Here is a 104,003-nt window from a genome sequence, read left to right as displayed (position 1 = left end):
ACGTGGATCGACACCGTAAACGCCGTTCTTTTCCTCGACGGGCAGCTTCGGCTTCGAGGATTGCGGCCTGTCCTCGGCAAACCAGCGGTTGTTCTCGAAGCGGAAGGTCTCGGGGGAGGTACCGTCACCGATGTTGATGTCGATTTGCACCTGAGCACGTCGGAAGACGATGCGGTTGTCTTTGAGGAGCACGTTGCGGCAAGGCGCGAAGCCGGGCTCCTTGGTTTCCTGGAGGATGCGGAAGATCCACTTGGTTGGAAAGAGGATCGTGTTGCCGCTGAATTCCGCGCCATCGACACCGACAAACGCGGCGGCGCATAAACTGCCCTCGATGACGTTGTCCCGGGCGGTGATACGAGCCGCCTCGTGTTTCGCTCCTTGCGGTCGGAAATATGGCAATCCGGTGGAGCCGCCGATGTTCAGCGGACGTTCGCCCGCATTCGTGAAATGGCATTTCTCGACGATGACATCGCTCGTGCCGCCTTTGAGCTGAACGGCGGCGCTGGCGGTGAAACCTTCCTTGCCGATGAAACGGCAGCCGGTGATGAGCGAGTGATGACAGCCGACAAAATCGACCCCCTGCCCTCCCCAGCCAGTGATCGTGCAGTCGCGGATCGTCAGCTTGTCGAGGCCGGAGCATTTGATGCCGTCATGATTGCCCTTGGGGCCGATGTCGCTGATATCGACGCGCTCAATCGTGATGCCGGTGACAGGATTCGCCAAATCGCCGCCGTCATCGAGATTGAGGCCGTTGCCCGTCTGTCCGCTGATGCGCAGATTCCGCAGAGTGAGGTCGTTGCAACGCGAGAAATGCCACGCATTGCCGCCGCCTTTAAAATGAGGCGGATTTTTCGCATCCAGGGCCTCGATGGTGAGCTTTTCGACCCCGCTGACGGAGTGGCCGCCGGGATAGTCGCCAGGAGCGATTTTGAGTGTGGTGCCCGGCTTGAGATCACGCAAAGCGGTGCGCAGCGAAGCGACATCTCGCACGACGATTTCATCGGCAGCCGCCCAACCGCCGAGGAGCAGGAAGAGCAGCGTTCTCATGGTTTCACGAGACCATCAGGCAAGGCCTTGAGCCGCTCCACCTCGGTGACTTCGTGGAAGAACCACGGCTTGTTGTCCTTGAGCTTGAAGATGATCGTCTTGCTGGCGTATTTGAGGCCATCGTGCTCTTTCCAATCCGTGAAACGGTAGAAGTCGCCGCGCCAGTCGAGGCGGTGGAGGAGGCTGGTTTCCTTGTCGAAGTAGAATTTCATCGCCGGATCGACGCTGCCGCTGACTTGAAGGCCGAAGCAGGTTTTGCCCTCGTCGGTGAAGTCGGGGATGACCTCGATCTTGGACTTTTCATCGACAAGCAGGTCGAGCGACCACGCGCGCACGTCGTCTTTGGCGGGTTCGGCACCGCGCTCCTTCTTGTTGATCCACCATTTGTCCGGCTGGGAGAGGATGGACTCGCGGGTGGAGCGCTTTTTGCCCTCGGCGGGCTCAGGTGTGTTGCCGAAGTGGAAGGTCTCCTTGATGCGTAAGATTTTCAGCAGCTTTTCCTTCCCGCCAACGGCGGTGAGGGCTTTTTCGACGAGGGGCTTGGGATCGGCTGTCTGCGCGAAGGAGGATGTGGCAAGGAGGAGAGGGAGGATGAAGCGTCGCATGGTGTTGTATGCCAAACGCGCCGTAAACCGTCTTCTTCCCGTGTTAAGCCCCGAGCAGCCGCGTAAACGGATGCCCTTCGTTCTGGTCGATGCGTTCGGGCAGTCCTTTGTGATTGTAGGTGAGCTTGGTGTGATCGAGACCCATCAGGTGCAGGATCGTGGCGTGCAGATCGTGGACGTGCAGTCGGTCCTCAATGGCATACAAGCCGAGGTCGTCGGTGGCACCATAGGTCTGGCCGCCTTTCACGCCGCCGCCGGCCATCCACATGGTGAAGCCGGTGGGGTTGTGGTCGCGGCCATCACCCTGCTCGCTCATCGGCGTGCGGCCAAATTCGCCGCCCCAGATCACGAGGGTCTCGTCCAACATGCCGCGCGCTTTCAAATCGGCGAGCAGACCAGCGATGGGCTTATCGACCGCATTGCAGAGCTTTGAGTGATTCACTTCGATGCCCTTGTGACTGTCCCACTTGCTGCCCGCACCTGAGTAGAGCTGCACAAAGCGCACACCATTTTCAATGAGGCGACGCGCGAGCAGGCAGTTGCGGCCATAGACAGCCGTGGCCTCGTTGTCCATGCCGTAGAGCTTCTTCGTGGCCTCGGTTTCCTTGCTGAGATCCACGGCCTCGGGTGCCTCGGCCTGCATTTGATAGGCGAGCTCGTAGCCCTTGATGCGCGCGTCGAGTTCCGTGTTGCTGGCACGCTTGGCACCGTATTCACGATTCAAGGACGCGAGCAGATCCAGCTTGTCGCGCTGACGTTTACGATCCACGCCCTTCGGGTTGTCGAGATACTTGATCGGCGTGCCGTCGCTGTTGAACTCAACTCCCTGATACACGGCAGGCATGAAGCCATTGCCCCAGTTGCGCACGCCATTCACCACCGTGGCCTCGCTGTCTTTAATGACGACAAAGCCGGGCAGATTTCTGTTCTCGGTGCCGAGTCCATACTGCGCCCAAGCGCCGAGCGAAGGCCGACCACCAAACACGGAGCCAGTGTTCATGGAGCACACGCCGCCCGCGTGATTGATGCCGCTGGAGGCGCAGGAATGAATCACCGCGAGGTCATCAGCATGCTGCGCGACGTTGTTGAACCAATCGGAGATCCACAGGCCGCCCTGACCGTGCTGCTTCCAGGTGCGCTTGCATTCGAGCAGCGGCGACTTCGATTCGCCCATCGCGGTGATCGGCGGCTTGAAGCTGGCAGGCAAAGACTGCCCCGCGAGCTTGTTCAGCAGCGGCTTGTAATCAAAGGTGTCGAGATGGCTCGGGCCGCCTTCCATGAAAAGGAAGATGACGCTTTTGGCCTTCGCCAAGCGCTGCGGCAGACGCACGGGAGCCGCCTGGGCTTGGTCGCCCATCAGTGCGGCCAAAGCCACGGCACCAAAGCCACAGCCTGCGGTTTGCAGGAACTCGCGACGCGTGTTGGGGAGGTCGAATCGGTTGCAGTTCATGGTCTTAGTGGAGGTAAAAGAACTCGTTCGTGTTGAGAAGGATCTGACAGAGGTCGTTCATCGCTTGTCGATAAGGATCGTCCGCCTCGACGGTCTTGGTGTCGGAGCCGTTCCAGGCAAATTGCGAGGTCAGTGGATCAGCACTGCGCCAAGTGACGAGACCCGCGCTCCATTTTTCAGGATCGGCGTTGAGCGCCTTGTCGGCGAGAGCACCGCTGGCGATGCGCAGCGCTTCGATCTGACCATCCCATTGATGCGATGGCGCGCGTTTGTTCAATCCGCCGATTACGAGTTGTGAAGCGCCCAGGCTGAGCTTTGAGCGGATGTCCATCGGCACCACGGCGGACTGCACGGCGGCTCCAGGTTTGTCGAGATCGCGCACGCTGAAGGTGACGTTGTGACCAACGCAGGAAACACGCGCGACGATGTGGTAGCGACGGCCCAGCTCGATGTGGATGTTTGAAGGCACGACCTGATAGCCGATGTTGGCGTTCTCATCCTCACCGACGACTTGCACGATGACGTTGCGCGGCTTGTAGCGCGACTTCTCACCGGTGACGCCGAGGCTCCAGCCAAAGGCTTCCAAACTGTCTTTCCCGCCATTCCAGCGCGAAGCAATCGTGCGCACAGAGGCGTTCACGTCGATGCTGTTGAGGCTGGCGATTGTCTCCACGGTGAACTCGTCGCCTTCCTTCTCGCCGCTTTGAACGATGAGGCGCTCATGCGGTGAATTCTCTTTGAATCCGCCGGGTTCTTCGGCCGCTTCAGTGCTTTTCTTCGTCGGTGGCGTGGCGGTGCCGGCCCGCTTTTTCAGGAAGCCTTCCGCTGTTTCGCGCTCGCTCTTTGACGGCGGCCTGCCGAGCACCGCAAGCCAGGCGTCATCAATATTTTCGACGCGATCCGCCAGCTTGCGCGAGCGGGCGAGCAACCAGTCACCGTTGAGCAGTTGCAGCGCCTGCGTGGGCGTCGTCGTGCTCTGACGTTCAGCGACGCTGGAGAATCCGGCAGGCGCATCGAGAGCGCGCAGCAAATCGTTCTGGTTGTTGCGCTTCTTCATTGTGAAGACGGAGCGACGCGTGCCATTGCCATCTTCAGCGGGGCCGCCAGACTTTGGATCGAGTTCACCGCTGGCGGCGAGCAAGGCATCACGCACCTGCTCGGCATCGAGACGGCGAGGATTGAAGCGCCACAGATAGCGGTTCGATGGATCGATCTTCAATGCGGCCTCGGATGGCTCGCGTCGCGCCGTCTGGCGATATGTCGCTGACAGCATGATCTCGCGATGCAGCGGCTTCAGTTTCCAACCGTTGGCCACGAAGCGCTTCGTGAGGAAATCGAGCAGCTCAGGATGCGTCGGCGGCTCGCCCAGCTTGCCGAAGTCGCTCGCGGTGGCGACGATGCCGCGCCCGAAGTGATACTGCCAGACACGGTTCACGATGACGCGTGTGGAGAGCTGGTTGTCGGGCCGCGTGATCCAGTTTGCCAAAGCCGTGCGCCGTCCGGTGGAATTGCCTTTCGGCGTGATCTTCGGCTCCTTGGGGTCCAGCAGCGAGAGGAAGCCTGGCTCGATCTGCTGCTCGCCCTTGCGAGTCTTGATCGCCACCGCAGGCGCTTTTGGACCTGCATCCGTCGCCACAAAGGCGTCCAGCAGTGGCTTCGGCTTCAGTTCGTCGAACTTCTTCAGCTCCTCTTCCAGCGCCTTGTATTCTGCCTTGGCCTCGTCCGTCTTCAGGCTCTTCATCGGGTCGAAGGTTTTGCGCTCCTGCTGCATCTGCCGTTCGACCAAACCTGCGAGCTGCTTTTCCAAAGCCTCGCGCTCGGTGGTTGGCTTGCGCACCATCGCCTGCAAGTCTTCCGTGAAGCGTGTCAAAGCACGCTCCACTTTCGGTTCGAGCAGCGGCTTGGTCAGCGCATCCATCTTCGCGCGGATCTCGGCGGTGGCGGCTTCCCATTTCGCCTGCTGCGCATCATGAGCCTTCTTTTCCGCAGGCGTGGCCAGCTTCAAATCATCACGCCACTGCACGGGCGCCAGGAAGGCGCGCAGGCGGTAGTAGTCCTTTTGCAGGATAGGATCAAACTTGTGATTGTGGCAGTGTGCGCATCCCATGCTCAGACCGAGGAAAAGCTCGCCCGTGGTGTCCGTCATGTCGGTGAGAATGATGTCCCACTGGCCGCGAGCATCGCGCTGATTCCACTCATACACCGGATGCCGCAGAAACGCGGTGGCGATAAGCACGTTCGGATCGTTCGGCGCGATCTCGTCACCCGCGAGCTGCTCCCGCACGAACTGATCATACGGCTTGTCGTCATTGAGCGACTTGATGACGTAGTCGCGATAAGGCCACACAGACGGACGATAGGCGTCCGCATTGTAGCCATCGCTTTCCGCATAGCGTGCGAGGTCCAGCCAATGCTGCGCCCAGCGCTCGCCGTAGCGCGGGCTGGCGAGCAGTTCGTCCACCAGTTTTTCATAAGCCTGCGGGCTCTTGTCATTCACAAAAGCATCCACCTGCTCACGCGTCGGAGGCAGGCCGTGGAGGTCAAAATACACGCGGCGCACCAACTCATGGCGGTCAGCTTCCTCGGCGGGATCGAGTTTCATCTCGGCCTGCTTCGCCGCGACGAAGCGGTCGATGTCGTTGCGCACCCACTTGCTCTCCACCTTCGGCGGAGACACTTTCGCCACCGGCTTGAAGAACCAGTAGTTGCGCTGCTCCTCGGTGAAACCGCCTTCAGTCACCACAACCTTCTTCGCCGAGTCCTCTGGCCATGGTGCGCCGAGCTTGATCCACTTCTCCAGAATCGCGATCTCCGCGTCCGGCATCTTCCCGCCGTTGTTTTTTGGCGGCATCTGGAAGTCCTCGTCCTGATAGCGGATGGCTTCCATGAGCGGTGATTTTCCCGGCTGGCCTGGAATCAAAGCCGGGCCGGTGTCGCCGCCGGTTTTCAGATAGCCGATGTGATCCACGCGCAGGCCGCCCTTCTGCTTCGTGTTGCTGTGGCACTCAAAACAGCGCTTCACCAAGATCGGCCGCACGTCCTTCTCAAAGAACGTCATCGCTGCGCGCTGCGCGTCATCAGCGGCAAACGCACCGCCGGAGGCAAGGCCAGTGAGCAAGATAAGGGCATGGGAAAGTCGAAACTGATTCATTTCACCAGTATAAGGCCCTAGCGCCCCGACTTTGGACGCTAAAATTGGCAAAACTGCTGCCAAAGCAGTGCGTTACTTCGGCAGCGCCTTGACCATCGCCTCTGCGATGGCCGCCATGCCCGCATCACCGGGATGATTGGCGACGCCAGCGTGCTTGAAGGAGCGCTCGGAGCGGGCGTAGTTCTTCTCGTCTTTGCTGAGGACGCTGATGTTCAGCTGGATGCCATTCACGGCGGTGCAGGCTCCACGCAGCGCTTCGTCTTTGTCCGCATTGGCCCAGAAGCAACTACGCACAAGGATCGTGGGCTTGCGATCGCCTTTCAGTGTGGTCAGCAGTTTGGTGACGCTCTCCTGGAGCTTCGCCTTTTCTTCTGGCGTCTTCAATCCGGGCACGTTTTCGCCGATGGCGAGGATGATGAGGTCCGCTTGAAAATCGACGGCCTCCTTGAGCTTCATGGCGATGTCGTAACCCGCATACGCCCGCTCAAAGTCGGCGATGTTCTTCACCAGCACCTCAGGTGCGGCACCTTGTTTTTCGGTGAGTGCTTTCGTGACGAGATGCACATAGTCTTTGGCCTCGGCGCTCGCCGCCATGCCCCAGTTGCCGCTCCAGTCGATGTCGGCCTTGGGGCCGTGTTTGGTGATGCTGTTACCGAGGAAGAGGACTTTCTTGTAGCTGGTCTGCGCGGTGGTTTGCGTGATGAAACAAGCGAGGAGGAGGGAGACGAGGCGTGTCATGATGAAGTGTGGTGGATATTTACGGAGCGGAAGGACGCATCACCCAATCCCAGCGAGCGGCGGCTTGCTTGAGTTGGGATTCGAGATCGGATTCGGCCATGAGGCGTTGCTCGACGAGCTTCAGCACGACGGCTTTCACCTTGGCGAGATAGGCGTCTTTGGAGGCATAGCGTTCCTCCAGCGAGGGGCGCGGATCGTTCATCGCTTCGCTCTGTGATTTGGTCTTGGCAAACGGCACCCATGCGCCACGCAGCAGGTAAAAATCCTTCGGCGATCCGAACTCTGCCGGACGAAATACCCAGCCTGTGGCCGTGCCCAGCGGCACCGCGATGTCAGGCATGCGAATGCCACCGAGGTCATTGCCATCGGCATCGACCTGCGGCACCAGCAGCGGCAACTCGGTGCCGTCTCCCGCGCCATCGGCCAACTGCGGGTTGCGCACGCGACCACCAGCCTTCACCGCATTTGGCGCGGCCATGCCGGGAACTTTTGGGAAACGCACTTCCGCGACCGGAGTCAATGTTCCATCGCTCAACTTAGGATGCACACTCGCTGGTGGCTCGATGCCTTCGTTGACCCAACGATGCATCGCCAGTCGCAGCGCGAGGATCGACGCATTCGCGCTGACTGGATTCGCCAGCGGCGAGCCTTTGACCTGCGACGTCGGCGGAAAAGGAGCAGGACCATGCGAGGTGCCAGCAAAGAAGTAGGAGCGCACGTTTTCTGGCAGCTCGATGTCCTTCGCACCATCCGGCGTCGTGTGCGTGAGTGCCGCCACACGTCCCGCGCCCCAGTATTCGGCGGCCATGTTTGTGTAGAAGATCTTTGGCGCGTGCTTCACGCGGGCGTTTGCCAAAATTCCCTCCGCATGACCGCTCACCAGATCTTTTTGCGCCGTGTCGGCAAACGGATACGAGGCCGTGTAATAGCCCGACACACTGCGCGGCGTGGACCAACGCTGATTCAGCACTAATCGCCCGGCACCCGCGACATGCGCCATCACTCCATCGAGCGCCATGCGGTCCTGCTCGTCGGTGTTGAAACCGAGATAGACGAAGTCGCGCAAGAACCGACCACATTGCGATGAACCGAAGGCATAGGCGTGTTTCACCTTCGCGAGCGAGGTCCGATCATGCTTCAACCACGCCACCGCATCGCGAATCGCCGCATAGCCCAGTCCGGCCACTGGCGGCCCTTCGGCCAGATAAAACACTTCATAAGTCTTCCCCGGCTCAAATCCGCCTTCGAGGCGAATTCGGCCATTTTGAAGGCTCCAATGCTTTCGCGGCACTTCCTGGCCGCCGGAGAAAGCGGCGCGATCTCGCACGATGAGCCGGCTGTTGGCTCCTTCGATGTCCACTGGCGAATAATCGGTCAGATCGGTGAGCGTCTGCTCATCCAAGCGTTTGTCCGGCGTGAAGACGGCGCTCACCACACCTCGAATCGGGCTGCCATCCTTGTTTCGCGCTTTGGGCACCTCCAGGCGCAGTTTGTCGGCAGCGACATCGAACTCCCAGCCGACATTCAGCATCGTGAAGCCCTGCGCCATCATTGAGGCTGGCAGACTCGATTTGCCACCGCGATTCGGAATCTCCACCCACGCCGCGCCATTGCTGCGCGAGTCGTCCTTCGGTTTCCACAGCCTCAAATCGGCCACAAAGCTCAGTTTGCCCGCCGCATTCACCGGAGCTAGGTCCACATCCGCGATGACTGCATTGCCCGACAACTTCGGATCAATCTCGAAATGCAGTTTGCCAGTGATCTGCTCGTAGGCCGACTTGGGAATGTTCGAACGCTCCGTGATCTCGACCCGCACGACGGCGGCATGGGTGGTCAGTGAGGCGAGGCAAAGGCTGGCGAGAAAGCGGGAGAGAAAAGGCATCAGGTTCACTACGTTGAAGAGCGGTCGATTTGGCAATGATGATGTTCCGTAGCATAGGCTTTCTAGCCTGTGTGCTTGGGTCCTGCTCCGGAAATGAAAGCACAGGCTGGAAAGCCTATGCTACGCCAGCCCCACATGCTTCAGCGCCTCGACCGGCGGACCGTCGAAGGTCGCGCTGGGCACGTTGCCGACATATCCGATGGCCTTCATGCCTTCGGGCGTGGTGTAATAGCCTCCGGCAGTCAGGTCACGGAAGCGTTTGAAGAATGAAGCGGCCTTCTTGCCTTTCGGCTTGGCACTGGCGAGGTCATCGCAGATCGCCGTTTGCCGTTCGAGCGTGAGATCAGCGAAGGTCTTCTGAAAACGGCGCATCGCTTCCTCGTCGATCCATTTCAGGCCATCGAGAATGATGCGCCGATCACCGGCCTGCGCTGGATACGGCGAGCTGACCCACTCGTCGATGAAGTCCGGCACGCCGACTGCGGAAGCGCTGGGTGAAGTATCATCCGCAGGAATGATCACATCGCACAAAGCACGCGCGGTGCGCCGCTGCGGTTCGGTGAGCGTGAGCGGCCAGACATCGCCTGGTTTGTAGATCGTGACCATGCTCGGATCAGGGCCGTAGCCTTTGGCCTTGATGAGATCATCTGCGCCAAAGGCATTTGGATCACGCACGGCCAGGGTCGCCGTGGCGCTGAGCATCCACTGCATCGCCTTGCGACGATCCATGCGTGGAAGATTGTCAGTCGGGCTCATCTCAGATGTTTCCTTTCTTCATTTCATCCATGAGGTGATCCGCCATGCGCCAGGCCAGCGCCATGATCGTGAGCGTCGGGTTTTTGTCCGCTGTGCTGGCAAAGGGTGCGCCATCGGCAAGGAAGACGTTTTTCACATCCCAGGTCTGGCTCCACGCATTCGTCACCGAAGACGCAGCATCCGCGCCCATGATAGCGCCTCCGACTTCATGGATGACCGTGCCGCCCTGCTTGATCGCCTTCGCGGGATCGGTCTCGGGCTTCGACACCTTGCCGCCCATCGCTTCGAGGATCTCGCGGATATGCTGCTGCTGATGCTTAACGAGGTTCAGTTCCGCGTCGGTCCACTTCCAATGAAAGCGCAGCACGTGGATGCCCCACTGATCCTTCGTCTCGGGATCGAGTTCGGTGAAGCAGCCGTCGTTTGGCAGCATCGTTCCCTGCGCACCGAAGCCGAGCTGGCAGCCATAGAACCGACGCGCTTCCTCTTTGAGCTTCTTACCAAACAACACGCTTGGGCTGCCCGCTCGACTGTCGATGCCATTCACCACGCCGAGCGACGGCATCTGTCGTCCGCTTGTGAACTCCAGATGATAGCCGCCAGGGAAACCCAGCTCACCTTTGCGATTCTGATCGTGCAGCGTCCACGGTACATACGCATGAGGACCGCCCGCGCCGTCCTCGTTGTGAATCGGCATTCCCTCGAACGCCGGGATGTGAGCGCTGACACTGCTCTGCACCGAGTCGGTGATGTATTTGCCCACCTTGCCGCTCGAGTTCGCGATGCCTTGCGGGAAGAGATTCGACTTCGAGTTCAACAACAAGCGCACCGACTCCATTGCACCCGCCGCAAGCACGACGACGCGACCTTTGGCATGGCCTTCGCGTCCCGTTGACTTGTCGATGAAGGTGATGCCCGTGGCCTTGCCCTGCTTGTCGATCGTCACCTCACGCGCCATCGCGTTCGGCAGGATGTCGAGGTTGCCCGTCGCGAGCGCGGGCCGCAGATGCACGGTTTGCGAATCGTAGTTCGCATGAATTGAGCAGCCGCGATGACAGTCCGTCGCCCAAAAACACGGTGCCCGCATGCGCATGTGCTCGGCCAGGATGCCCTGCGCCTTCGCATTGCCCGGATGCAGCTTCGCAGGCAGCGTCTCCGCGTCCTGAGGCTTCGTCAGCACCGCGCGATGAATCGACGTGATGTGCGCCCCGACCTTCTTGCCATGCTTCTGCGCATAAAGCTCGCCGACTCGCAGTTTTGGCGCGGGCTGCAATACGCCCGGCGATGAATCAGGCGAATTCTCCAGACCTTCATTCGTGCCGAAGACTCCAATGAGCATCTCCACCTTGTCGTAGTATGGCGCGACATCGTCATAGCCAATCGGCCAGTCAAAGCCTGCACCGAAGCGTGTGCGCGGCTTGAAATCATACGGCCCGTTGCGCAGCGAAATGCGCCCCCAGTGATTCGTGCGCCCGCCCATCATGCGCTGCCGCCACCACTTGAACTGGTTCTCCGGTTCCGGGTTCGCATTCGTGTAGGGCTCGCCCGGAATCTCCCAGCCGCTGTTGATCGAGCAATCGTGGAAGCCGTATTGCTTGTCCGGTGTCTTTTCACCGCGCAACGGTGCCTGACTCGGCAGTTGGAACATCGCCACCTCCGTCGCCGGATCAAACGTGCGCCCCGCCTCGATCATGAGCACCTTCACGCCCTCCATCGTCAACGTGTAAGCCGTCTGCCCGCCGCCCGCGCCGGAGCCGACGATGACGACGTCGTAGTTGGATTGAAGTTTGTCGGCGGTGATGACAGGCATGGCGGGAGGATCTGAATGTAGAGCAAACTTCCAAGTTCGCCCTGAAAACGCGCATTGATGAACGCACTTAGAAGTTCGTTCTACACCTCTTCCAACATCATCTTCGCGTCACCAAAAGTCTTCGAGCGCACGTCCATCTTGTCCATCATCGACATGAACAGGCGGCAGAGCTGGCGTTCGGGTTTGTCTTTGTAGTCAAGTGCTCGGCCGGTTTTGAGCCGTCCTCCCGCGCCACCGAGGACGATGACCGGAAGCTGGTCGTTGTCGTGTTTCGCGCCGGCCATCATGCTGGAGCAGTGCATGAGCATCGTGTTGTCGAGCAGAGTGCGCGGCCCCTCTTGGATCGTGTTGAGCTTTCGCGCAAGATACGCGAGTTGCTCCATGAAGAACTGGTTCACCTTGAGGAAGTCCTCGCCGTCACTGTGGCTGAGCAGGTGATGGATCATGTAGTCGATGCCGTGCCCGGCCTGCTGAATGCTGGGCAGATTCGGGAAACGCAGGGCGCTGTGGTCGTTGTTGAGCTTCAACGTGGTGATGCGCGTCGTGTCCGTCTGGAAGCCGAGCACCAGGATGTCGCACATGAGCCGCATGTGCTCGCCGATGTCCTGCGGGATGCCATCGGCGGGACGCTTCATGTTCGGTTTGTCCAAAGTGGGCCGCCAGCCTTGCAGTTCACCGCGTTTGCCCGCGTTTTCGATGCGCTTCTCCACCTCGCGCACGCTGTCGAGATATTCATCCAGCTTCCGCTGATCGCTGGTGCTGATGTCGCGGCGCAAATCCTGCGCGTCAGCCAAAACGGCATCCAGCACGCTCTTGTCCGCCGGTGAAGCGGCGTCTTTGAAGAGCCGGTCAAAGGCCAGCGCGGGGTAAAGCTCCAGCGGCGTCGGTGTGGTCGGCGAACTCCACGAGATGTGCGAGCTGTAGAGCATCGAGTAGTTCTTGTGCACCGACGGGTTCGACTTCTCGCACGCGAGCACGAGGCTCGGCACCTTGGTGCTGCGACCATACGTTTGTGCCAGCATCTGATCAAAGCTCGTGCCTGACCGGATCTCACCGCCGCTCGCGATGGGAGCACCGGAGAGCATGTTTCCCGTCTGCGAGGAGTGGATGTTCCCCTTCCGCCCTTCTTCGTGATACAAGCCGCGAACAAAGAGCATCTTCTCGCGAAACTCCGCCAGCGGCGTCAACACTTTGCCCAGTTCCATCGCCTTCCCCTCGCCTTTCGCCCACCATTCCTTGGAGTGGAAGCCGTTGCCCGAAAACGTCACGCACAACCGCAGCGGCGCTTCGCTGTCCGGTTTGTTCTTCTTCGGCTCATCGCCCCAGACATTGACGGACTCCATCCACGGCAGCGCCATGCTGACGCCTGTGCCGCGCAGGAAGGCTCGACGGGAGAATTGATGTCTTTTCATGTTCATGAATCAGTGGTTGGCGATGATTTCTTTCCCCCGCGCCTCCCTGAACTGCGGGCTGCGCACGATCAGATCGACGAGTGTGCCCATGCGGAGATCACTCCTCACCATCTGCTCGATCAGGGGCTTGTCGGAAAGCTGCACGCTGCGGCCGAGGGCATAACCAAGGAGTTTGCGGCTGAACTGACGCAGAAAATCGTCGCGGCGTTTGGTGAGGAGGTATTCGCGCAAGTCGGCGAGGCCATCGACCTGCGTGCCGTCGGGCAAAGTGGTCTTGGTGTCGGCTTTGCGGGCGCGACCGATGGCGTCGAAGCCTTCGAGCGCGAAGCCGAAGGGGTCGATGCGCTTGTGGCAGCCGATGCAGTTCGCGTCGCGGCTGTGGCGCTCGATGAGCTGGCGCTCGGTGAGGTCGGCGGGGGCTTCCTCGGGCAAAACGGGCACGCCGTTTGGTGGGATCGGCAGTTTGTCGCCGAGGATGACCTCGCTGAGCCAGGTGCCGCGCAAGATGGCGCTGTTGCGCGAGGCTCCGGCTTGTTTGGCGAGTGTTGCCGCGAAACCAAGGATGCCGCCGCGACCTTGGGAGTGGAGACCGTCGATACGTTGCCATTCGCCTTTCGAATCAAAGCCATAGTGCTTCGCGAGTTCCTCGTTCACGAATGTGTGATCCGCATCCAGCAGACTGAGCACGCTGCGGTTGTTTTGAATGAGATCGATGAAGAAGCGGGTGACTTCCTCCTGCATGTCGTCGCGGAGGTCGAGGAAGGTGGGGAAGTGGCGTTCGCTCTTCTCGTCGAGCGTGGCGACATCGCGCACATGCAGCCACTGGCAGCCGAACTCGGTGGCAAGGCGGCGCACTTTGTCGCTCTTGAGCATGCGTTGGGCCTGCGCGGCGAGTGTTGCGGTGTCCTGGAGATTGGCGGAGCGCAGCGCATCATCCGGCGCAGAGGACCAGAGGAAGTAGCTGAGGCGTGTGGCGAGCTCCTGGGTGCTCACGGGGCCGGTTTTGGCGGGCGCTTTCTCGCCGCGATACAAAAAGGCGGGCGAGGTGAGCACGCGGGCGAGCATGAGACGCGGCGGGAAGGCTTTCAGCGCGGCAACTTCTTTCGCGCTAAGCGAACGACGCCATGCCTGAGAGGCGAAGTCGATCACGGCGGCTTTTTGCGGCTCAATGACGGCTTTTTGCTGCTCTTTGAAGTCGGCGGCGGCTTTGAGGATCGGCTGGCGCATGGGCTCGAAGGCGCTGGGCTTCGCATCCTGTGTGGCGAACTGCCAGAGTTGCTCGAATGCATCCACCTGCTTCAGCGGAGCCTCGCTGACGAAGAGGAGTTCGTCCCAGAGATGGTCGAGTTCGCGGGATTCGGCCTCGGTGAGCATGAGGCGCTTCAAAGCCTCGTCTTCGCGATAAAACAGCGTGAGCGTGACAACCTCGTCCACGGGAACGATGCGGTTGTAGCAGAGTGCGATGGGGAAAAGGGCGCGGAAGTCATGGAAGGCAGTCTCAAAGCGCTTTCGGGGCTCGCTGGCGTCGTTCACGAGGATCGGGGCGCTGTGCTGCGTGACGAGATTGTTGTCACTCCACTGGCCGCTTTTCTGCGCGGACTCGGATTTGCCCGCGACGAGGCTTGTGGTGGCCTTCGGCTTTTCGGTGAGCACCTGCATTTGAACGCTACCGCTCGTTTTGGAGGCCAGTTTGCCGGTGACGACGAACTCCGTGCCGCTGGCGAGTGCAGCGGGGATTTTTACTTCGACGATAGAGGGCGCATTGGCTTTGATGTCAGACTTATCGGACGATTCGGACCTATCCGACAAAAACGGTCTCAGCAGCGTTGAGTTCAGAGGAAAGTCCTTCTCCAAAAACTGCCGCACCTTCACCGCAAGCTCCGCCGATGGCTTCTTCCGCCACGCGGCGATGGGCGCGGGCACATCCGGCGCGGCTTCGAGCGTGGCCGACTGGCTGAGGAAGTGCCACGCGCCGTGCGGATTGCTTTTCAGGATGTTGGGCGAGACATCCTTCGCAAGATCCCAGGTCATCTTGCCATCGCTGAGCGTGAGATTGATGGCGGTGAGGTCGCAGACGTGGCTGCCATCGCGCGGACCGATGACGAGCGCGATGACCTGGCCGGGCTCGACACGCACGTTTTCAAACGGTCCCATCGGCAAGACAATCGCGCCTTTTGTCACGCCGCTGGCGATCACCTGGCTGGTGTGGCCGCGACGCACTTCGAGTGCCCAGGTGACGCCGTTGCCGCATTCGGGATGCGCATCGGCCACATCGCCGTGAATGCGGAGCGTGCATGCATTCTCACAACGCCATGCGATGACGGAAGAACGGCTCGGCGAAGGATGCGTAGCGACGCTGTGCGCCTTCATCACGCCCGGCGTGCGCACCGTGGCATCTGACGAGTTCGCCAGCACGCCGAGTGCTTGCTCGCCCTGCCAGCCTTGGATGAAAGCATAGTCCGGCGTGCTCTTGAGCTGCTTGGTGAGCAACGGTTCAAGGTTCGTAGTGCCGTAGCCGAGGTATTCGCGCCATGCCGTGAGCAACGTGGCGTCCACATCGTCCTTGCCGCTCGCGATGGCATTCAGGCACTGCTCCGTGGTCGCGATGATCTTCGCTCGTTGCTCTTCCAAATGCTTCACGAGCGGTGGAAGACCGCTGATCGGCAGATCGGGCCGTCCAGGAGCGACGAGCCGTGCATTCTGCCAGATCACCTCATCCTCCGCGCTGCCATCGCCAGCATCGGTGGTGCTCAAATAGAGCGTCACATCGCGATCCGACGTGAGTTTCACTCGCATCTCATGCTGCGGTACGAGCGGCGTCACCGGCTCCTGCCAGGCCTTAGGGCCGTTTTCTTTGCCGATGTGTCCCACGCTGGCGAATCGCCACAAAACCTGCTGCCAGGGATTGATGTCGGCGGCGGTAAGTTTCTTCTCGCGAAACTTCGCCCGCAGTGGATTGAGCAAAATCGACGGATTCGTGCTCGTGAGTGCCTCGCGGAGTATTTGGAGATATTTTGCGCTCAAACCTTCCGCGCTGCCGCGTCCCTGAAGCGCATCAAGATACTTCGCCAGCGGCAAACGCCCGCCACCGGTGCCCGTGTCGAGCTTGATGCCTTGGGCGACGGTTTGCGTGCCTTCAGCCGTGCCCGTGTGGCGTGCGTAGATGGCGCGGATGGCGGCGAGCGCCTCATCCGTCCAGTCCTGCGCCGAGGTGCTGGCGGACCAATGCATACCATGCGGCGTGAAGACCGCGTGATTCGCGATCTCCTTGGCCGCGTCGAGATACTTCGTCAGCAAAGCGGGCGACATCACGAGCGCCGCGCCTGCATTGGTAAAGCCCTCTCCCGCCGCGCCATCGACCGGAAACTCCTTCGCGGGATCGAGCGACTCAATGCCAGTGAGATCCCGCAGCGTGTAGGTGTATTCCATGTTCGACAGACGCCGCAGCACCACCGGGCCGGGATCGCCCGCATTGGCGAGCGCGATTTGATCCAGCGTGCCTCTCGTCCAGTTTGTCAGTGTGGCTTTCTGTTCAGCCGAGAGTTGCTTCTCTTTCTTCGGCGGCATTTCGCCCATCTCGATTTGCTCCAGCACACCTTCCCAAATCATCGGCTCCTTCTTGATCTCGGCGAGGCTGGTGAAGCGCTCCAAATCGAGATCGCCCTTCTGCTTCTCGGTGGAGTGGCAGGTGTTGCAGCGCTCCTTCAAGACAGGCAGGATCGATTTCTGGAAATCGTCGGCGTTAACCCAATGAACCGATAGCGTCGCCGATAACGCGACGCTCAAAAGCGGGGCGGAGAACTTCATGCCAGAATCTCCTTCACGACGTTGCCATAAACATCCGTGAGCCGGAAATCACGGCCGAGATGCCGCCACGTCAGCTTCTCATGATCGAGGCCGAGTTGATGCAGGATCGTGGCGTGCAGGTCATGCAGATGCACTTTGCCGGAGACGGGCCGGAACCCGAAGTCGTCGGTCTCGCCGAAGGTGAAGCCGGGTTTGATGCCGCCGCCGGCCATCCAGGTGCAGAAGCTTTCGGGCTGGTGCTCGCGGCCGTGTTTGTGGATGGGCGAGGTGCCACTGAGATCCTGGCTCCAGGGCGTGCGGCCAAACTCGCCGGACCAGACGACGAGCGTGTCATCGAGCAAGCCGCGTGATTTCAAATCTTTGATCAGCGCGGCGCAGGGCTGGTCGGTTTCGGAGCAGCTCTTCGGCAGGGCATCGCGAATGTTGCCGTGATGATCCCAGCCGCCCATGGTGACCTGCACAAAGCGCACTCCGGCTTCGCTGAGACGGCGCGCGAGCAAACAAGCACGACCGTTTTTGTCCGTGGTCTTTTCGCCGATGCCGTAGAGTTTTTTTGTCGCCTCGGACTCGTTGGAGATGTCCACCAGCTCGGGTGTGGCGCTTTGCATGCGGAAGGCGATCTCCATGCTCTCGATCATGCCTTCCATCCGCGCATCGACCTCGGCACCCTTGAGCAGGCGGCGGTTCATGCGCTGGGTGAAATCGATGCGCGCGCGCTGCGCCTTCGCATCGCCCGAGACATCGGCGAGGTAGTCGATGGGCGACTGCTTGTCGCCCTGCGGAATGACGACCTTCGTGCCCTGATGCGCGGCGGGCAGGAAGGAGGCGCCGTAAAGCCGTGTGTCACTGTCGGGATGGATAGTGATGAAGTTCGGCAGGTTGCTGTTCTCCGCGCCGAGACCGTAGCTGATCCACGAGCCCATTGACGGCCGCACATCAGCGGTGACGCCGGTGTGAAACTGAAGAGCGGCAGGCTGATGCTGGTTGTTGTCCGAATGCACGGCACGCAGCAAACTGATCTCATCGGCGATGGTTGCGGTGTGCGGCAGCAGATCGGAGATCATCATGCCGGATTGCCCACGCGGCTTTACCTCGCCATGCGTGGCGAGCGCGAGGAACTTGTCCGTGCCAACGCGGAGCTCGTTCGTGTTGATCGGCGCGGAGATGGTCTTGCCATGCATCCGCTTGATGTAGTCCTTTGGATCAAACAAATCCGGCTGCGACGGCCCACCTGACATGAAGAGGAAGATCACTCGCTTTGCCTTGGCCGGAAAACGCGGTGCCTTCACCGCAAGCGGAGTCTGCGCGGCCTGCACGAGATCGTGCAAGGCAAGCGCGCCGAAACCGCTGGCGGTGCGTTGCAGCCAGGAGCGGCGGGAGAATGCGGGAGTCGTGTTCATGATCACAGGCGGAGAAGGAACTCATTCGAGGAAAGCAACGCGTGGCTCAGCTCGATCCAGGCGGCTTTGGCGGGTGCGGATTCGAGGAACTGAACGGCATCATCGCGTTCAGCGGAAGTGACGGGGCGGCTGAGGACGCGGAGCCACAACGTTTCAAGCCGTGCGCCTGTGTTTGACTCAGTCTGCATGAGATCGGCGGCGAGTTCGGTCGCGCGAGTTCGCAGCATGTCGCTGTTGAGAAGGAACAAGGCCTGCGTTGGCACGGCGGTTTCGGCGCGTTTGCCGGAGATTTGCGCGGGCTGGGTAAAGTCGAAGACATCTCGCAGTTTCGCGGAGGCAGGTTGCGCGGCGGTGCGGATGACGGGCAGGTAGATCGTGCGCTCGAAGTCCTGGATGGGCCGCATCTTCTTGAGGTTGAAGGCCGGTGGATTCACCGCTTTTGGGCTGAGGCTGCTGACGTTCTCGGGGAACTCCAGCGGCAGCGCCGTTCCTCCTCCCGAACGCGCCAACTTGCCGCTGATGGCGAGCATGGAGTCGCGAATCGCCTCCGCATCAAGCCGCTGGCGATTCATCCGCCAGAGCAGGCGATTTTCCGGGTCTTTGCTCATCGCGATGGCGTTGTGCGCGCTGCTCATGCGATAAGCCCGGCTGAGCACGATGGCGCGAATGATCTGCTTCTGCGACCAACCGCCGTTCACAAAACGAGTGGCGAGATGATCGAGCAAGTCGGGGTGCGTCGGAACCTCACCACGCACGCCAAAGTAATCGACGCTGCGCACCAGACCTTCGCCGAAGAGCTTCTGCCAGATGCGGTTCACCGTGACACGAGCCGTGAGCGGATTGCGCGAGTCAGCGAGCCAGTCGGCAAGCTGCACGCGGCCGCTTTGATTCGCCGGAATCGGCGGTATTTCGCACCACGAGGCCACGCGCATGACGCCGCGCTTCACCGCATCACCCAGCGCATACGGATTGCCGCGAATGGTGATCTGCATGTCGGCAGGCTTTTCACGATCATGCACGGCGAAGGCTTTCGGCGCGATGGGCGCGAAGAACTTGGCGTGCTCGACTTCGCCATTGATGGCTTTGATGCGGGCGGCCAGCGTGTCGCGCTTCTTTTCGAGTCCGGGCTTGGTTTCCTTCGTCGCTTTGGCGATCTGAGGCTCCAGCGCGGCTTTGTCCTTCTCAGCGGCTTCGCGTTCGGCGCTGAGAGTTTTGATCTTCGCTGCATTGGCGGCGAGGAGCTGCTCACGTTGGGCCTTCTGCTCGGCTGTTTCGGGCAGCTCGGCCTTGTGGACACTGCTCCACACGCCGTTGTCGGTCTTGTAGGTCGAGTCGGTGCTGCGGAACATGCCGGCGATGGCGTAATAGTCCGTCTGCGCGATGGGATCGAACTTGTGATCGTGGCAGCGCACGCAGCCGAGCGTCATGCCTAGAAAGGCGGTGCCGACCTTGCTGACCTGCTGGTCCACGAGGTCCATCTCCATCTTGAGCTTGTCCACGGCGACGATTTCGACATCGCCGAGCACGAGAAAGCCGGTGGCGATGATGTTCTCGGCGCGTTTCTGCGGTGAATCAGCCTGGAGCAAGTCACCAGCGACTTGCTCGCGAATGAACTGATCGAAGGGCTTGTCGTTATTGAAGCCATTGATGACGTAGTCACGGTAACGCCACGCATGCTCGGCAAAGACGTTGTTCGAGGTGCCGATCTGATCCGCATAGCCGGTGAGGTCGAGCCAGTGCCGAGCCCAGCGCTCGCCGAAGGCTTTGTTATTCAGAAGACGGTCAACGACGGCGGCATGGGCTTCTGACGAGTCGGACTGGTCTGACAAGTCGGACGTGAAGCTCTCAATGGCTTCAGGTGTCGGCGGGAGGCCGGTGAGATCAAGCGATACGCGGCGAAGCCAGGTGTAGGCATCGGCATCGGTGGCTGGCTTGAGGTTGGCGGCTTCAAGTTTCGCGAGTATGAAGCGATCCATGGCATCAAGCGGCCATGCGGGGTCTTTGACCACCGGCGCTTTGGCATCGCGCACGGGTTGGAAGGCCAAGAACTTCTTTCCGGCCTCGAAGTCGATGGTTCTGGCCTTTGGAGCCACTTTCGCCACTCGCGAATCCGGCGCACCCATCGCGACCCATTTCTCCAGCACTTCGATCTCGCTCGCGGCCAGTTTGCCCTTCGGCGGCATCTCTGTTTCGGGATCGGCATAGCGCACGGCCTGGATGAGATGACTTTTCGCCAGATCGCCGGGAATGATGGCCGGGCCGTTGTCGCCACCGGTCTGCCAGCCCGTCTTCAAATCGAGCGCGAGACCGCCTTTGATCTTCTTCTCATGCGAATGGCACTCGTAGCAGCGCTGCTGCAACAGCGGCAGGACTTTGGATTCAAAGAACGCCATGCCGTCATCTGCGCGGAGTGCGGAAGTGGCAAGCAGAAGGCATGGCAGAAGACGAATCACCCCGAAAAGACGTTGAAAGGCGGCAGGAGCTTGCAGTCGCAACCTACTCACCAACACGCACCCAAAGGTGCCCCACGGCGCGTTCGCCGCGCTCGTTGGTGTGCTCGACGGTGACGAGGTGGTCGCCTGCTTTCGCGAAGGCATGCTTCGTGACCGCGTAACCGTCTTTGGCGAGGGCTTTGGCGTTGCCGTCGGACCTCACGCTGATTTTCGGCGTGCCATCGCCGAAATCCCAGGTCTCGCCGCCAGTGGTGCGGAAGGTGCGGACTTTGAAGGTGATCTCGGTGCCGGGTTTGAGGCCGGTGGTGGGCCAGAAGGTCGGGTGAATCGTCGGTGGCAGGTTCTTTTCGTCGGTGCCGATGACTTGGACGATGGCGAAGTCGTAGCTCACGTTTCCGGCGGCATCGGTGACTTTGAGGACCTCGCTGTAAGCGCCCGGTTTCGAGTAAGTGCGCTCAATTTTCGCACCGGAGGCGGTCTTTCCATCCGTGAAGGTCCACTCGTGACTCTTGATAGTGCCGGATGCTGCCCACGACTTCGAGGCATCAAGCATGATCGTCTCGCCAGCACGAATGAAGTGATGTGGACGCGCCACAGCGATGATGGCGAGCTTGTTCTCACGCTGATACGCTTCCCACGCGAAGGCATAGGCCTCCTCCGTGCCCCACTTGCCAGAAGGTTGACGGCTTTTGATGCCGAAATGCAGATGCGTCCAGCCACCGCTTGCGCCTTCCTTGCCGAGGATGCCGATGCGCTGGCCCATCTTCACGCGTGTTCCCATCGTGATTGCCGGATCAATCGTGTGCAGATGGCTGTAGCGATAATACCAGCCACGCTCGTCGAGCACATACACCACATCGTAACGCGGCCTCACGGGCGTGAGCGAGTAACCCGGCAGCGTCTTCTCCGAAACACTCACCACAAGCCCATCCGTGGCCGCGATGACCTCCGTCAATCCTTCACAGCCGCCGAAGTCGAGGTCGTTGTGATAATAGATCTTCTCTCGGTCCGGCTTGTCGCCGCCATCGACGTAGGTTGGTTCATTGGAGAACTGTGTCGAGGTGGCGAACCAGCGTTGCTTCAGCGGATACACAAAGGTACCCGGATTGATCCACGGCGAGCCTTTGGGCCAAAGACGCAGCCTTGCATCTTTTTCGAGTCCCCATGAGTCCTCACCGCTGTCAGCATTGTAACCGCGCGTGATCGGGCAGTCGATCTGCACGCCGCCGACACTTTGCGGCAGATTATAGTTCGCGCTCGTGAGCCAGGCTTCGGTGCCATTGACCTCCACTTTCACCTTCGCCTCACGCACTGCCTTGGCCATCGAGTCGCGTTTCTCCTGCACATCGAGCAGTTTGACCTTGGCCGTGCTGCCATCGGCCAGTTTCACCTCGGCAGACTCACCGATCGTCAGATCGACCGCGCGCAACGTGGGTTCGATGGTCGGCTTGGGCAGGTCAGCCCGGAGAGCTGTGGAAACAAAACAAGCGAGCAGCGCAAAGCGGGAGAGATTCATCGTGACACGACTACGCGGACGATGGGCATGCTATTGCGCGACAGGCAAAGCCAGCGCAAGCGCCGTGGTGGCCCAGCATGCAGCGGTGATGGAGATGAACTGATCTTTGCCGTGAGGGTAACCGGACTCGAAGTATTTCTGGAAGGGCTTGGCGCGTGAAACGACGTGCCAGGAGCCGTCGGGGAGCTGGGCTTTGAGAAGCCACTGCAAGCTGCGCTGAAACGCTGGATCATCCGACGCGACACTGCCGGTGCGATGCAATGCGACGAGCGCGGTGCTGGTGGCGTAGGCGTCGGAGGTCATGTTTTCGAGCTGCGCCCAGCCGCCGTCCTCGCGTTGTGTACGGAGGAGGTCTTGCGAGGCGGACTTCGTATCGGCGCTGACGGAATGAAGCGCCCACAGCTTGAAAACACGGTCCTCAGTGTTCTGTGCAGGCGTTTTGAGCAGCCAGTCGCGTGCATGCTGGATGCGAGCATTCGTGCGGTCCTGTTGTGAGGTAGTGCTGAAGTGCCGGATGGATTCGAGAGCGAAGAACGTAGCGCTGAAAGGGCTTTCCTCACTTGGCGGACGGATGGAGGGCGGCTTCCAGTGTCCGAGTTCTTTTTGGTGGCCGAGCAAATACTCGACCACGGCCTCGGTGTTCGCGTCGGACTTCGAACCACCGAGTTTCAGCGTCCAGAGAGCCGATCCGGCGGTGAAGGCGTGCCCTCCCTGGCCTTTGCCTTGCAGGTAGTTCGCGCGGCCTTTGGCGAGGAAATCGGCAGTGAACTGGAGCTGTGTTTGAAGATTGCCCGCGTCGATCTTGAAGCCGCGTTCGCATGCGGTGATAAAAGTCATCACCGGCAGGCCGGTGTGATGGCAGGTGAAGCAGTTCGAGCGCTCGTCGATGGCGATGACCGAACTGCGCTCCAGCAGCGGCAGCGATTTACCAATGGCGGCGCGGATGGACGCCTCATCCGCCACCGCGCATGACAGCAGGGCAAAGCCAAAGAGCGGAACGAAGAACTTCATCACCCTCTAAACGTTCGGAGTCACACGCATCCATCGCTGCGAAACGGAGGCGACTTCAATCCGACCTCCACAATCAGCAACGCGGCAGCATCCACGCCGTAAGGGCCACGCAGGGCTGGCGTGCCCTCGGGATTCATGACGAGCGAGCAGCCGATGCACTTGTGGCCGGACCACTCGCCTTGGCTGATGACACCGACGTTGCTCGTGGCAGCGATCCACATTTTGAATTCGCGTGCGTCGGGGCCGTAGTTGTCGAGCCAGAGCTCGCCGTAATGCTCTTTGACGTTGTCGTGGTCCGGCGGCACCGCCCAGGCGCAGGGAGAGAGGATGATCTGCGCTCCCATCAGGCCAAGTGAACGGCTCACGACCTGGCCGGGCGCAAATCCGTCCGCACAAATCATGAGACCGATGGTTCCGAGTGGTGTGTGAGTGACGGCGAGGCGGTCACCGCAGGCATAAAGATGATGTGCCATCGCGAGTTCGTTGAGTTTGCGATGATGGAGCAAGATCTCGCCTACGGGTGAGATAAGCACGGCGCTGTTGAAGAGCTGATCGCCTGCGCGCTCGATCAAACCGGCGCAGACGTGGATGCGATGAGTTTTGGCAGCATCCCGAAGGCGCTGGCAGGCGTCACCATCGGGAATGGCACCTGCCTCGGTGAGTGCAGAATCGTGGCACCAGCCGCAATCGAGTGCTTCAGGCAGCAGGACGATTGCCGCGCCTGCTTGGGCCGCCGCCGTGATGAACTCAACCGCATGATGCAAGTTTGCATCCGGTTCGCCGCCGAGCACCGGCATTTGCGCGAGGGCGATCTTGAATGTGGACATTGCGGGCAGTTCGAATGCGAGAGCTCTTTGCTCATCTCGCGGAGCGAGATGGCTACTTTACACCGCTGAGCGGATGCTGCGTGACGGCGTCCCATGCGAGCTTTTGGAGCAGGGCGTTGAGTTTTTCGGCCTCGGGCAGCTTCGCGATGGCGGCAGGAATCGGCAGGCCGATGGGACTGCGGCCATAGATGACGGCGAAGTGGCAGTAGGTGGCGATGGCTTTGACGTGATCGCGCGGATGGCCGATGGGATCGGTGAAGAGATCGCTCTGCTTGGCGATGCCGGGTGCCTTGCCTTCGATGATGAGGCGGCGCAGCTCCATCACGGCCTGGCCGACGGGGACAACGAAGACGGCGGGCTTGTCCTTGGCGTATTTGGCGTTCAACTCGCGCACATGGTCGTCCATGGACTTGAAGTAGTCGTCATGCGCCGCGTGGAGATCAGCCATCGTCTTGCTGTCGCGGTCCACGACTTTGCCGTTGAGCGGTTTGCCCCAGAGCGATCCGTCATCAAACGTCATCCAGAATTCCTGCACGGTGATGCGGAGCTTCGGATTGTGCTCCAGCCCGAGCTTCACGAAGTTTTCGATGCCGGCATCGGGCAGGAAGATGGGCGAGAGGGTGAGCACGTCCGCCTTTCCTTTCATGAGCGCCGGTTTGATCTTCTGTTTGTCGCCCTGCGCGTCCCAATGCTGGATCGTGCGCGATCCTCCGATGGAGGAGAGGCCGACTTGCTGGTGACCAGTGATGCCAGCGTTTTTCGCCGCCTCAAGGAGCAGGCCTGGCATCCAGACATGGAAGCTGTGGCCTGCGGTGAGGATGCGAAGGCCTGCTGGTGGAGCGTCTGCTCGCGCGAATGTGGCGAGACAGAGGGCGAGAAGGCAGCGGAGGAGAGTGGTGCGTGTCATGGTGAAGCGTGAACGCCCGACGCATCTAAAATCTCACGGCACATCGACCTTCACCCGCAGGAACTGCTGCCCGGCTCCCACAGGCACATTCGAGCGCACGGTGATGGTTTCGAGTCCGCCGGAGAGCACGCGGGAGACCTCGGTGGTGGCCGCGGAGCTCCAGTCGAGGAGATCGCTCGACCATTCCACCACGGGCATGAGATCTGCGATGGCAGGATCACGCGTGAAGGTGAGGGCTGAATAACTCAGGCCGCTGATTGTGAAGAAACTTTGCACCGGCATCGCGGCACTGTCCGGCATGAGTGGGTTCGTACCCATCGCGGCTTCCAGCACATTAGCCAGACCATCGTGATCGGCGTCGTCGGTGAGTTTCTGGTTCATCAATCCATTCGCCGCCTGCCAGTATGCCGTGGTGTTCAGAAAGTTCACGTTTTCACGGTTAGTCACGCGTGGGTCGGTGAGCAGCGGGACGTAGTTGGGGTTGTCCTTGATCGCCACGTTCGGGCCGGTGGGCCAACTGTTCCAGATGACGAAGAAGGCGCTGCGTGGATACCAGGTGTCGAGAGCAGGGAGGTAGGTGGAGTTGTAGGCGTTGGGCACGTCGTCCTCATTTGCAGGCGGGCCGCCTTCGGTGATGGCGAAGGCTTTGGGATGCAGGCGCGACTGCGTGTCGGCATCGAAGCCGGGATTCCAGCCGCTGATGTAGGCACTGAAGCCGACGAGGTCGATGGCATCATCGCCTGGGTAATAGTAGTCCATGGCCGCGCCAGAATTGCTCGTGCCCACGGGGCGATGGATGCCGATGTGGCCCTCAATGGTCCAGATGATGTTGTGCAGACCTTTGACGTTCACCATGTAGTCGCGAAACCAGCGATACATGGTGACGAATTCACTTTGCTGGAGCCGTCCATACCAGTTCCAGCTTCCGTTTTGCTCGGAGAACGGGCGGAAGATCACTGGACGATCCGGGCCAAAGAGAGCGAGTTCCGCCGCGATGGCATCCATCCAGCCGATCATGCGCAAGTTGGCCGCGGTGCCAGGTGTGAGCAGGTCGGCGATGTCCACCCCGGTCTTGTCGCCGTTGAAGTTGTTCGTCCATGGATTGCGCGGCGTGAAATGGAGCACAACTAGGCCGCCCGCATCCATGTAGGAGCGTCCGACAGGCCCACTGGCCGTGATTTGCAAAGGCTGCGCGGCGCTGGGGCCTTCCGCTGTGATGCCGAGCACGGAGACCCAGCTTGGGTAGCCCGCATTCGTCATCAGCGTATTCAATCCGACGACATAGTTCGTGTAGTCGCCATTGGCGATGTCGTGTGCTTGCTGCCCCGTGAGGTAGCGACCGCTGCCGCGAGCGCCGCGTGTTTGCAGATAATACAGCAACGCTTTCGTCGCCGTGCTGGCGAGTGGATCACTCGTGATGCCGGGATAGGAGGCGACGCTGAGTGGGTTCGTGTTCGCCCAATATTCAATCTTGTTGCTGTGCCCGTCGTTGTCTGCATCCAGCGCTGCGTCGGTGTCGGAGTTCGGATTGAGGCCGTTCGCCAGTTCCCATTTGTCCGGCAGTGTGTCGAGGTCGGTGTCTTTCGAGTTAGGATTCGTCGTGGTCTCTTCGGCGTTGCTCAGACCATCGCCATCATTGTCGAGTTCCATGAAGACATCGTCAAGGTTGTAGGAGGGAAAGGCGCTGACAGGTGCGGCACCCGGATGAAGCTGCTCCACGGCAAAATACATCCGTGCTGCTGTCGGCGTGCCATTCCATGTGACCGGTGCGCAGCCTTCGACGGTGATCCACTGGCCGACGCGATCACTGCGCACCACTGTCTCCGCCATCAGGATTGGTGTTTGCGCAATGCTGGAGGCTACAAACAATAGGCAGCGGATCTGTGCCTGGCTGTCGGATTTGATCTTGAAGCGCGTGACATACGTCGCGCCGTTCGTCAGTGCAGACAGCACGTTTTGCTGCTGCACCGGCCCATCCGTCGCCGCGCCCCGACCCGTCACGCGCAGCGAGAGAGGTGATGAGGTGAAGTCCGAAGTGGTGCGCGTGACGCTGAGGCCGACCGTCGTGCCATTCACCTGCCAGGGAGTGATTTGCGCGAGGTTCGCCGGATTACTATCAAAGCCGCCATTCTGGATCGGACCCGCGATGACGGAGAGGGAGACGAGCGAAAGAAGAAGTGTTGCTTTCATGCGCCGACTGTCCGGCCTGATCGCAAAACGAACAATGCACCTGCGGGAGCATGACCCTCATCGGTCAAGGTGCTGTGACTTGAAGCCTCATGAACCGATGACCCGAAGCGCCAATAGCCACGTTGTCGCGCACCGTGATGAACTCCGCACCACCCGCAGCCGTGTGCGATATTTCGGTGGTGATGGCATTCGATGGTGTGACGCCATACGGCGAGTAAACGGAGCCATCCTGCCATGTGCTGAGGTCGTCGGAGACTTGAACGGTGTAGATCACATCAACGGCGGCCCCTGTGCGAGTGAAGCTCAGCGACAGGTAATTGCCAGCGTAGCCGGGCACTGGCATGAACGCCGAAGGCGGGTTGCCGACTTGCGCACCAAGCGCGTATTCCATCAAGTTGCTGACGCCATTGTGATCCGCGTCGGCTTCATCTCCGCCGATCTGCGGATCGCCTGCATCCGCGCCAAAACGCGTCTGTCTCCAAACGTCGCGTGGCGGCGCGACGACGATGTCACGCACGAGCTCGGCGTTACGAATCGCACCCTGGAAGATGGCGGTTCCTTTGCCGAGATTGACGGCGTAGAGGCCTGACCCGGTCGCTCCTGGCAGGCTCAGACTGGCCCAGCCAAACGCGGCCCCTGATGGAATCTCGAGCGAAGATTGCGTCTCGGTGTTAAAGCCAAGCATGCCGATAGTGGCGAGCTGTCCCGTCGCAGGAGTGGCGATGCTAACTAGCGTGTCGCGAGCAGCATCGATTCCATAGACTGATTGTAAACCACCGATCCACGCGAAGTCTGCACCAACAATCTGCGGCGTGGCAGCCGCATTCACATCGCCCGCAGTGTAGGCTGGAGCGGTCTCGGAGGAAATCACTGCGCCAGTGGCTGAGTTGATCACGATATTTTGCCCAGAGGTCGTGAACAAAAGCAGACGCCCCGTCACGCGATCAAACGCGAGGTCCATTGTCTCACCCGTGGGGGCTGGTGAAAGTGCGGGCCCAACAGCGACAGCGACGCCGGTGAATGGATTCACCGTGTAGAGCACGCCTGCGGTGCCGACAGCGAAAAGCTTTCCGGTCACTGGCTGCACGGCGAGGGCGCGCAAGGAATCGCCTGCCACGAGTCCGCTCGGGATCGTGAAGCTCAGCGGCGTGCCGGGCGCGTGAGTTTTGAACAGAAAGAGCGCGTTGCTCGTGTGGCCGAGCGCATACATGAGCGTGGACGGCGGCGTGTCATCGTCTTGAACCATGAGCGTCGCGGTGTCGATCACTCCGAGCACGGCTCCACCACTAGGCGAGAAGAGCGCGAGGCTGATCGTCTCGGCGTTTTCGATCTCGGTGTCATTCAAGACGGGCACCACAAAGATCTTCGGCGCGCTGTCGCCATCGGCCCACGCCAGCGTGCCGACGCTGCCTGCATAGTCCGCTCCGTCAGCGGCGGTGCCACCAGCGACGGTGGCAAAACTCACGCCCACTGCGCCCAAGGCACCTCCCAACCGCGTGACCGTGATGGATGCCGAGCCACCAGACTCGCTGCGGTTAAAGCTGCCGACGCTGAATTGCAATGCGCCCCCTGGCGGTGGCACGCTGGCGAGTCCGGTGCTCTCCAACGCACCGAGATCCGTCGCGATGCCTTGCAACGTGCGTGCCTGAGAGCTCTGCGGGAATACATACTCACGCATCACCGTGAGATCGAGTGGCAGACCGGCGATCACCTCGCCAACATCCAGAATGTTCGACGGCGTGAGCACATGATAATCGCGCGCATTCATGTCGATGAAGTGCGGATCATTCGCGCCGAGCGCATCGCCGACGATCAAGTTATCGGTCCCGATCAATTCACCGGACCAGGCTTGGCTGGGGGCCGTTTTGCGCCAGCCGGGGCTGATCCAATTCCTGCCGAGGGTGATATCGCCGCCGCCATTGGTGGTGCCGCTGTTGATGAAACGAAAGGCGTCATAGATGCCTGCCTGGAGCGCTGGATCGGTGTAGAAGATGTTGTTCCGGCAATCGACATTCTCATGCGTCGGGTTGGTGCTGGTCGCATTGGAGGTGTAGCTGCTACCTGGAAGCAGGAGGAGAGTCAGACCGGAGTGATGGCTCACGATCGTGTTGTTATACAGATGCAGCGTGCCGCGGTACACGGGATCGTAGAGCGGCGCCCCATCAAACGCACCCCACATGAAGGCGGTGATGCTTCCTGGGTAATCTTTGATGGTGATGAGGTTCCCATAGACGTAGGCGTCGCGGTAGTCAGGCTGGAGATCGATCTCGCCAGTGCCAGCCTGGGCGTTGGGCATGGCGATGACGTTCGACTGGCCATCCATGACGAACTCGTTGTAACGAATGACGATGCCTGACGAGCGATTCTTGATCGCCGTGCCGTGGGCGTTCGGGCGCAAGCCGCCAAAGCGGTTGTATTGAATGATGCTGCCAGCGCACTCCACGTAGATGTGATGTTCGCCGAAGCCGTTGCTCAAGGGCACGCCATTTGGGTCGGTGGGGTTGGGGATCGGAGGGTTGGAGTTGTCGTGAAGGTAGTTGCCTTCGATGAGCAGGCGGCGGGTGATCTGAAAACCCGGATTCTTGGAGTTCGCGTAGATGCCGTTGCCGCAGTTGCTGACCTCACAGCCGCGAATGGTGAGATCGTGCGCCCACTCAATGTAGATGCCTGCGGCAAATGCGCCGTAGCCGCGGACGGTGCCGGATTTGTCCGTGTAAGTGATGCTGCCATCGCCCGTGTAGGTGGCGTTGCGAATATCAAGCGTCTCGATGTCCACGAAGTTGATGTTATAAGCACCGTAAACATAGGTGCTCTGGCGCGGGCTCACGAGAATGACGCTCCACTCGGTGAACTTGGGATGCCGGGGGTCAAACGCGGGATCTTCGATGGCATCCTTGCCGTCGATGATTGGCAGCGCGTGGGTTGTCGGATCAGGAATGCCACGGATGACAATGTGCTGCGCCGCCGTGCCGCTCGCGGAGATTTGGATCTTCTCATGATAGCCGCCGGGCTTGTAGTGAATGTTGACGACATCACCTGGCTGCAAATTGGCCCACGCCACATCGCGCAGCATGGTCTGCGGTCGGCCGGGGCCAACATCATAAGTCGCGGCAAGCGTGCGATTCGTCAGGCAGATGGAGAGTAGAAGAACGAAGGCGTGAAGGTTTCTCATGACTGGGCCAAGGCTCGCGTGGCCAGGGAAACTCACAATGGATCGAAGGTGGTAATCAACTTGCAGCAGCGATCATCTCGACTCCGCCAGCACTTCCAGAGCACGCAGCGTTGCGCTCGTTCTGCCTTCGACACCCAGCTTCTCGAAGATGTGATTCGCATGCTTCTTCACCGTGCCAACGCTGATGCCGCAAAGTGTGCCAATGTCGCCATTGCTCTTGCCCTGAGCCATCCAGAGCAAGATCTCCGCCTCGCGCGGCGAGATGCCCAGCTTCTCCAGCGGTGTGGCATCCTCGAAGCTCGGCGTGAACGCGCGAACCTGCGAGTGACGCTGCAAACGTGTGCGCACGGCAGCGAGCAGATCGCCACTGGAGACGGGCTTTGGCAGGTAATCGTCCGCACCGAGCGCCATGCCGGTGCGCAGGTCCGGCATGCCTCCCTTTGCCGTGAGGAAGATGAATGGCAGCGAGGCGAGAGCTGGATCGGCACGCACTTGCGCGAGGATGTCGTAGCCATCCATGCCTGGCATCATGATGTCGCACAGGATGAGCCCAGGCTTCGACTCACGCAGCATTTGCAATCCCGTGGCCCCATCGGCTGCGCTCAGCACCTGATAGCCCTCGATGGTGAGGATCTGCGCGATGTTTCGCCGCAGGCTCGCGTTGTCTTCGATGAGCAGAATCGTGGTCATGTTACAGCATTGGTGGGAATCGTGATGGTCACCGTAGTTCCCTTGCCCTCGGCGCTTTCGATGTTCAGCGAGCCTCCGTGCAAAGCAGCGCATCGACTCGCAATCGCCAGCCCAAGCCCCGTCCCCGGAGCTTCCCCCACATTGGTGCAGCGGTGGAATGGATCACACACTCGCGGAATATCGGCGGAGGGGATGCCGATGCCTTCGTCGCGAACGACAAGCGTCGTGCGCTCATCATCGGCGGCAGCTTCCAGAGTCACCGGCTGGTCTGGCTCCGAGTATTTGACCGCATTGCCCAACACGTTCTCCAGCAGGCTGCCGATCAACAACGGATCGAGCATCACCTCACACTGCGGAGCACGCACCTTGATGCGGCGCTCGCTACCGACTGCTTTGGTCATGCGTTGCGCAGCTTCTTCACAGATGGCGGCCAGGCTCACAGGTTTCCTCTGACACGCAGTGCCTCCGGCTTCCATGCGCCCCAGAAACAACACCTGCTCCACCATCGCCGTCATTTGATGTGTGTTGTCGCGGATCTCATCCAGCACTTCCCGGCGGCGCTCGGGCGTCAGGTGCTCCGCATATTGATCCAGCAAATCCGCGCCTGATTGGATGATGCCCAGCGGCGTGCGAAACTCATGTGACACACTTTGCGTGAAGAACCGCTGCTGCCGCAACACCTCGCGCTCGGCCTCCAGCGATGCGCTGAGACGTGCAGATCGCCCGGCCAGTGACGCGAGCAATAACAGCGGCAGCGTGCTCACCCCCACCGCGATGAACATCAGCCACGGCGTGGGAGCGCCATATTTTTCAAACCCCGCGCCACGCCGAATACGGACCACCCACGTTGCCGCGCCGTCACTGACCGGCACAAAACTCTCGATGTCCGACGAGGCTTGCATCGTCGCCTGAGGCGCGGCTGACAGCACGTCGTCACGGATCAACTCCAGTTCATGGTCTCCACACAACGATTCGAGATCAATCCACGCCACAATGTAACCACGCGAATCACTCGTGGGTGATGTGCCAGGAATCGCCAGCAGCACCAGCATGAGTTTGGGATCGACCATGCAACCCAGGGTCGCAAACGGATCTTTAGGAGGCGCAGCTTTGAGCGCATCAGCGACGCCGCGCTGTTGTAGCAGATCATTCCCCAAAGCCGCAACGGGCGATCGCTGATCGCTCAACCATCGCAGGATGAGCTGCCCGCTCTCTCGTCGCGCATAGCCCATGGCGAGGAGATGCGGCAGCCTCTGCTGCCATGGAAACGCAAGCGCCATCTTTCCTGCCAGCAGACCAGCCTCATCCAAATTCCGCGCCTGCTGCCGCACCTCGCGAGGCAGGTAGGTTTGACGCTCAAAGCTGCGCAGGAGTTGCTCCGCCAGCACCTTCATGGTCGTCTGATAAACCAGCGCATCCTTCCGCAGTCCATCGCGATACGTCCGCACAGCCAGCCATGCCGGCACCAGCGCAAACACGAGCGCCAGCAGTGCCAGCAAACGCGACTGCTCGATCCAGCGGACTCTTTTCATCAACCGCACCCTACACCGCTAGCCACCGCCGCCAATACCTCTGAAGAGGTATTCCGCAGCTTCCCGGAGACATGCTCCTTTGGGAGCATCAGTCACCGCTCATGGGCCTTGCATCCGGTCGCGATGCAGGCTGAAATCCCCGCATGAATTTTCGACGCGCTCTTTTGTGGACCCATCGCTGGGCTGGCGTGCTCGCGGGTGCGGTCATTCTCGTCATCGCCTTCTCGGGCAGTGCCTTGGTGTTCGAGCCGACGATCCAGCGCTGGCTGCGACCGGATTTATGTCCCAAGGAGGCCACCGCGAAGACCGACCGGGTCCCGATCTCCTCCGTGCTGGCCAGCCAGCCGCGTGTGCAGGGCATCCGCCTGCCGCGTGATGAAACCGACGCGCTCGTGCTCTTTGCCGGGCCGCAGGCCTTTCATTTCGATCCCAAGGATGGCACGTTGCTCGGCACGCGGCCACGCATGGGCGGATGGGAACAGACGATGATGAAGCTGCATGTGAATCTGCTTCAAGGCCCGACTGGCGGCACCGTCGTGGTGGTGGCCACTTGCATCACGCTGGGGCTCGCGTTCTCCGGTTTGTGGCTGTGGTGGCCTCTGCGCATCTTTGGCTTTCGCAAGGGCGCGAACTTCCGCCGTTTCAATCTCGATCTGCACAGCGTCGCGGGCCTCTACTCGTCGGTTTTCCTGCTCATCCTCTGCATCACCGGCCTCACGCTGCGTTACATCCATGGGGAGCATCCGCAGCCGCCACAGGTGCCTTTCACACAACCTGTGCAGCCGCTTCTCAGCGTGGATGAGGCCGTCCGGCTCGCCGAAGCTGCGCTGCCTGGTGCCCGAGCCGCCTCCGTGGAGATGCCGCCTCCGCAAAGGCCGGTGTTTCGCATCCAGCTCGCATTTCCGGAGGATGGATCACCCGCCGGGCGTAGCGTGGCCTTCATCAGCCGGCTCGATGGCGGCGTGCTCGGCCTGCACAGCTCGCGGGAAGGCACGCTCATGGAAAAATACCAGATGGCGCAACTCTCCCTCCACACGGGCAGCATCGGCGGAGCCGCCACGCGCTGGCTGGCCTTTCTCACCTGCGTGGCGCTGCTGCTCCAGGTGGTGAGCGGCTATGTGCTCTGGCTGAAACGCAAATCGTCATGAAAACTCCGCGCTGGATCGAGCAACCCCGCGCGCTCGCGGCGCTCACGCTGGCTTTTGCGCTGGTGCCTGCGGCGATTGCTTTCGTCACCTTCAGGGCGGCGAGAGAGCGGGACGCTAGGCTCTTTGACACCGCGACGGAGGTGCTCGTGGAGCAGCTCAAGATCAACACGCTGCGCCATCAGAACTTCCTCAACATCATGCGCAATCAGTGGCGCTATTTGGAGAACCCTGCCCGGCCTCCGAAAGGCATCCCGCCCTCTGGCTGGGAGACCCGGATCACACATCTGCGGGCCATCGCCTATGCCGGTCATGAGACTGAAACAAGCATCCCCGTCCTCTGGCAGAAGGGCCGTGGCACCTCCGCGAAGGTGGGGGATAACCTCGCGGAGAATCCGCTGCTGGCCTCCGCATTGCGACAGGCTCGTCTGAGCACCGCACCACTCGTGTTCGGCGCGCATCCTTCCAAGAGCACCCTGGTGGTCGCCGGGGCTATGACCTCGCCTGCCGACAACACGCTGGTCATCGGTTACATGCTTGGCTGGCTCGATCTCGAATCGTTCTGCCACGATCCGGCGCTGCCGCTCTTGAGTGGCGCGGTGCTTCACGCGCGTCCCGTCTCCGCCGAAGACGCGCCTGATCCCTCCGAGCGGCGCAAGCTCATCAGCGATGGCGAAAACAAAACAGAGTGGACCGTGTCCGTCACACGCGGCCCAGGCTTCAGCCGCGAGTATGGCACACCCACACCATGGATTGGATTCGCCGCTCTGGCACTCAGCGTCGTGCCCTTGTCCATCCTCGTCATCATCGCAGCTCGCGCCGGCAAACTCCGCGCCGCTCTGGATGCCGAGCGCGAACTCGGGCGGATGAAAAACCAGTTCGTCAGCAGTGTCTCCCACGAGTTCCGCACGCCGCTGAGCGTCATCCTTTCTGGCGCGGAACTGCTGGAGGCTCATGCAGGCCAGCTCAGCGAATCACGACGGCTCGAACTCCTCACGCAGATCAAATCCTCCACAGGCCGAATGAACGAGATGGTGGAGCAGGTGCTCCTACTCGGCCGCATCGAGTCCGGCGCGATGAAGGTCAATCCACAACCGATGGATGTCGCCGAATTCTGCCGCGAAATCGTGGAGGAGGTCCAGATCGCCACGCAGCGGAGATGCGAGATCGAAGCAGATGTTGCAACCTTTGACGCTGCCCCAAGGCCGCTCGACGCCTTGCTCTCGCGCAGTATCTTCGTCAATTTGCTGTCTAATGCGGTGAAGTATTCGAAGCCTCGAAGCAAGGTGATCTTTGCCGTTCAAGTGTTCGATCAAGCTATGCGTTTTCTCATTACCGACGAAGGCATCGGCATTCCTGCCGCTGATCTCGCGCAGTTAGGCCAGCCCTTCCATCGAGCTTCCAACGTCAGCGACATCGCGGGCACCGGATTAGGTCTCGCGGTGGTGAAACGCTGCGTGGCACTCTGTGGCGGTACTTTCACCATTCAGAGCGAGGAAGGCCGGGGAACTCAAACCGTCGTCACCCTGCCCGCATGACCACGATCCTGCTCATCGAAGACCACGCGCCGCTGCGCGAAAACCTGCGCGAGATGCTCTCGCTGGCCGGGTACCAGGTCCACGCCGCAGACAATGGCCTCGAAGGCCTGCGAATGGCCGCGCAGCAGCTCCCGGCGCTCATTTTATGCGACATCATGATGCCCGGCATGGACGGCCACGAGGTGCTCGCCCGGCTGCGGGCCGACGCGGCGCTGAAAGCCGTGCCGTTCATCTTTTTGACCGCCAAAGGCACACCGCCGGACATTCGTGAAGGAATGAACCTTGGTGCCGACGACTACCTGCCAAAGCCCGTTTCGCGAAACGACCTGCTCAAAGCCGTACGGACACGCCTGGAGCGGGCAAAGCAGCAAAAGCAGAGCTTCGCGCCGAACTTCGATGACCCGAAGCCGCTCGAAAAACTCGGCATCTCTCCCCGCGAGGCCGAGGTTCTGCTCTGGGTGGCTCAGGGCAAAGGAAACCACGAGATTGCCCATATCCTCGGTCTCAGCATCGCCACGGTGAAGAAGCACACCATTCACATCTTCGAAAAGGTAGGTGTCGAAAGCCGCACGGCAGCCAGCTTGCGGGCGCTTGAAGCTTTGGCGTAACGAGAGTGCTCGAGACTACGTTCCACCTCCATCATCATGAGGCAGATGCATCCCCTCACCCGCCGACAGATTCTTCAGCGCAGCGGAGCCGGTTTCGGCTCGCTGGCGTTGCAATCGCTGCTCGGTGCCGATGGCGTGCTGTCATCGACGAACCCGCTGGCTCCTCGCGCGCCACATTTCGCGCCGAAGGCGAAGTCGGTGATCTTTCTCTTCATGTATGGCGGGCCGTCGCATGTGGATTTGCTCGATCCGAAGCCGGAGCTGGCGAAATGGCACGGCAAGGCGATCCCGGTGTGGAAGCCGGAGGATGCTTTCATGGGGAAGAAGACCAAGAACGTGGCGATGCAGAGCTACTACCGCTTTGCGAAGCACGGACAGGCCGGGATCGACATGGCGGAGACGTTTCCGAATCTCGCACGGCATGCCGATGACCTGTGCGTGATCCGCAGCATGCACGCGGAGAGCAACAACCACGGCCCCGCGATCTTCCAGATGAACACGGGCTTCATCCTGCCCGGCCGGCCGTGCATGGGCTCGTGGGCCACCTACGGCCTCGGCAGTGAAAGCGAGAACCTGCCGGCCTTTGTCGTGCTGCTCGATCATCAGGGTGCCCCAGTGAATGGCGCTCTCAACTGGTCGAACGGTTTCATGCCCGCCGCGTATCAGGGCGTGCCCTTCCGCAGCAGCGGCGAGCCGATTGCGTATCTCACTCCGCCGAACAACGTCTCGCGTGCGCAGCAGCGGGCGCGGCTGGATCTGCTGAAGCAATGGAACACCGAATTCGCCGCCGCGAACCCGGCGGAGACACAACTGGCGGCGCGCATCAACACTTACGAGCTGGCTTATCGCATGCAAATGAGCGCCAGCGAATGCACCGACCTCAGCCGCGAGCCGGAGAGCGTGCGGAAGATGTACGGCCTCGACAACAAGGTCACCGCGCACTTTGGCAAGAACTGCCTGCTGGCGCGTCGCCTCGTCGAGCGCGGCGTGCGCTTCGTGCAGGTGTACAGCGGCGGCAACGAAGGCCCGAAGGCCTGGGACGCGCATGATGATCTGAAAAAGAATCACGACCTGCACTGCGCCGAGACCGACGGGCCGATTGCCGCGTTGCTCGACGATTTGAAGATCAGCGGCATGCTCGACAGCACGCTCGTCGTGTGGGGCGGCGAGTTTGGCCGCTCACCCGTGGCCGAAAACGGCAAGGGCCGCGATCATCATCCCAAAGGCTTCACCATGTGGATGGCTGGCGGCGGCATCAAAGGCGGTCAGATTTACGGCGCGACGGATGAATTCGGTTACAGCGCCATCGAGAACAAAGTCTCCGTGCCCGACCTGCATGCGACGATGCTGCATCAGCTCGGCCTGGATCACGAACAGCTCACCTATCGCTTCACCGGAAGAGATTATCGACTCACAGACGTGAGCGGTGAGGTGGTGAAGGCGCTGCTGGCGTGATGCCAGCTAAGCCGAGGCCGCAAGACCGCGAAGATACTCCAACTGCCTCTCCGGCGGTGATTCATCGGCGTGGCAGGGCAAAACGCCGTCGAGGGGCAGTTCAAGAGCACGATGAATGCTGCGACGAGCCTCGGTGTTGTCTTGATTGAGGTAGAACGGGGCGATTTGAGGCCCGAAGCCGAAGGTGGCGAACAAATCGCCGCTGAAGAGCAGCCTGTGTTTGGCAGAGTAGTAGCCGCAATGACCATGCGTGTGGCCTGAGAGCGCGATGACGCGGAGTCCACCCCAGATGGGAAGCTCGTCGCCATCGTGCAGCAGTTTGTCGGGGCGGAATGATGGCTGGCGCAGCACACGGCGGCCAATCCACTCAGAAACACCCGCCACACGTCCCCAGCCGGTGTAGCGGGCGCGGTTTTCGTAGTGTTCGAGATCGCGTTCCGGGCCAGCGATCCAGGCACCGTGCTGTTTGGCGAGCGCAGGGGCGTTGCGCACATGATCCAGGTGGCCGTGCGTGAGAAGAATGCCGCGAATGGGCAGCTTGTCCCAGCCACGGGTGATCAATGCCTTTTCCCATGCCCGCATGCCGCCGATGAAGCCGGTGTCGATGAGATAAAGCGCGTCGCCATCCCGCAGGACGAAGAACTGCACGATGAAGGTGCGGACGATGAGCAAATCGGGAGGCATGGTGATTGATCGTCTCAGCAGCTTGTCAAAGTTTCACATTCGCGGCCGCTTCAAGGCCCCGCGCAGCATGCCGAGGCCGCCGCCGACGAACAGCAGGGGAAACCAGATGGAGTAAAGCGCGGCACGTGAGGCGTGCTCCAGGACGGCTTCCTCAGGCGTCGCAGGATTCACAAAGCAGGTTTGTGCTGAGCCTGGCGGGTAGTTGAGCTGTTTTTCACGCGCTTTGTCCAGATGCTGCGTTGGCGCAGCCTCCACACGACGGAGGCGGGTGCCGGTGTGTGTTTGACCGTTGAACTCATACTCGTAGCGAAGCTCCACGCGATGCGCTGGCGCGGAGTTCGGTGTTGGACGCTCGCTGACGACGCGAGAGGAGACGATGCGGCATGAAATGGGCGTCCAGCGGCGGGTGATCTGCGCGTTTTCATAGGAAAGCCACATGCGCCACGCGAAGAACGAGCCGGCGGCGATGAGGAACAAAGCCATCGCGCCAAGCCACCAGCGACCGGTTTGAGAGTGTGCCAATTGATTCTGCGACATGGGCGAGGGAAGCATGCTTTGACTACGCTTCGCGCATGTTCCATACAGAGATGCGTCTTTCTCGCAAACACCCACATGTCCGACATCTCCCCCATCTCGATACGACCGCCGCGCTGGCTGCTGAAGCCCGCCGTGGAGGGGGCTGCCGAGTTGGCGGCGGACATGGGCGTGTCCCCGCTCATGGCGCAGCTTTTGGTGCAGCGTGGCATCACCACGGTGGAGCAGGCGCGGGATTTCCTGGTGCCAAAACTGGCCACTCTGGGAGACCCGACGGTGCTGCCGGAGATGAACGCCGCAGTGGAGCGCATGCTGCGCGCGGTGGACAACAAGGAGAACGTCGTGCTCTACGGCGACTACGATGTGGACGGCGTGACCTCCATGGCGCTGATGCACCTCATTTTGAAGGCCTACGGCCTCAACACGCATCTGTTCCTGCCGACACGCATGGAGGAAGGCTATGGACTGAGCCACGACGGCATCGCGAAGTGCTATGAGCAGTTTGGCAAGCCGGATCTGCTCATCGCGCTGGACTGCGGCACGACCTCGCTCACGGAAGTGGCCCGGCTGAAGGCGGAAGGGGTGGACTGCGTGATCGTGGACCATCATGAGCTTTCTCCTTTGGGCAAGCCGGACTGTCTCGCGCTGGTGAATCCGAAGCTGGGCAAAGATCATCATTATTTCTGCACGGCTGGCCTGGTCTTCAAGGTCTCACACGCGCTGCTGAAGGCGCGCATGCTGGAGAGTTATGATTTGAAGGAGACGCTGGACCTCGTGGCGCTGGGCACGGTGGCGGATCTGGTGCCGTTGATTGATGAAAACCGCCTGCTGGTGCGGCGCGGGCTCGAAGCACTGGCGCAAACGACACGGCATGGCTTGAAAGCGCTGAAGCAGATCGCCGGAGTCGAGGGTCTGGTGCAGACACATCATGTGGGATTCCGCCTGGGACCGCGTTTGAACGCTGCCGGACGACTGGACACCGCCGCCACCGCACTCAATCTGCTGCTGGCTGACAATGACGCCCTGGGAACAGAACTCGCCGAGCAGCTCGAAGCGCACAACAAGGACCGTCAAAACGTGGAGCAGGCGGTGCATGCCGAGGCGGAGGCGATGCTCGCAAACATCGGCGAGATCGACAAAGTCTCCGCCATCGTGCTCGGCTCGCGCAAATGGCATCCAGGCGTGATCGGCATCGTGGCCTCGCGCATCTCGCGGCTGTGCCACCGGCCGACGATTCTGGTGTCGATCGACGAAAACGGCGTTGGCAAAGGCAGCGGACGCAGTATCCCAGGCTTCTCACTGGTCGCGGCCATCGAGATCTGCACGGAGCATCTGCTCGGTGGCGGCGGGCATGCGATGGCGGCAGGCATCTCGGTCAAAGAGGAAAACATCGACGCGTTCCGCACCGCCTTCCAAAACGCGGCACGCGAGGCCTTGAGCAAGGAGGAGATGACGGCGGTGCTCGAACTCGACGCCGAGGTGCGGCTGCGTGATCTCTCGCTGAATTTTTTCGAGAGCTACAAGCTGCTGGAGCCCTTTGGGCAAAAGAACACGGAGCCGCTGTTTCTGTGCCGCCGCGTGACTCCGCGCCTGCCAGGCCGCACGATGAAGGAGAAGCATCTGCGCATCATGCTGACGCAGGATGGCGCGTCGATGGAGGCGCGCTGGTTCAACGCGCCCATCGGCAGGCTGCCCCCTGCCCCGTGGGACGTGGCGATGCGCATCCAGCGCGGCTGGTTCCGCGGCGTGGAGCAGTGGCAGCTCACGCTGGAAGCCGTGCGCTCGGCGGAGTGACCTGAATCAGGCACACCGCGCCTGGTTTACCGGCCGAGGATCATCAAGATCCCGGCCGCAAGCGCGAGCACCGGCACGACGATGCCGAACTGTCCCAAATTGACGCCAAAGGCACCGATAACGCCGACGAGGATGAGATAGATGGCGAGCAGAAGGTGGCCGAGATTGGAGGAGACTTTCATGGGAGGAATATTCTGGCGGAAGTCATGTCGATCAGGCTTTTCTGCCGCTGGTGGCGAGCAGGAAAATGCCGCCCACGATGGCGATGGCCCCGACGACGGGAGGCAGCGGGAAGGTGTGCTCCTTTTCCGCCGTGACCTGGATGGGGCCGAGGTCGATGGCCTTCTCCGTGGTGGTGTAGGTGAAGCCTTGGTAGGCAAAGGCAATGACGCCGAGGATGATGAGCAGGATGCCGACGATGGCGGGTGTTTTCATGGGAGTGGAGGCGGTTAAAAGGTCCAGTTGAGCGAGACGCTGCCAAAGACCTGGGGCTCGTACTGGTTGTCGAACTCCTTGGTGCGATAGACGAAGGCGTAGGCGAGCTTGGTGTTCTTGTAGTTGAAGGCGAAGCCGACGCTGAGATCGGCGACGAAGAGCTTGTGGCCCACGGAGTGGCTGGTGCCAAAGGTGTTGCCGTCGAGGAAGACGTTCCGGCCCACAGCGCGGCCGTCCATGCGGGTGAAGACATACATGCCAAGCGGGAACCAGGACCGCTCAGCGCCCATGCTGCCATCCACAGGCGTGGAGGTGGTGGAGGCCGGGCCGATGACGCCGGTGCCGAAGTCATCCGGCAGGTTCAGGCCAAAGCGCAGCTCCGCGCCGAGGTTCGCGTAAGTTTTGACATTGCCGACAGCCGCGCCGGCATGCGGCAGGAACTCCCAGTCAAAGCCGCTGCGGCGGGTGATGTGCGGGAAGCGCCAGGTGCGCTCATAGGCGAGCATGAGTCCGAGCTCATTGTGGAGCTGATTGTCCCAGCCGTTGGGGTGGTCAAAGCCGCGCACGTCATGCACGAGGCGCTGCGACTCCTGCGCATAGGACCAGGAGCCGACGACGCCGATGTCGAGCACGAGTGAATTGCGCACGCGCTCATTCTTCCACACAACACCGAGGCCCGCATAAAGCCAGCCTGCATACGGCCGGTCGCCGCCGACCAGGCCATAAGTTTCAGTGTTGTCCGGCGTGTAGATGTTCTGGCCGATGGCAAAGACGAGGTTCTTTTGGTACTCGGTCTCGTTGATGTAGGGCAGCAGGTCGAAAAGCGGCAGAAACGGGCTGGCGTACGGCGAGTCGCTGAAGCGTTCGAGATTGGGCGAGCTCCAGCTCAGCTTCACACCGCTGGTGTAATAGCGGTCGGTTCCGGCAAACATGTCATTCTCGTGGTAGAGACCGAGCGTGCCGCCGGAGTCGTTATTGTCCGCGGCTTGGGCGCTGGTGGTGAGGATGCATGCCAGCAGCAAGCTGCTGACAAAGCGGTGGGTGGTGGATGAGCGCGGGAGGAGCATGGTGTGTGTGGGCTGAATGCGGAGGGTGATTATTGGGGCGGCTCGGTGCGCTTTTTGCGCTCCTGCCCAGGGCGGTCGTTTCCGCCCTTCGGACGCTCACGCGTTGGAGGCGGCTGCACGATAGGCGGCGTTTGGGGCAATGGCGCGGGCGGTGTCACCTGCGGTGGCGCGGACCGGGCTGGCGGCGGGATCGAAGGCACCGTCGGCATGACTGGCACGGGCGGGACGATCGGACGCGGCGGCAGAATGCGCTGCGGAGCAGGCTGCGGCATGGGCGCTGCCTGAGGGCGCGGGCCGGGCTGGCGGTTTTCAGGACGCTGTGACGTGGGCGGTGCTTCAGGACGCGGCATGGGCCTGGGTGTCTGAGGACGCTGCGATTGAGGCGGAGCCTCTGGGCGAGGGACCGGTTGGAGGGCTTCCGGGCGGCCGGGACGCGGCGGTGCGTTCTCCGGCGGCCGAGGCTGCATGCGCTGCTGTGGCGGCACGAGGTTGGGCTTCTCTGAGGGCCGTTCCACCTTCGACGGCGGCACGTTTTCGCCACCTGGACGACGAGGATCGCTCATTTTGTTTCTGCCGCCGGGATTGGGGCTGTCCGCAGGTCGTTGCGGGACGGGCATGGGCTCACGACCGGTCCCAGGAACGGATGTGGGCGGGCGTTCGCGATCCTGCGGCTTATTCCCCGGTGTCATGGGCGGTGTGTTGGGATTGCGCGGTGTGTCCTCGCGCTTTGGCGGGGTCGGCGGCGGTTGGTCGGCAGGTTTCCGAATGGTTTCCTCCTGGCGCTGCGGCCTGGATGCCTCAGGACGCTCAAAACGCGGCTCTGGTGGCAGTTGCTCAGGCACGCGGACCGGGCTTTTCAGGCGCTCGCGCATGGCCGTGATCTCAGCGGGAGAACCGGCGTTCTTCCAGCCGTGGTTGACCTCGGCGCGTCCGACTTTTTCAGCCAGCCGACGCGGTGGCGCGGAAGAATGGCCGCTGAATGGCAGCGCGAGCATGCTGAGCGATCCACCCCTGACACGCGAGTTTAAATGCTCCGCAGACTGCCGCCGTGGGTCTCCATCAAACTGCTGACGGCGGTCCAGTTGGTAGCGCTGAATCGGTGACGCGCTGTAACGCGCCTGCTGGTCGTAGCCAGGGCCGCCGTTGTACACGACGTTGTTGACGTACGAGATGTTGGTGATGTTCGTCGTCTGGTTGATGATCTGGAGGTTCTGACGCTGGTCGATGAAGACGGTGTTCAGCCGTTGAGCGCCGAAGTCACGGTTCTCGATGAAGCGGTAATTGCCGGGGCCGATGTCGTAGTAATCATCCACCCACATGCTGAAGCCGATGGCGCGGAGGAACAGCGCCTCTGGTGGCAGCGGCGCCCAGCCGACATAACGCGGGCTGTGACGCCATGACACCCAGCCGGGGCCCCATTCGGTGCCGGGCACCCAGATCCAGCCGACACCATACACATTGGCCCAGCGGCCATAGTGATACACGGCCCAGCCAAAAGGCTCGTTGGAGTCCCAGGTCCAGCCGGCATCGGTGTAAACCCAGCGCCCGTCGCTGTAAGGCTGCCAGTCATCATCGACATCGTAGGGCTGCCAGGCGTAGCCATAGTCGCCGACTTCGCGCCAGCTCCCATAGGGGTCGAGATTGTCATAAAAGAAGTCCATCGAGGCCGTGTCCTGGGCCTGGGCGGAGGGTGTGGCCACGCCGAGGAAGGCGGCGGCGGCCCAAAGAGACAAAAGCAGTTTCATGGTGGACTAACAGGGTCAGAGGACGCGGCGGCCCTGAATGACCCGCAGCAGCACGATGATGACGGCCACCACGAGCAGGATGTGGATGAAGCCGCCGACGGTGTAGCTGGTGACCAGTCCGAGAAGCCAGAGGATGATGAGGACGACGGCGATGAGAGAGAGCATGAGTTGAGAGCCTTGCGTGGTTGATGAAAAAACTGCCGGGCAACACGTTGCCCGGCAGTGATGGGATTGGTTTTAGTTCGTGCTGACAACCGGCTCGACGACCATGTTGTTCACGACGCTCTTCACGCCGTTGATGTCGGTGACGAGCTTGGTCACGAGGTCTTTTTCAGCGGCGTTCTTCGCGCTGCCGCCGACGGTGACGACGCCTTCCAGCGTGGCGACGCTGGTCTTGAACGCGCTGGTGGAACGATGCGACATCAGGGCCATGCGCACCTGGGCGGAGATGGAAGCATCGTCGATCATGGCGGCCAGTGACGCCGTGGTGATCGGCTTCTCCGTCGCCACCGCTGCCACGGTCATCTCATTTTTCACTTCCTTGATGCCATCGACATCCTTGGCGTATTCGGTGGTCAGCTCCTTTTGAGCCTCGCTGGTGGCCTCGCCTTTGAGTGTCACCACGCCTTGTTTCAGCTCCACCTGGGTGTTGTAGCCGCTCACGCTGCTGTGATAGGCCAGCGTGCCTTTCACCTTCAGGTAAAGCCAGGTGTCGGATTGTTCCGGCGGGCTGTCCTTGACCTCGATCTGATTGTTCACGCTGATGACGCCCGCCAGGCCGGCGACGGTTTCCTCCGCCAGTTGCTTGTGCGATTCCTCATGCACCGTGCCGGTGAGAGTCACCACACCCTCCTTGGACTCAGTCCTGATCGCATCATCTATGAGGAAGGTTTTGAAGACGTAAGTGGATTTGGCGGCGGCCTCGATCTGGGCATCTGTGTCTGCGGCCTGAAGCGGCGCGTGCGCAAACAAGGCCATCAACAGAAACACGCTGCCAGCAGGCAGGTGGCGGTTGGCCTGAGTCAAAGGAGTGAGTTTCATAGGCTCCATGCTAGGCCCCGTGCCACCCATCCGCGATGGGGTGTAACCCTACCCCCGTGATTGCACCTTTCATCACTCTGGAAAACGAGCAGCCCAGGCGCTCATCAAGCGGCTTGAAATCCGACCGGCGGGTGTTTGCGCACGCGCTCCTCCGGTGTCTCCACCCACATGAACAAGGCCTTGATGTCATCCGTGAGGTCCAGCACCTGATGCTGCTCCTGTTCGATTTCGACAGCCGCCTGGTCAAATTTTTGAGCGTAAGCCGCCGGGTCCATGCCCTCCCCACCGGGATGGGCTGACGGGGCAAGGCTCGCGGCATCATCCATCACCGAAAATCCTGTTTTCCAGGCCTCCAGCCGTGCGCCGATGCCTTTGGCGGCCGTCTGCACGACTTTTCGATGAGACTCGACGGTAAGCACCAGTTCCAGCCATTCCCTGCGGGTGTTCTCGTCGAGCTCCAAGCTCTGCGCGCGCATTCCGGCCAGCGCGGCGGCGAGTTTGATTCCCTCCTCCTGGATCGCTGCCCAGGCGGCGCATGCTTGCAGCGCCCCTGGCTCGTCACTGCGGATGATGGCGGTGTGCATATCGCTGACCAGACCATGAATGACATCCAGGATGTCCTCGACTAGATCCCACTGATGATGGCAGCCCGTCTCCCAGTCACCGGGCTCCCCCTGCACGCTGGCGAGTTCTTCGGAATGACTCAGGGCGGTGGCCAGATCGGACTCAAGGCCCATCAGTCGTGATGAATCGGCATGGAGCCCGGCGGCGAGACTGGAATGAGGCGTAGTAGTGAGATCATGAGTCATGGCTGAGGCACTGCTATGCGCGGAACGACCGGCGGATGCCATGGGGTGTAAACCTACCCCTCCTGCCCAGGCTCGGCGGCCTCCGGTTGAATGGACCAATACGCCGACCCCACCGGACCGCGCACACAGGGCGGCAGGCTTTCTTTCCCAAAGACCTGGTTGAGGCCGATGCGCAGACCGAGCGATATCGGCGCGTTCTCTCCGGGGAGTTTGATGAGGTTTCGCACGCAGCTAGGGCTGTCGTGATGCTCGCAGCTCAGGGGACAGATCCGGCATGGAGAGTGGGTGGTCATCACATCTCTCCTCACAGTTTGGCCAGATGGTGTTCCGCGATCAGTTCCGCCTCGGCTCCGAGCCAGTCAGCCAGATCACGCCCATCCGCCAGTCCGTGGTTCTCGTGCTTCAGATAGGCTCGGCAGGCCACATCATCGGCGGCGGGGGTGAAGGCTGTTGCAAGGGCATCATGGGGTGTCGGGACACCCGAAGGCGGCCGTGGGAGCTTGCTGGATCTGACGGCCGGAGGTGTGTTTTTCATGAGAAAAGATCATCCATTTGCGCCTATCCATTCACCATGGGGTCTTAACCCCATGGTGTTCGCGCCGCTGGCTGCTTATCGCTTGGGCCATGAAACAAAAGCTCACGCACACCCGGAACAGCCTGCCGGAAAAAACACGCATCGAGATCACTGCGCTGCTTCAGGAGCGCCTGGCAGACACCATTGACCTCATGATGCAGGCCAAGCAGGCGCATTGGAATGTGAAGGGGCCAAACTTCATCGCCCTGCATGAGTTGTTCGACAAAGTCTTCATGGACGTGGGCGGTTACGTCGATGTCATCGCAGAGCGCATCGTTCAGCTCGGCGGCATCGCCCAGGGCACGATCCGGGTGGCGGCGAAGAAATCCAGGCTGCCCGAGTACTCACTGAGTATTTCCAGCGGCAAGAAGCATGTGGCCGAACTGGCCCGCGAGATCGCTTTTTACGGAGAGCTGATACGCAAGGCCACCGTGACCGCCACGCAGCTCAAGGACGCGGACACCGCCGACATTTTCACGGAAGTCTCACGCGGCGCTGACATGAACCTCTGGTTCGTCGAGGCCCATGAACAATCGGAAAACTAAACTTCTTCCGCCGCCCTCATGAAAGCCCTCGTTTATCACGGTCCTGGAAAAAAAAGCCTGGAGGACATGCCCAAGCCCGCCCTGCTTGAGGCCACCGACGCGTTGGTGCGCATCACCAAGACCACGCTCTGCGGCACCGACCTCCACATCCTCAAAGGGGATGTGCCCACCGTCGGCGCAGGCCGCATCCTCGGCCATGAGGGCGTCGGCGTCATCGAGACCACAGGGGACAGCGTCACGCGCTTTCATCCGGGTGACCGCGTCATCATCTCCTGCATCAGTGCCTGCGGGAAATGCGATTATTGCCGACGTGGCATGTGCTCCCACTGCGAAAAAGGCGGCTGGATTCTCGGCAACACCATTGACGGCACCCAGGCCGAGGTCGTCCGCGTCCCCTGGGCGGACACCAGCCTGCATCTCATCCCCGAGGGCGCTGATGACGAGGCCATGGTCATGCTCAGCGACATCCTGCCCACCGGTTACGAGTGCGGCGTGCTCAATGGCTGCGTGAAGCCCGGCGACACCGTGGCGATCATCGGCGCGGGCCCCGTCGGACTCGCCGCGCTGATGACGGCAAAATTTTACACACCGGCGGACATCATCATGATTGATCATGATGATCATCGCCTCGATGTCGCTAAAAAGCTCGGCGCCACCAAGCTGATCAACAACGGCAACGGCAAGGCCCTGATTAAAATCATGGCCATGACTTTCGGACGTGGCGTGGACGTGGCCATCGAGGCCGTCGGCATTCCCGCCACCTTCGATCTCTGCCAGACCATCATCGCCCCGGGCGGTCACATCGCCAACGTCGGCGTGCATGGCGAGAGCGTGCCGCTGCATCTCGAAACGCTCTGGTCGCAGAACATCACCATCACCACACGCCTCGTCGATGCTGTCACCACGCGGTTGCTGCTCAAGACCATCATGGCCGGGCGCCTGCTGCCCAAGCAGCTCATCTCCCACCGCTATGCTCTCAGCGAGGTGATGAGCGCCTACGACACCTTTGCCAATGCCTCAAAAGAGCAGGCGCTGAAGGTCATCCTCAGCAACGACTAGCCAGCGCATGAGCCACCCGCATCGTGTGCGGAGTAGGTACACACCCCATCGCGGAAGTCTGGCAGACACCCGTGTATTCCCACCCATGAAAGACCACGTCTATAAACTCATCGAACTCACCGGCACCTCGGCCACCTCCATCGAAGATGCCGTCAACAAAGCGCTCAAGCGCGCCCACAAAACCATCAAGAACCTCAGTTGGTTCCAGGTCGTCGAAACACGCGGCAGCATCGACAAGGGCAAGGTCCAGCACTGGCAGGTGACCCTCAAAGTTGGTTTCATCGTGGAGGACTGAAGACCCATGAAACCCATGCCGCCCGAAGCCGGAAAAGAACTCGGCAAAGATCTCGAGACCTTCGAGCACCTGCCCGTCAAAACCAAGGAGCTGGAAATGCTTCAGGAGCAGGCGGAAAAGACCACCGGGGCGGAAAACGCCGCCCTGCACCGGAAGATCCGGCACAAGGCCGGACAGTCCACAGCGCCCCTGGAAGATTCGAAATAATTCCACTCCTTTTGCTGGGGTGAAAACCCCATGGTTGCCAGCGCACTCGGCATGCAGGCTGTGAGGAATTATGAACCCGATTCAAGACAAGCTGACCGACCCATCAAACACAGACGATCTCAATGAACTGGTGCTCGAAGCCGCCGCCGTCAGCACGGCTCAAAAAATCGCCCTCGAAACCAGCCCGGAAAACGCCCGCATCGTCGTCTTGAACGAAACAGTCGAAGCCGGCGGCCATCGCCTGGAGGTGAAACCTGCGGAGAGTGAGAAAAGCATCTCAGAACAACTGGTCGATGCCGGCAACGATGAGGCTGATCTTGAGCAACGCGTCGCCACGGTCATCAACAAGCGGGCGAAGGAGTAAAGCCATGCCTCTATTGACGAAGCCCGTGATTGACCCAGTCGCGAACGACTGGGGAACGAGGAGTCATGTCCAGACACTCCTGCTCATGGCGGCCACGGCCCTCGGGATTTACCTTTGCTTCTTGCTTGCCGCGCCATTTCTGTCCGCTCTCGCCTGGGCGCTGGCACTGGCCGTGTTGTTCGCGCCGTTTCAGCATTGGCTGGAGTCGAAGCTCTCTCATTCAGGGCTTGCCGCGATGATTGCCGTCACGGTGATCGCCCTGATCGTCGTCGTCCCGGCAGTCTTTGTGGGCCAGAAATTGGTCGCGCAGGCCGTGAAAGGCGCGCAACTCATCGAAACAAAAGTCAGCTCAGGCGAGTGGCGGCGCGCCATTGAGGCACAGCCGCGTCTGGCGCCCATCGCAGACAAAATCGAACAGGATCTGGATCTTCAAGGCAGCGTGAAAACGCTCGCCTCGTGGCTGAGCACCACCGCAGGCTCCATCGTCACTGGCTCTGTGTTCCAGGCGGTCAATTTCTGCATCATCTTTTATCTGCTGTTCTTTTTCCTCCGTGACCGCCGCGCCGCCCTGCACTCGCTCCGCTATCTCTCACCACTCTCAAAGACAGAGATGGAACAGATGTTCGACCGCATCAGCGGCACCATCAACGCCACCGTTTACGGAACGCTGGCGGTTTCTGCCATCCAAGGGCTTTTGGGCGGTTTGATGTTCTGGTGGCTGGGGCTGCCCGCACCGCTGCTCTGGGGCTTCGTGATGGCCATCCTGGCTGTCATTCCAGTGCTCGGCGCATTTGTCGTCTGGATTCCTGCGGTGGCATTTCTTGCCCTCGAAGGCAACTGGGGAAAAGCCGTCATTCTAGCTGTCTGGGGCATGCTCGTCGTCGGCACCATCGACAATCTGCTGCGGCCGGCGCTTGTCGGGAAACAGCTCAAACTCCACACCGTTCTCGCCTTCATCTCCGTCGTTGGCGGTCTGATGCTCTTCGGACCCGCAGGTCTCATTTTGGGCCCTGTCGCCCTCACGATCACCATCGAGCTTCTGGGCACATGGCGCGCTCGATCCGAAGCCACACAACCCGGCCAGACAGCCATCCAAAGACGTTTCGCAGAGACTGAATCCATACAGCAACGCTCCACCGAAAGCTGGGAGAATGAAGGCGGGGAAAGCCTCCCCGCCGCAGCAGACTCGACGGACTTCGGAACGACACAGACATGAAGCCTCCAGTCTTGCTGTTCGCTGCTGTCACGCTGACACTCGCCTCCTGTGTCGGCAAAGGCCCGCAGCAATTGGCCGCAGGGTTCGTCTTCGACCAAACCGCTCGATGTGGCGCTGTGGTGGCGGCGGTTTCGTGATCCAGCGTTGAATGACTTGATCGCGGAGGCGCTGAAGAAACGTTTGCTTGATCCCGCAGCCAGGGACGACCAACCAATCTGAGCACGGATTGAGCGTCCTCCCAGAAGCGTTTCAAGCTCGGCAGCAACGCCTCGCGCAGTTTGTCGATGCTGTTGTGGCAATGATTGGATATTTCATCCTTGCTGACGTCCCAGGCCTGCTCGCAGGGGTTGAGTTCTGGACGGTAGGGCGGCAGCGGCACGATGCGCGCTCTCGACGGCAGGCGCGTGTCGCCGTCACGCAGATGAGCCGAGCGAAGCGAGACAGCCCGCCGTAGGCTACCCCGGAGGGGTGAGCGTAGCGAAGCAAACCCGGCGTTGTCGCGGATGATCACATGCTCCACTTCAGGATCGCTTGTGGCGAGCTTTTTGAGGTAGAGAGCGTCACAGTCAACGTTCACGGCGGGCAAAACAAAAGCCGGAGGTCATCGAAGACCTCCGGCTCTTTTATGCCGCCTGATTCACGAGCGGAGCTATCTTGATCCCTGCGACCTGACTTCGAGCAGATTGCTCACGTTTTCCGGTCTGCCGGCCTTCTTGGCGATCTCGCCAATCTTGTACTTGCCCTCGATGCTGTTCACATGGCCGCGCAGCGTGGTCTGGGCGTTCATGGTGACGACCTCGATGTTTTTGGCGTTCGCGGAGAGGCTGGGATCAGCCTGAATGGCCTGCTGAATGCGCAGGGTCTTTTGCTCGTCCCGGAAATTCGCCCCCTGGTCCATGGCGGTGGCGTTCCGCACCCGGCCTTCCTGGGCGTTCTGCTGCGAGTGCCGTCCCTTGTCCGCCTGCACCTCACGGTTCACATAAGCTTCTTGCTGGAAGGAATTCGTCCCGCTGCCGATCCACTTGAACTTCGGCTCACCGTCGAACTCCACCGCCGTGCTGTCCAGAATGAGGGATTTGAACGACGGGTTGAACCGCAGCGCCCTGGGCTGCACGCTCGTGCTGTTGTTTTTGCCCATGGCTCCGATCTCCGTCACCACATGGACCACCCGCCCTTGGGGCAGATCCATCATCAGCGTCGCCACCTTGGCGATGTACTGGCCCTCCTTGTTGTAGATCGGCATATCGAGAACACGGTCCAACCGGTGGATGTGGCCGAGTTCCAGAATCTCGGAGTTTTTCACCACGGTCTGGCCGGGGAGGTAAAACCAGGGCTGAAAACCAAAATAGCGGTACACCTCGGCCACCCGCTCGCGCTGCGTGGCCGGCGTCATGTGTGACGCGTCAAACCGGGGTGCGGCGGCAAACCGGGCCCGGCTCATGTCGAGGCGCACCACGCCTGCGTTCCCGTCCATGGTGAGCGCCCGTGGCGCCACCGCTGTCAGCTTGGCGCCGATGCCGAAAAATCCGCCGCCGGAGCTCACGACGGCCTCCACCAGACGCCCGTTTTGCAGATCGGTGGTCAGGAATTTGACCTTGCCGAGCTTTTCGTTCTGAAGGTTCCAGACGGCCATTCCCGCGATCTCCGCAGAGCTTTCCGCCTTGCGGTACTGGGTGACATTGCGTCCTGGGGTCGGGTTTGACTGTGCCTGCACCTGCGCCTGCACGGTGAGACAGGAGGCCAGCAAAGCGGATGCAACAAGGGGTGAGATGTACTTCATGGGTATGTTCAAAGGGTTGGGGTTGAATAGAGTGCCGCTCCATCGCGGCACACATCCCACCTTAAATCATTGGCCATCCAGCCACCATGGGGTGAACACCCCATGGTGCGGACACATGACTCACGGCTCGATGCGCACCGGCGTGCCCACCGCCACCGAGTGGAAAAAATGCTCGGCCATGAAGCCGGGCATGCGGATGCAGCCGTGCGAGTCAGGATAGCCGGGTAGGAAGCCCCTGTGCATCCCGGTGCCGCCGGTGATGCGCATCCAGAACGGCATGTCAGCGCCCAGGTAAGTCGCGCCCGGTGGCTTCGGATCTTTGCTCGTGTCCACGTCCGCCTGCATGACATTTCCCTGGGCGTCCATGTAGGCCCCGAACAACGAGGACCGATGCTCGCGATCCTTTTCGAGGATGCGATAGTCGCCGGTGAGGGTGCCGAGCCCCTCACGTCCGGATGAAATCAGCGACACCCCCGCAAGCTGGCCGCCTTTGTAAAGATAGGCCCGCTGCTCCGAGAGGCTGATGCGCACCGACGGGCTGCCAGACAGGTGATCCCCGTCCCAGAACGACACATCATCCACCGGCGGCCCCGGATGAGGCCGCTGGGCCAGTGGCGTGGAGACACAGCCGCTCAAAACAGGCAGCAGGAAAACGAGAGCGACGAACAGCCGGGGACGAAACGCAAAGCAGGACAGCATCATCCTCTAAGCTGGCGGGAAACACCCCACGTAGCCATGGGGTGTTCACCCCGCCCACGGCGTTGGCGGCAGCCCGAGGTGGGGTTTCACCCCATGGACGCCATGCCGCAACTGGCAGACCATGGACAAATGACGACGCCACGACCATGACAGCCCAATCGCGCCTGCTTTCCCGGAGCTACCTGGCCGCCCTGCGCAAACATCTGGCGCAGGATGGCAAGGTCGGGCTGGCGGCGGGCCGGTTGGGGCATCGGGCGGTGCGGCTGGGGCTGGACACGCTGGTGCTCGCCCAAATGCACGAGGCCGCGCTGGAGACTCTGCAACTGCCGGACATCACCGCCATCAAGCGGGCGACGGTTTTTTTCATGGCGGTCATCGCGCCCATGGAGGCGACGCATGAGGCGGCCCAACAGGGCAGGCTGGACCTGAAACGCGTGCGCGCCGACTGCGCGAAAAGCAGCCGTCTGCACCACCAGAGCCTGGCTGAGTCCATCGAGCTGCAAAAGCATCTGCGGCAGCTCACCCACCGTGTGCTGGTCGCCCAGGAGGCGGAGCGTGTGAAGCTCAGCCATGAGCTGCAGGACGAGATCGCCCAGACGCTGCTGGGCATCAACGTGCGGCTGCTCGCACTCAAAAAAGGCGCGCGCAGCGGCACGGCGGGCCTCCAAAATGAAATCACCCGCACCCAGCGATTGATCCTCAAGTCAGCCCGGTCCGTGCGCAGGTTCGCGCGTGAGCTGGGGCTTCCAGCGCCTGCCTGACGCGCTCAAACATGCCGACGAAACTGAAACAGCCCGCCAGCACCGCCCGCAAGACGCCCGCCAACGCGTCTGCGAAGGTGGCGTTTCCCGTGATCGCCATGGCGGCCTCGGTCGGCGGTTTGAAGGCGCTGTCGGCCATTCTGAGCGCCCTGCCGGCGGATTTTCCGGCGGCCATTGCCATCGTGATGCACCTCTCGCCGGACCACGACAGCGTGCTGGCCGAGATTTTGGACCGCCGCACGCCGTTGGTCGTCAAACAGGCACGCACGGGCGATGTCTTGTGCCAAGCCTGTGTGTTTGTGGCTCCGCCGAACCACCATCTGTTCGTGGCAAACAGCGGCCGGCTGGAGCTGTCATCGTCGTCAGCGGAAAAAGTGCATTACGCGCGGCCCTCCGCCGAGCCGTTGTTTGCCTCGGTGGCAGCGGTGTATCGGAAGAACGCCATCGCGGTGGTGCTCACCGGCGGCGATGGCGATGGCTCCTTCGGCGTGCAGATCATCAAGGACGAGGGCGGCATGGTCATCGCCCAAGACCAGCCCACGTCGGAGGACTTCTCCATGCCGAAGACCTCCATCGAAACGGGTGATGTGGATTTCATCCTGCCGCTGGACGAGATCGGCCCCAAACTCATCGAGCTGGTCGGTGCCGCTCGTGCAAATGAGCAGAAGCAATGCTGTTCACCCGGTGCAAAGCCGGTCATGCTCAAGCGCAGAACCTAAGCGCATGAAAAAATCACTCCACCACCCCGCCGAAGCAAACCCGCCGCGAAAGCGGCTCCTGAGGCCGGCGCCGCGTTTCCCATCGTCGGCATCGGCGCGTCCGCTGGCGGGCTGGAGGCCTTGGAGCAGTTTCTGGCGCGGGTGCCGCCGGGCAGCGGCATGGCGTTTGTCATCGTCCAGCATCTGGACCCCACGCACAAAGGCATCATGCCGGAGCTGCTGCAACGCGCCACCGGCATGAAGGTCATCCAGGTCAAGGACCGCACCACGGTGCGGGCGGACTGCGTGTATGTGATCCCGCCGAACAAGGACATGTCCATCCTGCATGGCGTGCTGCATCTGCTGGCGCCGTCATCGCCACGCGGGCTGCGGCTGCCGATTGATTTCTTCTTCCGCGCCCTGGCGCAGGACCAGCAGGAGCGCAGTGTCGGTGTGATTCTCTCCGGCATGGGCTCGGACGGCACGCTGGGGCTGCGTGCCATCAAGGAAAAAGCCGGCGTGGTGCTGGTGCAGGAGCCTGCGACGGCGAAGTTTGACTCCATGCCGCGCAGCGCCATCGACGCCGGGCTGGCGGACATCGTCGCCCCTGTGGGCGAGCTGCCGGGCAAGATTCTCGCCTATTTGCAACGCACGCCGCTTATCGCGCGGACGGAGCCGGTGCTGGAGGACCAGACGCAGAGCGCCATCGAAAAAGTGATCGTCCTGCTCCGCGCCCACACGGGCAACGACTTCTCCCTCTACAAGCGGAACACCCTCTACCGCCGCATTGAGCGGCGCATGGGCATCCACCAGATCACCAAGATGGCGGGCTACGTCCGCTACTTGCAGGAGAACTCCCAGGAGCTGGATCTGCTGTTTAAGGAGCTGCTCATCGGCGTGACGAATTTTTTCCGCGATCCCGCCGTGTGGGAGGAGCTGCGCACGAAGGTCATCCCCGCGCTGCTCGCCAGCCGTGCGCCCGGCCATGCGCTGCGCGCCTGGGTGCCCGGCTGCTCCACCGGTGAGGAGGCTTACTCCCTCGCCATGGTGTTCCGGGAGGCGGTGGAGGCGCTCAAGCCCAAGGCCAGCTTCGTCCTGCAAATCTTCGCCACCGACCTGGACCGCGACGCCATCGACAAGGCGCGCCAGGGCTTGTTCCCCGCCAACATCACCGCCGATGTCTCCCCCGCGCGGCTGAAGCGCTTCTTCACCAAGGAAGACCGCGGCTACCGGGTGCGGCGGGAGATTCGCGAGATGGTGATCTTTGCGCCGCAGAACATCATCATGGACCCGCCCTTCACCAAGCTGGACGTCCTGAGCTGCCGCAACCTGCTGATCTATCTCACCGCCGAGGTGCAGAAGAAGCTCATGCCACTGTTTCACTACAGCCTCACGCCCGGCGGCCTGCTGCTGCTCGGCAGCGCCGAGACCGTGGGCAGCAGCACCGACCTGTTTGCGCCTGTCAGCGCCAAGGCGCGGATTTTCAAGCGCGCCGAAACCATCCAGCGGTCGGTGCCGGTCGAGTTTCCCGCCTCCTTCAAGGTCGGCAAGCCCGCCGGGCCAGAGACACCTCCGCCGGCCAAGCCCTCGGCCAGTTTGCAGTCCCTGGCAGACCAGTTGATCCTGCGCAGCTACGCGCCGCCGACCGTGCTGGCCAACGACAAGGGCGACATCTTCTACATCAGCGGCCGCACGGGGAAATACCTGGAGCCGGCGGCGGGCAAGGCCAACTGGAACCTCTTTGCCATGGCGCGTGAGGGCCTGCGCTACGAGCTGTCCGCCGCCTTTGCCAAGGCGCTCAAGCAGAAGGACGGCGTGGTGCTGCACGCGCTCAAGGTCGGCACCAACGGCGGCACGCAGTGCGTGGATGTCAGCGTCCAGCGGCTCGACGAGCCAGGGCCGCTGCACGGGCTGGTGATGGTCGTCTTCACCGACGTGGCCGCCCCCCTGGCCGCCCATGTCATTTCGACACCGGCTGACAGCACACGACTGACGGCCTCTGAATTAGAACTCCAGCAGGTGAGGGCCGAGGCGCGCATCACGCATGAGGAGATGCAGACCTCCCAGGAGGAGATCCGCTCCGCCAACGAGGAACTGCAGTCCACGAATGAAGAACTCCAGTCCACCAACGAGGAGCTGACCACCTCCAAGGAGGAGATGCAGTCCCTCAACGAGGAGCTGCAAACCGTGAACGCCGAACTCCAGGCCAAGGTGCATGAGCTGTCAGACAGCAGCAATGACATGAAGAACCTGCTCGACAGCACGGACATCGCCACGCTGTTCCTGGACCGGCATCTCAACGTGCGGCGCTTCACCCATCAGGCGACGAAAATCATCAAGCTCATCCCCAGCGACGTGGGCCGCCCGATCACCGATCTCGTCTCCGATCTCGACGACCCCGCCCTGGCCGCCGACGCGCGCGAGGTGCTGCGCTCGCTGGTGCCCAAGGAAAAGCCCGTGTCCGCGCCGGACGGCCGCTGGTTCACCGTGCGCATCATGCCCTACCGCACGCTCGACGACCGCATCGACGGCGTCGTCATCACTTTTGCCGACATCACCGTCGCCAAGACGCTGGAAGCCAAACTGCGTGAAAAACATGCCGCGCTGGAGCAGCGCGTCGCCAAACAAACCAAACGCAAATCATGAAAGCCGCCTCCCCCGCCCTGCGTGACCGTGCCGAAGCACGCCTGCGAAAAAAATCAGCGCCCAAGCTGCCCGTCGAGTCGCAACGCGTGCTCCATGAGCTGCAGGTGCATCAGGTCGAGCTGGAAATGCAAAACATCGAGCTGCAGGAGGTGCGCGGCCGCATGGAGGTGCTGCTGGAGCAGTACACGGACATCTATGACTTCGCGCCGGTCGGTTATTTCACCCTCACCTCTGAGGGCATCATCCAGCTCGTCAATCTCACCGGCTCCCGTCTCGTCGGCGGAGATCGCGCCAAACTGGTGGGCCGTTCCTTTGGCACGCTGCTCGCCAGCGATTCGCGGCCCGCGTTTGCCACCTTCCTCAAGCAGGTCTTTGCCACCCAGACCAAGCAGTCCGGTGAATTCCGGCTACCGCACCGCACAGTGAACCTGGAGGCCCAGCGCTCCCCCAACGGCCACGAGTGCCGTGTCATGATGGTGGACGTCACCGACCGCATCCAGGTGGAGAAGGCCGTGCGCCTTTCGGAAATGCGTTACCGTCGGCTGTTTGAAACCGCGCACGACGGCGTGCTGCTGCTGGACCCCGGCACGCGCAAAATCACGGACGCCAACCCGTTCATGACACAGATGCTGGACTACACGCATGACCAGTTGGTGGGCAAGGAGCTGTTTGAGATCGGCCTGCTGAAGGACGAGACCGCCAGCCGGGAGATGTTCCGCCAGCTCAAGCGCCAGCACGAGGTGCGCTACGAGGACCTGCCGCTGCAAAGCAAGAGCGGGCGGCATCAAGAGGTCGAGGTGGTGGCCAATCTTTACGCCGAGAGCGGCGTGCCCGTCATCCAGTGCAACATCCGTGACATCACCGTGACATCACCGTGCGCAAACTGGCGGAGCAGACCCTGCAACGCAGCGAGTCCTTGTTTTCCGCCCTCGTCGCCCAGGCGCCCTTCGGCGTCTATGTCGTGGACGCCCAGTTTCGCCTGCAGCAGGTCAATGTGCGCGCGCTGGCCGTGTTCAAGGACATCGAACCCCTGATCGACCGCGATTTTTCCGAGATCACCCGACTCCTCTGGTCGAAATCCGTCTCCGACCGGATCATCCAAAAGTTCCGGCACACGCTGAAAACCGGGGAGTCCTACCAAGCGCCCGAGTTCAATGAAAAGCGGCGGGACATCGGTGACATGCAGATCTACGAGTGGCAGATCCAGCGCGTGACCCTGCCCTCCGGCGAGCATGCCGTGGTGGCCTTCTTCAACGACATCACCGAGCGCAAGAAGGCCGAGATCGTGCGGCGGCGGCTGGAGGTGCTGACCGCCTCCAACCAGAAGCTGGAGCTGGAAATCGTGCACCGGAAGGCCGTGGAGGCCGCGCTGCGCCAGAGCGAGCAGCAGCAGGGGGAGCTGCTGGCCCAGTCCCGCGCCATGCAGGAGCAGTTGCGGCAGTTGTCCCGCCAGGTTTTGGAGGCGCAAGAAAACGAGCGCAAACGCATCAGCCTTGAGCTGCATGACGTCATCGCCCAGACGCTGACGGGCATCAACATCCGCCTCGGCACGCTCAAGCAGGCTGCCGGGCTGAACACGAAGGACTTTGCCCGCAACATCGCCCGCACGCAGCGGCTGGTGGAAAAATCTGTCCACATCGTGCACCGCTTCGCCCGTGAGCTGCGCCCGGCGGTGCTCGACGATCTCGGCCTCATCCCCGCCCTGCATGCGTATTTGAAAAGCTTCATGGCCGACACCGGCATCCGTGTCAGCCTCCAGGTCTTCGCCGGCATCGAGCGGGCGGACGCCGCGCTGCGCACCGTGCTCTACCGCGTGGCCCAGGAGGCGCTGACGAATGTGAGCCGCCACGCGCATGCCAGCCACGTCACCGTGAGCATTGAGCAGCGTCCGCAGGACCTGTGCATGAAAATCACCGACGACGGCCAGGCCTTTGACGTGGAGCACGCCTTGCAGAGCGGCAAACGCCTCGGCCTGCTCGGCATGCGCGAGCGCCTGGAGATGGTCGGCGGCAGCTTCAGCATCACCTCCGTCACCGGCCAGGGCACCACCATCGAGGCGCGGCTGCCCCTGCACAAAACCCGCGTGAGACCACCCAAACGCCCCGTCAAACCCCGCACCTGATCCGTTTATGAAACCCATCACCCTATTACTGGCCGAAGACCACATGATCGTGCGCGAAGGCCTGCGCAAAATGCTCGAACTCGAGGGCGGCTTCGAAATCGTCGGCGAGGCGCAGGACGGGCGGCAGGCCGTCGCCCAGGCGCATAAGCTGCGGCCCGACGTGGTGCTCATGGACATCGCCATGCCGCTGCTCAACGGCCTGGAGGCCACGCGGCAGATCCTTCACGCGCATCCCGCCGCCAAGGTGCTCATGCTCTCCGCGCACAGCGACGACGCGTACGTCACAAACGCCGTCGAGATCGGCGCGTCCGGCTTTCTGCTCAAGCAGAGCTCCGCCCACGACGTCTGCCGCGCGCTGCGCGAGGTCCACGCCGGGAAAAAATTCTTCACGCCCACCCTGGCCAAACGCCTGAACCATCACCTGAAAAAATCACGCGAGCGCGGCGAGCTTGCCCCCGGCAAAAACGCCCCGGTGCTCAGTTCCCGCGAAGCCGAGGTGCTTCAGCTCATCGCCGAGGGCAAGGCCAACAAGGAAACCGCCGACGAACTGCACATCAGCGTCAAGACCGTCGAAAAACACCGCCAGAGCCTCATGGACAAGCTCAACATCCACGACACCGCCGGCCTCACCCGCCACGCCATCGCCACCGGCGTCATCGAGAACAGCGTGCAGGTCACCATCATCGACTCGTAGCGGAAGGATGAAACCGGTAATGACCGGTGAGCGGGAACTCGAAGAGGCGGTTCTCGCATTTCGGTCCCTGGCCGATGTTGTGGACGATCCAGGGCGTGGTGCCGCCATCTGGTGCCGGAACGACGATGGCGATGTGTGGAAGATGGGGCGGCACGGTGCAGGTGATGAGATCACCCGGCTTGTAGTCAGCGGCGTTTTGAGTGACGGGCAATGAGGCCCCGCGTCGCTTGAAGAAGGTCTGCAAATTCGGCACGCGGCGGTGGTCGATGTTTTTGTCGGTCGATTTCAGTCCCCAGATTTTCGGATAGGCGGCAAAGGCGCGTTTCATGTCCTCGTGAACGAGTTTTTGCAGGTCGAAGCCGAGTGCTCGGTAGCTGCGAACGATTTCATCCGTGCAGACGCCGGTGTCGGCGGGCACATCGCCATTGGGGTAGTCCAGCCGCACATAAGCAGGCTCGTAGCGCACCGTGAGCTTGGTGCGCTCCATCGCGGCCTGCACGAGGCGTTCGGCGAAGGACGGCGTCTGCGCGTGGCTGAGGCCGATGCAGGCAATGAAGAGGCAGAAACAGCGGATCATGTCAGTCACGCGGCACTTCGACACCAGAAATGAAGGTGCGTTGAACGTCGAGACGACGGTTGAGGATGAGAATGTCGGCCTGCTTGCCTTTTTCCAGACTGCCGCAGGTTTTGGCAATGCCCGTGCGCTCGGCGGGCGTGAGGCTGGCCATGCGCACGGCATCCGACAGCGTGGCGGAGGTGCTTTTCTTCATGTGGCGCACCATGTGGTCGAGTCCGACGACAGAACTGGCCAGGCCTTGGCCGGGGACGAAGCCGACCTTGCCATCACTCTCGAAAAAGGAGCCGTCGTCGTCGGAACCGAAGCGGTAGCGGCCCGGCGGCATGTCGAGAGCGCGGTTGGCATCGGTGACAAGGCACAAACGCTGCGCGCCCTTGATACGGAAGGCGAAGTCGAGCAACTCGGGAGCGAGGTGCATGCCGTCGGCGATGACCTCGGTGCTCATCTCGGCGGTGGCGAGCACGAACTGCTCCATCGAGGCCTGCATGGGCGTGCCCAGCCGTGTGCGCAGAGAGGCAACCGAGCTCATGGCGCACCAGAAGTGATCCACATGGCGCATGCCGGCCTTGAAGGCGCGTTCCATCTCCGTCCAGCTCGCGTTCGAGTGGCCGCAGGTGATGAGGCAGCGGTGTTGGCGGGCGATTTGATAAAATGCTTCAGCTCCAGGCAGTTCGGCGGCACAGGTGGCGATGCGGACGAGGTCATCCCGAAACCACATGGCATACTCCGTGGGATTCGGCGCACGACGTCCGGTGCGGGAATGGCAGCCGACCTTGTCAGCAGCAAAATAAGGGCCGTAAAGATGCACGCCTTCGATGCGGGAACCGTGGGCGGCCTCCCAGGTTCGTTTGGCCTCACGGCAGGCGCCGAGCATGGCCATGATCTGCACCGGGGCACCCGTGGTGGTGGTGGGAAAGATCGTGGTGGTGCCGTGCAGCGCGTGCGCTTTCAAGGCGGTGCGCACGGCAGGCACGGTGGCGTCCATGAAATCCGCCCCTGCCCCGCCGTGGACATGGATGTCGATGAAACCGGGGCTGATGTAACCGCCCTTGGCATCCATCACGATGGCGTTTTTGGGTTCGGCGATGTCTTTGCCCACGGCGGTGATCTTGCCGCGTTCACACAGCACCGCGCCTCCTTCAATCAGCTTGTCCGGCAGGATGAGCGTGCCGTTTTGAATGAGGAGAGGCGATGCGGCAGGCTTTTTCATAAGAGGGTGAGCGGATTCTGGCGGGTCTGAAGCGGGAAGGTGACACGCTGGCCGTTCATTCGATGCGATTCGAACACGGCGCTGATCATTTCGATGATTTCTCGGCCATGGGTGGCATCGCACAGCGGCGCGCGGTTTTCCTGGATGGCGGCGATGAGGTCGAGGCCGGGGATTTCGTGGCTGGAGACTTGTTTGGCGATGTCCTTGTCCGCCAGCACGGGTTTGCGCGCCTCGGAGCCGGTTTGAATCCACGCGAAGGGCTCCTGGTCCATGCGGAAGTCGATCACGCCCGCGTTGCCGAAGACCTGGAGGCCAAACGAGGCGGGATCGTCGTAGGCGGGCTTTTTCAGGCGGCCGTCCTTGATGCTGTCGAAGAAGAATGGCACGCCGTTGGCCATCTCGAAGCGCGCATGGACCTCGTCTCCCGCAAGCAGGCCGATGCCTTCGTCGCCTTCTTTGACATCCGCCTTGGTGACCGGTTTCCCACCCTGGAAAACACCCGCCGTGCAAGCACGCGGAGCGCCGCCGAGAGTGAGGGCGACGCCCATGACGTGAGAACCGAGCACCCACATGTCGAGGCTGCCGCCGCGCGGGTCTTCCTTGCCGCGTCCGCGCATTTCCAGCACTCGGCCGATGGCACCGTCGGCGATGAGCTTGGCCGCCATGGCCAGGGCGGGGTGGTAGCGGTTGCGGTGGGCGATGCCGATCTTGGTGCCGGACTTCTCGGCAGCGGTGAGGACTTCGTCGCACTCGGCAAGGCTGCGGAGGAAGGGTTTTTCGATGTAGATGCCTTTCGCACCGGCTTGGATCGCGGCCAGGAGCATGTCGCGATGCTGGTCAATCTGACGCGGGCCGATGGCGACGATGTCGGGCTTCACCTCGGCGAGCATGACCTTGTAATCAGCGAAGCCCTGGGTGACACCGAGCTTTTTCAGCGCCCCGGCGAGTCCTTTTTCATCCGCATCGGCCACGGCGACGATTTCGACCGCCGGGATCTTGAGCCACATCGTGTCGAGGCCATGACCATAGTTGCCACGACCGGTGTGGCCGATGACGGCGACGCGGAGTTTCTTGTCGGCAGAGGCGGCAAGACTGCTGGCGGCAAAGACGGCGGGGAGGGAGGCGAGGATGCGGCGGCGGTTCATGACAGGGACGAATGAACGTCGCCGCCAGACCCAAAAACGCACGCAGTTCGCAAGGAATGCATTTCCCATGCCTGTCTGGAGCCGCACTTTGAGGCTCTGGATCAACCTTTTGAGTTTGTTTGCCGGAAAATGTGTCTATTCATCTCCACCCGTCCACACCCAGCCACCAGGACGCCCCGCCCACCCCGATGTCAGACACCCTCGAGCATGCCGCAGGCGACTCCGTGCCGGAGTTGAAGCAGCGCATTCAAGAACTCGAAAACATGCTGCATGCCTGCCGCCTGCGCCTGCCGAACGCCCCGGCGGAAGCGGTGCGCGAGCTGGCGGAGAGCGAGGAGCGCTTCGCCCTGGCGGTGCGCGGCACCAACGACGGCATCTGGGACTGGGACCTCAAAACCGACGTGGTTTACTACGCGCCACGGTTCAAGCAGCTCCTCGGCTACACCGATGACGAGATGAAGAACCTGTTCTCGGAGTTCGAGTCCCGTCTCCATGAAGAGGATCGTGAGCGCATCCTGGCGGCGCTGAAGGCGCATGTGGACGAGCAGGTGCCGTATGACGCGGAATACCGCCTGAAGTGCAAAGACGGTGACTACCGCTGGTTCCGGGCGCGTGGCAGCGCCCTGCGGGACGCCGCCGGACACCCCTACCGCATGGCCGGGTCCATCACGGACATCACGGAGCAGAAGGAGTCCATCCGCGCCCTGGCGGCGAGCGAGGAGCGCTTTGCCCTGGCCGTGCGCGGCACCAACGACGGCATCTGGGACTGGGACATCCGCAGCGGCGAGGTATTCTTCTCCCCGCGCTGGAAAAGCATGGTCGGCTACGAGGACGATGAGCTGCCGGACAATTTCACCGCCTTCGAAAAGCTGCTGCACCCCGACGATCACGACCGCGTGATGGCAACGCTGAACGAGTATCTGGACAACCAGAGCCAGCGCTACTCCGTGGAGTTCCGCTTCCGGCACAAGGATGGAAGCTGGCGCTGGATTCTCGCCCGCGGCCGGGCCTTGCGCGATGCGAATGGCAAGCCCTACCGCATGGCCGGCTCCCACACGGATGTGACCGAGCGCAAGCAGGACGAGGAGGAGCTGCGTCAGGCACGCCAAGCCGCCGAAGCGGCCAACAGCTCCAAAAGCGTCTTCCTGGCGAACATGAGCCATGAGATCCGCACGCCGATGAACGGTATCATCGGCATGAGCGAGCTGCTGCTGGGCACGGGCCTGGACAGCTCCCAGCGTGAGTATCTGGAGATGCTCAAGCAGTCCGCCGACTCACTGCTGGAGCTGCTCAACGACATCCTGGACTTCTCCAAGATCGAGGCCGGCAAGATGGAGCTGGACTCCCACGAGTTCGACCTCAACGCCATCGTCACCGAGACGGTACAGGCGATGGGAGTCCGCGCCTTCCAGAAACGGCTGGTCCTGCTGCACCACATCAGCCCGACGATCCCGGGGCGCCTGATCGGCGACGACGGCCGGCTGCGGCAGATTTTGATCAACCTCGTCGGCAACGCGATCAAGTTCACCCACAAGGGCGGCGTCACCATCGAGGTGAACGTGGAGTCCGAGACGGCGGACCTCATCATGCTGCACTTCAAGATCAACGACACCGGCATCGGCATCGCTGGCAACATGCATGAGCGCATCTTTGAGGCCTTCACGCAGGCCGAGACCTCCACCACACGCCGCTACGGCGGCACCGGCCTCGGGCTGGCCATCTGCCGCGATCTCGTGGATCTGATGCATGGACGCATCTGGGTGGAAAGCCAGCCGGACGTCGGCAGCACCTTCCACTTCACCGCCGCCTTTGGCCGCACCAGCGGCATCTCCATCAAGCCCATGTCGCCGCGCCCCGAGCCGGCCATCACCGCGCACGCCTCCATGAAGGTGCTTGTGGTCGAGGACGGTCATGTGAACCAGCTCGTCAGCTCCCGCATGCTGGAAAAACGCGGCCACCTGGTCACGCTGGCCTCCAACGGCCATGAGGCCATCGACTTCTTCAAAAGCGAGCCGTTTGACGTCATCCTCATGGACGTGCAGATGCCCGGCATGAACGGCCTGGAAGCCACCGCCGCCATCCGTGTGATCGAGCAAAGCACTGGCGGGCATGTGCCCATCGTCGCCATGACCGCGAACGCAATGAAAGGCGACCGCGAACTCTGCCTGACCGCCGGAATGGACGACTACCTCGCCAAACCGCTGCGGTCCGCCGAGCTGTTCCAAACCATTGAGAAATTCTCCGTCAAGCCCCGGTCGCTGGAAAGCACTCCTCTCCCGCCGCCCGGACCGGAACCAGCATGGCAGCCCCCGGCCCAATCACAGCCTCCCGCAGGCGTTTCATTCGATGCCGAAGCCTTCCGTGAGTCCGCCGGTGATGACAAGCTCATGCGGAAACTCATCACCATTTTCCCCGAGGACACGCAGAAATACCTGCGCAAGGCGGAAAAGGCGCTCGCCGCAGGCAAGGCACGACCGCTCTACGAGGCGGCGCATTCACTCAAAGGCATGCTCGGCGTCTATGCCGCGCCCAAGGCCTTCCGCCTGGCCTCCGAGCTGTGCGAGTACGCGCACGCGGCAGACTTGAAGGGCGCGCAGTTCATGCTCGACCAGTTGAAGAAGGAATGCGCCCTCGTGGGCGAGGCGCTCACGAGCTATGACCCGGTGATCTGAGGTCAGAGATATTCGGACATGCCGTCATAGCCATGCACCACCTCAATCGGGTGGCCGATCTCCCGCAGAATCTGCCGCGTGAGGTTCAGCTTCGAATGCAGCGCCGGATCATCATGGTCAGGGTCATGATGCACCACGATCCACTTTTTGACGCCGGTGAGCTTCGTCATGGCGCAGGCCGTGGCCAAGTTGGAGTGTCCCCAGCCGATGCGCTTTGGATAGTCCGTGGGCAGGTACTGTGCCTCATGCACCAGCAGGTCCACGCCGTCGAGGAACTTCAAAATCGGCTCGTAAGGCACCACGAGGTCCGTGTCACGGGTGAGCAGGGCTGGAGAGCCTGTGTAGCCCTGGAGAAACTCGTTGTCCGGCATGAAGACCACACTGCGGCCCTCGTGCTGCACCTTGAAGCCCACCGTCGCACCCGGATGCTGCGTGAACTCACGCGTCACCGTCACATCACCGATCTTCACCGGCTTGTCGTCCAGGAACACGAAATTGATCTTTGCCCGAAGGTCCTCGCGCTGGATCGGGAAGTAATCGCGGTCCATCTGGCCGCAGAGCAGGGATTCGATGTTCTTCCCGAAGCCACGCTCGCCATAAACCGTGATCTCAAAGCCCGGCACATAGATCGGCGTGAAGAACGGGAAACCCTGGATGTGATCCCAATGCGTGTGCGAGACGAACAAATGGACGTGGCAGGGCCCGCCCGCCAGAAATGACAGCCCGGCCTCCCGCAGCCCGGAACCCGCGTCAAACATGATGCGCTCCTTGCCCGTGCTGTATTCAAAGCACGTCGTGTTGCCCCCGTGCTGCGCATAACGCGCCCCGCACACCGGAATCGAGCCCCGCGTGCCCCACAGCCGCACATGCGGACGCTTCGTGTCCAGCACCGGCGCGTACTGCTCCACCGCTGTCGGGATATGCGAGCGGTGCGTCACCCCTCGGGTGGTCGCCGCCTCATGGAAATACTGCTGCAATTTCCCAAGCAGCAGCTCGGGGTCGAAAGGCTTGATCAGCACGTCCACCGGCCCGGTTTGCTGGATGTGCTTCAGCTCCGTGGAATAATCCTTCGCCGTGCAAACGATCACCGGCAGGTGCTGCGTGGCCTGCTGCGCACGCAAATGTCGCAGCACCTCCAGGCCGTTCATTTTCGGCATTATCAGGTCCAGCACCAGCAGGTCCGGCTTGAACTCCTCGATCTGCTCCAGGCACTCTTCCCCGTCCTCCGCGACTTTCACAAGGTAGCCGTGCGTCTCAAGCGCGTGCGACACCCGCAGGGAAATGGCGCGCACGTCCTCCGCGAGAAGGATTTTTTTGGGTGGGGTTGGGTTCGCCATGTCTTGCCTCTGTACTATACTCACACGGTGAGTTGGTCGGGCTGGCGGGATTCGAACCCACGACCTCTTCGTCCCGAACGAAGCGCTCTACCAGGCTGAGCCACAGCCCGCTTTTGTCATCGCTGACGGTTGCGGAAACCCACGGGCGAACCCGCGAGCGGGACGAATGGGTAGCCTTTCGCGGAAAAGGCGCAAGTTAGAAGATGTCCGGCTCCGGCACAGCGGGGCCATGCTGGAGGAAATCGAAGTCGGCCCCCTGATCCGCCTGCGTGACGTGCTCGACGAAAAGCTTCGCGTAACCCCGATGGTAGCGTGTGGGCGCTGGCTTCCATGACGCACGGCGCTGCTCCAACTCCTCATCACTCACATGCAGGTGCAGTTTGCGGTTCGGCACGTCGAGTTCGATGAGGTCGCCGGTTTTCACGAGGGCGAGTGGGCCGCCGACGGCGCTTTCGGGGGCGATGTGGAGGACGCAGGCACCGTAGCTCGTGCCGCTCATGCGGCAGTCGGTCAGGCGCACCATGTCGCGGATGCCCTGCATGATGAGTTTCTTCGGAATCGGGAGCTGGCCCCACTCCGGCATGCCGGGAGCGCCGACGGGGCCGGCACCGCGAAGGATGAGCACGGTGTCCTTCGTCACATCGAGGTTCATGTCATCGATGCAGGCCTTCATCGCCGGATAGCTGTCAAAGACGAGCGCGGGGCCGGTGTGCGTGCAGAGTTCCTTCGTGGCGGCGGCATGTTTGATGACCGCGCCGTTGGGGCAAAGATTGCCACGTAGGATCGCAGTGCCACCGTCGGGCTGGAGCGGGTTTTTCGGCGTGCGGATGACGTCTTCGTTGTGGATGATAGCGTCGGCGATGTCCTCGCCGAGCGTCTTGCCGGTGATGGTGGGCACATCCGTGTGCAACAGCTCGCGCATGCCATTGAGCAGCGCCTGGAGACCGCCGGCCAGATAAAACTCCTCCATCAAGTATTTGCCCGCAGGCCGCATGTTCGCCAGCAGCGGCACTTGGCGGCTGATCTCGTCGAATTTTTCGAGTGGGAGCTTGATGCCGAGCCGGCCGGCCATGGCAATGAGATGCACGATGGCGTTTGTGCTGCCGCCGAGCGCCATATCGACCGCGATGGCGTTTTCAAACGAGCGCTCGGTGACGATGCCGGACGGTTTGCGATCCAGCCACACGTTTTCGACGATCTGACGGCCCGCAGCCGCTGCGGTACGCGTGTGCGCACTATCCACCGCAGGAATCGACGAGGCTCCGGGAATGCAAAGACCGAGCGTCTCCGCCAGTGCGGTGAGCGTGCTCGCGGTGCCCATCGTCATGCAGTGGCCGGGGCTGCGGGCGATGCCGTCCTCGATCTCGCACCATTGTTCCCAGCTCAGATTGCCCGCGCGTTTTTCGTCCCAGTATTTCCACACGTCGCTGCCGCTGCCGAGCGTCTCGCCGCGCCAGTTGCCCTTCATCATCGGGCCGCAGGGCATGTAAATGACCGGGATGTCCATGCTGAAGGCACCCATGAGCAGCCCTGGCGTGGATTTGTCGCAGCCACCGAGCAGCACCGCGCCGTCGATGGGATTCGCGCGCAGCATTTCCTCCGTCTCCATCGCCAAAAAATTGCGGTGAAACATCGCCGTGGGCTTTGTGAGCATCTCGCCCGCCGACATGACCGGAATCTCCATCGGATGACCGCCCGCTTGAAGGATGCCGCGCTTCACCGCGTCCGCCGAGAGACGCAAATGCATGTGGCAGGAGTTCAGATCGCTCCAGGTGTTCAAGATGCCGATGACCGGCTTCCCCACGATGTCCTCCGTGCCCCAGCCGTTCTGTTTCGCCCGTGAGCGATGGCCAAAGGAACGCAGTTCATCGCGGCCATACCAGCGCCAGGAGCGGAGTTGTTCAGGAGTTTTGGGAGTGGTTTGGGAGGTCATTTCGACAGGATTAACAAGAGAGATGGCCTCCGGTCAAATCGTCCTCGTTCTCCTACTCGAACTCGTCCTCGATCCAATCGTTCCGCATTGCCCAAACCGACCGATTCCGCCCAAACCCTGTCCGACATCCTTCTTGCAGTCGCGCCGTAGTTCCTGCTACAACCTGCCCAACCATGCGCTCTCTCGTTTTCCTCTCGTTCTGCCTCCTCAACGTCGATCTGCTTGCCGCTGGCAAAGAAATCGAAGGTGAACGCAAAGCCGCCCAGACCGCCTGCCCCACGCCGGAGGAAGCTCGCGCGAAAATGAGCGTGCCGGAGGGCTACGAGGTCCGCTGCTTCGCGCATGAGCCGATGGTGCAGAATCCTGTCGCCATGACTTGGGATCATCGCGGCCGTTTGTGGGTCGTGGAAGCTTATGAATATCCCGAAGGCTCGCCACATCCCGCACCCTTCGGCAGCGAGGCCAAGGACGATCAATACCACCCGCTGCCAAAGACCGGCGACAAAATTCCCCGCGACCGTGTCATCATTCTCGAAGACACCGATAACAACGGCGAGGCCGACAAGCGCACCGTGTTCGTCGAGGGCCTCAATCTCGCCTCTGCCATCATCTGCGGCGACAACGGCATCTATATCGGCCAGCAGCCGCACCTCATCCACTTCCGCGATGACGATGGCGACGACAAACCGGACGCCTGGCGCGTCGTGCTCACCGGTTTCGGCCGCGAAGACACACACGAGCTCGTGAACAGCTTCACCTGGGGCCCCGACGGCTGGCTTTACATGACGCACGGCGTCTTCACCAACAGCAAAGTCCGCCGCCCTGGACAGCCGGAGAGCGAGGGCTTCAAGTTTGATGCCGGGATTGGAAGAGCGAGGCCGGTAGGACGGGCTTCCAGCCTGTCGCCGAGTGTCTCGGGCATCCTGCCCGAGGCTGGGAAACCGGGCAAGATGCCCGCCTCACCCGAGGCAGGCGGAATGCCCGCGCTCCCGTGGGAATTCGAAGTCTTCGCCGACGGCACCAGCAATCCCTGGGGCTGCGACTACGACGCCGCGGGGAACTTCTTCGTCAGCGCCTGCGTCATCGACCACTTCTTCCACATGGCTCCCGGCGGCATCTACGTGCGCCAAGGCGGTGCGCCGGAGAATCCGTATGCCTACGAGCAACTGCCCAGCATCGTCAAACATAAGCACTTCCGCGCCGCGTATGCCGGCGTGCAGATTTATCAAGGCGGTCGCTATCCCGCCGACACGCACGGCCACGCCTTCATCGGCAACATCCACGACAACGCCATCCACGAAGAAATCCTCACGCCCGTTGGTGCCACGTTCAAATGCGAGCCGCGTCGCGACTTCCTCCGCGCCAACGACGGCTGGTTCCGCCCCGTCAGCACCCAGACCGGCCCCGACGGCTTCCTTTGGATCATGGACTGGTGCGACAAGTATCCCTGCTACCAAAATGCCAAAGCCAACCCCGAAGGCGTGGACCGCGAACGCGGAAGAATCTGGCGCGTCGTTCATGATGGAGCGCACGCGTCCCGCGTGCCGAACTCCGCGTCCTCGCGGAGTTCCGTCCCTGAAGCGAACGACAAACCGGCAAGCGAACGCCCAGGGACGGCTTCCGGCAGGGACGCCGAAAGCAGCACGCGAGGACGCGTGCGCTCCATCCCAACCCGCGACCACGCCGACCTCGACCTCAAGAAACTCCCCACCGCTGACCTCGTGAAGACCCTGGAGCATCCCAACAACTGGATGCGCCGCATGGCGAGGCGGATGCTGGTAGAAGGACGCGATGAGTCTGCACGCACACTTTTGGAACCATTGTGCCTGAAATCCGTAAACCAAGAAGCTCTTTGGACACTTTGGTGCGCTCGACTTCTGTCCGACTCTTTGCTGCTACAGCTTGAGAAGCACGCGGCCACTCCGATGAGGTTTTGGACAGCTCGTCTGCTTCATGAAAAGATGAAGGCGCAGCTCCAGAATGGACATGCAACCAAATTCGAGGAGGAGGAAGACCGGCGTGAAAAAGAAGAACTCAATACTCGGAAACCTGATTCTAGCGGAGGTTATCCCATCTCAACCACCAGTCCGAATGCCATATTGGAGAGATTGGCAAAAGACTCCGAACCAGCCGTGAGATTTGCTGTCGCTGTATCAGAGAGACAATATCTGACAACTCATCTGACGGTTAACCGTCGAACCGAAGCAGTGCCGCTCTTGGGGAAGTGCTTTCAAAGCAACGTATTGCCGTTCTTGATCGAATATTCTTCGAAGACATTCGACCCCAATCTGTCCTTCATGATCTGGCAGGCGATGGAGTCTGGAATCAGCGTCTTGTCGGAGGATGACATTGACGAACTGTCATCATTGTTCTCACGCTCTGGCCAGCTTGGACATGTGCTTAGCCACAAGACCATGCGCCGATTGTGCGACACGCGGAAGGCGGAGAACCTCGATCTCGCGGTCGAGTTCTGCGACAAGATCGCCGAGCACGACATCCTGCTCGCGCATGCGCTGGATGGACTCGTCAAAGGTCAGGAAGGCGGCGTGATCAAGCCGGTGAAGGATGTCTCGGCCAGCCTCGCGAAGTGGCGTTCGTCGGCGAATGCGGACGTGCGGAAGCATACGCAGACGCTCGCGGTGCTGTGGGGTGATGAAGCAGCCGTGAAGGAGATGATCGTGGCGCTGCACGATGCCTCGAAGCCGGAGAAGGACCGCATCGCGGTGCTGCAATCGCTACGGAAGGTCAAAACGGACGCGGTGAAGGAAGGGCTGAAGCCGTTGCTGGCTCCGGGCACGTCCACCACGCTCGGCGTGGCAGCGATTCGTGCGGCGGCGGACCTCGGGGGCGATGATTTCATCGCGCCGCTGCTCACGCAGGCCGCGTCGAAGGATTTCAATCTGCGCATCGCCGCGCTGGAGGCACTTTCCAGTCGTGCGACGTGGACGAAGGCCATGCTGGAGGCCATTTCGGCCGAAAAAGTCAGCGCCAGCGGCTTCCCGGCTCCGGTGCGACGAGCGCTGGCGACGAGCAAGGACAAGGCCATCCGCGATCACGCCTTCAAGGTGCTCGGCGCGTGGCAGGATTCGTCAGAGGACGTGAAATCGCTCATTGCCGCGAAGAAGCAGGCTTGTTTGACCGGCGAGCCCGATCTCGCCAACGGCAAGCTCATCTTCACCTCCACCTGCATGGTCTGCCATGAGTTCCACGGCGGTGGGCAGAAGGTGGGGCCGGATTTGATCGGCAGCGGTCGCAGCAACCTCGATGCGATCCTCGCCAACGTGATCGATCCCAACCAGATCATCGGCAACGGCTACGAGAATTTCTCCGTTGCCACCAAGGACGGCCGCACGCTCGCCGGGCGCGTCGTCGAAGACACGCCGGGCCATGTGAAGCTGCTCGGTGCTGGAGGTGCCGCGCAGGTCGTGCCGCGCGATCAAATCGCCACCCTCACCAACACCAAACAGAGCCTCATGCCCATGGGCTTCGGCGCTTTGCCGGATGCGATGTTCCGCGATCTCATCTGGTACATCCTCGCTCCGCCCGAAGAAGGCCCGCTGACGCCCGCCAAGAAGGATCTGCTCATCAAAGGCGTCGAAGTCGCCGACACGAACGCGAAACCCAAAGGCACCAACTGGCGCGCCATCGACTGGGAGAGCGTCAGCCTGTGGAATCCCGACTGGAAGGTCAACGCGCCCGATTTCGAGCGCACACCGGTCAAACTGGCCGAATACCACGGCAAGATGAACGTGCTGCTCATGCATCCGTTCCCGGACAAGAAGACGCCCGCGAGCTTTGAGCGGAAGCTGAAGGTCGAGAAGACGAGGCTGAAGTTCAGCGTCGCGGCGGATGATCGGGGGGATTGGATCGTCAAGACCGTGGTCAACGGTCAAGTGGTCAAGGAAGTGGCCGTTGACCATGAGAAGCCGCGCTGGAAGACCGTGGAGGTCGATCTGGCGAAGTTTGCAGGCCAGGAAGTGACTGTACGGCTTGAGGCACATGCCAGCGGCTGGAACATGGAGTTCTCGTATTGGAACGGGATCAGGCTGGAGTAACGCGGCCTATGATCAAACTGCATGCTTGAGATTGATCCGAGTGCGTGTGAGCCGCTTCCTGGGCGGGGGGAGAACTTGAATGACGAGCCGCCTGGGTTTGGAGCCTGCTGTTTTCTCTTTGCGGGCGAGAAGCCAGCTCACGAGCGAATGCGGGGATTCAGCCGACCCCTTTTTCGCCAGCAATCCTTTCACACTGATGTCCTCGTCCAAAGCAGGCCAGTGGATGCCTAAACCGCCTCCTATCAGCCGGTAATCTCGGCGTTCGGCCTTCGTGGCAAAACGCAGTCGCGGATAGAGCGCTGTGGGGACGACGATCTGGCGGCCACCTTCGAGCAACACACGCAGCATCTCCCCGTCGAAGGAGATTTTCACGGCCTTGGGAGATTCGCGGTCAGGATTCAAAGTGCTCATGCCAACGACGGATGATAGCCTGTTTGTGCTTGGTGACAATGCGTTCGATTCGGCGGATTTCTGCGGCTCCAAAGCCTCCGGCTGAGGCCAGACGCACCGGCTCCATCCAGAATTTTGCCTCCTTGTCCTCCCTCTCGACATGCACATGGACCGGCTCGTTGCCTTCATCGGAGTAGAAAAACAGACGGTAGGGTCCACTGGTGAGGACAACTGGCATGTGTGGCATTTGAAGCCATCCAGGAGACGCATTGCAAGACTGAATTTTCCCTGTTCCAGAGCGCTGAATCATGCACTGTGCGCCCATGCGCAGTCCTTTGGTCCTTTCGCTTGCCTTGATCTCCGCCACGAGCCTTCACGCGGCGCCGACGACTCCTGCACCCGCGCCAACGACGGCTCCGGTCGCGAATCCCACGCCGAAAGCCGCCCCCAAGCCTGCTGAAACGAAACCAGCGGCGAAGCCGGAGGCCAAACCCGCCGCTCCACCCGTGAAGCCGCCACCGGAGGATGCTTACAAGCAGATGGAGATGCTAACGCGGGCGATGGAGATGGTGCGGCAGAATTATGTGGATGAGTCGAGGATCACTTATGAGGAGCTGGTGGAAGGAGCGCTCGAAGGCATGCTGCGACGGCTGGACCCGCACTGCGAGTACATGGGCAAGTCGCTGTTTGAAGACATGCAGCGCGAGCAGAGCGACACATCGGAAGGCATCGGCATCACCATCGCATTGAGGCAAAACCAGCTCACAATCATCACCGTGCGCGAGGACGGCCCGGCGGCGGCGGAAGGCGTGATGGCGGGCGATCAGCTCGTGCGGATCAACGACGTGCTGACGGATTCCGTGGGTGTGGTGGAGGCGATGCAGCTTCTCAACGGCAAGGCCGGCGAGGAAGTGCGGCTCACGGTGCGCCGGCCGGGCACGAAGCAGTTTCTCGATTTCAAGGTGAAGCATGAGACCCTGGCGGAGTCTTCCGTGCATGATCCAATGCTGCTGTCGCCCAAGATGGCGGGCGAGTACAAGATCGGCTACACGCGGGTGTCGCAGTTCAACGCGCCGACGGCGGCTGAACTGAGCGACGCTTTGGACGAACTGGAAAAACAGGGCATGCAAGCCTTCGTGCTCGACCTGCGCAACAATCCCGGCGGCTTGGTGGACAGCGCGGTGGCGATCTGCGGCGAGTTTTTGCCCGAAGGCACGGTGGTGGTGACCACGGAGGGCCGTGTGGCCTCGCAGAATCCGCCGCCGTATCGCACGCCCTCACGCGGCGGCAAGGAGCCGAGGAAGTATCCCATCGCGGTGCTGATCAATCACGGCAGCGCGAGCGCCAGTGAACTGACGGCGGGCGCGTTGCAGGATTTGAAACGGGCGATTGTCGTGGGCACAACGAGTTTCGGCAAAGGCAGCGTGCAGACGATCCTGCCGATGAAGAATGGCGCTGCGATGCGACTGACGACGGCGAAGTACTACACGCCAAGCCATCGCACAATTCATGAGAGCGGCGTGGAGCCAAACATCGTGGCCGCCTTGACCTCGGAGGAAGAAAGCCGCGTCGCGAAATGGCGCATGACCCATGGCACTGGCGAGGCGGCGGCGCTGGAGCTGGCGAATCTCGGTGACAGGCAGCTCGAACGCGCCGTGGACTCGCTCAAGGGCGTGCTGGTGTTCGACGCGTTTGTGGCCCCGACGCTGGCTCCGGCGGCGAAGCCGTTGAAGTAGTCGAGGAAACTTGTCACTCCAGCAATCCGCGGGCGATGATGGCATCGACGGGATTGTGATCGTCGGTGAAGACGTATTCCGAATGCGGAACCGTGCCGACGGGAACGTGGGTGCGAATGAGACGCTCCTGCCAGGAACCTGCGGTGACATAGCGGTCGGCTATCAGCGGCTTCAAAGGCTCGCGCGAGCACATGAGGATGACGTTTTGTGTTTCATCCCGACGATAGCCGACGGAGAACACCTCCACGTGCGGGAACGCCTTGCGCAGGGTGGCTAGCATGCCGGAGGTCAGCTCAGACTTCGGCCCGGTGACGGCGGCGATGAGGTTCATGATGAAAACGCCCTTCGGTTCGAGGTGATCGGCGATCTGCTGGTAGAACTCCTGCGTGGCCAGGTGCGGCGGGATCTGGCGAATGCCGTTGTAGGCGTCGCCAAAGACGAGATCCCACTTTTTGCCGCTGTTTTGCAGCAGGAAGCGGCGCGCATCTCCCGCGTGGGCCTGCACGCGGGGGAATTCATCGAGCTTGAAGAACTTGCGGCCGACTTCGATGACCTGGGGGTCGATTTCGACGACATCGACGGCGGCTTCAGGAAAATCCCGCGAGACGTTCTCCGGCATGCCGAAGGCTCCGGCACCGATGAACAAGGCGCTGCTGACTTTGGCCGGTTCACGCAGCAGAGCGAGTTTCCAATATTCCTGATACGGCAGGATCAGATCGCCGGTGTTGGCGTCCATGCCGCCTTCCATGGTGGAGTCGAGCTGGAGCACGCGGCGTGTCACCTTGCCTTCGGTCTGCTCGCTGACCTCGATGTGATGATAAAACGACTCATGCTCAAAGATGACACCGGGCTTGGGTTTTGGCGCGGTCATCCAGCTCATCGAAAAGGCGAAGACGCCGCTCAGGATCACCGGTGCCTGCTGCTTGAGCGAGTTTTTGGCCAGCAGGAAGGCGATGACGGCCAGCACGAGCAGCACCGCCGCCGTGCCGAAGAAAATGCTGCGCACCCCGAAGGTGGAGAGCAGGAAGAAGCCGGAAAGGAAGGTGCCGACAAAGCTGCCGAGCGAACCGAGCATGCTGATCGTGCCTGCGGCGGCGCCGACATGCGTGTCTTTGAGCGTGAGGCTGTAAAACCGCACCGCCGCCGGAGAAACCGCGCCGAGCAGCACGCCGGGGATCGCGAAGAGCAGCAACGAGATGATCACCGGCCCCGCAATGAGGCCATGCGCGCTCAAGCCGAGGGCAAACACGGTGTGCAGGGCCGGAATGAAGAACGTCAGCACCGCGGAGCCGGCCAGCAGCCAGCCGAGGAGATCGAGCGCCATCTTCCTGTCCGCCAGATGCCCGCCCAAATAACCGCCAGCGCTGAAAGCGATAAGGATGACGCCGATCAGGGCGGTCCAAGTGTACACGCTGTTTCCAAAAAAGGGCGCGAGCAGACGGTAGGCGCAGATTTCGATGACCATCATCGCGGCTCCGGCAAGAAAACACGAAACGCCGAGGAAGATGCGCGTACTGCGGGCGGATGTGGCGTTGTCCGATGATGAAGCGGAAGACTTGGATGGAGAGCGGGACATGCTGTGGATTTGCGGTTCTCTGTTCGCAGTGGGTGCTCAGTCGTTGTAAAAGACGAGGCTCATGATTTTCCAACCCCTGGGAGTCTTGATGAGCGTGAAGCAATCGGTGCCGGTGGTGATCTCCGCGCCCTTGGTGAGCTTCCAGCGCACGCTGGCCTGCGCGGTGCGGTCGTCACGCAGGATCTTCATGTCCGTGGGCACCTCGGTCATGGGTGACGAGGCAGTGGCATGGCTGAGCTTCTGGCCGTGCAGGAAATCCGTGAGGCCCTGGCTCTGGGGCATGCCCTGCTGCACGAAGATGACGCGGGCCTGCTCGTGGAAACAAGCGCCGTAGCCGTCCATGTCCTTGGCCGACCAGGTGGAGAAGTAGCGCGTGAGGAAGGCGCGGACGTCGCTGTCGTCCGAAGGCTGAGCCGGGCTGCAACAAGCGATGAATGACGAATGCAGAATGACGAATGTCGAGAAGACGACCAGACGAGTCATCTGGCGAGTCCAGGCTGGTTCGTCATTCTTCATTCGGAATTCGTCATTGGCGGCGTGGCCGCGCTTAGTCTTCCACAAAGGCTTCCTCTTCGACCCCCAGCAGGGCCAGGATGCGGTTCAGGTCGTCCGAGCCATAATAGTCGATCTCTATGCGACCCTTTTTCTCAGCGTGGTGAATGCTGACGTTGGTGGTGAGGTGCTGAATGAGCTTTTGCTCCACGGACTCGATGGCGCGGGCGAATTCCGTCTCCGTCGGCTTCGGTTTGGGCGGCGGCGGCGGATGCAGGATGGCATCAATCACCTTTTCAGTGGCGCGGACGGTGAGTCCTTTGCTGATGATCTGCTGGGCGACGCGTTCTTGCTCGTCCTGCTTTTTGAGCATGAGCAGCACCTTGGCGTGACCGGTGGAAAGCTTCGAGCCGGCGAGCATTTCACGAATGCCCACGGGCAGGTCGAGCAGGCGCATCGTGTTGGCCACGGTGGCGCGGTTCTTGCCGACCCGCTGCGCGATGTCCTCCTGGCGCATGTTGAAGTCCTTCGCCAAGCGAGAGTAGGCCTGGGCCTCCTCAATGGGGTTCAGACCCTCGCGCTGAAGGTTTTCGATGAGCGCCATCTCCAGCACGTCCTTGTCGGAGGCTTCACGGACGATGACGGGAAGTTCCTTGAGGCCCAGTTCGCGCGAGGCGCGGTAACGGCGCTCGCCGGCGATGAGCTCCAGCTTGCCGTTCACCCGGCGGACGATGAGCGGCTGGATGATGCCGTGCTCACGGATGGACTCCATCAACTCCGTAAGCTGCTCGGGCTGGAATTCTTTCCGCGGCTGCAGCGGGCTGGGGACGATCTGATCCAGCGTGACGCGGTTCACCACGTCTCCAGGGGCGGGCTGCGCGAGGGCAGGCAGGCGCGAGATTCCAGACACCGACGAAGGTGCCGAAATGAGTGCGCCGAGTCCTTTTCCGAGAGCCGTTTTTGCCATAGGGTGGCCGAGACTAGGGAGCACACGGAGGGATGCAAATCGGAATCTCGGTGAATCTGCATCCCACTCATCCAAGACTTTACCGGAGCCGGATTTCGCTCCATCTGAAGGCTATGAAAAGCATGACAGGATTTGGCCGGGGCGAGGCGCAACGGGAAGGCGTGACGTGGAGCGTGGAATGCAGCGCGGTGAACCGCAAACAGCTCGAAGTGGCGGTCAATCTGCCGCGTGAGCTGGCCGAACTGGAGAACGCGGTGCGCACGGAGGTCGCGGCCGCCGTTTCACGCGGGCGGGTGAATGTGGCCGTGCGCCGAGAGGCAGCGGGAGCGGCGGCAGACGCCGTGCGGATCGATCAGGCGCTCGCCGCCCATTATTTCCATGCCATGCACACGCTGGCGCTGAAGCTGGACATTCCGCCGGAGATTTCGCTGACGGACATCACCCGCATGCCCGGTGTGGTGACCCAGGCGCAGGCAGAGATCGCGACCGAGGATGCCTGGCCACCGGTACAGGAGGCGCTGGCCGTTGCCTTGAAGCAGTTGAACACCATGCGCACGGCAGAAGGCGGCAGCTTGCGCACGGACATCGAAACGCGCCTCCGCGTAATTGAATCGTTGTTGGAATCGATCCGTGAAAAAGCCGCCACCGTGCCCGAACAACAGCGCAAACTGCTGCGCCAGCGGCTGGAGGACGCCGGGCTGCCGCTGCCGCTCGATGACGAGCGGCTGGTCAAGGAAATCGCCCTCTTTGCGGACCGCACCGACATCTCCGAGGAGCTCACGCGTGCGGCAAGCCATGTGAAGCAGTTCCGCGCCTACCTCGGTGCCGACGCGCCTGCCGGGCGCAGCTTGGATTTCCTGCTGCAGGAGTTCTTCCGCGAGTTCAACACGATGGGATCGAAGTGCAACAACGCCGAGATCGCCCATCACGTCGTCACCGCGAAGACCGAGCTGGAGAAGATCCGCGAGCAGGTGCAGAACGCGGAGTGAGTCACGAGCCCCCGGGCTGCGGCAGTTCTTTGGGCACGGACTTGGGCGGCTCAGGCTTGATTTTGCCATCCTCGGGTAGCCAGGCTTCAGGAGCGCCGGCTTTGACCATGACCTCGCGCAGGGTGACGGACTTGCCATCGCGGCGCTTGCTCTCCTCGGCGGCTTCCATGAAGGCGTAGATTTCGAGTGTTTGCTTCGGTGAGACGGGAGCCTGCTTCGTTTGGAAAAATTTGATGATCTCCCGCAGCATCGGCGTGTAATCACCCTCGGATTTCTGCTCGGTGATCTGGGTGTCGCCAAAGCGGATGAGCTTGTAGGCCTTGGCCCCCTCATGGATGGCATGCAGGGTGCCAGTACGATTCCCCGACCAGAGGCCAACGACGACGGAGGCCGAGGGCGTGGTGGTGCGTGTCACCGAAAGGCAGCCACCGCCCATGACAGTGAAGAGCGCCTCCGTGGGATGGATGCCGTAGAAGAACAAATCGGGATGATGCGGCAGGACGTGCGCCGGACCGTAGGAAATGACGCCGCGTGCCGGTGTTTTCTCGGCATTGGCGACTTCCAGCACACCCGGATACCAGCGCACAGCGGAGGCGCTGAAAACCGGCACCTGGGCGGTGGTGGCGAGCTTGTAAATTTCCACGGCGTCCCTCAAGGAGGCTGCCACAGGCTTGTCCATGAACACCGGTTTGCCTGCGGCGATGATCTGCCTCATCTGCTCCAGGCGAGGACGGCCTTCCAGGCTGAGGAGAAGGATGGCATCGACGTCCTTGCAGGCTTCCGCCACACTGCCGACGATGCGCACGCCGTACTTGTCCCGCACGGTGGCGGTGAAGCCCTCGACGCGGCTTTTGCTTTCCTCAATGTCAGGGCTGCCGCCGGGAAAGGCCACAACCACACGGGCACCGGGGATGTGACTGGGGTTCGCTGGGTCGTTCAGGCGCAGCGTGAACTGCTCCGAATGCGAGGTGTCGAGGCCGATGATGCCGATGCGAAGGTCTTGCGCCATGAGCGGGAGTTGCGACAGCAACGGCAGCCATCCTGTGACAAGGATGATCCAGATTCGGAGGCTGTCCGGCGGTCGCATGCGCAAAAGTGTCGCGTGGGCGCGGCGGCGCAACTGTTGAGTCGCTTGACCGCCTTGTTTGCCCCGCTAGGCTCGCGCCATGGAAACCGTCAGAATTGGCATTGTTGGACTTGGAAACATGGGCAAGGCACACCTCGCGAACATTCGCGCGGGCAAGGTGCCAGGACTGCGCGTCACCGCGCTATGCGAGAGCGTCGGCACCCTGCCGAGCCTGATCGAAGGCGAAAAAGCCTTCACCGATGTGAATCTCATGATCCGCAGCGGCCACATCGACGCGATCCTCATCTGCACGCCGCATTTCAGCCACACGACCATCGGCATTGAGGCGCTCAAAGCCGGATTGAACGTGCTGGTAGAGAAGCCGATCTCCGTCCACAAGGCCGACTGCGAGCGTCTGATCGCCGCGCACACGGACAAGAGCAAAATCTTCGCCGCCATGTTCAACATGCGCACCAACGCCTGCTTCAAGAAGGTCAAGGAACTCATCGAAAGCGGTGAGATTGGCGCGGTGCGCCGCGTGCATTGGGAGGTCACCAACTGGTTCCGCACGAACTATTATTATGCCACCGGCGGCTGGCGCGGCACCTGGAAGGGCGAGGGCGGCGGAGTGCTCATGAACCAGTGCCCGCATAACCTGGACCTCTTCCAATGGCTCTTCGGCATGCCGCAAAAAGTGCGCGGCTTCTGCCAGTTCGGCCGCTTCCATGAGATCGAGGTCGAAGATGATGTCACGGCCGTCATGCAGTATGACAACGGCACCACGGCCACATTTGTCACCAGCACCGGCGAGGCGCCGGGCATCAACAAGCTCGAAATCTCCGCCGAGCAGGGCCGTGTGACCGTCACCGACGGCACCCGCATCCACTTCCAGCGCAACCGCCAGCCGATGAGCAAGTTCTGCATGGAGGCCGAGGCCGCCTTTGCCATGCCGGAAAGCTGGCACATGGACATTCCAGTCGAAAGCAGCGGCGGCCAGCACGTCGAGATCCTGCAAAACTTCACCAACGCGATTTTGAAGGGCGAAAAACTGCTCTCACCTGCCGCCGAAGGCATCCGTAGCGTCGAACTCGCCAACGCCATCCTTCTTTCCACCTGGCAGGACGCCACGATCACCCTGCCGATGTCATCCGCCGACTACGAGCGCCTCCTCGTCGAGAAAGGCGAGAAATCGACGTTCCAGAAGACCAAGGTCGTCGCCAAGGCGACCTCCGACGACTTCGCCAAGAGCTTCCGCTGATTTCGTGCGCTCGTAAGCACCCAACAAAACGCCACCGCCTGTATCCAGGCGGTGGCGTTTGTTTGAAAAGGGTGCTGAATCTCAGCCCCCAGCCGCCTGCTTGAGCGCTTTCAGGGAAGGCGCTCCTTGAAGCTTCGCCAGCTCGGCAGCCAGGATCTCCGCGCGCCTGGCGGCCTCCGCACGGTCTTTCGTTTTCGCCTGCACCGCCGTGTTCAGCGCCGAACGCAGCTTTTCGGCCGTGTCAGGGTTTTTGTCGGCCCCGCTGGCCGCCCAGTCCTCCGCGAAGGAACTGACGATCCGGGCGAGTTCGGGGTCGTTCTTCTCCAGCGTCGCCATCACCTGCTGGATCTCCGCCGCCGTCGCCTCCACCGGACCTGCGGCCCTGGAGGAAGTGTTGCGTGAGGTGGGCCAGAAAATCAGCGCCAGCAAGGCGGCGAGCACCAGCCCTACGAAGCCAAACATCAGCACCATTTGCTGCTTTTGCGTCATGGGTGCCGCCTTCTGCTTCTTTGGTGGCCCCTTGGGCTTGTGATCAACCGAGTCAGGCAGCGCGACGCCGGCCTCCTGCTTCATCGCCACATTGATGTGCGCACGAAACTCACCCGCGTCCTGGTAGCGCTTGTCAGGATCGGGATGAATGGCCTTGGCGATGATCTCATCCCAGCGTGACGAAACTTTGGCAAACAGCGTGACCGGACGCCGCGGGTTTTCTGGCACGCGGCCCGCCAGCATCTCGTAGAGCACCACGCCGACCGCAAAAATGTCCACCCGGTGGTCGATCACGCTGCCGCCACGAATCTCCGGCGCGGCGTAGTCCGGCGTGCCCATCGGATTGTCCTCCTCTGCCTCGTTGGAAACCGGCCGCGCCAGACCAAAGTCCGCCACCTTCACATGATCGGCATCGTTGACCATGATGTTGCCCGGCTTGATGTCGCGGTGAATGATGCCGTGCTCATGCGCGAAGCTCAATGCTTCGCAGAGCTGCATGGCTAGGTTCGTCGCCTTGCGCAGTGGCAGGTTGGTCAGATGAATCAGATCGTGCAGCGAGCGCCCCTCGATCCATTCCATCACCAGGAACAGATGGCCGCCCGGCGTGACACCAAAGTCGTACACACCCACGATGTTTGTGTGATTTAGCTTCGCCATCGCGCGCGCCTCGGTCTTGAAGCGGTCGGCGAATCCCTGCTCCGCGCTAAACTTCGGCGGAAGGATTTTCACCGCCACCCAGCGGGCCAGGCTGTCCTGCCAGGCTTTGTACACCGCGCCCATGCCACCGCAGGCCGCCAGCTTTTCAAACTTGAACTGCGGCAGGTAAGCGGACATTTCTTCAATGCTCGGCACATCAAACGAAGGATTCTCATCGGGAATAGGTTCTTCAGCCATGAATGCATTATGAACCGCCACGCGTGTGGCGGCGAGCACAAATAAAAGCCAACTCCTCAAAGCCGACGCTCAGAAGCCTTTTCAGCCATGAGCGCTCAAGGCTGAGCGCTCTTCCTGGCTGCCTCGACATAATAGGCCATGGCGTTCAGGTGTTTGACGAACTCTCCGCCGTCGATTTGGTCGTCCTTAAGCCAGCGTCCCTCGCTGTCGAGAGCGTCGGCAGCTTTCTGGGCTTTGGCGGCGGCTCCTTTGGCTCGGCTGGCCCATTCCTTCGGCGTCTGCGGGCCGCTGAGCTTGCGCTGTGATTCCTCGCGGCTTTGAGCCAGCTTCGTTTTGAATTTGTCGATGTCGTCCTGGCGGTCGTCCTTGAAGGAATAATGCGTGGGCAGGTTGCTGTCGTCGTAAGTCAGCTCGTAGGTGTCTTTGACGAAGAACAGCGGCTTGTTGGTCTTCAACTCGTAGAAACGCGCGTATTTGCCATCTGGCAGTTTCGAACGCTCGAACCATGCAAGCGCGGGCTGGATCGGCGCGAGGTATTTGTCATCACCCGTGAGCACCCAAAGCTGATGCAGCACCTCCATGGCACCCACGGTTTCATAAGCGGTGACGGACGGCGGTTCGAATTTCCGTGCCCAAGCCGGGTGCATGTCGTGATCGTATTGCATGGCCCAGACCGGCTGTGGCTCGGGCATTTGCGCGAGGATGAGGAACTCGCCGAGCTTTTTCAACGCGGTGAGGTAGCGCTCGTCCTTTTCGAGTTCGTAGGCGCGGAACAGCAGGTTGGCGATTCGTTCGAGGTTTCCGTCGTTGAGGGTGTAGAAGCCGGTGTAATTCACCTTCGGGAAGGTGCGCGACCATTCGTCAGGGTAGCTGGCCTTGAGAATCGGCGCGGTGGCATCAGCAGGGCCTCTGAACTGCTGCGGCCAGCCGCCGATCGGGGCTTGCGCGGCGAGAAGCGCGTCCATGGCGAACTTCGTGCAGCGTTTCAGTTCCGCGTCGTCCTTGCAGGCCGGTTCGTGCGTCATTTCAAGGAGAAAGAGCAGCGCGGACTGTGTCTTGTTGTCGTCGAGCGTGGAGGAGTTGCGGCGCTTGCCGGGTTCTTTGTCGCCAGCGTCCAGATGGCTGCGGAGGCAGTATTTTTTGGCCTTTTCGGGGTCAAAATCGAAGTCGCTGTCCCAGCCACCCGAGGCGAGTTGGCATTTGAGCAGCGCTTTGGCCGCGTCCTTGGCCGCGCTGAGGAAAACCTCGTCGCCCGCGGCCTGATACGCCTTCAGCATGGCCAGACCCATCGTCGTGGTGCCGTGCGGCTGGATGGAAATGATCGTGGGCGACTTGCCGTGCTCGACCTCACCGATCTTGCCTTCCTTGTCATACGAGGAGGCATAGCCACCCTCACGAGCAAGGTGGGTGTGCGCATAAACGACCGCCTTTTTCATGGCGGCGGTGATGGCGACCGGATCAGGCAGATCGGCGGCCAGGATGAGTGAAGGGAATAGTGCGAGAGAAAAAAGTGCGCGCATGGCGGGTGAACGAATGGATCAGCACCACTCCTTCAGCCGTTCCGGGAATGGGCAGTTCACGCAGGCGGAGTCGTCTTCGAGACAGAAGTCCTCGTAAATTTGCAGCAGGCCCTGCTGGTGGTGCAGCTTCTTGGTGAAGTCTTTGCCGCGTGGGTCATCGCCAAAGAGACGTAGCACAGCACGGCGGACCTTTTGATTGTCCAGCAGTGCTGGAAGTTCGAGGTATTCGGCCCACAGGCGCGTGCGCTCGGGCACCAGCAGCGGGTAGGCGACGTTGGCGAGCATCTCCTGCACCCGCGTTTCGCCGATGAGCGCGAGTGGCTTCGAGGTGGGATCAGCGAGCAGCGTGTAATGCGTGCTCCAGAAGTCATGCGTGAGCATCAGCAGCGTCTCACGCCACGCGGCCTGGCTCCAGCGCGTGGCATCGGCCAGCGGAGCGACGACTTGTGGCCACGCGTTCAGCATCGCGCCAAGAGCCCCGAGACGGCGCTGCGGGTGATTGCCGGGACGGATGGTTTTGAGCTTCCAGCGCGGAAGCTGGCGCTCCTCCAGCCAGCGCAGGCAGTCGTTGCGAACTTTCCACCATTCGCTCCACAGCTTCCGCAAGTAGGCGCGTGTTTCCGGCTCGGTATCATCGCTGCGCATGACTTCGAGGAAGCCGGAGACGCCAAAGAGCAGCGCCTCGCGTGTCGGCGCGTCGGTTTTGAGCAAACGCTTCAACGGCAGGCGCTGACTGAGCAGAACGAAGGGCTGCTGGTTGCTGCTGTAGCCGAGCGCACGGGCCAGCGCCTGATAAATGGCCTCCTCGCGTCCCTGTGCGGCCACGCAACGGTGTAGGCGCTTCGATTTCAGCTCCAACCGGTATTGCGCGGCAGATTCGATGATGGACTGCACCCGCGCGGCCTCCATCTCATGCAACGGCGTGGCGCAACGGCCCATCCGTGCGGCGGCGAGACCGCGATTGGGCTTCGCATCGTTGGCAAGCATCGACGGATTCAACACAACCTGCGTGATCTCGCGATGCTGACTCGTGCGCGTGTAAAAACGCTCCTGCGGCGCGTCGAAGAAGAGATGCAGCACCACGCGGTCGTAGTCCGCATTCGCACCGTGCAGGTGGCGCTCCCAGTCGCGGACATCGGGATCGAGTTCGATGTCGCCATGCAATGTTTCTTCACCTGCGCGAATCGCGCAGCCGGTGAAATCCGGGCCGGGCCCGGAGTTCCAGGTGCCAAAGTCGGTGATGCGCACCGCCTTGCCATCCACGCTGGTGAACTCACTGCCGAAGGCACCGGCGAACCACAAGCTTTGCAGATAAAGCTCGGTCAGCGGCACCTCAAATCCCGGCAACCGCGTTTCCTCGATGCCGCTGAACACCGCATCGCGAAAGCGTGCGTAGCGGTCGGCGAGCGGGAGCGGCGTCATGGAGTCACTCGGCTTTCAAAGGGGTGAGGAGGTAGGACTGGCCGTCCGTGCTGAGCTGGTGCCCGCTGAGTTCGGCCGCGTAAGCCAGCACATGTGGCAGCGGAATGTCACGCAGGTCGAGGGTGATTTTGACATCAGCCCCGCCGGGTTTGACGACGATGTTCACGCCTCCTTGCTTGGCGGGATCGAGGTCGCGGGATTTGACGCGGAAGTATTCGGCGGCTTCCGCAATGGTCGCATCACGGAACTGCACAGTGGGGAAGATGATTTGGTCGGCGTTCCCCAGCACGGGAGGTGGTGGGGCGGCAGGTGGCACGGGCTTTTCCTCAAACTTGGCGGCGAGCACTACCGCATGCTTTTCCACGCGGTATTGCAATCCCACACGTTCGGCGCAGTAACGCACGACGTCGATCAGCGGAGCATCTCTGAGGTCCAGGCTGATGGTGTCCGTCAATCCACCTCCTCGAAGAACGATTGAGACGCCCTTCGTCACCGGCGGTTGGCTGATCGTGTCCAGGTCACGGCTTTTGACACGGATGTATTCAACCGCCTGCTCAATGGTGGCATCTTTGAATTGGACGACGGGGAAAATGATCTTCTGGACCTTTTGCTCCAACGCCCCGTCTTCTGAGCGGGCGCTGGCCGTGAAGCTGATGAAGAGCGCAAGGCAAGACGTCTTGATAAATGCGTGTGTTTTCATGGCATGAGAAAGGGATGCTATTTAATGGATGGGAGAAGTGGAAGAATATTTTCAGGACATCAGTTCGGAAATCGTGACATGCGCGAGAGACTCAACACGCCTCCACGCTCCGGTGAAGTCGAGATGACGTGTCATCGGCCCAGGCGCGACAACGCAACGAATGCCGGCAGCCATCGCGGCGCAGAGGCCGTTGAGGGAGTCCTCGAAGATGACGGCCTCCTCGGGCTTCACGCCAAGTTTTTCGGCGGCGTGGAGGAAGAGGCTCGGATCGGGCTTCACCTTGCCGGTGTCATCGACGGTGGAGATGTGGTGGAAGTGATCGTGAAGGCCAAGCTGGTCCATCCACGAATCAATCCACACGCGCGGGCTGCTGGAGGCGATGGCGATGCGCAGGCCGAGCGCATCGGCCTCTTGCAGGCGATCCGCCACACCGGGAAGCAGGTGCAAATGCTGGCGCAACTCACCCTCGCGGCTCTTGCGTTCGATCTCGACGGCGTCCCAGTCGAAGTCGCGACCGGTGAGCTGTTCGAGATCACGCTTCGGGTCATAGACGCCGGTGATGAAATCCGTGCCAACCGCCTGCGCATAGCGCTCCACGGGCAGTTCGTGGCCGTGCTGGTCAAAGATCTCTCTCCAGGTGTGGTAACCGGTGCTTTCAGTGTCAACGATGAGGCCGTCGAAGTCGAAGATCACGGCGCGAATGGGTGGGGGCATGGGTTATGGAGTGCCGACGAATCGTCGGCCAGCCAACATCTTTTTTTGCCGACGAATCGTCGGTGCTCCATACTGGAGGATGCTTTGTATGCGAAAACCATCACCCGAACGGCTGCGTGAGCTGCTGGAGTCTTGGAGTGAGGCACCGCTGAGCTACACACCGCCGCTGGGAGCCGGGTTCATCGCGGATGAGCATGCGGTGAGGCTGGGAAGTGGTGTTCAGACGTGGCAGAGGGCCTGCGAGGCTTTGGACGCGTGGGGAATGTTTCCAGCGTGGGCGGAGGTCAGCCGTCAAGCGGTCAAAGGTCAAGAGGTGGGTCAAATTGTGGCGATGGTGACTCGCATTTGCGGGCTGTGGTGGGTGAACCCGTGCCGGATTCTGCGTCGCAGTGATTCGGCGAACACGCATGGCTTTGTGTATGGCACGCTGCCGGAGCATGCGGAATGTGGCGAGGAGCAGTTTGTGATCGAACAACGACCGGATGGCAGCGTGTGGTATGTGATCCGCGCCTTTTCGCATCCGAGACATTGGATGGCTTGGCTCGGCTTTCCGCTGGCGCGGTGGTGGCAGTGCCGGTTTGTGCGGGATTCCCAGCGGAGGATGGCCGGCATATGAAAAAGGCGGACAGATTCAAATACGAATGGCTGGGTGGATTGCTGCTGTGGGCGGCCCAGTTATGGGCGCTCAAGTCACTGCCAGCGGACAGCTACTGGGTTGTGATCTTGCTGCTGTTTTCAGCGATGTTCCTGATGCCGCTGTCGAGATGTTTGTGGGATTCTGAATCCCGGCAGAAATGGCGGCTGGAAGTGGAACTTGGATGCGCTGCGCTCATTGCCGTCAGCTTCATCACAAACTCGACTGTCTATGTTATTCCATGGCTGGCCGTTCGTTCGGCGGCAGCGTTTGAAGCGATCCGCAATTCCACCCAAAAGACGCTCTGTGATCCGGCTGAACTGACACTTGTGGCGGCCCGGATCTTCCCCGCCATCGGTGCCGCATGGCTCGTCGCACACCGGGCCAACTGGACGCCTTGGGGTTTTGATCCGCTCATCGTGTTGCTGACGGCGGCGCATTTTCATCATGCGGGATTCACGCTGCCACTGATGGCAGGACTGAATGCGAGGGCCAATCCGGGCTGCTGGACGCGGTTTTCGCGCGTGGCGATCTTGCTCGGTGTGCCGCTGGTGGCAGCGGGGATCACCTGCACTCATTTTGGCGTGCTACCGTTCGTGGAGCCGTTTGGCGTCACGGTTTTGGTGCTGGGGGCGCTCGGTGTGGCCGTTTCGCAGATTCAACGAGGCTTGGAAAAGGAAAGCGGCGTACTGGCGCGGATGGGCTTTGTCGTCTCGGGTGTTTCATTGCTCGTCGCGATGCTTTTGGCGCTCGGTTTCGGCCTGCGGTATGTTTTCCCGAATCTGGCGCTGACGATGCCGCAGATGTGGGCGATCCACGGGACGCTGAACGCGTTTGGCTTCGGCCTGTGCGGGATTCTGGCGTGGCGTGGTCGCGGCGCGACGTGATTCACTTTCGCAGGGCGCGTTTCATCACCACGAGCGCGTCTCCAGGCATGAGCATGGCAGTGGGGCCGGGATTCAGGTCGGTGCCGCCTTCTTTGCGCATGATGGCCACGGCGAGCAAGCGGCCGGCGGATTCCGACTCAACTTCGGAGATGCGGCGGTGGGCCCAGGGCGAATCGGGGCCGACCTCGATCTCCTCCATGTCGAGCCCCAACTCGGTGAGGTGATGCTCGAACTCGACGCGCGATTTTGTCTGCGTGCCGAGCAGTTCGCGGGCATTGGGATGCAAAATGAGATGCGCGATGCGGTCCGCGCCGATGTGCGCGGGCAGCACCACGCGGTTCGCGCCGGCTTGCAGCAGCTTTCGCTCGGTGGAGGGCACCTCGCCACGGGCGATGATCTGGATGGCGGGGTTCATGTTGCGGGCGCTAAGCGTGATGAAGACATTCGCGGCGTCGTTTGGCAGTACTGTGGCCAGCACGCGGGCGCGGCTGATGCCTGCGGCTTTGAGCACGGCCTCGTCGGTGGCCTCGCCTTGCAGGGTGAGCCGACCAGCCTCGCGCACTTCAGCCACGCGGTCGGACGCTTGATCGACGATGACAAACGGCACGCCACCCGCTTCGAGCTGGCTGGCGATCATTTTGCCGATGCGACCGTAGCCGCAGATGATGGCGTGGTTCTTGAGCTTCTCGATTTCGTTTTCCATTCGTTTGCCTCCGAGGGCGCGTTGTATTTGGGCTTCTGTCAGCCACTGCACGAGCGTGCCGGTGACAAAAATGATGCTGGTGCAGCCAAACAGGATCAGCGCGATGGTCCACGCCCGCAGCCACGGGTCGGTGATGGGCACCACCTCGCCAAAGCCGACACTGAAAGCCGTGATGACCACCATGTAGAGCGCATCGCTCCATGACCAGCCCGCCAGCCGGTAGCCCACCGTGAATACGACGAGCACCACGCCCACAAACAGCATGGCGTAGTAAAGATTGGTCTGGGGTCGGCTACGGGCGATGGGCATTCAGGCTGGGCGGAACCCATTGCAAAGCGGATGGCGTGCCAGAATCAGCGGATGAGCTTGTTGAAATGGCTGGATGCCGGAAGGCGTTTGGTTCACCCTCTCACCCACCATGAAGCGCCTTTTCGTCATCCTCGCCCTCGTTTCCCTCGTCAGCTCCGCTTTTTCGGCGGACAAAAAATCCATCGTCATGATCGCCGGGAAGCCCTCGCACGGCCCCGGGCAGCATGAGCACAATGCAGGCATCCAACTCTTGAAAAAGTGCCTGGAGCAGGGCGCGGCGGAGCAGGTGGACATCAAATTTCACCTCAACGGCGAGTGGCCGTCGCAGGAAGAGCTTTCCAAGGCGGACACGGTGGTGATTTACTCCGATGGCGGCGGCGGGCATCCGGCGCTGCAAGAAGGACGGCTCGCACAGCTCGACACGGAGATGAAGCGCGGCTGCGGCTTCCTCACGATCCACTACGCGGTGGAGCCGACGATTGAGAAGGGCAACAAGGAGTTCATCGACTGGATGGGCGGCGCGTTTGAGATCAACTGGAGCGTGAATCCGCACTGGGATGCCAATTTCAAAGAGTTCCCGGTGCATCCGATCAGCGAAGGCGTGAAGCCCTTCGGCACCAACGACGAATGGTATTTCTACATGCGCTTCCGCAAGGGCATGGAAGGCGTGACGCCGATCCTCAGCGATGTGGCTCCCGATTCGACCATGAGCCGCCCGGACGGCCATCACAGCGGCAATCCCGCCGTGCGTGAGTCTGTGAAGAACAAGGAGAAGCAGCACGTCGCCTGGGCTTGCGAACGTGCGGACGGTGGCCGCGGCTTTGGCTTTACCGGCGGCCACTTCCACAAAGGCTGGGCGAACAACGATCAGCGCAAACTCGTGCTAAATGCGATCCTTTGGACGGCCAAAGCCAAGATCCCGGTGGATGGAGTCGCCTCGACCGTCACCGAGGAAGACATGGTGGCGAATCTGGACCTCAAGCCCGGCCAGGGGCTGCCAGAGAAGACGAAGAAGAAGTAACCATCCAATATCGCGCTTATGAACCGCCGTCGTTTCATCCGGCAAACGTCGGCGGTTTTTTGTGCCGCTCCGTTAGCCGCAGCTCAACAAGCAGGCGGTTTGATCGCCTCCATCGAGAAGATCACGCTCAAGCGCGGTCGTGATGGCAGCGGGCCATCGTGGTTTCATCCGCGTCCGTGCCTCGTGCCGTCCAAAGATGGGCCGGTGGTGTTCATGACGATGCAGGAGATTCGTGGCTCGGATTTTTTCATGCCGGTTCACTGGATGGAGTCGCGCGATCTCGGCAAGACGTGGACAGAACCACAGCACGTGCCGCCGCTGGGCCGAGTGCCGACCACCGATGGTCGTGGCGACGAAGGCGTGTGCGATGTGGTGCCGCAATTTCATCCGCAGACCGGCACGGTGCTGGCGATGGGGCACAACGTGTTCTACAAAGGCCCGAAATTTGACCGCAAGCAGCCGCCACGCTGCCCGATGTATGCGGTTTACAAAAATGGGCAGTGGTCTGAACGGAAACGCCTGCTTTGGGATGATCCACGCGGAGCCTTTATCTACACAAACAACTGCGGCCAGCGCGAGGTGCTCGAAGACGGCAGCATCGCCTTCGTGATGTCCTTTGGCACCAAGGAAACCAGCCGCTCCGCCGTGGGCGTACGTTGTTCGTTCGATGGCGAGACGCTCGCGATTCAGAAAGTGGGACGCGAAATCAAGCATGCGGCAGGCCGTGGATTGCTGGAGCCGTCGCTGGTGCGCTATCGCGGGAGGTTTTATGCGACGCTTCGCGCCGAGGACAGTCGCGGTTATGTCGCCGTGAGCGATGACGGGCTCGATTTTGAAGAAAAGCAGCCGTGGTGCTGGGACGACGGCACGCCGCTGGACATGAGCACGACGCAGCAGCACTGGCTGCCGCACAGCGACGCGTTGCATCTGGTTTACACACGAAAGGATGTCAGCAACGAGAAGGTCATCCGCTGGCGCTCGCCGCTGTTCATGGCGCAGGTCGATCTCAAAACCCTGCGCCTTGTCCGCGAAACCGAACGCGTGGTGTTGCCGCTGATTGGCGACGGCGTGAACGCGGCGGATGAAGTGCCGCTGATGGGCAATTTTCAGACCACCAACATCACGCCGGACGAATCCTGGGTCACAGACGGAGAGATGACGCCGAAACACGGCTACAAGGGCGATCTGGTTCTGGGGAAGATCCGCTGGAGCAGGCCGAACGAGTTGGTGAAGTAGGTTGGGAGTGCCGACAGTCCGCCCGACTTCTTTGAGCGTGCGCCAGCCACCTCGCTGCCGCCATGACAGCCGGGCGGGCTGTCGCCATGCCGTCCTACCTTCTGCTGCGAATGATCAGCGCCCCAATGATGGTGCCGACGAGATTGGCGACGAGGTCCCAGCCGGTGTTTTCGTAGCCACCGACGTTGGTGTTCGGGATGGTGAGCACGGCGATGAACTCGATCACCTCGTTCAAAGCTCCGAAGCCCATGCCAGCGGCGGCGCACAGGACGAGCATGCCAAAGGTGGGCCTCAAGGCACCTCCATCCGGCTGCCGCAGCGCATTGCGCAGGATGTGCCAGCAGAGCAAGGTGGTGACGCCGAAACCGTAGGCGTGAACAACTTGATCGTACTTCAGCCGTTCGGGTATGATCCACCAACTGTAGAGGACGGCATGGTCGCCGTTGTAAGGCCAGCCTGCGGGCAGCGGCCACAGGCCGCCGGCCATGTGCGCCAGGCCCCAGGCGGAAAACGCCCACAGCAGGCCGGTGGTGAGCTGCACCCGACGGTGGAGAAGGCCCATGACGCCAATCAGCACGACCATGACCACGATGTAGAAGATGAACTCGCGATTGCCCTGAACGATGGACCCGGTGACCGCCGCAGCCATGTAGGCGGCATTGAAAAGGAAGACCGGCAGCAGTTTCGCGGGTGAATTTGTGCTCATGCCTGGATGATGCCGCATGCGCCCGCCGCGTGGCAAGAGCTTCCTGCCACACCGGTTGACTGGCATGCGCCGTGCTGCATCCTACGCCCGTTCCCACACGCATGAAATTCTCCCTCCCGCTTTCGATCCTGTCACTGCTCGCCACCCCATGCCTGGCCCAGGTGGCGGCGGATGCGGTGAAAAGCTTCGCGGATCTGGAGAAAGTGGCCGCGCAGCTCGCGCTCCAGCCCTACAAGGCCCCGTCGCAGCAGCTTGACCCGTTTTTTGAAGGGCTGAAATACGACGGGCATCGCCAGATCCGCTACCTGCGGGACAAGGCGTTGTTTGCAGACCTCGGCGACACCTACCGCATCGAGTTCTTCCACCCCGGCTGGATGTTCAAGAAGCCGGTGATGTTTTACGACATGAAGGGGCCGCAGACGGTGGACGTGCCGTTTGACCGCAAAAACTTCGAGTATGGCGATCTGAAAGTGCCTACGGACGCGAAGAACCCGCAAGGCTACGCGGGTTTCCGCGTGCTGGCGCCCGACTCGCTGGTGAAGCGCCCCTTCGAGTTCATGGTGTTCATGGGGGCGAGTTATTACCGCGCGGTGACGACACAGCTTGGCTACGGCATTTCTGCGCGTGGCGTGGCGGTGAATACCATCGGTGGCGAGCCGGAGGAGTTCCCCGACTTCACGCATTTCTGGTTTCAGCAGCCCAAGGTAGGCGACAAGTCCTTCAAACTGCTCGCGCTGCTCAACGGGCCGAGCATCACCGGCGCGTATGAGTTTGAATCCACGCCGGGTTTGAGCACGGAGATGAAGATCAAGGCCACGCTGCATCTGCGCAAGCCGGTCAAGATGCTCGGCATCGCCCCGTTCTCGAGCATGTTCTGGTTCGGCGAGAACTCACACCCGAAACCTTATGACTTCCGCCCCGAGGTGCATGATTCAGACGGCTTGCAGGTCGAGATCGAGGGCGGCCCCTCGATCTGGCGACCACTGGATGTCAGCCGCGACCTGCGCCTGAGCATTTTCGAGACGGACAAGCTCAAGGGCTTCGGTTTGGCGGAGCGAGATCGTGACTTCAACAACTTCCAGGATCTCGAAGCCGTCTATCATCGCCGCCCGGCGGTCTGGGTGGAGCCGGTGAGCGGATTTGGCAGCGGAGCCGTCACACTGGTCGAGCTTTCCACGGGAGAGGAGACCTGGGACAACATCGTGGCCATGTGGAGCCCGAAACAACTGCCCGCCACACCTGCGGAACCGCTGAAGGTCGAGTACAAGCTGTTCTGGCTCAACCAGCATGAGCCGGGCACGCTCTGCAAAGTCACCAGTTCACGCCGGGGCTTCGTGATGGACTCGGACGATCACCTTTATGTCATCGACTTTGCCAAAGGCGCCGCAAACGGCGAGGGCAAGCCAAAGGACTGGACGCCGGACATCGACGTGGTGCTCAGCGGCGGCGAGGGCAAGGTTTTGGACAAGCGAGTGATGCGCAACAACGAGACCGGCGGCTGGCGCGCCTTCTTCAAACTCGACGTGCCGGAGAAAACCAACCTGCTGGAGATCATGATGGAGCTGAAGGACGAGAAGACCGTGATCTCTGAACGCTGGATGTACCAGTGGCGCCGATGAAGCTGAATCTCACCGACCTCGGCTGGAATGATTTTTTCGCGAAGCACTTCGAGCCGTACCGTGAGCAAGGATGGAAGCCGGCACGGCTGATCCGTGACAACAAGATCAGCTACGGCGCGCTGCTGGAGGATGGTGCGAACGGGTTCGACGAGTTCGAGGTCATCCTGAGCGGCAAGGTGTATCACGACGCTGAAACCGACGCTGAACTGCCCGCCGTGGGCGACTGGGTGGCTCTGGAAGTCGGCGGTGAGAACGGTGACAACATCATCCGCGCCCGTTTGCCCCGGCAGACCTGCTTTTCCCGCAAAGCCGCGGGCGACAGCGCCGAGGAGCAGGTGATCGCCGCGAATGTGAACACGGTCGTCGTAGTCACCGATGCCGGGCCGGATTTCAGCCTGCGGCGCATGGAGCGCTATTTCACGGTCATCGGCCGCAGCGGCGCCAAGGCGGTGGTGTTGATCAACAAGAGCGATCTTTATCCCGACAAGCAGAACCAGGAGGCCGCGGAGGCCATTCGTGCGCTGAACGCCGACGCGGACGTGCATGTGACCAGCGTGAAGAAACGCAAAGGCCTCAAGGTGCTCAAGGATTACCTCAAGCGCGGCCAAAGCGTGGCCTTCATCGGCTCCAGCGGCGTTGGCAAGTCGGCGATGATCAATCTGCTGCTCGGCGACGACTGGCAGTGGGTCGATGAAGTGAATGAAGTCACCGGCAAAGGCCGCCACACCACCACCGCGCGGGAACTGCTCGTGCTGGAGAAAGGCGGCATTCTCATCGACAACCCCGGCATCAAGGAGGTGCAGATGTGGACAAACGAGACCACGCTGCGCGAGCGCTTTGCCGAGATCGAAGAACTGGCCCGCCAGTGCAAATTCAACGACTGCAAACACGGCACCGACGCTGGCTGTGCCATCCGCGCCGCCGTGGAGGCCGGAACGCTCGACACCGAGCGTTACGAGGGCTATTTGAAGCTCGAAGACGAGATCGCCAAGCTCCGCAAGCAGCGCAAAAAACGCCAGATGACCGTGGAGCGCCGCAACAAGCGCGATCACAAGATCAAGGCGCGCAATCGCGTCGATCGCGAGGACATCGAGCGTGATTTGAAGCCTCGGGCGTGAGGTTCAGTCCCTGGTCACGCTCACGGGCGTGCCATTGAGCACCCACTCGTAGAAAAACTTGGCCGGATTGCCTTCCGTAAGCGGCACGCGGATGCAGCCGTGGGAGGCGGGATAATTGGGCACGCTGGTGAAGCCATGGATGAACACATGGCCGTTGATCTGCACGCTCCAGGGCATGGGCGCGTTTTGATACAAGCTGGAGCGGTGCATGCGGTCTCGGAACGGCCCGGCGCGAAACTCGCCCGCCGGGGTGCGGCCGTTGCGGCCTGAACTGATGCGCGTTTGGAGCACAAGACGCTTTCCCTGCCAGCCTCGAAGCTGCTGCTTTTTCAAACTGACCTCCACGCGCTGCGGAGACACCACCAGTGTGAAGCCACGGAAAAAGCCGCCCACACGCACTCGGCTTTCCGCATCTGGTGGAGACACCTCCGCGCCAGCTTCCGCCAGTTGCTCCGTGTTCACCAGTTCGGTGCCGTCTGTCAAAGTGCGCAGCGATCCCGGCGGCAGAAACATTTCCTTCAATTGAAAGGCTTTTCCCATATCATCCCGCCGCACCGGCCAGCTCAACTCATCCGCCGCCTCGTCCAGAGGCAGGAACATCTTCCCCGGCTCGGCGGCGAAGGTGATGGCCTCGATCGCTCCTCCAAGCACCACAGACGTCATCAGCAGAAAGGCGAACAGGGAAAAAAGAAGCCGGGACATGGTGGAAAATATGTTTTCGGGATACGGGCGCATTCAAGCAGGTTTTGCCCAGTTCGCATGCCGCATCCAGATTCTCCGTGAGATTCCTCCAGCAAAAAGGCCGTTCATGCGCTAAGCCTGTTTCATGTCTCAGCCCCCGCCTACCCGAACCGGCCTTGCCCGTGCCATGTCCAAGCTCGGCTTCTGCTCGCGCAGCCGCGCCACGGAGCTGATCCGCATGGGCAAGGTGAAGGTGAACCTCGTGGTGCGGAAGAACCCCGAGTTCCCCGTCGTGCTCAAAAAAGATGTCATCATCATGGACGACGTCAGCATCAACCAGGCTCCGCGCATCTACGTCATGCTGAACAAGCCGCGCGGCCTCGTCACCAGCGCTTCCGACGAACTCGGTCGTGAGACGGTTTTCTCCTGCTTTGAGAATTCCAAGCTGCCGCATCTCTCCCCCGTCGGCCGGCTCGACAAGGCCAGCGAGGGCATGCTGCTCTTCACCAATGACAACGTCTGGGCGGACACGATCACCAATCCCGACACTCACCTCGACAAAACTTACCACGTTCAGATCAGCGGCGAAGTGGATGCGCAGCGGATCGCGCAGATCAAACACGGTGTTCTCGACGAGGAGCAGGGCGATCACCTCTCCGCCAAGGACGTGAAAATCCTCCGCACAGGCGAAAAGAACACCTGGCTCGAAGTCGTCCTCGACGAAGGCCGCAACCGACACATCCGCCGCCTCCTGGAGGCCTTCAACATCGAAGTCCTGCGCCTCGTGCGCGTGAAGATCGGCATGCTCGTGCTCGGCAATCTCCCGAAGGGCCAGTGGCGTGAACTGACGAAGTACGAGGTCTTGAAATCGCGCGAGCCCCAGGCACCCAGGGCGACTTAACCGGCAATCCAGGCTCCCCGCAGCACAAGAACGGAAGAGCGAGCAACCAGCCGAGAGGTAGGGTGCCGTGTCATGAAACCCAATGGATGGCACCCCCTGTCTGACGCGCTCAATTTGCTGCTGGCGCTCGTTTGCATCACTCCAGCGCTGGCGGATGGCCCGACGCTGCCATCCAAAATGTATTGGAAGGCGATGGGCCCGCCCGCCAAGGCCGCGCCACCCGCCGGAGCGAAAGTTGATCTCTTTCTGGCTCCGGGCGACATGCCAGGGGGATTGCAGATGCTGAAGGGAACGATTGGCTGGTCCAAAGCGGATGAGTTTGGCGGAACACGGCTGGACTTCAAAGTGACGAATTCCGCCTACCAGGAGATCTACGGCAGCGCGGAGATGGCGGTCAAGCCGCCCAAGAATTTCTACAACCCAGCCTGGCGCATAAGGGCTCCCGATGACCGGGAGGTGATCTCCAATTACATCGTGCTCAGCGAGAGCATTCAGCCACGCTTTGAGGTTTTGCAGGGCGGTTACAAGATGGACCGGTTGATGTGGGTGGACTCGGACAAGCCGGACTTTCAGTCATCGGGGCAGATCGTGACGTTTCAAGACCTGGGCCTTCCCAAGGACTTTCCCGGCTGGGTGGGATTCAAGACGGACGCCCAGGGGCACATCCGGGCTGTTGCCTCAGCCTGCACCGCCGATCAGTTTTTCAAACTTGAGCTGATCGCGACCACGGCGGCCTTGCAGGCAAAAGAACGCCAGGGCCGGGACGGCAAATACAACTTGGTCGATCTGACCGAGATCACGTTTGATCACTTCAAACAGATGGCGGCAACCGCCTTCAACAAGCTTCTGGGTCGCGGCAGCAAGCAGGACGACGGCTATACCGAAATCATCGCGGTCCTGAAGAAGTACCGCCCCCTGTTGTTCAAGGACATGACTGACGCGGTGATCGCAGAGGGCCTCAAAGCAAAGGAAAAAAGCATCACCGGTGGTCCAGGCCCGACCCTGAGTCTGAGAGAGATGGTCAAACGCATTGCCAAGACCCAGGAGTTTATCTCACAGCCCGTTGTCGGTGGTGCGCAGCCCAATCCTCTCATCAACCCAGAAACCAAGATCAAAGAGACCCAGGACGTGGCCTGGGAGATTGCCGAGGCTGTCCAAGACCTGCTGCCCGAGGCCGCTGGCAAACTGATCGGCTGTGTGGGCTTTTTCAAGGAGGCCAAGGAACACATGGAAACCGTGCGTGACGCGATCCTGCTGCCAGCAGGCGCGGAAGATGTTTACGCACGCTACAAGGCCGGACGAGGCCCTGCCGTGGACCAGGATTCCACCAGCGCCTATGACCAGGCCGTCAGCGGGCGCTTTGCCCAGATGATTCGATCCGCCCCGGAATTTAAAAACATGACCGACGAGAAGTTCACCCAGGTTTTTCGCCAGCGACTGGAGGCGCGCTACCAAATGGAGCAGATGGAACTGGCCCGTGCCCAGATGGCGGCCGATCCTGAGCAGTTGATCCAAAAAATCGTGGGCAGCTATGACAGCAAGATCAACTCCGTCCACAGCGCCTGCGAGGAAATCGCCGCCTCAAAACGTTGAGACAACGCCAGCTTCTTGAACCCGCACACAAGCTATGAGTGTTATTGATGAGATAATCAAACTTGCCCAAGGCACCGGCGGAACCCTTTCTGAAAAGAAGGGTGTGCACACGCTGGAAATGCTGGTGGCCGAACGAAAGGCGTTCCTCTCCCGCAAGAAGCTTACTTATCTGGCCAAGTTCCGCGTGGACGACGCCAGCAAGGAGTTGCGGTTCACGGAAATGCTCAAAGAGAGCGGATTCGGCCTTTCCAGCGGAGACTCAGGCATATCCCCCGGCTTCGGATTCAAAACAGAGTCCTACAGCACCGGCTTCGGAAAACCGAGGGAGGGCACGATCGAGGAACAATCGAACCTGTTTGGCAAGCAGTACAGCTTCACCTTCGATTTTGGCAGGATGCGGAGTACGTTTGAAACGATCGCCCAAACCCACGGCTACGCGTTCAAATACCAAGTGACCCCCATTGGATTGTAGTCTCCTCACTTGAGCGCGGCATCAGCCTTGCCGTCGGCTTGGCGATACAAACTCGTCGGGATGAGCATCTGCGGCGGCAATTCCTCGCCTTTTGAGTGACGCAGGAAGGCACGCACGACTTCCACACCCATCTTGTCGGGAAACTGGATCGGATCGGCGTAGATTTTGCCATCCTTGATCGCCTGCTTGCCCTCCGGCTGGCCGTCGAAGCCGATGATGACGATGTTGCCGGCCTTGCCCGCTTTTTCCAAAGCCCCACGCGCACCGAGCGCGGAGGGATCGTTGATGGCAAAGATGCCGACGAGATCGGGATGCGCCTGGAGCATGTCCTCGGCGGCCTTGTAGCCCTTGTCCTTCGCGCCGCCGCCATCGAGCTCGCTGACGATCTCGATCTTCTGCGCTGCTTTCGCGTTGTGCGCGTCGAGCACTTCCTTGAATCCCTTCACGCGCAGGATGCAGGACTCGACCTGCTTCAAATCAAGCACGCCGATCTTGCCCCCCTGCCCTTTCAGCGCCTCGATCATCGCCAGCGCGGCCTCTTTGCCGCCGCCGAAGTTGTCCGTGGCCACCTGCGTGACGATTTTCACGCCGGGCTCGTTGCATGGCACGTCCACCGTGAAGACCGGGATGCCCGCCGCGTTCGCCTCCTGGATCACGGGCACGATGGCCTTCGAGTCCGCCGGGCTGAGCACGATGGCCGCCGCCTTTTTCACGATGAAGTCCTTCACCTGGTTGCTCTGCCGCGCCACGTCGTTGTCCGCGCTCACGACCAGCGTGTCATAACCATGCTTCGCGGCTTCGGCGGTGATGTTGTCGCCGATGACCTTGAAAAACGGGTTTTGCAACGTCAGCAGTGAAACACCGATGGTGCCCTTCGCCGATGAGGCAGCGGGTTGGTCCGAGGTTTTGCTGCAAGCGGCGATCAAGGTGATGCAGGCGAGAAGGAGGCAGCGAAATTTCATATCTGCATGCTAACACAGGAACGCCCCGTTCACGCAAGCACTCAGATGCGCGAAGGAAGGGCTCCCTCGCCCCGGCTGTAAGCACGGCAGCTTCAATCGCTCGATCTGGGGAGAGGGTTGGGGTGAGGGGCTCACTAAACCGCCACGAACTCGCATGTCCCCTCACCTAACCTCTCCCCGCATGGAATTCGCTCTGTCTTGCGCGGTCTGTTCGCGGGGAGAGGGATCAGATGTCATCAATGAACTCGATTTGTGACAAGCGCAAAAAAGCCGGGGACAGCGTCCCCGGCTTCGCAAAATCTTGACGCGGTTTACTGCGCTGGCTTCCAGTTCTTCACGAACTCGAGGCATTGAGTGATCTCGGGCACGCTGGTCTCCCAGTTGTGCTCGTACTCGCAGTGCAGCGGGCCGGGATAGCCCTGGGCGTGGTATTCGGCAAGGATGCCGGCGATGTTGCTCTTGCCCTGGCCGAAGGGAAGGTCGTGGGCTTTGACGTTGCCGAACTCGGTGAGGTCCTTCATGTGGCTGTCAAAGATGCGGCCTTTGAGCTTCTTGATGCACTCGACGGGATCGAGGCCGCTGCGGACCCAGTGGCCGACATCGGCGCAGGCACCCATGCGAGGATCGCGGTCTTTGACGAGGCCAAGGACGTAATCGGGGTCCCAGAACAAGTAAGCGCGGTCGAGAGGGCGCTTCGGATGGTTGTGGATGGCCATCTTGATGTCGAATTCCTTCACGAGCGCCTCGATGCCGTCGAGTCCGGCCACATCAGGCTCGGTGACGACGAAGCCAATGCCGAGGATTTTGCAGAACTCGAACACCTTGCGATCCTGGGCGGCATCTTTGCCGAGTTTAACGACGCCATAGCCGACGGCGGTGAGGCCTTTGGTTTCCAGGTGCTTCATCACCTTATCGATCATCTCGGGCGTGGCGTTGTGGTCCCACTTGGCGGTGTCGTCGAATTTCTGGCCGGGGTAGAATTCGATGGTCTTGCCGCCGCATTGCGCGGTTTTGTCGATGGCTTCGAACACGTTGTACATGCGGAAGCTGTAGGCCTGGCAGCCGGCGTAAAACTGGCCGACTTTGGCGGCGTCAGGAATGGTGGCCGCGAAGGAGGACGCGGCGAACAACAGGGAGAGAAGGAATGTCTTCATGGTGGAGGGCGTGGAGCGTAGCGGGAGGAAGCGGGAATGGAAGAACTGAAAATGGAAAATTGAGAATGGAAAATGGCCGGAGGCAGGCGTTTGAGATGTGATGAAAGTTCTCAGTCTTCTGTTTGCCTCCGCAGCATTCGTTTCAGCGCAATTGCCTTCAGCGAAGCCGATCCCGCGCGTGCAAGCGGTGCCGATGCCGCATCACATCACCTCGTTTCAGCTCGATGGACGGGAGCTGACGGCGATGCACTACGATCCGCAGGACATGCGGCCGTTCTGGCATCCGATCCGGGCTTCGCGGGATGTGAGCCTGACGCGCATGGGGCATCCGCATGATCCGCTGACTCATTCGCATCACAACAGCGTGTGGGTGACGCACAACATGGTGAACGACCTGGATTTCTGGGGCGATTACGCGAAGAAGCAGGGCCGTATCGTGAATGTGGAGGTGTCGCGCGAGGGGTATGAGGACACCGATGAGTTTGCTTCGATGCGGATGGTAAACCACTGGATCAGCGAGGCGGACAAGTCGATCCAGCTCACCGAGGTGCGTCGCACAGAAATCCGACCGCTGGATGGCGCGAAGAGCTGGTTCATGATCGTGGATCTGGAGTTTTCACCGCCGAAAGGCAAGACGGCGACGTTTGGAGCCACGGGCTTCGGCTTGATCGCCGTGCGGGTGGCGAAGAGCCTCGGCGTGCATGACGGCGGCGGCCGCATTTTGAATTCGGAGGGCCAACTCAATGAGGAGGCGGTGTTTCGAAAGCCGGCGCGGTGGTGCGACTACAGCGGGCGCATCACAAATGAGGCGGATGGCTTCGGCGGCATCACGCTGATGAATCACCCGATGAACCCGCACAACCCGACGGCCTTTCATGTGCGGAATGACGGCTGGATGGGCTGCTGCCTGAGCCTGGACACGCCGGTGGAGGTCACGGAGGCGAAAAAACTGCGCGTGCGCTACGCGCTGTGGGTTCACGACGGCGTGGCGACGCAGGCGCAGAGCGAGGCGCATTGGAAAAAGTTCACCGAGATGCCGGTGGTGGATTTGTGGGCCAAACCGGCCAAGAAGTGAGCATGGCCGAATATCCCGCCGCCTTGGGCGAATTGATCGCGTTCTTCGAATCGCTGCCGGAAGGCGAGCGGCGGGAGAATTTGATCGATCTGGCGGCCCAGGTGGCCAAACACACGCCGCAGGAGGGCGAGGCGTTTGATCTGGAGGATGTGCGAAAGGACGCGGAATGCACGGACACCGTCGGAGTGCATGTGCGGCTCGAAAAAGACGGTCGCGTCCACTTTGCGATCAGCCTCGGTCCCAAAGTGCAGACCCTGACGCGAGCGCTGACCGTGCTTTTGTGCCGTGGGCTGAATGGATCGACCGCGCAGGAGGTTTTGGACGTGCCGCAGGATTTTGTGCCCCGCATCATCGGCGCGGAACTGGTGCGGTTGCGCAGCCAGACGGTGTATTATGTGCTCAACCGCATGAAGGAGGCCGTGCGGGCGCTGCTAGCACGGCAGCCCTGATCTCAGACGAGACGGGCGGTGTTTCCGCTGCGCAGTTCTTCGGGAATCTGGCCGACGAAGCGGGGCTCGAGGTCCATGGCGTCAAAGATTTGATGAATCTCCTGCTGGCTGATGTCGCCGGGCTTGTCGATCTCGAAATAGACCAGATCGTGGCGGGAGTCGATCTTGTAGCGGACGCGGGGGAACTGGTCCATCTGGTTGCGCAGCCGTAGCATGCTGGAGTCCGAACGCAGGCCGGGGGCATAGATTTCAATTTCGATCATGGCTGGAATAAGGGCGTTTTACCGGATCAGGCCTGCGGAGCCAAGGAAAAACCGGCGGCGGGATGGGAACAGGATTCCAATTTGACAGGCCGGGGCTGGCATCCTATTCTCGCCGCCCTTTCCCCCCGACCCTTTTATGGCCAACATCCGCTCCGCAGAAAAAGACATCCGCAAAACCGTGGTCCGCACGGCCCACAACCAGACGGTGAAAAACCGCATCCGCACCCTGCGCAAGAAGGTGCTCGCCGCTGTGGAGAAGAAAGATGCCGCCGCCGCCGCCGCCAGCCTGAGCGAATTCTCCGCCGCCTCTGACAAGGCCGCCAAGACCAAGGTGCTCAAGAAGAACACCTCCTCCCGCTTCAAGAGCCGTCTGGCTCTCAAAGTGGGTGCGCTGACCAAGCCCGCCTGATTTCACAGGCAAAACGTTTTCTGAACGGCATCTCGTGAGAGATGCCGTTTTTTGTTTGTCGAAAGGGCAGCCACCGGCAAAGATCGCGCCCCATGATCACCCGCCACCGCATCGCCCCCAACGGCCCTGAATTCTCCCGCCTCGCCTATGGCACCTGGCGCATCCTGGATGAGGAGGACAAGGCCAACTGCTCGCCGCAGGCTCTTTTGAGCCGATTCAAGGCCTGCGCCGACCTGGGCGTCACCACGCTGGACACAGCAGAGATTTACGGCGGTTATCTGGTCGAGGAGGCCATCGGCGGCGCTTTGAAGCTTGATCCCTCCTTCCGCAGTAAAATCGAGATCGTGACCAAATGCGGCATCTATGTGCCGTGCCAGTTCCATCCGGAGCGCAAGGTCGCCCACTACAACGTCACCGCCGCCCGCATCATCAAGAGCGCCGAGAAATCCCTGCGCTTCCTGGGCACCGACCACATCGACCTACTGCTCGTTCATCGCCCAGACTGGCTGACCAGCGCGGACGAAACGGCCGAAGGGCTGAACAAGCTGCTCAAAGACGGTAAAATCCGCAGCGCTGGCGTCTCGAACTACAACGTGCATCAGTTCGACCTGCTGAACTCGTGCATGGACCAGCCGCTCGTCACGAACCAGATCGAGTTCAGCCTGCTGCACATGGACCCGATCTATGACGGCACCGCCGACCAGTGCCAGCGGCTGAAAATCCTGCCCATGGCCTGGTCCCCGCTCGCCAAGGGCGCCTTGATGAAAAAAGACGATCCCGCTGCTGCCAGGTTGCACGCGAAGGCCGCCGAGCTTTCCGCCAAGTATGGTGACGCCACACTGGATCAACTGGCCTATGCTTGGATCATGGCGCATCCCTCGACGCCGCTGCCCATCATCGGCTCCAACAAGCTGGAGCGCATCCAAGCCGTGGTGAGAGCGGCGGAGATCAAGCTGGAGCGCGAGGATTGGTACGGTTTATGGCAGGCGGCGAAGGGGCACGGCGTGCCGTAAAGTGGTCCGCACAGTCCTCTGTGCGGTGCGTGGCTTACCGTTGAGGTGAGTAACTGGTATAGAGTGCCCATGCCTGGGGTTCTGGTGATGCGGGGCTGAGGGTGTTGTCGATGCGCCGCACAGAGGACTGTGCGGGTGACGGTGTCCTGAGGTCCATACGTAAACCCTCGTATCTCCAAGCTTTCCTGCAAAGGGAATCGCGGGTGCAGATGCATGGTTTCGCAATGCGGTGCGCGTCAGTTGTCATATTTTGTCATGTCTCAAGGCCTTCACGATGCAATGAGTTGAACCGATCCCGATGTGTTGTGACGCAGAGGGTTTTGAATGACGTGCGATCAATTCACCTTCCCTTCAACGGCATCACCTTCACGCCCATGGCTTCCAACAGCACCTTGCCCATCTGGCGGGTCTTTTCGTCCACGGGCTTGGGTGGCAGCAGGTTGGCAAAGCGGCCGCTGAAGCTGTCGGCAGGCATATCTTCGGCATCACCGAGGTTCCAGAACTTGCGGTTGTCCATAGGATTCTGATGGTGGTGTGTCCGTGTCGAGTTTCTCCCCCGCCTTTGCCTTCGTGATCCATGATTCGAGGATGAGCACCACGGCAGACGCACCATATGATCCCGTGATCAGCCGGACCTTATTGGCGAAATCATCCTTGTCTCCGGTATCGCTCATCTTGTCCGGGCTAACAGCCTGTTGAAAAACCTCTCCTCCTGGGTGATGAGAACAACCCTGCATGTTTGAGCAACGCCAAACCAAGCAACGCCAGCAGGAACTCTGGATAGT

Annotated in this window: 92 protein-coding genes and 1 tRNA gene; 36 read left to right on the top strand and 57 right to left on the bottom strand. The window is 61.3% G+C overall.

What is annotated here, in order from left to right; genetic code table 11:
• The 20 genes from ACILSI_RS09035 to ACILSI_RS08940 form a co-directional block, all read right to left on the bottom strand.
• Positions 1-1,047 (bottom strand): right-handed parallel beta-helix repeat-containing protein (locus tag ACILSI_RS09035; RefSeq protein ID WP_395721541.1); only part of this gene is annotated, 1,047 nt, incomplete at its 3' end.
• Positions 1,044-1,652, bottom strand: coding sequence for a hypothetical protein (locus tag ACILSI_RS09030; RefSeq protein WP_395721540.1), 609 nt, complete (start codon positions 1,650-1,652; stop codon positions 1,044-1,046). The genes ACILSI_RS09030 and ACILSI_RS09035, both read right to left, overlap by 4 nt.
• Before the next feature lie 43 nt (positions 1,653-1,695).
• A complete protein-coding gene (locus tag ACILSI_RS09025; RefSeq protein WP_395721539.1) occupies positions 1,696-3,102 on the bottom strand; it encodes a DUF1501 domain-containing protein in 1,407 nt (468 codons plus the stop codon).
• A 4-nt stretch (positions 3,103-3,106) separates the two neighbouring features.
• A complete protein-coding gene (locus tag ACILSI_RS09020) occupies positions 3,107-6,220 on the bottom strand; it encodes a DUF1549 domain-containing protein (RefSeq protein WP_395721538.1) in 3,114 nt (1,037 codons plus the stop codon).
• Between the two features lie 105 nt (positions 6,221-6,325).
• The gene (locus tag ACILSI_RS09015; protein WP_395721537.1) at positions 6,326-6,991 is read right to left on the bottom strand and encodes an SGNH/GDSL hydrolase family protein; all 666 of its coding nucleotides are present in this window, start codon (positions 6,989-6,991) and stop codon (positions 6,326-6,328) included.
• A gap of 19 nt (positions 6,992-7,010) precedes the next feature.
• On the bottom strand, positions 7,011-8,873 hold the full coding sequence (locus ACILSI_RS09010; RefSeq protein WP_395721536.1) for an alpha/beta hydrolase domain-containing protein: 1,863 nt from the start codon (positions 8,871-8,873) through the stop codon (positions 7,011-7,013).
• A 120-nt stretch (positions 8,874-8,993) separates the two neighbouring features.
• Complete coding sequence (locus ACILSI_RS09005) at positions 8,994-9,629, bottom strand: gluconate 2-dehydrogenase subunit 3 family protein (protein ID WP_395721535.1); 636 nt, start codon at positions 9,627-9,629, stop codon at positions 8,994-8,996.
• 1 nt (position 9,630) lies between these two features.
• Complete coding sequence (locus tag ACILSI_RS09000) at positions 9,631-11,439, bottom strand: GMC family oxidoreductase (RefSeq protein ID WP_395721534.1); 1,809 nt, start codon at positions 11,437-11,439, stop codon at positions 9,631-9,633.
• An 80-nt stretch (positions 11,440-11,519) separates the two neighbouring features.
• Positions 11,520-12,851, bottom strand: a complete 1,332-nt coding sequence (locus ACILSI_RS08995) for a DUF1552 domain-containing protein (protein WP_395721533.1) — start codon at positions 12,849-12,851, stop codon at positions 11,520-11,522.
• 9 nt (positions 12,852-12,860) lie between these two features.
• Positions 12,861-16,658, bottom strand: a complete 3,798-nt coding sequence (locus tag ACILSI_RS08990; RefSeq protein WP_395721532.1) for a DUF1592 domain-containing protein — start codon at positions 16,656-16,658, stop codon at positions 12,861-12,863.
• Positions 16,655-18,058, bottom strand: a complete 1,404-nt coding sequence (locus ACILSI_RS08985) for a DUF1501 domain-containing protein (protein WP_395721531.1) — start codon at positions 18,056-18,058, stop codon at positions 16,655-16,657. Before ACILSI_RS08985 ends, ACILSI_RS08990 begins: the two co-directional genes overlap by 4 nt.
• A 2-nt stretch (positions 18,059-18,060) precedes the next feature.
• Positions 18,061-20,451, bottom strand: a complete 2,391-nt coding sequence (locus tag ACILSI_RS08980) for a PSD1 and planctomycete cytochrome C domain-containing protein (RefSeq protein ID WP_395721530.1) — start codon at positions 20,449-20,451, stop codon at positions 18,061-18,063.
• Between the two features lie 103 nt (positions 20,452-20,554).
• Complete coding sequence (locus tag ACILSI_RS08975; RefSeq protein ID WP_395721529.1) at positions 20,555-22,027, bottom strand: PKD domain-containing protein; 1,473 nt, start codon at positions 22,025-22,027, stop codon at positions 20,555-20,557.
• 30 nt (positions 22,028-22,057) lie between these two features.
• On the bottom strand, positions 22,058-23,038 hold the full coding sequence (locus ACILSI_RS08970; RefSeq protein WP_395721528.1) for a prenyltransferase/squalene oxidase repeat-containing protein: 981 nt from the start codon (positions 23,036-23,038) through the stop codon (positions 22,058-22,060).
• Between the two features lie 20 nt (positions 23,039-23,058).
• Complete coding sequence (locus tag ACILSI_RS08965; protein WP_395721527.1) at positions 23,059-23,865, bottom strand: carbon-nitrogen hydrolase family protein; 807 nt, start codon at positions 23,863-23,865, stop codon at positions 23,059-23,061.
• A gap of 52 nt (positions 23,866-23,917) precedes the next feature.
• A complete protein-coding gene (locus ACILSI_RS08960; protein ID WP_395721526.1) occupies positions 23,918-24,772 on the bottom strand; it encodes a hypothetical protein in 855 nt (284 codons plus the stop codon).
• Between the two features lie 33 nt (positions 24,773-24,805).
• Positions 24,806-26,962, bottom strand: a complete 2,157-nt coding sequence (locus ACILSI_RS08955; RefSeq protein WP_395721525.1) for a glycosyl hydrolase — start codon at positions 26,960-26,962, stop codon at positions 24,806-24,808.
• Between the two features lie 64 nt (positions 26,963-27,026).
• A complete protein-coding gene (locus ACILSI_RS08950) occupies positions 27,027-30,134 on the bottom strand; it encodes a DUF4394 domain-containing protein (protein WP_395721524.1) in 3,108 nt (1,035 codons plus the stop codon).
• Between the two features lie 72 nt (positions 30,135-30,206).
• Entirely contained in the window at positions 30,207-30,824 is a 618-nt protein-coding gene (locus ACILSI_RS08945) for a response regulator (RefSeq protein WP_395721523.1), read from the bottom strand.
• The gene (locus ACILSI_RS08940) at positions 30,821-32,356 is read right to left on the bottom strand and encodes a sensor histidine kinase (protein WP_395721522.1); all 1,536 of its coding nucleotides are present in this window, start codon (positions 32,354-32,356) and stop codon (positions 30,821-30,823) included. Before ACILSI_RS08940 ends, ACILSI_RS08945 begins: the two co-directional genes overlap by 4 nt.
• Positions 32,357-32,499: 143 nt before the next feature.
• On the opposite strand from ACILSI_RS08940, the gene ACILSI_RS08935 reads away from it, so the two are divergent.
• From ACILSI_RS08935 to ACILSI_RS08920, 4 genes are read left to right on the top strand one after another with little or no spacing between them, the layout of a single operon-like run.
• On the top strand, positions 32,500-33,504 hold the full coding sequence (locus ACILSI_RS08935; RefSeq protein ID WP_395721521.1) for a PepSY-associated TM helix domain-containing protein: 1,005 nt from the start codon (positions 32,500-32,502) through the stop codon (positions 33,502-33,504).
• The gene (locus ACILSI_RS08930; RefSeq protein ID WP_395721520.1) at positions 33,501-35,039 is read left to right on the top strand and encodes a sensor histidine kinase; all 1,539 of its coding nucleotides are present in this window, start codon (positions 33,501-33,503) and stop codon (positions 35,037-35,039) included. Before ACILSI_RS08935 ends, ACILSI_RS08930 begins: the two co-directional genes overlap by 4 nt.
• Entirely contained in the window at positions 35,036-35,647 is a 612-nt protein-coding gene (locus ACILSI_RS08925; RefSeq protein ID WP_395721519.1) for a response regulator, read from the top strand. The genes ACILSI_RS08930 and ACILSI_RS08925 overlap by 4 nt, the downstream gene beginning before the upstream one ends.
• Positions 35,648-35,692: 45 nt before the next feature.
• Positions 35,693-37,102: a DUF1501 domain-containing protein gene (locus ACILSI_RS08920; protein WP_395721518.1), complete on the top strand. Its 1,410-nt coding sequence runs from the start codon at positions 35,693-35,695 to the stop codon at positions 37,100-37,102.
• 6 nt (positions 37,103-37,108) lie between these two features.
• Here the strand turns inward: ACILSI_RS08920 and ACILSI_RS08915 are convergent, their stop codons facing one another.
• Positions 37,109-37,786, bottom strand: coding sequence for an MBL fold metallo-hydrolase (locus ACILSI_RS08915; RefSeq protein WP_395721517.1), 678 nt, complete (start codon positions 37,784-37,786; stop codon positions 37,109-37,111).
• A gap of 33 nt (positions 37,787-37,819) precedes the next feature.
• Entirely contained in the window at positions 37,820-38,338 is a 519-nt protein-coding gene (locus ACILSI_RS08910; protein ID WP_395721516.1) for a DUF3592 domain-containing protein, read from the bottom strand.
• Between the two features lie 60 nt (positions 38,339-38,398).
• Here ACILSI_RS08910 and recJ point away from each other — a divergent pair, with 60 nt between their 5' ends.
• Positions 38,399-40,114 carry a single-stranded-DNA-specific exonuclease RecJ gene (gene recJ, locus ACILSI_RS08905; protein WP_395721515.1) on the top strand — a complete coding sequence of 572 codons (1,716 nt, stop codon included), beginning with the start codon at positions 38,399-38,401 and terminating at the stop codon, positions 40,112-40,114.
• A 26-nt stretch (positions 40,115-40,140) separates the two neighbouring features.
• Here the strand turns inward: recJ and ACILSI_RS08900 are convergent, their stop codons facing one another.
• From ACILSI_RS08900 to ACILSI_RS08860, 9 genes are all read right to left on the bottom strand, one after another.
• The gene (locus ACILSI_RS08900; protein ID WP_395721514.1) at positions 40,141-40,296 is read right to left on the bottom strand and encodes a hypothetical protein; all 156 of its coding nucleotides are present in this window, start codon (positions 40,294-40,296) and stop codon (positions 40,141-40,143) included.
• Between the two features lie 31 nt (positions 40,297-40,327).
• Positions 40,328-40,549 carry a DUF308 domain-containing protein gene (locus tag ACILSI_RS08895; protein ID WP_395721513.1) on the bottom strand — a complete coding sequence of 74 codons (222 nt, stop codon included), beginning with the start codon at positions 40,547-40,549 and terminating at the stop codon, positions 40,328-40,330.
• Between the two features lie 14 nt (positions 40,550-40,563).
• Positions 40,564-41,616 (bottom strand): lipid A deacylase LpxR family protein, encoded by a 1,053-nt coding sequence (locus ACILSI_RS08890; RefSeq protein ID WP_395721512.1) that lies wholly within the window; start codon positions 41,614-41,616, stop codon positions 40,564-40,566.
• 29 nt (positions 41,617-41,645) lie between these two features.
• Entirely contained in the window at positions 41,646-43,361 is a 1,716-nt protein-coding gene (locus tag ACILSI_RS08885) for a DUF6600 domain-containing protein (protein WP_395721511.1), read from the bottom strand.
• Positions 43,362-43,376: 15 nt separating this feature from the next.
• A complete protein-coding gene (locus tag ACILSI_RS08880) occupies positions 43,377-43,526 on the bottom strand; it encodes a lmo0937 family membrane protein (protein WP_395721510.1) in 150 nt (49 codons plus the stop codon).
• 72 nt (positions 43,527-43,598) lie between these two features.
• A complete protein-coding gene (locus ACILSI_RS08875; RefSeq protein WP_395721509.1) occupies positions 43,599-44,402 on the bottom strand; it encodes a BON domain-containing protein in 804 nt (267 codons plus the stop codon).
• A gap of 104 nt (positions 44,403-44,506) precedes the next feature.
• A complete protein-coding gene (locus ACILSI_RS08870) occupies positions 44,507-45,211 on the bottom strand; it encodes a hypothetical protein (RefSeq protein ID WP_395721508.1) in 705 nt (234 codons plus the stop codon).
• 53 nt (positions 45,212-45,264) lie between these two features.
• A complete protein-coding gene (locus tag ACILSI_RS08865) occupies positions 45,265-45,438 on the bottom strand; it encodes a hypothetical protein (RefSeq protein WP_395721507.1) in 174 nt (57 codons plus the stop codon).
• Positions 45,439-45,515: 77 nt separating this feature from the next.
• The gene (locus ACILSI_RS08860; RefSeq protein WP_395721506.1) at positions 45,516-45,746 is read right to left on the bottom strand and encodes a DUF2934 domain-containing protein; all 231 of its coding nucleotides are present in this window, start codon (positions 45,744-45,746) and stop codon (positions 45,516-45,518) included.
• A gap of 89 nt (positions 45,747-45,835) precedes the next feature.
• Here ACILSI_RS08860 and dps point away from each other — a divergent pair, with 89 nt between their 5' ends.
• From dps to ACILSI_RS08825, 7 genes are all read left to right on the top strand, one after another.
• On the top strand, positions 45,836-46,330 hold the full coding sequence (gene dps / locus ACILSI_RS08855; RefSeq protein WP_395721505.1) for a DNA starvation/stationary phase protection protein Dps: 495 nt from the start codon (positions 45,836-45,838) through the stop codon (positions 46,328-46,330).
• A gap of 18 nt (positions 46,331-46,348) precedes the next feature.
• Complete coding sequence (locus tag ACILSI_RS08850) at positions 46,349-47,389, top strand: zinc-dependent alcohol dehydrogenase family protein (protein ID WP_395721504.1); 1,041 nt, start codon at positions 46,349-46,351, stop codon at positions 47,387-47,389.
• Between the two features lie 85 nt (positions 47,390-47,474).
• Positions 47,475-47,684, top strand: coding sequence for a dodecin (locus tag ACILSI_RS08845; protein ID WP_395721503.1), 210 nt, complete (start codon positions 47,475-47,477; stop codon positions 47,682-47,684).
• Between the two features lie 6 nt (positions 47,685-47,690).
• A complete protein-coding gene (locus ACILSI_RS08840) occupies positions 47,691-47,891 on the top strand; it encodes a hypothetical protein (protein WP_395721502.1) in 201 nt (66 codons plus the stop codon).
• 70 nt (positions 47,892-47,961) lie between these two features.
• Complete coding sequence (locus tag ACILSI_RS08835; protein WP_395721501.1) at positions 47,962-48,255, top strand: hypothetical protein; 294 nt, start codon at positions 47,962-47,964, stop codon at positions 48,253-48,255.
• A gap of 25 nt (positions 48,256-48,280) precedes the next feature.
• On the top strand, positions 48,281-49,471 hold the full coding sequence (locus ACILSI_RS08830) for an AI-2E family transporter (protein WP_395721500.1): 1,191 nt from the start codon (positions 48,281-48,283) through the stop codon (positions 49,469-49,471).
• A complete protein-coding gene (locus ACILSI_RS08825) occupies positions 49,468-49,608 on the top strand; it encodes a hypothetical protein (protein WP_395721499.1) in 141 nt (46 codons plus the stop codon). Before ACILSI_RS08830 ends, ACILSI_RS08825 begins: the two co-directional genes overlap by 4 nt.
• A 512-nt stretch (positions 49,609-50,120) precedes the next feature.
• Here the strand turns inward: ACILSI_RS08825 and ACILSI_RS08820 are convergent.
• Positions 50,121-51,251 (bottom strand): PRC-barrel domain-containing protein, encoded by a 1,131-nt coding sequence (locus ACILSI_RS08820; protein WP_395721498.1) that lies wholly within the window; start codon positions 51,249-51,251, stop codon positions 50,121-50,123.
• A gap of 120 nt (positions 51,252-51,371) precedes the next feature.
• Positions 51,372-51,953: a L,D-transpeptidase gene (locus ACILSI_RS08815; RefSeq protein ID WP_395721497.1), complete on the bottom strand. Its 582-nt coding sequence runs from the start codon at positions 51,951-51,953 to the stop codon at positions 51,372-51,374.
• A gap of 143 nt (positions 51,954-52,096) precedes the next feature.
• Between ACILSI_RS08815 and ACILSI_RS08810 the strand changes: the two genes are divergently transcribed.
• The 6 genes from ACILSI_RS08810 to ACILSI_RS08785 are packed head-to-tail and all read left to right on the top strand — an operon-like array spanning position 52,097 to position 58,871.
• On the top strand, positions 52,097-52,711 hold the full coding sequence (locus tag ACILSI_RS08810; protein ID WP_395721496.1) for a histidine kinase: 615 nt from the start codon (positions 52,097-52,099) through the stop codon (positions 52,709-52,711).
• Between the two features lie 11 nt (positions 52,712-52,722).
• Complete coding sequence (locus ACILSI_RS08805) at positions 52,723-53,430, top strand: chemotaxis protein CheB (RefSeq protein WP_395721495.1); 708 nt, start codon at positions 52,723-52,725, stop codon at positions 53,428-53,430.
• Between the two features lie 12 nt (positions 53,431-53,442).
• Entirely contained in the window at positions 53,443-56,055 is a 2,613-nt protein-coding gene (locus ACILSI_RS08800; RefSeq protein WP_395721543.1) for a chemotaxis protein CheB, read from the top strand.
• The gene (locus ACILSI_RS08795; protein ID WP_395721494.1) at positions 56,052-57,089 is read left to right on the top strand and encodes a PAS domain-containing protein; all 1,038 of its coding nucleotides are present in this window, start codon (positions 56,052-56,054) and stop codon (positions 57,087-57,089) included. Before ACILSI_RS08800 ends, ACILSI_RS08795 begins: the two co-directional genes overlap by 4 nt.
• On the top strand, positions 57,017-58,177 hold the full coding sequence (locus tag ACILSI_RS08790; protein WP_395721542.1) for an ATP-binding protein: 1,161 nt from the start codon (positions 57,017-57,019) through the stop codon (positions 58,175-58,177). Before ACILSI_RS08795 ends, ACILSI_RS08790 begins: the two co-directional genes overlap by 73 nt.
• A gap of 7 nt (positions 58,178-58,184) precedes the next feature.
• The gene (locus tag ACILSI_RS08785; protein WP_395721493.1) at positions 58,185-58,871 is read left to right on the top strand and encodes a response regulator; all 687 of its coding nucleotides are present in this window, start codon (positions 58,185-58,187) and stop codon (positions 58,869-58,871) included.
• Here ACILSI_RS08785 and ACILSI_RS08780 read toward each other — a convergent pair.
• From ACILSI_RS08780 to ACILSI_RS08770, 3 genes are read right to left on the bottom strand one after another with little or no spacing between them, the layout of a single operon-like run.
• Positions 58,858-59,448 carry a DUF1287 domain-containing protein gene (locus ACILSI_RS08780; RefSeq protein ID WP_395721492.1) on the bottom strand — a complete coding sequence of 197 codons (591 nt, stop codon included), beginning with the start codon at positions 59,446-59,448 and terminating at the stop codon, positions 58,858-58,860. The two genes, ACILSI_RS08785 and ACILSI_RS08780, sit on opposite strands and share 14 nt — an antisense overlap.
• 1 nt (position 59,449) lies before the next feature.
• On the bottom strand, positions 59,450-60,658 hold the full coding sequence (locus ACILSI_RS08775; RefSeq protein WP_395721491.1) for an amidohydrolase family protein: 1,209 nt from the start codon (positions 60,656-60,658) through the stop codon (positions 59,450-59,452).
• Positions 60,655-61,803, bottom strand: a complete 1,149-nt coding sequence (locus ACILSI_RS08770) for a Gfo/Idh/MocA family protein (RefSeq protein WP_395721490.1) — start codon at positions 61,801-61,803, stop codon at positions 60,655-60,657. Before ACILSI_RS08770 ends, ACILSI_RS08775 begins: the two co-directional genes overlap by 4 nt.
• Positions 61,804-61,991: 188 nt before the next feature.
• Here ACILSI_RS08770 and ACILSI_RS08765 point away from each other — a divergent pair, with 188 nt between their 5' ends.
• On the top strand, positions 61,992-64,475 hold the full coding sequence (locus tag ACILSI_RS08765; RefSeq protein ID WP_395721489.1) for a PAS domain-containing protein: 2,484 nt from the start codon (positions 61,992-61,994) through the stop codon (positions 64,473-64,475).
• A gap of 2 nt (positions 64,476-64,477) precedes the next feature.
• Here ACILSI_RS08765 and ACILSI_RS08760 read toward each other — a convergent pair whose 3' ends face one another.
• From ACILSI_RS08760 to araD, 3 genes are all read right to left on the bottom strand, one after another.
• Positions 64,478-65,812 carry a response regulator gene (locus ACILSI_RS08760; RefSeq protein WP_395721488.1) on the bottom strand — a complete coding sequence of 445 codons (1,335 nt, stop codon included), beginning with the start codon at positions 65,810-65,812 and terminating at the stop codon, positions 64,478-64,480.
• A 33-nt stretch (positions 65,813-65,845) separates the two neighbouring features.
• Positions 65,846-65,922: transfer RNA gene (locus ACILSI_RS08755), tRNA-Pro, on the bottom strand.
• 86 nt (positions 65,923-66,008) lie between these two features.
• Positions 66,009-67,745, bottom strand: a complete 1,737-nt coding sequence (gene araD, locus ACILSI_RS08750) for an L-arabinonate dehydratase (protein ID WP_395721487.1) — start codon at positions 67,743-67,745, stop codon at positions 66,009-66,011.
• Between the two features lie 173 nt (positions 67,746-67,918).
• Between araD and ACILSI_RS08745 the strand changes: the two genes are divergently transcribed.
• On the top strand, positions 67,919-71,800 hold the full coding sequence (locus ACILSI_RS08745) for a PVC-type heme-binding CxxCH protein (RefSeq protein WP_395721486.1): 3,882 nt from the start codon (positions 67,919-67,921) through the stop codon (positions 71,798-71,800).
• A 12-nt stretch (positions 71,801-71,812) separates the two neighbouring features.
• Here the strand turns inward: ACILSI_RS08745 and ACILSI_RS08740 are convergent, their stop codons facing one another.
• A complete protein-coding gene (locus ACILSI_RS08740) occupies positions 71,813-72,211 on the bottom strand; it encodes a DUF2442 domain-containing protein (protein WP_395721485.1) in 399 nt (132 codons plus the stop codon).
• Positions 72,192-72,428, bottom strand: a complete 237-nt coding sequence (locus tag ACILSI_RS08735; protein WP_395721484.1) for a DUF4160 domain-containing protein — start codon at positions 72,426-72,428, stop codon at positions 72,192-72,194. The genes ACILSI_RS08740 and ACILSI_RS08735 overlap by 20 nt, the downstream gene beginning before the upstream one ends.
• An 85-nt stretch (positions 72,429-72,513) precedes the next feature.
• Here ACILSI_RS08735 and ACILSI_RS08730 point away from each other — a divergent pair, with 85 nt between their 5' ends.
• The gene (locus ACILSI_RS08730) at positions 72,514-73,926 is read left to right on the top strand and encodes a S41 family peptidase (protein ID WP_395721483.1); all 1,413 of its coding nucleotides are present in this window, start codon (positions 72,514-72,516) and stop codon (positions 73,924-73,926) included.
• Between the two features lie 13 nt (positions 73,927-73,939).
• On the opposite strand, the gene ACILSI_RS08725 is transcribed toward ACILSI_RS08730, so the two are convergent.
• Genes ACILSI_RS08725 through ACILSI_RS08715 form a run of 3 tightly spaced genes read right to left on the bottom strand, consistent with a single transcriptional unit; the run spans position 73,940 to position 76,961 of the window.
• Positions 73,940-75,502: a fused MFS/spermidine synthase gene (locus tag ACILSI_RS08725; protein ID WP_395721482.1), complete on the bottom strand. Its 1,563-nt coding sequence runs from the start codon at positions 75,500-75,502 to the stop codon at positions 73,940-73,942.
• Positions 75,503-75,538: 36 nt separating this feature from the next.
• The gene (locus tag ACILSI_RS08720) at positions 75,539-76,018 is read right to left on the bottom strand and encodes a nuclear transport factor 2 family protein (protein WP_395721481.1); all 480 of its coding nucleotides are present in this window, start codon (positions 76,016-76,018) and stop codon (positions 75,539-75,541) included.
• A 31-nt stretch (positions 76,019-76,049) separates the two neighbouring features.
• Entirely contained in the window at positions 76,050-76,961 is a 912-nt protein-coding gene (locus ACILSI_RS08715) for a ParB/RepB/Spo0J family partition protein (RefSeq protein WP_395721480.1), read from the bottom strand.
• Positions 76,962-77,083: 122 nt separating this feature from the next.
• Here ACILSI_RS08715 and ACILSI_RS08710 point away from each other — a divergent pair, with 122 nt between their 5' ends.
• Complete coding sequence (locus ACILSI_RS08710) at positions 77,084-77,950, top strand: YicC/YloC family endoribonuclease (RefSeq protein WP_395721479.1); 867 nt, start codon at positions 77,084-77,086, stop codon at positions 77,948-77,950.
• Between the two features lies 1 nt (position 77,951).
• Here ACILSI_RS08710 and ACILSI_RS08705 read toward each other — a convergent pair whose 3' ends face one another.
• Entirely contained in the window at positions 77,952-78,959 is a 1,008-nt protein-coding gene (locus tag ACILSI_RS08705; RefSeq protein ID WP_395721478.1) for a Gfo/Idh/MocA family protein, read from the bottom strand.
• 157 nt (positions 78,960-79,116) lie between these two features.
• Between ACILSI_RS08705 and ACILSI_RS08700 the strand changes: the two genes are divergently transcribed.
• A complete protein-coding gene (locus ACILSI_RS08700) occupies positions 79,117-80,274 on the top strand; it encodes a Gfo/Idh/MocA family protein (protein WP_395721477.1) in 1,158 nt (385 codons plus the stop codon).
• A gap of 81 nt (positions 80,275-80,355) precedes the next feature.
• Here ACILSI_RS08700 and ACILSI_RS08695 read toward each other — a convergent pair whose 3' ends face one another.
• From ACILSI_RS08695 to ACILSI_RS08675, 5 genes are all read right to left on the bottom strand, one after another.
• The gene (locus ACILSI_RS08695) at positions 80,356-81,657 is read right to left on the bottom strand and encodes a serine/threonine-protein kinase (protein WP_395721476.1); all 1,302 of its coding nucleotides are present in this window, start codon (positions 81,655-81,657) and stop codon (positions 80,356-80,358) included.
• Between the two features lie 95 nt (positions 81,658-81,752).
• Positions 81,753-83,177: a pectate lyase gene (locus ACILSI_RS08690; protein WP_395721475.1), complete on the bottom strand. Its 1,425-nt coding sequence runs from the start codon at positions 83,175-83,177 to the stop codon at positions 81,753-81,755.
• Positions 83,178-83,195: 18 nt separating this feature from the next.
• On the bottom strand, positions 83,196-84,599 hold the full coding sequence (locus ACILSI_RS08685; RefSeq protein ID WP_395721474.1) for a DUF2851 family protein: 1,404 nt from the start codon (positions 84,597-84,599) through the stop codon (positions 83,196-83,198).
• A 4-nt stretch (positions 84,600-84,603) separates the two neighbouring features.
• Positions 84,604-85,299, bottom strand: coding sequence for a hypothetical protein (locus ACILSI_RS08680; protein WP_395721473.1), 696 nt, complete (start codon positions 85,297-85,299; stop codon positions 84,604-84,606).
• Between the two features lie 51 nt (positions 85,300-85,350).
• On the bottom strand, positions 85,351-86,013 hold the full coding sequence (locus tag ACILSI_RS08675) for an HAD family hydrolase (RefSeq protein ID WP_395721472.1): 663 nt from the start codon (positions 86,011-86,013) through the stop codon (positions 85,351-85,353).
• 88 nt (positions 86,014-86,101) lie between these two features.
• On the opposite strand from ACILSI_RS08675, the gene ACILSI_RS08670 reads away from it, so the two are divergent.
• Together ACILSI_RS08670 and ACILSI_RS08665 are read left to right on the top strand one after the other, a co-directional pair.
• The gene (locus ACILSI_RS08670) at positions 86,102-86,629 is read left to right on the top strand and encodes a DUF1990 family protein (protein WP_395721471.1); all 528 of its coding nucleotides are present in this window, start codon (positions 86,102-86,104) and stop codon (positions 86,627-86,629) included.
• The gene (locus ACILSI_RS08665) at positions 86,626-87,534 is read left to right on the top strand and encodes a YndJ family transporter (protein WP_395721470.1); all 909 of its coding nucleotides are present in this window, start codon (positions 86,626-86,628) and stop codon (positions 87,532-87,534) included. The genes ACILSI_RS08670 and ACILSI_RS08665 overlap by 4 nt, the downstream gene beginning before the upstream one ends.
• Before the next feature lies 1 nt (position 87,535).
• On the opposite strand, the gene ACILSI_RS08660 is transcribed toward ACILSI_RS08665, so the two are convergent.
• Positions 87,536-88,546, bottom strand: coding sequence for a potassium channel family protein (locus ACILSI_RS08660; protein WP_395721469.1), 1,011 nt, complete (start codon positions 88,544-88,546; stop codon positions 87,536-87,538).
• Between the two features lie 109 nt (positions 88,547-88,655).
• Between ACILSI_RS08660 and ACILSI_RS08655 the strand changes: the two genes are divergently transcribed.
• Together ACILSI_RS08655 and ACILSI_RS08650 are read left to right on the top strand one after the other, a co-directional pair.
• Entirely contained in the window at positions 88,656-89,567 is a 912-nt protein-coding gene (locus ACILSI_RS08655) for a ThuA domain-containing protein (RefSeq protein ID WP_395721468.1), read from the top strand.
• 18 nt (positions 89,568-89,585) lie between these two features.
• Complete coding sequence (locus ACILSI_RS08650) at positions 89,586-90,803, top strand: sialidase family protein (RefSeq protein ID WP_395721467.1); 1,218 nt, start codon at positions 89,586-89,588, stop codon at positions 90,801-90,803.
• Positions 90,804-90,897: 94 nt separating this feature from the next.
• Here the strand turns inward: ACILSI_RS08650 and ACILSI_RS08645 are convergent, their stop codons facing one another.
• Positions 90,898-91,509, bottom strand: coding sequence for a DUF2238 domain-containing protein (locus ACILSI_RS08645; protein ID WP_395721466.1), 612 nt, complete (start codon positions 91,507-91,509; stop codon positions 90,898-90,900).
• A gap of 101 nt (positions 91,510-91,610) precedes the next feature.
• On the opposite strand from ACILSI_RS08645, the gene ACILSI_RS08640 reads away from it, so the two are divergent.
• Entirely contained in the window at positions 91,611-93,128 is a 1,518-nt protein-coding gene (locus ACILSI_RS08640; RefSeq protein WP_395721465.1) for a glucan biosynthesis protein, read from the top strand.
• The gene (gene rsgA / locus ACILSI_RS08635; RefSeq protein ID WP_395721464.1) at positions 93,125-94,246 is read left to right on the top strand and encodes a ribosome small subunit-dependent GTPase A; all 1,122 of its coding nucleotides are present in this window, start codon (positions 93,125-93,127) and stop codon (positions 94,244-94,246) included. The genes ACILSI_RS08640 and rsgA overlap by 4 nt, the downstream gene beginning before the upstream one ends.
• Before the next feature lie 3 nt (positions 94,247-94,249).
• On the opposite strand, the gene ACILSI_RS08630 is transcribed toward rsgA, so the two are convergent.
• Positions 94,250-94,948 (bottom strand): L,D-transpeptidase, encoded by a 699-nt coding sequence (locus tag ACILSI_RS08630; RefSeq protein ID WP_395721463.1) that lies wholly within the window; start codon positions 94,946-94,948, stop codon positions 94,250-94,252.
• A 124-nt stretch (positions 94,949-95,072) separates the two neighbouring features.
• Between ACILSI_RS08630 and ACILSI_RS08625 the strand changes: the two genes are divergently transcribed.
• The 3 genes from ACILSI_RS08625 (at position 95,073) to ACILSI_RS08615 (ending at position 97,893) form a co-directional block, all read left to right on the top strand.
• Positions 95,073-95,828, top strand: a complete 756-nt coding sequence (locus tag ACILSI_RS08625) for a pseudouridine synthase (RefSeq protein WP_395721462.1) — start codon at positions 95,073-95,075, stop codon at positions 95,826-95,828.
• A gap of 72 nt (positions 95,829-95,900) precedes the next feature.
• The gene (locus ACILSI_RS08620; RefSeq protein WP_395721461.1) at positions 95,901-97,421 is read left to right on the top strand and encodes a hypothetical protein; all 1,521 of its coding nucleotides are present in this window, start codon (positions 95,901-95,903) and stop codon (positions 97,419-97,421) included.
• A 34-nt stretch (positions 97,422-97,455) separates the two neighbouring features.
• Positions 97,456-97,893, top strand: a complete 438-nt coding sequence (locus ACILSI_RS08615) for a hypothetical protein (RefSeq protein WP_395721460.1) — start codon at positions 97,456-97,458, stop codon at positions 97,891-97,893.
• 5 nt (positions 97,894-97,898) lie between these two features.
• On the opposite strand, the gene ACILSI_RS08610 is transcribed toward ACILSI_RS08615, so the two are convergent.
• Together ACILSI_RS08610 and ACILSI_RS08605 are read right to left on the bottom strand one after the other, a co-directional pair.
• Complete coding sequence (locus ACILSI_RS08610) at positions 97,899-98,855, bottom strand: substrate-binding domain-containing protein (RefSeq protein ID WP_395721459.1); 957 nt, start codon at positions 98,853-98,855, stop codon at positions 97,899-97,901.
• Positions 98,856-99,166: 311 nt separating this feature from the next.
• The gene (locus ACILSI_RS08605; RefSeq protein WP_395721458.1) at positions 99,167-100,009 is read right to left on the bottom strand and encodes a sugar phosphate isomerase/epimerase family protein; all 843 of its coding nucleotides are present in this window, start codon (positions 100,007-100,009) and stop codon (positions 99,167-99,169) included.
• Between the two features lie 100 nt (positions 100,010-100,109).
• Here ACILSI_RS08605 and ACILSI_RS08600 point away from each other — a divergent pair, with 100 nt between their 5' ends.
• The gene (locus ACILSI_RS08600; protein WP_395721457.1) at positions 100,110-101,084 is read left to right on the top strand and encodes a PmoA family protein; all 975 of its coding nucleotides are present in this window, start codon (positions 100,110-100,112) and stop codon (positions 101,082-101,084) included.
• A gap of 2 nt (positions 101,085-101,086) precedes the next feature.
• Positions 101,087-101,533 carry a SufE family protein gene (locus ACILSI_RS08595; protein WP_395721456.1) on the top strand — a complete coding sequence of 149 codons (447 nt, stop codon included), beginning with the start codon at positions 101,087-101,089 and terminating at the stop codon, positions 101,531-101,533.
• Between the two features lie 2 nt (positions 101,534-101,535).
• Here the strand turns inward: ACILSI_RS08595 and ACILSI_RS08590 are convergent, their stop codons facing one another.
• Positions 101,536-101,796, bottom strand: coding sequence for a hypothetical protein (locus ACILSI_RS08590; protein WP_395721455.1), 261 nt, complete (start codon positions 101,794-101,796; stop codon positions 101,536-101,538).
• 136 nt (positions 101,797-101,932) lie between these two features.
• Between ACILSI_RS08590 and rpsT the strand changes: the two genes are divergently transcribed.
• Both rpsT and ACILSI_RS08580 read left to right on the top strand, forming a co-directional pair.
• Positions 101,933-102,205, top strand: a complete 273-nt coding sequence (rpsT, locus tag ACILSI_RS08585; protein ID WP_395721454.1) for a 30S ribosomal protein S20 — start codon at positions 101,933-101,935, stop codon at positions 102,203-102,205.
• A gap of 92 nt (positions 102,206-102,297) precedes the next feature.
• On the top strand, positions 102,298-103,218 hold the full coding sequence (locus ACILSI_RS08580) for an aldo/keto reductase family oxidoreductase (RefSeq protein ID WP_395721453.1): 921 nt from the start codon (positions 102,298-102,300) through the stop codon (positions 103,216-103,218).
• Positions 103,219-103,558: 340 nt separating this feature from the next.
• Here the strand turns inward: ACILSI_RS08580 and ACILSI_RS08575 are convergent, their stop codons facing one another.
• Positions 103,559-103,735 (bottom strand): hypothetical protein, encoded by a 177-nt coding sequence (locus ACILSI_RS08575; RefSeq protein WP_395721452.1) that lies wholly within the window; start codon positions 103,733-103,735, stop codon positions 103,559-103,561.
• Positions 103,736-104,003: the final 268 nt, after the last annotated feature.

Source organism: Prosthecobacter sp., from assembly GCF_044232965.1.
GTDB lineage: Bacteria > Verrucomicrobiota > Verrucomicrobiia > Verrucomicrobiales > Verrucomicrobiaceae > Prosthecobacter.
Note: the sequence above shows the minus strand (reverse complement) of the source record. Positions and strands in the feature narration are given on the sequence as shown.

What these genes read in the sequence shown, in the direction of transcription:
- ACILSI_RS08575 (WP_395721452.1), bottom strand. Translation starts at nt 103,735, where the DNA reads ATGGACAACCGCAAGTTCTGGAACCTCGGTGATGCCGAAGATATGCCT.
- araD (WP_395721487.1), bottom strand. Translation starts at nt 67,745, where the DNA reads ATGACCTCCCAAACCACTCCCAAAACTCCTGAACAACTCCGCTCCTGG.
- ACILSI_RS08720 (WP_395721481.1), bottom strand. Translation starts at nt 76,018, where the DNA reads ATGAAGAATGACGAACCAGCCTGGACTCGCCAGATGACTCGTCTGGTC.
- ACILSI_RS08835 (WP_395721501.1), top strand. Translation starts at nt 47,962, where the DNA reads ATGAACCCGATTCAAGACAAGCTGACCGACCCATCAAACACAGACGAT.
- ACILSI_RS08970 (WP_395721528.1), bottom strand. Translation starts at nt 23,038, where the DNA reads ATGAAGTTCTTCGTTCCGCTCTTTGGCTTTGCCCTGCTGTCATGCGCG.
- ACILSI_RS08680 (WP_395721473.1), bottom strand. Translation starts at nt 85,299, where the DNA reads ATGAAAACACACGCATTTATCAAGACGTCTTGCCTTGCGCTCTTCATC.
- ACILSI_RS08785 (WP_395721493.1), top strand. Translation starts at nt 58,185, where the DNA reads ATGAAACCCATCACCCTATTACTGGCCGAAGACCACATGATCGTGCGC.
- ACILSI_RS08795 (WP_395721494.1), top strand. Translation starts at nt 56,052, where the DNA reads ATGAAAGCCGCCTCCCCCGCCCTGCGTGACCGTGCCGAAGCACGCCTG.
- ACILSI_RS08610 (WP_395721459.1), bottom strand. Translation starts at nt 98,855, where the DNA reads ATGAAATTTCGCTGCCTCCTTCTCGCCTGCATCACCTTGATCGCCGCT.
- ACILSI_RS09005 (WP_395721535.1), bottom strand. Translation starts at nt 9,629, where the DNA reads ATGAGCCCGACTGACAATCTTCCACGCATGGATCGTCGCAAGGCGATG.
- ACILSI_RS09000 (WP_395721534.1), bottom strand. Translation starts at nt 11,439, where the DNA reads ATGCCTGTCATCACCGCCGACAAACTTCAATCCAACTACGACGTCGTC.
- ACILSI_RS08780 (WP_395721492.1), bottom strand. Translation starts at nt 59,448, where the DNA reads ATGATCCGCTGTTTCTGCCTCTTCATTGCCTGCATCGGCCTCAGCCAC.
- ACILSI_RS08775 (WP_395721491.1), bottom strand. Translation starts at nt 60,658, where the DNA reads ATGAAAAAGCCTGCCGCATCGCCTCTCCTCATTCAAAACGGCACGCTC.
- ACILSI_RS09015 (WP_395721537.1), bottom strand. Translation starts at nt 6,991, where the DNA reads ATGACACGCCTCGTCTCCCTCCTCCTCGCTTGTTTCATCACGCAAACC.
- ACILSI_RS09010 (WP_395721536.1), bottom strand. Translation starts at nt 8,873, where the DNA reads ATGCCTTTTCTCTCCCGCTTTCTCGCCAGCCTTTGCCTCGCCTCACTG.
- ACILSI_RS08810 (WP_395721496.1), top strand. Translation starts at nt 52,097, where the DNA reads ATGACAGCCCAATCGCGCCTGCTTTCCCGGAGCTACCTGGCCGCCCTG.
- ACILSI_RS08900 (WP_395721514.1), bottom strand. Translation starts at nt 40,296, where the DNA reads ATGAAAGTCTCCTCCAATCTCGGCCACCTTCTGCTCGCCATCTATCTC.
- ACILSI_RS08690 (WP_395721475.1), bottom strand. Translation starts at nt 83,177, where the DNA reads ATGCGCGCACTTTTTTCTCTCGCACTATTCCCTTCACTCATCCTGGCC.
- ACILSI_RS08640 (WP_395721465.1), top strand. Translation starts at nt 91,611, where the DNA reads ATGAAATTCTCCCTCCCGCTTTCGATCCTGTCACTGCTCGCCACCCCA.
- ACILSI_RS08765 (WP_395721489.1), top strand. Translation starts at nt 61,992, where the DNA reads ATGTCAGACACCCTCGAGCATGCCGCAGGCGACTCCGTGCCGGAGTTG.
- ACILSI_RS08670 (WP_395721471.1), top strand. Translation starts at nt 86,102, where the DNA reads ATGCGAAAACCATCACCCGAACGGCTGCGTGAGCTGCTGGAGTCTTGG.
- ACILSI_RS09025 (WP_395721539.1), bottom strand. Translation starts at nt 3,102, where the DNA reads ATGAACTGCAACCGATTCGACCTCCCCAACACGCGTCGCGAGTTCCTG.
- ACILSI_RS08925 (WP_395721519.1), top strand. Translation starts at nt 35,036, where the DNA reads ATGACCACGATCCTGCTCATCGAAGACCACGCGCCGCTGCGCGAAAAC.
- ACILSI_RS08840 (WP_395721502.1), top strand. Translation starts at nt 47,691, where the DNA reads ATGAAACCCATGCCGCCCGAAGCCGGAAAAGAACTCGGCAAAGATCTC.
- ACILSI_RS08660 (WP_395721469.1), bottom strand. Translation starts at nt 88,546, where the DNA reads ATGCCCATCGCCCGTAGCCGACCCCAGACCAATCTTTACTACGCCATG.
- ACILSI_RS08685 (WP_395721474.1), bottom strand. Translation starts at nt 84,599, where the DNA reads ATGACGCCGCTCCCGCTCGCCGACCGCTACGCACGCTTTCGCGATGCG.
- ACILSI_RS08850 (WP_395721504.1), top strand. Translation starts at nt 46,349, where the DNA reads ATGAAAGCCCTCGTTTATCACGGTCCTGGAAAAAAAAGCCTGGAGGAC.
- ACILSI_RS08665 (WP_395721470.1), top strand. Translation starts at nt 86,626, where the DNA reads ATGAAAAAGGCGGACAGATTCAAATACGAATGGCTGGGTGGATTGCTG.
- ACILSI_RS08595 (WP_395721456.1), top strand. Translation starts at nt 101,087, where the DNA reads ATGGCCGAATATCCCGCCGCCTTGGGCGAATTGATCGCGTTCTTCGAA.
- ACILSI_RS08650 (WP_395721467.1), top strand. Translation starts at nt 89,586, where the DNA reads ATGAACCGCCGTCGTTTCATCCGGCAAACGTCGGCGGTTTTTTGTGCC.
- ACILSI_RS08600 (WP_395721457.1), top strand. Translation starts at nt 100,110, where the DNA reads ATGAAAGTTCTCAGTCTTCTGTTTGCCTCCGCAGCATTCGTTTCAGCG.
- ACILSI_RS08960 (WP_395721526.1), bottom strand. Translation starts at nt 24,772, where the DNA reads ATGACACGCACCACTCTCCTCCGCTGCCTTCTCGCCCTCTGTCTCGCC.
- ACILSI_RS08625 (WP_395721462.1), top strand. Translation starts at nt 95,073, where the DNA reads ATGTCTCAGCCCCCGCCTACCCGAACCGGCCTTGCCCGTGCCATGTCC.
- ACILSI_RS08845 (WP_395721503.1), top strand. Translation starts at nt 47,475, where the DNA reads ATGAAAGACCACGTCTATAAACTCATCGAACTCACCGGCACCTCGGCC.
- ACILSI_RS08760 (WP_395721488.1), bottom strand. Translation starts at nt 65,812, where the DNA reads ATGGCGAACCCAACCCCACCCAAAAAAATCCTTCTCGCGGAGGACGTG.
- ACILSI_RS08675 (WP_395721472.1), bottom strand. Translation starts at nt 86,013, where the DNA reads ATGCCCCCACCCATTCGCGCCGTGATCTTCGACTTCGACGGCCTCATC.
- ACILSI_RS08930 (WP_395721520.1), top strand. Translation starts at nt 33,501, where the DNA reads ATGAAAACTCCGCGCTGGATCGAGCAACCCCGCGCGCTCGCGGCGCTC.
- ACILSI_RS08895 (WP_395721513.1), bottom strand. Translation starts at nt 40,549, where the DNA reads ATGAAAACACCCGCCATCGTCGGCATCCTGCTCATCATCCTCGGCGTC.
- ACILSI_RS08920 (WP_395721518.1), top strand. Translation starts at nt 35,693, where the DNA reads ATGCATCCCCTCACCCGCCGACAGATTCTTCAGCGCAGCGGAGCCGGT.
- ACILSI_RS08645 (WP_395721466.1), bottom strand. Translation starts at nt 91,509, where the DNA reads ATGAGCACAAATTCACCCGCGAAACTGCTGCCGGTCTTCCTTTTCAAT.
- ACILSI_RS08995 (WP_395721533.1), bottom strand. Translation starts at nt 12,851, where the DNA reads ATGAAAAGACATCAATTCTCCCGTCGAGCCTTCCTGCGCGGCACAGGC.
- ACILSI_RS08655 (WP_395721468.1), top strand. Translation starts at nt 88,656, where the DNA reads ATGAAGCGCCTTTTCGTCATCCTCGCCCTCGTTTCCCTCGTCAGCTCC.
- ACILSI_RS08985 (WP_395721531.1), bottom strand. Translation starts at nt 18,058, where the DNA reads ATGAACACGACTCCCGCATTCTCCCGCCGCTCCTGGCTGCAACGCACC.
- ACILSI_RS08695 (WP_395721476.1), bottom strand. Translation starts at nt 81,657, where the DNA reads ATGGCTGAAGAACCTATTCCCGATGAGAATCCTTCGTTTGATGTGCCG.
- ACILSI_RS08770 (WP_395721490.1), bottom strand. Translation starts at nt 61,803, where the DNA reads ATGAACCGCCGCCGCATCCTCGCCTCCCTCCCCGCCGTCTTTGCCGCC.
- ACILSI_RS08715 (WP_395721480.1), bottom strand. Translation starts at nt 76,961, where the DNA reads ATGGCAAAAACGGCTCTCGGAAAAGGACTCGGCGCACTCATTTCGGCA.
- ACILSI_RS08940 (WP_395721522.1), bottom strand. Translation starts at nt 32,356, where the DNA reads ATGAAAAGAGTCCGCTGGATCGAGCAGTCGCGTTTGCTGGCACTGCTG.
- ACILSI_RS09030 (WP_395721540.1), bottom strand. Translation starts at nt 1,652, where the DNA reads ATGCGACGCTTCATCCTCCCTCTCCTCCTTGCCACATCCTCCTTCGCG.
- ACILSI_RS08820 (WP_395721498.1), bottom strand. Translation starts at nt 51,251, where the DNA reads ATGAAGTACATCTCACCCCTTGTTGCATCCGCTTTGCTGGCCTCCTGT.
- ACILSI_RS08745 (WP_395721486.1), top strand. Translation starts at nt 67,919, where the DNA reads ATGCGCTCTCTCGTTTTCCTCTCGTTCTGCCTCCTCAACGTCGATCTG.
- ACILSI_RS08620 (WP_395721461.1), top strand. Translation starts at nt 95,901, where the DNA reads ATGAAACCCAATGGATGGCACCCCCTGTCTGACGCGCTCAATTTGCTG.
- ACILSI_RS08965 (WP_395721527.1), bottom strand. Translation starts at nt 23,865, where the DNA reads ATGTCCACATTCAAGATCGCCCTCGCGCAAATGCCGGTGCTCGGCGGC.
- dps (WP_395721505.1), top strand. Translation starts at nt 45,836, where the DNA reads ATGAAACAAAAGCTCACGCACACCCGGAACAGCCTGCCGGAAAAAACA.
- ACILSI_RS08875 (WP_395721509.1), bottom strand. Translation starts at nt 44,402, where the DNA reads ATGAAACTCACTCCTTTGACTCAGGCCAACCGCCACCTGCCTGCTGGC.
- ACILSI_RS08950 (WP_395721524.1), bottom strand. Translation starts at nt 30,134, where the DNA reads ATGAGAAACCTTCACGCCTTCGTTCTTCTACTCTCCATCTGCCTGACG.
- ACILSI_RS08870 (WP_395721508.1), bottom strand. Translation starts at nt 45,211, where the DNA reads ATGACTCATGATCTCACTACTACGCCTCATTCCAGTCTCGCCGCCGGG.
- ACILSI_RS08580 (WP_395721453.1), top strand. Translation starts at nt 102,298, where the DNA reads ATGATCACCCGCCACCGCATCGCCCCCAACGGCCCTGAATTCTCCCGC.
- ACILSI_RS08630 (WP_395721463.1), bottom strand. Translation starts at nt 94,948, where the DNA reads ATGTCCCGGCTTCTTTTTTCCCTGTTCGCCTTTCTGCTGATGACGTCT.
- ACILSI_RS08955 (WP_395721525.1), bottom strand. Translation starts at nt 26,962, where the DNA reads ATGAAAGCAACACTTCTTCTTTCGCTCGTCTCCCTCTCCGTCATCGCG.
- ACILSI_RS08885 (WP_395721511.1), bottom strand. Translation starts at nt 43,361, where the DNA reads ATGAAACTGCTTTTGTCTCTTTGGGCCGCCGCCGCCTTCCTCGGCGTG.
- ACILSI_RS08700 (WP_395721477.1), top strand. Translation starts at nt 79,117, where the DNA reads ATGGAAACCGTCAGAATTGGCATTGTTGGACTTGGAAACATGGGCAAG.
- ACILSI_RS08740 (WP_395721485.1), bottom strand. Translation starts at nt 72,211, where the DNA reads ATGAGCACTTTGAATCCTGACCGCGAATCTCCCAAGGCCGTGAAAATC.
- ACILSI_RS08815 (WP_395721497.1), bottom strand. Translation starts at nt 51,953, where the DNA reads ATGATGCTGTCCTGCTTTGCGTTTCGTCCCCGGCTGTTCGTCGCTCTC.
- ACILSI_RS08735 (WP_395721484.1), bottom strand. Translation starts at nt 72,428, where the DNA reads ATGCCAGTTGTCCTCACCAGTGGACCCTACCGTCTGTTTTTCTACTCC.
- ACILSI_RS08605 (WP_395721458.1), bottom strand. Translation starts at nt 100,009, where the DNA reads ATGAAGACATTCCTTCTCTCCCTGTTGTTCGCCGCGTCCTCCTTCGCG.
- rsgA (WP_395721464.1), top strand. Translation starts at nt 93,125, where the DNA reads ATGAAGCTGAATCTCACCGACCTCGGCTGGAATGATTTTTTCGCGAAG.
- ACILSI_RS08615 (WP_395721460.1), top strand. Translation starts at nt 97,456, where the DNA reads ATGAGTGTTATTGATGAGATAATCAAACTTGCCCAAGGCACCGGCGGA.
- ACILSI_RS08725 (WP_395721482.1), bottom strand. Translation starts at nt 75,502, where the DNA reads ATGTCCCGCTCTCCATCCAAGTCTTCCGCTTCATCATCGGACAACGCC.
- rpsT (WP_395721454.1), top strand. Translation starts at nt 101,933, where the DNA reads ATGGCCAACATCCGCTCCGCAGAAAAAGACATCCGCAAAACCGTGGTC.
- ACILSI_RS08805 (WP_395721495.1), top strand. Translation starts at nt 52,723, where the DNA reads ATGCCGACGAAACTGAAACAGCCCGCCAGCACCGCCCGCAAGACGCCC.
- ACILSI_RS08705 (WP_395721478.1), bottom strand. Translation starts at nt 78,959, where the DNA reads ATGGCGCAAGACCTTCGCATCGGCATCATCGGCCTCGACACCTCGCAT.
- ACILSI_RS08945 (WP_395721523.1), bottom strand. Translation starts at nt 30,824, where the DNA reads ATGACCACGATTCTGCTCATCGAAGACAACGCGAGCCTGCGGCGAAAC.
- ACILSI_RS08915 (WP_395721517.1), bottom strand. Translation starts at nt 37,786, where the DNA reads ATGCCTCCCGATTTGCTCATCGTCCGCACCTTCATCGTGCAGTTCTTC.
- ACILSI_RS08910 (WP_395721516.1), bottom strand. Translation starts at nt 38,338, where the DNA reads ATGCTTCCCTCGCCCATGTCGCAGAATCAATTGGCACACTCTCAAACC.
- ACILSI_RS08980 (WP_395721530.1), bottom strand. Translation starts at nt 20,451, where the DNA reads ATGGCGTTCTTTGAATCCAAAGTCCTGCCGCTGTTGCAGCAGCGCTGC.
- ACILSI_RS08975 (WP_395721529.1), bottom strand. Translation starts at nt 22,027, where the DNA reads ATGAATCTCTCCCGCTTTGCGCTGCTCGCTTGTTTTGTTTCCACAGCT.
- ACILSI_RS08860 (WP_395721506.1), bottom strand. Translation starts at nt 45,746, where the DNA reads ATGAAAAACACACCTCCGGCCGTCAGATCCAGCAAGCTCCCACGGCCG.
- ACILSI_RS08590 (WP_395721455.1), bottom strand. Translation starts at nt 101,796, where the DNA reads ATGATCGAAATTGAAATCTATGCCCCCGGCCTGCGTTCGGACTCCAGC.
- ACILSI_RS08990 (WP_395721532.1), bottom strand. Translation starts at nt 16,658, where the DNA reads ATGAAGTTCTCCGCCCCGCTTTTGAGCGTCGCGTTATCGGCGACGCTA.
- ACILSI_RS08880 (WP_395721510.1), bottom strand. Translation starts at nt 43,526, where the DNA reads ATGCTCTCTCTCATCGCCGTCGTCCTCATCATCCTCTGGCTTCTCGGA.
- ACILSI_RS08710 (WP_395721479.1), top strand. Translation starts at nt 77,084, where the DNA reads ATGACAGGATTTGGCCGGGGCGAGGCGCAACGGGAAGGCGTGACGTGG.
- ACILSI_RS08825 (WP_395721499.1), top strand. Translation starts at nt 49,468, where the DNA reads ATGAAGCCTCCAGTCTTGCTGTTCGCTGCTGTCACGCTGACACTCGCC.
- ACILSI_RS08730 (WP_395721483.1), top strand. Translation starts at nt 72,514, where the DNA reads ATGCGCAGTCCTTTGGTCCTTTCGCTTGCCTTGATCTCCGCCACGAGC.
- ACILSI_RS08935 (WP_395721521.1), top strand. Translation starts at nt 32,500, where the DNA reads ATGAATTTTCGACGCGCTCTTTTGTGGACCCATCGCTGGGCTGGCGTG.
- recJ (WP_395721515.1), top strand. Translation starts at nt 38,399, where the DNA reads ATGTCCGACATCTCCCCCATCTCGATACGACCGCCGCGCTGGCTGCTG.
- ACILSI_RS08890 (WP_395721512.1), bottom strand. Translation starts at nt 41,616, where the DNA reads ATGCTCCTCCCGCGCTCATCCACCACCCACCGCTTTGTCAGCAGCTTG.